The sequence below is a fragment of the Nocardioides sp. Z35_8 genome, assembly GCF_059621125.1.
The window spans coordinates 1917888-2030520 of the sequence record NZ_JCAQIE010000001.1 but is presented as its reverse complement, the minus strand read 5'-3'; the positions used below and the strand labels follow the sequence as shown (position 1 = coordinate 2030520).

The following is a 112633-nucleotide window of genomic DNA, read 5'->3' as shown; positions in this document are numbered from 1 at the left end:
CGCCGGACAGGACGGTGTTGAGCAGCCAGCCGAGGAGGCTCCCGAACGCGCCACCCACGGCGTCGTGGACGGCGACCTCCCAGTGGTGCACGAGGTCGTACGGCGCGTGCAGCACGTCGCCGAAGGTCGTGCCCTCGAGCAGCCCGTCGTGCCCGCCGATCTCGTAGAGGCTGACCAGGAAGATGTGGCCGCCGACCCACAACATCGCGAGCGTGCCGATGAGCGAGATCGCCGTGAGCAGGCGCGGCATGGCGGAGACGAGCGCCAGGCCGAGTCGCTGGGAGCCCTTCGACGGCTTCTCGGCGAGGTGCAGGCCGACGTCGTCCATCTTCACGATCAGCGCGACCACGCCGTAGACCAGCACCGTGATGAGCACGGCGACGACGGCCAGCACGATCGCCCGCATCCAGATGGACGCGTCGGGGTCGGAGCCGACGACCTCCTTGAGCGCGATCACCATGATCTCGGCGCTGAGGATGAAGTCGGTGCGGATCGCGCCGCTGATCGTCTTCGCCTCGTGCTCGGGGCTCAGCTCGCCCGTCGCGGTGAGCTCGTCCTCCGCAGCGGCCGCCACCGGCTCGTGGCCGCTGATCTTCTCCCACACCTTGTGCGCGCCCTCGTAGGCGAGGAAGCCACCGCCGAAGATGAGGATGACCGGCAGCAGCTCGGGAAGGAACTGCCCCAGCAGCACTGCGGCCGGCAGGATGAACAGCAGCTTGTTGCGCAGCGAGCCGATCGCGATCTTCTTGATGATCGGCAGCTCGCGCGCGGCGGGCGATCCGTGGAGGTACTGCGGGGTCACCGCGGTGTCGTCGACGACCACGCCGGCGGCCTTCATGCTCGCGCGGGCCGCGGCGGCGCCGACGTCGTCCACGCTCGCAGCGGCGATCCGTGCCAGGGCGGCGACGTCGTCGAGCAGGGCGAACAGTCCGCCGGCCATGGGTGATCCTTCGAGAGTGGGACGGGTGGTGCGTCGAGTGGATGCAGCCTATCGGCGGCGCGTACGCCGTTCGCTCCCCCGGGCTGCCGTAGTGCTGGCAGGATCCTCCCCATGTCTGCGGTCGACCGTCTGCGCGCGGTGGCGGTGGCGTGCCTGGTCGCGCTGTGCATCGGCGCGACGGCGGGCTGCTCGGGCGAACCCGTCCAGCCGGTCACCGCGGAGGCCTGGGTGCCGGGGGACGGTCCGCCGCCCTACTGCTCGCCGTCGACCGCAGCGGACGCCGACTTCTGGACCATCGTGCACGCCTCCTGCGTCATCGCGCAGGACGGTGACGTCGCCCAGGCCGAGGCCCTGCGCCACCTGCTCGACTCCTACGGCACGGGCCGGATCGAGCGCTTCCACCGGTCGTTGGTCCGGCTCAACCACGAGCTCGCGGTCGCCTCGGACGTGGCCGACGACCTGTGCGCACCGGGACTCGGCCTCGGCGACGACCTGGGCACCGACTACCGGAGCTGGGTGATCGCGCACGGGCAGTCGGCGTACGACGCGGTGCTGGCGGACCCCGACGTGCTCCGCGACTTCCCCGACGCCGAGCTCGGCTGCGGGCTCGGCGAGCCCTTCGGCGCGGCGGCCCTCGACCTCTACCTCGACCGGACCGGCCAGGGTCTCGACGAGGCCGGACTGCCGCTGCTGGCGGGCTGACGGCCACGCCCGGTCATCGTGCCTCCGACGGCGGTCGCCGGGTGTAGGTGAGGAGCTCGGCGTGGGGCGGGAGGGGGCCGCGGATGGGCTCGCCCGTCGGCTGCCACCCGTGCTTCTCCCAGAAGCGTCGCCCGCGCGCATTGCCGGCGTAGACGTGCAGGTGGGGGCGTTCGACGCCACGTGCTTCGAGGTGCTCGACCAGCTCGTCGTGCGCGAGCGTCGCCAGCCCGCTCCCCCACGTGTCCAGGGCGGTGCCGAAGTGCAGCACCTCCTCGTCCCTGACCGCGGCGAACCCCGCCACCCGCCCGCCGGCCTCGACGACGAAGCACTCGATGCCGGGGTCCGCCACCTCGTCCCGCCAGCGGGCCGCGATCACCTCGCGGGGAAACGGGTGGCGCTCCTGCGGGAACACCTCCGACAACCCCGCGACCGCCGCCGGCTCCTGGACGGCGACCACCGCGGGGATGTCCTGCTCGCGCATCTCGCGGAGGATGTGCAAGCGGTGGGCCATGTCGGGACAGTAGCCTCGCCGGATGGCGACACCGGTGCGTCCGACCCCGTCCGACACTGCCGACCACGCCTGGCTCATCGAGGAGCGGGAGCACGCGCGGCACGAGGTGGCCGAGCGATACGCCCGGTCCGGGGGCGACGGCCCTCCGGCCACGCGCCTGGATGCAGGCGTGGGCATGTGTCCGCAGGACCTCGTGGTCGAGAAGACCGCCCGCAGCGCCTACTTCCCTGGCTCCTCGGGACCTTCCCGGCCTCTTGGCGGCACGCGGCGACAGAGGCGCGAGATCCGCCTCGGGAACCGGGTCGAAGTTCCTGACCACTCACCGTCCACAGGCCTGTCCGCTGTCGGTGGCTCGCCGTAGAATCGAACACATGATCGAACTGCTGGCGAAGGCGGAGGCAGGTGGGGTCGACGACCTCACCGCCTCTGGCCTGCTCGCGCTCGCACGGGAGCAGAAGGCGACGGAGGAGCGGGCAGCCGCGGGGCTGCTCGTCACGGCGGCTCAGTGGGCGGACCTCCACCCGCCGGAGTCGATCCACCACGCGGCGACTTTCGCCGTGCCCGGCTGTGAGCACGAGGAGCCCATCGCGGGCGCCGGGACGCCGCTGGTGGCGGAGTTCTGCGTCGCCGAGCTCGGCGGCGTCCTCGGCATCTCGACGACTGCCGCGAAGAGACTCATCGGCCACGCCCTCGAGCTGCGCCACCGCCTCCCCCGGCTGTGGGCCCAGGTCCACGCCGGGCGGGTGCCGGCGTGGCGGGCCCGGGCGGTCGCCGAGGCCACGATCCACGCGACGCCGTCGCTGACGGTCGAGGCAGCTGCGTTCGTGGACGCCCAGGTCGCCGCCGTCGCCGGACGCATCGGGCCGGCGCAACTCGACCGCCTCGTCGCCGAGACCATCAAGCGATTCGACCTCGCCGTCCCCGACCCGGCCTCCGATCCGGAGGACGGCTACCTCTACGTCGACCCCCGCCACGCCACCCTCCACGACCAGGAGGTCCACTTCGCGGGCACGATGCGGTTCGAGGCCGAGCTCGACATGGCCGACGCCCTCGACCTCGACCGGGCACTGGCCCACGGCGCCGCCACGCTTGCTGCGCTCGGCTCGGTCGAGCCGCTCGACGCCAGACGGTCCGCGGCACTCGGTGACCTCGCGCGCACCCAGACGGCACTCGACCTGCACCACCAGGGCACCGCGACCACGCGCACCGCTGACGGACTGCCGGTCGCTCGGGAGGTGGTGCTGCACGCCCACTTCGACGCGACGTTCTCCGGTGACGCCACCGTCTTCGGTCCCACCGGGCGGCTCGAGGAGCGCCAGCGGCTCGTGCTGCTCGACCACATCCGCGACTGGTGCGCCGACTCGCGCACCAAGGTCACCATCAAGCCGGTCATCGACCTCAACACCCAGCTCCGCACCGACGCCTACAAGGTCCCCGACAGGCTGCGCGAGCAGGTCGTCCTGAGGGACCGCACGTGCGTGTTCCCGTGGTGCACCCGCCCCGCTAGGGGCTGCGACATCGACCACGTCATCCCCTACGACCACGACGCCGCCGCAGACGGAAGGCCGCAGCCCGGGTCCACCCAGACCGACAACCTGGCGACGTTGTGCCGGTCGCATCACCGCCTCAAGACCCACACCGCCTGGCACTACCAGACCACCGGCCCAGGGACGTACGAGTGGACCAGCCCCCACGGCCACCACTACCGCCGCGACCACACCGGCACCACCCGGATCGACGAGTCGGACCCACCCGGCCCACCCGGCATCCCACGCCCCCGCCGACCATGACCCCGCCCCGGCCCCCGTTGGAGACGAACAACGGGGTCAGAGTCCTGCCCTTGGGCATGATGGATACATGGAGCACCCCGCGGTGGCCGGACTGCTCGACGCCGTGTTGTCGGTGCGCTGGGTGACCGATGTCTGGCTGTCGGGATCACTCGCCTCGGGCGACCATCGGCCGGGGGTGAGCGACATCGACGTGGTGGCGGTGACGTCACGTCAGACCGCCCCTGGCGACGTCTCGACGATCCGCTCGATCCACGCACGGCTCGACGCGGGCGTGGCGCGTGGGGCGGCGCTGGGCTGCGCCTATGTCTTCCAGGACGTCCTCGACGACGTGCCGGCACGTCATCCCACGTGGACCCACGGCCGGATGGTTCGCCGGCACCTCTCACCGATCGCCCGCGCCGAGCTGCTCCAGCTCGGACGGCCGCTCGTCGGGCGCTCGCCCGCGGAGCTGCTGAGGCCGATGGACGCCGTCGAGGTCGCAGCCGCCGCGCGGGCCGAGCTCACCGGCTATTGGGCGTGGGCCGTGCGCCGCCCGTGGCTGTTCCTCCGTCCCTCGATGGCTGATCTCGCCCTGGTGAGCATGGCCCGCATCCGGCACGCCTCCGACACCGGCGAGCTGATCAGCAAGTCCGACGCGATCCCCGCGATCCGAGCGCCAGCCTCCGTCGTCGCGGAGGTGAGGCGACGACGCGAGGCCCCCGGCCGTCCGGCGCCCCTCCATGCCGGTCAGGGCCGCCACGCTTGGATCGACGCCCGGCGGACCGTGTCCGAGCTGGGCTGGTGACGCGGTGAGTCGCGCCAGCCGATGTCAGACCCCCACGCCAGACTGCGCCCCATGGACGCCCGCGCACTGCTCAGCCGACTCGCCGAGGTGATCGACGCCCACGACTGGGACGGCTTGCCCGCCCTGCTGCGCGACGACTTCACCTGCCGCTACGTGCACACGGGCGAGGTCTTCGACCGAGACGGGTGGGTGCGGCTCAACGCCGACTACCCCGGATTCGAGCGGATGTGCGTGGAGGACCTCGTCGCCGACGGCGACCGCGGGGCGCTGCGGGCTCGCGTGACGTCGACGGACGACGCGGGTGAGCGCCTCGGGTTCGCCGTGGCCAGCTTCGCGACCGTGCGCGACGGGCTGCTCCACGAGCTCGTCGAGGTCTGGACCGACGTCGACCAGCAGCCACCCGCCGGGACCCGCTGAGCGCGGCGGAGCCCCGGGCCGACCCGCGCACGGCGGTCGGCCCGGGGCTCCGGAGGCGAGGGCTCGAGCCCTGGGTCACCGCATGTTCTTGGCGGCGACCTTCGCGAGCTTCTTCATCGTGGAGGCGTCGATCGGTGCGTCGTCGGCCACGACGATGCTGGCGATGCGCTTGCCGTCGCGGATCAGCACGCTCGCGGAGTGGGTGGTGAAGGTGGAGATGGCGGTCTCCTGCACGATCGACAGGGACTCCTGGCCGAGCTTGGAGCCCTTGGTCGGCCGCACGGTGACGGTCGCGCCGCTGGCGGGATCGGTGTAGCTGGCGCACTGCTTGACGTACGACGTGAAGGCCTTGAAGTAGGTCTTGGCCAGGCCGCTGGACTTCACCTCCGCGACGCCGGCCACGACGATCGGGTCGCCCGCGCCGGAGAGGCCGGCGATGCTGACCGCGGAGGTGGCCTTCTTCTGCGTGTTGGCGCCGCAGGTGCCGTCCGGCACGGCGATCTTCTTGGTCCGCTCGGTCTTGAACTCGCCGTCCGTCAGCTCGGGGAAGAGCTTCACGATGTCGGCCTTGCCCAGTGCGTCCTTGGGGCCGACGGCAGCCTGCGCGGCGGGCGTCGACACCAGGAGCAGGGCGGTGGCGAGACCACCGGCGAGGGACAGGGACGTGCGGTTCATGGATGCTCCTGCAGGCAGAGGAAGTGCTGACCGCCCTGTCCTGCCCGGCGCCGCCCGGCTCAAACCTCCCGGCCGCGAGCGTCCCGCGGGTCGGGCTCAGTCGTCGACGAGGCCGATGCGGAGGTACTCGGCGGCGTAGGTGCCGCCGAGCAGGAGTGAGGCGTAGCGCGCCACCTCGGCGTCCGCGTCGGTCTCGAGGGACTCCACGCGTACGCCGTGGCGCGCGGCGGCGGCCCTCAGCTCGCCGGCCTGCTGGCGCACGGCCGGGTCGTCGGAGCGGTCGTCGAGGACGAGCAGCAGCGGCCGGATCTCGCCGGGGTCGTCGGCGAACGGGTCGGCGAACAGGTCGCGGGACTTGGTGGCCTCGATGACGGGCAGCAGGTGCTCGGCGTCGCCGGCGATCGCGGACCGACCGCTCGTGCGGCGCAGCAGCTCGGCGAGCCGGCGGGCCGCCCGCGCGGCCAGGACCGAGCCGCCCCACACGAGCGGGTTGGTGTCGGCCATCGCGATGGCCAGCATCTTGGCCGGGTTGACCGCGAGGTCGCGGTGCGGCGAGCAGCTCTCCGCGACCTGGTCGAGCGAGGCGGCGACGGACTCGGCGTCCGCCCTCGGTCCGAGACGCACCTGGGCGAGGTAGTCGAGCACCACCACGGCCGTCGCGAGCTGGTCGCCCGTCACGGTCGGCAGCACCGTCACGTGCCGCCCCGCCGCGTGCTCGCCCACCAGCGAACGCTCGGGGCAGGCCACCACGACCTGCGCCCCGCGGCGCACGGCCTCGGCGACCGCCGACGCGGACCCGGCGTCGTTGCCCTCGGGCGCCAGCATGACGACGAGGTCGAGCGAGCCCGCCCAGCCGGGCAGGCCCGGGTTGGGCCAGGCCACGAACGGCACCGGGCACCACGGCTCGAGCACCGCGCGCAACAGGCGCGAGTCGGGCCCGGCGGCGATCACCGCGCGCGGACGGGCCTCGTCACGACCCCGGGCGATGGCCTCGGCGGTCGCCGCGGCCGACTCGTGGGCCTCGCGCCGCACGCGGGCACCGCTCTCGGCGAGGGTGCGCAGGCGCAGGTCTACGGTGTCGAGCACGCGGGGGTCGTCCAGCCGGGACTCGTCGAACCAGGTCGCCACAGCCAGCTCCTCAGACGGGCTTGCGGGCCTCGTCGACCAGCAGCACCGGGATGTCGTCGCGGACCGGGTAGGCGTTGCCGCACCCCTGGCACACGAGCTCCTCGGCACCGCCGGACGCGTCCGGCGACAGCTCGCCGTGGCAGGCCGGGCAGACGATGATGCTCAGCAGCTGCTCGTCGATGTTCACGCCGATGATCCTAGGGGGTGCCGGGCGCCGTCAGTCAGTGGAGGTGAGCACCCGCAGGTGCCCCCGCTTGGCGCCGCGGGACGGGTCGTCGGTGGAGTGCAGCGGCGCCGGGGCCGGGGCCGGCCGGGCCGCCTCGCGCACGGCGTCGGCCAGCGCGAGGAGGTCGTCGCTGCTCGGCCCCTGCGCCGCGGGGTCGCCCGCGAGCCGCAGCACCTCCCAGCCGCGCGGGGCGGACAGCCGCTCGCTGTGCAGCTCGCAGAGGTCGTAGGCGTGCGGCTCGGCGTACGTCGCCAGCGGGCCGAGGACGGCCGTCTGGTCGGCGTAGACATAGGTCAGCGTGTTGACCGCAGAACGGCCACACGCCGTCCGCGAACAACGACGGGCAAGGCTCACGGCCCTGACGCTACCCGCCGCACCCACGTGCGGCGCTTAGGCTCGCGGCGTGGACATCGGGGTGGGCAGCGAGGCACGCGGACCGGACAGTGGACCGGAGGGCGGCGAGACCCGCGCGCGCCGCACCCGTGACCGGCGCGGGCGCGGCATGCGCGGCCCGGGCGTGGCGCCCGCCCGGCCCGGCACGCCGGCGCTGCGCACCGCTCGGCAGCGCTTCGACCAGCTCGTGCTCGACGTGGTGACCCCCCTCGACGAGCGGTGGCACCGCCACCTCGGGCTGGTGGAGTACGCCGTCGAGGACGCGCCCATGCTTCCCGACGACTGGGGCGACGAGACGGTGCCGCTGTCGTCGCTGGTGCGCGGCAAGGGCCAGGACCCCACCCGGCTGGTGATCTTCCGGCGCCCGATCGAGCACCGCTCGAGCAGTCGCGACGAGCTCGAGGCGATGGTGCACACCGTCGTCGTCGAGCAGATCGCCGAGCTGCTCAACCTCACGCCCGGGCAGGTCGACGAGAGGTACGCCGACTGAGGCTCGTGGGCAGGAGTCCCGGCTAGCGCTGGGCCGGACGCACGTCGGGCACCTGGCTGGTGGTGTCGAGCTGCGGCAGGGGCAGCACCGACAGGCCGCGGTCGTCCACCTCGACCGACACCACCGCGCTGGTGCGCTCGACGCTCAGCAGGGCCAGCACCGCGTCGTCGGGCACCTTGATCCGCGCCGCGGTCGCCGGGTCGAGCTCGACGCGGCGCTCGCGGACCACGGCGGTCCCGTCCTCGTCCCATGCCCGCAGCGTGACCAGGCCGGGCGCGGTCGCGCCCGTGACGACGAAGCGCTTGGCCCCGGCGGGGAGCGCGACGGCCGCGTCGCCGTCGATCGCGGAGCCGGCAGCGGCGAGCGCGAGGTCGCCCGCCGTGCGGGTGCGCAGCGAGGCGGTGACCGGACCGGTCGCCTCCAGCCGAAGCGCCTGCACGCCCTGCAGCAGGCGCCCACGCAGGACGCCGGTGAGGTCGACCTCGGTGACCGTCGCGGGCGCGAGGGTCACCTCGTCCACGCCCTCGGGCGCGAACTCGCTCTCCTCGCTGACCAGCTCCAGGGCGACCCGGACCTCGCTGTCGCCGGGGTTGGCCAGGGTCAGGAGGCGGTCGGCGCGCGACGTGCCCACCCCCGCGACGTAGGACGTCGCGGCGGGCTCGGCCTGCGACGGCAGCCACTCGCGCAGCGGGCGGGCGCGACCCACCGGGTCGACGACGTCGACGACGCTCGACGCGAGCCGGCCGCGGGTGACGACCACCCGCAGGGCGAGGGCGTCGCGGTTGGGCACGACCTTCGCGAGGTCGAAGGAGGTGGACCGGCCGCCGGGGACGCGCACGCCCCGCAGCGCCGGGACGTCGACCTGCCCGCTGCCGTCCCAGACGGTGACGTCGGCGACGGCCGGGCCGCGGTCGGGGTTGATCAGGGTGAGCGTCGAGGTGTGCTCCGCCGATGCGCCGACGCCGGTGAACCACCGCTCGGGTGCCGGCTGGTCGCAGTCGGTGGCCGAGCCGCCCCCGGAGCGGGACGCGACGAGGCCCTCGGCCAGCTCGCCGGTGCCGTTGACGACGACGTAGCGCCGCTCCTCGCGGGCCGCGACCCCGTCGGTCACGGGCTGGGTCACCTCGCGGCGACCGACTCGCAGCGCCAGGTCGCCCGAGGCCAGCCCGGTGCTGCCGAAGCGCACCTCGTCGGCGCCGGGCAGCCGGGCGGGACAGACCGTCGTGACCCGGTCGAGCGGCGCGTCGGTCGGTGCGTGGGACGCCTGCGGCTCGGCGGCCGGCCGCACCAGGGCGAGCGCGGCGACGGTCAGCAGCGGGATCACCACGGCCAGGATCGTCAGTGGCGAGGGCCGGCGGCTCGTGGTCTCGGCCGCCCTGCGGCGGCCCCCGCCGGGGGTGGGTGCGGTGGGCTCAGGCATCGCGGTCCCCCTGCCGTCGCGTCCGGACGGTCGGGGCGGCGAGCACGAGCGCGAGCACGATGGCGGCGCCCTGCACCACCAGCAGCACGGTGCGCCACCACGGGCTCGGCCCGTCCACCGAGTCGGGGTCGAGGGGCCGGTCCACGCGCCAGGCGCGGGTGGCGCGGTCCTCGGCGCTGGCCTGCTCGAGGCCGGCGGTGGCGTCGAGGAGCGAGGAGATCCGGCCGTCGGCGGGCGAGCTCAGCACGACGTACTCGATGCCGCGGGCACCGAGGTCGGCCACGACGGCGGGCGTCGGCGCGGAGACCAGCGCCTGCACGTCGCTGGTCAGGCCGGGGTCCTCGTCGGCCAGGGTGAGGATCTCGTCCTCGCCGACGGTGGTGCCGTCGTCGCGCCGGATGCGGTAGGCGACCCCGTCCTCGACCGAGCCGTCGATGACCAGCACGCCGTGCTCGTCGCCGAGCAGCGAGCTCTGCTCCATGTAGACCGGCACGGTCTGCTCGCTGTCGTGCGAGAGCACCTCCTCGTCGGCCGACGTGGTCAGCCACCAGCCCAGCCCGCCGAGCGGCACGACCGCGGCGGCGATGGCCAGCGCCGTCGCCACACCGCGCTGCCACCACGGGTGGTGGTCGGTGAGCCGGCGCAGGTAGGCGTCGGCGCCGAGCACGACCGCCACGACCGCCGTGCCCTGCAGGATCACCACGAACAGGCCCAGGGTGGGCCGCGTGGTGACCGCGGGCAGGTCGAGGGTCACGTGCGACAGCAGGCCGGAGACGACCGCCGCGGCGAGCGCCACCAGCCAGCACAGGAGCACCGCCACCCGCGTCCGCCGCGGGACCAGGGCGACGACCGCCAGCAGGGCGAGCACCACGCCGAGCCACCAAGGGGCGCCGAGGTCGTTGAGCCGGCCGGTGACGAGGCCGCCGAAGGTGACCTGGTCGACCGTGAGTCGACCGGCCTCGAGCAGCAGCCCGGACGCCGAGCCCGTCGTCAGCAGCGGCACCAGCCAGGGGGCGAGCAGCACCGGGGTCGCGGCCACGGCGACCACCGGCGGGCCCCAGCTGTCGCGCTCGCGCAGCAGCCGCGGGGCGATGACGGCCGCCGCGCCCAGGACGACGGCGGTGGCGAGCAGGGCGAAGAGCCAGAGGCCCGGGACGAACGCCGCGCCGAGGGCCAGCAGCAGCGCCGTGCGCCACGCGGCTCGCCAGCGCCGGTCGCGGTCGGGGTCGACGAAGCCGAGGGCGGCGTGGGCGGTCCACGGCAGCAGCGCGGCGACCGCGACGATGCCGAACCGGCCCTCGGCCCACGCCCCCGACGTGACCGGGACGAGTGCGTAGGTCAGCGCGCCCCACACCACGAGCCAGCGCGGCAGGCCCAGCGGGTCGACGAGCCGGCCGACGACCTTGAGCAGGCGCCACGCGCCCCAGGCCGCGAACGGCACCGCCAGCAGCATGAGCGCGGACACCACGGCGCTGGTGCTGCCCAGGAGGACGGTGGCGCCCAGCGCGAACGGCAGCACGTAGGCCGGCGCGGGTACGTCGGTGCCGGTGCCGAGCGGGTGCCAGCTCGACACGTGCAGCCGCCACCAGTCGGCGGCGGCCTCGGGCACCGGCGAGAGCGCGCCCCCGGTGATCGACCCGAACGCCTCGCGCCCGGCGACCAGCGCGAGGACCGCGAAGAGGGCCAGCACGACCGCGACGGGGTTGGTGAAGAACCGCGCCACGATGCCCGTGTCGGTGAGGAAGGCGTCCTCGTCGTCCTCGACCGGGCCGCGACGCTCGATGCGCGAGCCCGCGGCCGGGGACGACTCGGTCGCCTTGGCGAGCCGGCGCCGCTCGGCGACGTCGACGGCCTGGCTCGTGGCCGCGGAGGCGAGGTCGGTGACGAAGTCGAGGCCGTGCCGGTAGGGCAGCCACCACGGCGCCAGCAGGCGGCGTACGTCGGCGGCCTCGCCCTGCCGTGCCCGGGCCCGCTCGCGCCGGGCGGCGAGGAGCTGCCCGAGACGCCCGTGCACGGACAGCGTCGCCGCCAGCTCGTCGAGGGCCTCCCCCACCGAGCGCACGGCGAGGAACCCCAGCACCCGCAGCAGCGAGCCGAGGAAGAGCCGGACGTACTGCCAGGCGAAGCCGCGCGTGGACACGTTGGCCAGCGACGTGAAGAGGGCGGCGCGACGCTCCTGGTAGTGGGTGTGGCGCCCGGTGAGCGGCGTGCGCCGGATGCCGCGGTGGGCGGCCTCGGCGTGGAACACGACCGCCTGCGGCACCACGAGGGCATGGTGGCCCGCGAGCGCGGCCCGCCAGCCGAAGTCGATGTCGTTGCCGAAGATCGGCAGCTCCTCGTCGAGCCCGCCGAGCGACTCGAGCACGCGGCGACGCACCAGCATGCCGGCGGTGTTGACCGCGAGCACCTCGCGCACCGCGTCGTGCTGGCCCTGGTCGTACTCGCCGCGCTCGAGGCCCGTCTCGCGCCGGCCGGTGCCGGTGATGGTGAGGCCGACCTCCAGGAGCCGGCGCAGCGAGGGCCACTCGCGAAGCTTGGGCCCGAGGATCGCCACGTCGGGGTGCTCCGCGGCGGCAGCGAGCAGCTCGGCGAGGGCCGTCGGGGCGGGGTTGGCGTCGTCGTGGAGCAGCCAGACCCACTCGTCGTCGTCGGCCGCGGGCGCCAGCTCGAGGCCGTGTCGCACGGCGGCGGGATAGCTCGTCGAGCCGGGCACCACGTCGAGGACGACCCGCTCGCCGAGGGCGGCGCGGACGAGGTCGGCGCTCTCGTCGCGGCTGGTGGTGTCGACGGCCACGACGCGGTCGACCGGGTGGGTCTGCCCGGTCAGGCCGGAGAGGACTGCTGGGAGCCAACGCGCCCCGTCATGACTGACGAGAAGCGCAGTGACGGTCACCGCAGCACCCTAGCGAGGGGCTCGGCGCTCCATGAAACCGTCGGGGCGGTGCCGGTGGTGGGGCCGGTGGTGGGGCCGGTGGTGGTGCTGGGGACGGGCCGGCGGGGGGTCCGGCCGCGGCCCTCAGACCGCGCGCTTCTTGAGCTTGCGGCGCTCCCGCTCGGAGAGGCCGCCCCAGATGCCGAAGCGCTCGTCGTTCATCAATGCGTACTCGAGGCAGTCGTCGCGGACCTCGCACGTCAGGCAGACCTTCTTGGCCTCCCGCGTGGAGCCGCCCTTCTCGGGGAAGAACGCCTCGGGATCCGTCTGCGCGCAGAGCGCGCGGTCCTGCCACCCGAACTCCTCGCCCTCGGGCTCGAGGAGAAACAGTTCTGCTCTCATGGCTGACGCCCTTTCGACCCTGTTTTCAGAACTGACCGACACCGGTTCACTGAACGACACTACTGGAATTACATGCCTGTCGTACCCACGTAGTCAAGCCCGGATCTGATATGGCCGTTCCGCTTCCGGCAGGCTGCTCCTATGTCATCATCCGCAGCCACGCTCCGTCGTATCACCGTCCTGTCCGGCGGTGTCGGCGGGGCTCGCTTCCTCCAAGGACTCCTCCACGGCCTCCGCACGGGCACCGTCCCGGGCGGCTCCGGCGACACCGAGGTCACGATCGTGACCAACACCGCCGACGACTGGTGGATCCACGGGCTCAAGGTCTGCCCCGACCTCGACACCGTGATGTACACGCTCGGCGAGGGCATCGACGTCGAGCGCGGATGGGGTCGCCGCGACGAGACCTGGAGCGCCAGGACCGAGCTGGAGGCCTACGGCGTCGAGCCGACGTGGTTCGGCCTGGGCGACCGCGACATCGCGACCCACCTGGTCCGCACGCAGATGCTCGAGGCCGGGTACACGCTCTCGCAGGTCACCGAGGCGCTGTGCCGCCGCTGGATCACGCCGCTCCACGGTGACCGCGTGCGGCTGCTCCCGATGTCGGACGACCGCGTGGAGACGCACGTGGCCGTGGCCGACCCCGAGAGCCCGAGCGGGCGGCGGGTCGTGCACTTCCAGGAGTACTGGGTGCGGCTGCACGCCGCCGTGCCCGCCGAGGCGGTCGTGGTGGTCGGGCAGGACGCCGCCACGCCCGCACCCGGCGTCCTCGACGCGATCGCCGGGGCCGACCTCGTCGTGCTCCCGCCCTCCAACCCGGTCGTCTCGGTCGGCACGATCCTCGGGGTCCCGGGCATCCGCGACGCGCTGCGCGCCACGCCCGCCCCGGTGGTCGGGATCTCCCCCATCGTCGGCTCCGCGCCGGTGCGCGGCATGGCGGCGCAGATGCTCGCCGGCATCGGTGTCGAGGTGAGCGCGGGTGCCGTCGGCGCCCACTACGGCGCGCGCCGCGACGGCGGGGTGCTCGACGGGTGGCTCGTCGACGAGCGCGACGCCGACCAGGTGGCCGGCCTCGAGCGGGCCGGGATCGCCGCGGCGGCCGTCCCCCTCATGATGACCGACCACGACGCCACCGCGGCGATGGCCGCCGCTGCCGTCTCGCTCGTCACCGCCGACGCGGGATCGCGGTGAACCACCTGGAGGTGTGGGCCCCCGACGGGATCCCCGAGGTCTCGGCGGGCGACGACCTCGCGGCGCTGGTGCTGGACGCGCTCGACCGGGCCGGACCGGACGCCGCCCTGGGCGACGGGGACGTCGTGTGCGTGACGAGCAAGGTGGTGAGCAAGGCCGAGGGCCGCACCCGGGTGGGCGAGCGGGACGCCGCCGTCGAGGAGGAGACCGTGCGCGTCGTCGCGCGCCGGGGTCCGGTGCGGATCGTGCGCAACCGCCTCGGCCTCACCATGGCCGCGGCCGGGGTCGACGCCTCCAACGTCACGGCCGGCTCGGTCGTGCTCCTCCCCCTCGACCCCGACGCCTCCGCGCGGTCGTTGCGCCGGGAGCTGCTCCGGCGCACCGGGACCAACGTGGCGGTCGTCGTCACCGACACGTCCGGTCGGGCGTGGCGCGAGGGGCAGACCGACATCGCGATCGGTGCCGCCGGCCTCCTGGTCGCCGAGGACTTCGCCGGCCGCACCGACCCCCACGGCAACCCCCTCGCGGTGACGCTGCCCGCGGTGGCCGACGAGATCGCCGGGGCCGCCGAGCTCGCGCAGGGCAAGCTGGCCGGCCGCCCGGTCGCGGTCGTACGGGGCCGTGCCGACCTCGTCCTGCCGCCCGGCGAGGACGGCCCCGGCGCCGTGTCACTCGTGCGCCCCGATGGGGGCGACCTCTTCGGCTGGGGCGCCCGGGAGGCCGTCGTACGCGCGCTGGCCGGCGACGAGTCCGACCGCGCGCCGTTCGGGGCGCCCGCGCCGCCGGAGGAGGTGCACGAGGCGCTGAGCCGCGTCGTCGGTGCCGGTCGAGCGCTGTCGTCGGCCCTGATGCTGCGCTTCGACGACGACCCCGGTCGCGTCGAGCTGCACCTGCCCGCGGGCTCGGACCGAGGCGCGGTCGCCGCTGTGTGCTTCGCCCACGGCTGGCGGATCGCCGGCTGGGAGACCACCGGAAGTCGCGTCGTGTGCCACCTGTCACCCGCGACTACGTAGACTCTGCCCGCGCAGGCGCAACCAGCGCGGCGAGCACCACCCCCAGCAGTCGACCGAGAGACACCGAGCACCGTGGCCAAGCAGGCAAAGACCGACCGTCAGGCGGTCATCGACTCCATCCGATCACAGCAGTCCAAGCGCGAGAACCGCCGCGGCCTGGCCATCGTGGGCGTGTGCGTCCTCGTCGCCGTCGTGATCGTGGGCGCCGCGGCGTTCAAGCCCGTCAAGGACTGGTGGGACCTGCGTGCCTACGCCTCCGCCTCGCTCGGCGAGATCGGCGCGAAGGCGTCGGTGTGCCAGGACGTCACGACCAAGTCGGCCGAGGGCAACCAGGACCACGTCGAGATCGGCACGCCGATGACCTATCCCGACGCGCCGCCGGCCTTCGGCCAGCACTGGAACGTGTGGGACAGCATGGACCGCAAGCTCTACACGAAGTCCGACCGCCCGGAGCTCGGCGAGCTGGTGCACAACCTCGAGCACGGCTACACGATCCTCTGGTACGACGAGACGATCGCCGACGACTCCGAGCAGATGGACCACCTGCGCGGCATCGCCTCGAAGCTCCAGGGCACCGACAACCTGCGCGACAAGTTCAAGGCCGTGCCGTGGACCTCCGAGGACGGCAAGGCCTTCCCCAAGGGTCAGCACGTCGCCCTCACCCACTGGTCGCTCGGCGGCGTCGGCGAGACCGACCCCACCAAGCAGGTCGGCGTGTGGCAGTACTGCTCCGAGGTCAGCGGGCCTGCGCTGGAGACGTTCATGCAGGACTACCCCTACATGGACTCCCCGGAGCCCAACGCCGTCTGAGGCGTCCGGCGCCGATGGTCCCTCCCGCCACGTTCAGCGAGGTGCTCGCGGCGCAGCTGCGACGCGAGCCCGGCCGCCCGCTGGTGACGTTCTACGACCACGCGAGCGACGAGCGCGTCGAGCTGTCGGTCACGACGTACGCCAACTGGGTGGCCAAGGCGTCCGGCCTGCTGAGCGACGTCGCCGACCTGGAGCGTGGCATGTCGCTGCGCATCGACCTGCCTCCACACTGGCTCTCGCCGGTCTTCCTGGGCGCCGCCTGGACGCTCGGGCTGCGGGTCACCACGTCCGACGCGCCGGACGCCGTGGTGTGCGGCCCCGACGGCCTGGATCGGTGGGCGCCGCGGGCTGCGACCGTGCCGGTGCTCGCCTGCAGCCTGCGCCCGCTGGGCGTCCGCTTCGCCGAGCCGCTGCCGGCCGGGGTGCTCGACGTGGGGGTGGAGATCTGGTCGCAGCCCGACGGCTTCACGGCGTGGGACCCGCCCACCGGCGACGACCCGGCCACCGACGACCTGTCCCAGCGTGAGCTGTTCGGGCCGCGCGCGGTCCGCCCGGACGACCTGACGGCCGCCGTCGGGAGCGTGCTCACCGACGGCGGCCGTCTTCTCTCGGTGGCCGACCCGGCTTCCCCACCAGGAATGGCCACCTTCACCGAGCCCCTCGCACGAGGCGGCTCGCTGGTCCTCGTCCGCAACCCCGACCCGGCTCGCCTCGACGGCGTCTACGACGCCGAACGGGCGACGGCGCGGGTCTGAGGACGCGGCTCGTCCGTGCCTGCTCACCCGGCCAGGTCGAAGGCCCCCAGTCCCTCGCCCAGCACCCGCGGGTCGGACACGCCCTTCTTGCGGCCGCTGTAGACGTACGCCACGCCGCTCGCGCGGTCGCGCACCACGTAGTCGGCCGAGCCCTTGAGCGTCATCGCCTGGACCTCGAGCACCCAGTCGAAGCCGGAGAGGTCGGAGGGAAGCCCGGCCCGCGACGGCACCGCTCCCCCCTTGATCGGGACGCCTGCGTTGAAGCTGGAGCCGTTGCCGGGCCACACCGTCGGAGGACCGCCGGCCGGGGTCCCCACCAGGTCGGGGAGACCGTCGCCGGTCACGTCGCCGACCGCGGTGAGCCCCTCGGTCCCGCCCCAGCCCTCGGCCAGGACCTGTCCCTGCGCGAGGGCGCCGGTGCCGTTGCCGGCGAAGAGCCACAGCCGGCCGGAGACGTCGCGGGTGAGCACGTCGCCGAAGCCGTCGCGGTTGACGTCGCCCGCGTTGAGGATGCGGTCCATGCCGGCGAACGACACCCCGGTGTCGATGGGCGAGCCGAGCTCGAAGGTGTCGCGGTTGGCGACGACGACGAGCTGCTTGCCGGACACGCCGATGAGGTCTGCGCCCGCACCGCCGACGAGGTTGACGCCGGTGATCCAGCGCATCGACTTGAGGTTGGTGGCGGGTCCCAGCGCGGCACCGAACGTGCCGTCGCCGCGACCCGGCTTGAGCATCATCGTGCCCTTGGACGAGCGGGCGACCAGGTCGGTGCGCCCGTCGCCGTTGAAGTCCCCGGCCACGATGCGGTTGTAGCCGCTCCACGCTCCGGCGACGCGCCGGGGCGCCGCGAACCGGCCGGTGCCGTAGCCGGTCTGCAGGAACAGCCGGTTCTTCTTGCGCACCAGCAGGTCGGCGCGGCCGTCGCCGTTGACGTCGCCGGCTCCGATGAGCTGGCGGTAGTCGCCGTAGCCCTTGCGCGTGACCTTGCGGGCGAAGCCGCCCTTGCTGGTCGCCAGCAGCGTGACGAGGCGACCCTTGAAGCGGGCGGCCAGGTCGTTGCGGCCGTCGCCGTTGATGTCGCCGACCGCGGTCAGCAGCGAGTAGTTGCGCAGCCGCATCTTGCGGGTGGTCTTGCCGAAGTTGCCGTTGCCCTTGCCGGCCCGGATGCGCACGACGCCGGACTTGTCGGCCGTCACCAGGTCGGGCAGGCCGTCGCCGGTGAGGTCCGGTGAGACGAGCACGTCGGCGCGCTTGTCCCAGCCGCGCTTGCCCACCACGATGCGCTTCTGGAACGACGTCAGGCCGCCCGTCGGCAGCACCAGGCCGCGGCCGTCGGACGCGCGGCGCACGACGAGGTCGGGATAGGGCGAGGCGTCGAGGTTGTTCTGCGGGGCGGGCTCGGAGATCGCGAGCTCCGTCGGCGTGGTCACGACCGGCGCCGCCTGCGAGGCGTAGGTGCGGATGAGCGGCAGCTGGGCGTAGAGGTACTTGCCGGGGCAGGCCGTCGACCCTGCGTCGCGGTGGCCGCTGATCGCCGGGAAGGTGCCGCGCCCGATCGTCTGCGCGGTCGAGGCGGGGTTCACGCCGTGCAGCGACAGCTTCCACGCGAAGAGCTGGCCGTAGGCGCGCAGCATCACGTCGGGCGGCTGGACGACGTCGAAGTTGCCGATGGCCGACATCGCGAACGAGTAGTCGTTGTAGTTGAGCGTGTGGGCGCCGACGACGGGGCGGTCGATGCCGCCGTAGCGGCCCTCCCAGATCCGCCCGAAGCGGTCGACGAGGAAGTTGTAGCCGATGTCGCTCCAGCCGCGCGACTTCACGTGGTAGGCGTAGATGCTGCGCAGGAGGGCCGGCACCTGGGCCTCGGTGTAGTTGTTGGCGTTGACCGTGTGGTGCACGAACCCGCCGTTGATCGATCCGTAGCGCAGCGACTTCTTGTTGCGGATGCTCTCGTCGGCGCCCCACTGCGCGCGGGAGTAGATCGTGGGCTGCGCGACCGTCTGCTTGCGCGACGCCACGGTGGCCGACTGCAGCGCGAGGCCGTCGGTCGTCGGGGTGGAGCCGTCCTGCGCGGCGTACTCCTCGTCGTACGACGCGCTCGGGTCGTCGCTGGTCGTCTCGGCCGGAGCCTCGGTCTCGGTGCGCGTCGCCGAGCCGGGGTCGACCAGGGCCAGGGAGAGGTCGTCGGGCAGGGCCACACCGTCGGTGCGGGCCTCGACCTGGACGTCGTCGACGTCGCCGACGAAGGTGGGCTCGGTGCCCGGGCGCGCGCCCGCCGCCTCGGCGCTGCCGGGGTCGGGCCCGTGCTCGTCGTGATACTCCAGGTCCTCCCAGTCGCTCCACTCCTCGCCGGTGCGGGTGCGGACGCGGAGGGTGATCTGGTCCTCCTCGAGCACCTCGCCGGCACCCCAGGTGACGCCCACGGCGCCGAACGCGTCGACCGGTTGCGGGGTGCTGACCACCCGGGCCTGGGTGGCACCACCGGCGACGCTGCGTCCGCGCAGGCCGGCGAACCCACCGGACTCACCGGTGAGCGGCACCTCGGTGACCGTCGGCGTGACCGCCTTCGTCGGCACGGTGGCCGACATCAACGCGGCGGGTGCCGCGGAGGCGGACGGGGCGCCGGGCGCCTCGCCCACGATGTCGAGGGACACGACACCGGAGGCGGGGGTGAGCACGACGAGCACGACACCCAGCGCCAGCACCTGCTGGCAGAGGGTGACGAGACGGGACTGAAGAGGACGCATGGGGATCTCTACTCCTGTGTGGGGGAAGGTCACACAAGGGATGAGTTCACACCAGTCACACCAGTCACGGAAGAGTTTCTGAGTAACTACAACGTTGTAATTTCCACTCGACACGCCGTTGCGTCGGTGTAATTATCGCCGATCGGCGTCGGAATCAGGCCAGGTTCGGCTCGGTGTGTCGTTCCCGGGGTCAGGAGCCCGCTGCGCCCGTGCCCACGAACCGAGCACCGCGACTCCCACGATCGGCACCCAGGCGGCGGCGGTGGCGCCTCCTTGCACGGAGGTGCCGAGGGACAGCAGGTAGGCGAAGACGGCCAGCGGCACCATGACCAGCACCGCAGACACCGCAAGAAGCAGGACGCCTCGCCGGCTCGGCCGCCGCGGCGCCAGGACGAACGCCGCAGCGACTGCCGCGACCATGGCGCCGATCGACCAGAGCCACCACGCCCGACGCCACCTCTCCGGGTCCTCCAGCGTGCCGCACGGCGCCGTCTGGCAGGCGGCGCCTGTGGGGATCATCTCCGGCTGCACGGGCGCCCAGGCGCCAGCGACCGCCATCACGGCGAACCCCACCGCGCCCAGCAACAACCAGCCCCCCGGCCTCATGGAGCGATCCTGCCCCTTGAGGCTCCGCTCCGCGAGGCTCCGATCTGCCGCGACCCGCGCGCCTGCCGTCTCCGGGGCGTCTGCGTGGCACGGTGACGCTCCCGCAGACCGAGGAGTACTGCCCCCTTGTGGGCTGTCGGAGTCCCCGCTCGAGCGGGGACTCCGACACGATCGTGGAGGATCCGAGCCACCAGGTGACCCGGATCCTCCACGATCGCCTCATCCACAGAGGAGGTCGGCCTGCTGCTCAAGGGTCCCGGACGGCCCGCTCATGCCCCGGCCCGGGCATCAGGCCGTTCAGCGCGGGAGGTTGCCGGCGGCCGTCTCGGCAGGGTCTTCCTCGGGTAGCACTCGTCGTAGTCGTGCCAGCCCGTCGCGCGCATGCGACCTCACCGTACGTCGGGCAGCACGACCCGATCCTCGGAACCTGCGGGCCCGACGGACTGGGTGCGCTCGAGGAGTGGTGGTGTCACGGCCATGCCGAGCAGGCCCACCACCGCGATCCCGGCGAGGACGGCACCTGTCCGTCTGCGGTGGCGGCGGCGAGCCTCTCGAGCCGGTCGGCGACGTCGCCGGCGGGTGCGAGCATGCGTGAGCTCCTCGGGTGGGTGGACAGCCTCACACGTCCACACGCCACGACGGTGGGATCCGGTGGGTGCCGCGGTCCTCTTTCTCGGAGCGGGACGCGAGCCACGGATCTGGGCTCGCGCCGGGACGCGTGCGAGGACGCGGACGGCGCGGCGCTCCCCGGTGGGATGTCGCGCTCAGATGTCGGCGCCGAGGCCGTCGTCCTCGCCGGAGTCGTCGTCGCTCTCGTCGTAGTGGAGGTAGCGGATGCCCTCCTCGACGTCGCCGTCGAAGCCGAGCCGCCCGTTCTCCATCACCAGGACGCGGTCGCAGAGGTTGCGCACCGATCCGGGGGCGTGGGAGACGTAGAACATCGTCACGCCCGACTTCACGATCTGGTCCATGCGCTTCTTGCACTTGCGCTTGAACGGCCGGTCCCCCACCGCGAGGGCCTCGTCGGCGATGAAGATGTCAGCGTCGACGTTGACCGCGACGGAGAAGCCGAGGCGGGCCTTCATGCCGGAGCTGTAGTAGGCCACGTCGGTGTCGAGGAACTTGCCGAGGTCGGCGAAGTCGACGATCTCGTCGAACTTGCGGTCGGTCTCGGCCCGCGACATCCCCAGGATGGCGGCGTTGAGGTAGAGGTTCTCCCGGCCGCTGAGGTTGTTGTCGAAGCCGGTGCCGGTGGCGATCAGGCCGGCGATGCGGCCGCGGGTGAGCACCGAGCCGGAGTCGGGCCGCATCACGCCGCTGATGAGCTTGAGCAGCGTCGACTTGCCGGAGCCGTTGAGCCCCATCAGGCCGACCGACTCCCCCTCGCGCACGGTGAAGCTGACGTCGTCGACGGCGTTGAACGTGTCGTGGGTCTTGCGGCCGCGGACCTTGGCCAGCACGGTCTGCTTGAGGGAGCGCTGGTAGGACAGCGTGAAGGCCTTGGTGGCGTTCTCCACCTGGATCATGGTCGTCATGCGGGGTCCCTGCGGAAGCGTGGGCTGGAGGAGCGCAGCGGGGGAAGGCCGCGGTTTCGTGGGGTGCTCATCAAAGGCGCTCCGGGACCTTGGACTCGAGGCGCGCGAAGATCCGCTGGGCCAGCACGAGCAGCACGAGCGAGATGCCCGTCATGACGAGCCCGCGGGTGAACAGGTGGTCGGGCAGGTGCACGGCCGCCGTCGCGTCGGGGTCGCTGGTGGTGCCGACCCAGAAGCCGCGCTGGATGAGCAGCACCGCCTCGGCCATCGGGTTGAGGAGGTAGTAGCTCGCGATCGGCTCGCCGAAGCGCTCCTGGACGAGCGTGAAGGGGTACATCATCGGCACGCTGAAGGTGACGAACTGGGTGAGGGTCTGGGCCACCTTGCCGATGTCGCGCATGAAGACGTTGCCGACGCTGAACAGCAGGCCCAGCGCCAGCCCGAGGGCGGCGGCCAGGCTGAAGCCGAGGAGGGCCGCCGCCATCCCCACCAGGTCGGGGCGCCAGCCGAGGAAGAGGCACGGAATGACGAGGATGACGATCATCGGCACCGTGTGCCATCCGGCGACGAGCATCCGGGCCACCGGGAACATCTCCCGTGGCACGGGGAGCTTGGTGATCAGCGAGCGGTTCTGCACCAGCGACTGGGTGCCACCGTTGAAGGTCTCGGTGAAGAAGTGGACGATCACCATGCCGGCGAAGAGGTGGATGGCGAAGTTCTCCATGCCCGCGCCGCGGCCGATCATGACCTGGAACAGGAAGTAGAACATGCAGAACCGGATGGCCGGCTGGAGGTAGCTCCACAGCCACCCGAGCACGGTGCCCTGGTAGCGCGACTTGATGGTGTTGCGCACCAGCATGCCGAGCAGGTAGCGCCGCCGCACGACCTCGCCGAGGCCCGTCGCGGCGGGCGGCGCCAGCGGCAGGGCCTCGAGCTCGCCCGTCGTACGCCGGACCGGGCCGGATGCGGTGGCGCTCACCGGCGGCTCACTCGGTCGTGCCCGAGGGGCCGCCCCCGGAGCGGTCCGCCGGGTCGGTCCAGGGCGCGAAGGTCTTCTCCCACGCCTCCGGGGACGTGATCTCGCCGAGCGCCTCGCGGTACTGCTGGGCGAGGGCGGGCCACTCGCGGTGGAAGCGCCGGTGGATCTCGATCGTGCGTCGCAGCAGGTCGCGGTAGCGCGCCGGGTCGCGACGGTAGAGCGCGACGGAGGAGCCGTCGTTCATCGAGACCACGGCCGAGTCGTAGCGGGCGAGGTTGTACCAGCTGGCGTCCATCGCGGTGAGCTCGGCCTCGGGGTAGTCCTCGGCCATCCGCCGCACCGGCCGCAGCTGGCGCAGCGGGGCGAGCCCCGCGGCCAGCAGCGTGGCCTTGCGACCGGGGATCTCGATGTCGGACTTGCCCTTCTTGGGCGGCTTCTCGCGGCGCACCGGGGGCAGGTCGTCGCGGTCGGCGTGGAGCTGGGCGTCGGAGAACTGCGCCCGGAACGCGTTGATGTCGGCGAGCTTGGTGGCCAGCTCGCCGTGCAGGGCGTGGGGCCCACGCAGCACGTCCTCCATCGCGAGGTGGCGCAGCTCGGCGGTGGAGTACTGCAGGGAGGCGAGGTGCTTGACCTGGTGGTTGAGGCTCTCGCGCACCATCCGGCCGCCGCGCTCGTAGGGCGAGTGCAGCAGCGCCGCGATGATCCGGTTGCGGTGGTGGAAGTAGGACTGCCAGTCGACGCCGTCGTTCTTGTCGGTCCACGGCACGTGCCAGACCGCCGCGCCGGGGAAGGACACCGTCGGGTAGCCCGCCTCCTTGGCGCGCAGCCCGAACTCGGAGTCGTCCCACTTGATGAAGACCGGCAGCGAGAGGCCGACCTCCTCGAGCACGACGCGCGGGATCAGGCACATGAACCAGCCGTTGAAGTCGACGTCGGCGCGCTTGTGCAGCCAGCGCGCGGAGCGCAGGTTGCGGGCGGCGAAGTCCCACTGGCTGTAGCCGTCGAGGCGGGTCTGCCACCAGAAGCGCCACGGCTGGACGATCTCGCCGAACGAGTGCAGCTCGGCGCGGTTGTAGAGGTTGAACATGTGGCCGCCGACGATGGTCGGCCGCTTGGCCAGGTCGCCGAACGTGACCGCCCGGATGATGCCCTCCGGCTCGCAGACGACGTCGTCGTCCATCATCATCGCGTAGGTCGCGGTGCCCTTGCGGACGCTCTCCAGCTGGCCGCGGGCGTAGCCGCCCGACCCGCCGAGGTTGCCCTGCACGATCACCCGCAGCTTGTCGCCCAGGCCGCGCTCGGCCTCGGGGAAGTAGGGGCTGTCGGTGACCTTCTGCTTGCCCTGGTCCATGACCATCACGGTGTCGAGGTAGGGGTGCAGCTCCTCGGCCGCGCCGAGCTGGCCGAGCAGCTGGGCACTCATGTCGGGCAGCATCGTGGTGATGCAGAGGTCGACGGTGCCGTGCTCGGCGCGGTCGGCCGGCACCTGCGCCGTCCACTCGGCGCCCTCGATGCTCGCGCCGTGGTCGCCGGCGACGACGTCGTACCAGTACCACCCGCCGTCGACGAACGGCTTGAGCGGGAGGGCGAACGAGAACCTCGCGCGCGCGTCGGGGCCCTCGCCCTCCACGACGGCGGACTCGATGCGCTGGGCGTGGCCGCGCGCCATCGACTTGTAGACGGTCACGACCGTGCCGGCGCCGACGACGTCGACGGTGAGGTCGACGTCCGTGACGACGGTGTGCCGGCGCCAGTAGGAGGCGGGGAAGGCGTTGAAGTAGGTGCCGAACGACAGCGGCTGCGAGGGCTGCAGCCGCAGTTCGGTGCGCGAGCGGATCTGGTCGGGGTGCAGCTTCTTGCCGGTCGAGGTGGACTGGCGGATCGCCGCGTTGTTGAGGTCCTTGGCGGCCTTGTCGCCACCGACGGCGTGCCGGTCGGTGTCGAGCTTGGCCTCCTCGAGGTCGACGTAGAGCGGGAACACCTCGGTGAACTTGTCGACCGGCAGGATCTGGCGCTGCAGCAGCCGGGTGACGGTCCCGGCCGCGTGGGTGCCGGGTGTGCTGGTGGCGAGCGTGCTGGCGGGTGTGGTGCTCATGCGTCGATGCCTCCGCTGGTGAGCTCGGCGCCCTCGGTGAAGTGCGGCTTGAGCTTGTTGTCGTACATCGACAGCGCCGAGCCGATGGCCATGTGCATGTCGAGGTACTTGTAGGTGCCGAGCCGGCCGCCGAACAGCACCATGGGCTCGGCCTTGGCGAGCTCGCGGTACTTGAGCAGCTTGGCGCGGTCGTCGGCGGTGTTGACCGGGTAGTAGGGCTCGTCGCCCTCCTCGGCGAAGCGGCTGTACTCGTGGACGATCACGCTCTTGCCGGGCAGGTGGGTCTTCTCCCGCTCGGGGTGGAAGTGCTTGAACTCGATGATCCGGGTGAAGGGGACGTCCTGGTCGTTGTAGTTGATCACGCCGGTGCCCTGGAAGTCGTCGGTGTCGACGACGCTCTCCTCGAGGTCGACGGTGCGCCACGACAGGCGGCCCTCGGAGTTGCCGAAGTACTCGTCGACGGGCCCGGTGTAGACGATCGGGACCGTGCCGCGGTAGTCGTCGGCGACCTCGAAGAAGTCGGTCTCGAGGCGCACCTCGATGTTGGGGTGGTCGGCCATACGGGTCATCCACGCGGTGTAGCCGTCGACGGGCAGTCCCTCGTAGGTGTCGCTGAACCACCCGTTCTCGAACGTGTAGCGCACCGGGAGCCGGGTGATGATGTCGGCGCTGAGCTCGGTGGGGTCGGTCTGCCACTGCTTGGCGGTGTAGCCCTTGATGAACGCCTCGTAGAGCGGGCGGCCGATCAGGCTGATCGCCTTCTCCTCGAGGTTGGAGGCGTCCTCGGTGGCCATCTCGCTGGACTGCTCGGCGATCAGCGCGCGGGCCTCGTCGGGGGTGTGCGAGCGGGCGAAGAACTGGTTGATGAGCGCGAGGTTCATCGGCAGGGAGTAGACCTGCCCCTGGTACTTGCCGAAGACCCGGTGCCGGTAGTCGGTGAACGAGGTGAACCGGTTGGCGTACTCCCAGACCCGCTCGTTGGAGGTGTGGAACAGGTGCGCACCGTACTTGTGCACCTCGACGTTGGTCTCCGGGTCACGCTCGGAGTAGGCGTTGCCGCCGATGTGGTGGCGACGCTCGAGGATGAGCACGCGGAGGCCGAGCTCCTCGGCGCACCGCTCGGCGATCGTGAGACCGAACAGCCCGGCGCCGACGATGACGAGGTCGGGACGCGGTGCGGTGTCTGTGGTGGGGCCCTGGGACAAGGGAGGAACTCCTTGGGTGAGAAACGCGGGGTGAGTCTATCGAGGGGGGCGGGCGGAGGCCGTCAGGCGGCGCATGCCTCGCGCGGACGCCATGGCGCGGGTCACGTTGCGGGCCTCGGCCCGGCCGCCGCGCACCGGGCTGAGCAGCACGACCACGGCCGTGATCAGCCAGGGCTTGAGCCGCACGAGGACGTTCTCCCCGTGGCGCAGGTGCACCACGAAGAGGTTGCGGTACATGTAGAAGCCCTTCCAGCCCGACAGGTCGTGCTGCTGGTTGAAGTCGAGCTGGCGCACCAGCACGGCGTCGCGGACCGCCCAGATGCGGTGGCCCGCGCGGCGTGCACGCACGGCGTACTCGGCGTCGTCGTAGAAGATGAAGAACGACGGGTCGGGGAACCCGATCTCCTCGATCACCCGGCGCCGCGCCATGAAGCCCTCGAAGGCCACGTTGTGGACCTCGACCAGCTCGGGCATCGACGCGCGGTCGGCGTAGGTGCTGTCGACCGAGGCGCGCTTGGGCTTGATGGCGAGCGGGTTGCGCAGGTCGAAGTCGACGGCGGCCTTCTCGACCAGGGCCCCGGTGCGGTCCTCGCGGACCGCGATCAGGCAGTCCTCGTCCACGGCCATCAGCGCCTCGAGACAGCCGGGGGCGGGCACGACGTCGTCGTCCATCAGCCACACGCGGTCCCAGCCCGCGTCGTACGCCGCCCGCACCCCGAGGTGGAAGCCGCCGGCCCCGCCGAGGTTGTCGTCGCTGTGGGTGACGTGGAGCGGGAGGTCGGTGCGCGCCTGCAGCACCTCGCGGGTGTGGTCGGTGCTGGCGTTGTCGACCACGATGACGGCGTCGGGACGCCGTGTCTGGGCGGCCAGGCCGTCGAGCATCCCGACGAGCAGGTCGGCGCGGTTGTAGGTGACCACGACGACCGCCACTGTCTCCGGTGCGGCCGGGGTGGTCACGACAAGAACCTCCGGTGGCCGTCGAAGTCGCCGGCGATGCCCGCGCGCATCGCCGAGGCGCTGAGCCGCAGCCGCGACAGGCTGGGCCGGGTGAAGGTGTAGAACCACGCCGTCTTCACCACGAACGCCAGCGCGTGGAGGGGCCCGCGGTAGTCGCGCAGGTTGACCAGGTTGTTGCGGGCCATGCAGTAGTGCTTGAGGTCGCTCGGCGAGTCGTTGTAGGTCGTGCGACCGAACATCATCGGGGTGCCGAGGTTGCCGACGCTGGGGTGGCGGACCGTGGCGGTGACGACCGTGGCCACCCGGGCACCCGACTCCTCGGCGCGCAGGCGGTACTCGTGGTCGTCGCCCCAGATGAAGAACTCCTCGCGGGGCAGGCCGATCCGGTCGACGAGCTCCTTGGTCACCAGGACGCCGTTGAAGGGGATGACGATCCCGTCGATGCGGTCGGCCCGCGCGGCGCGGCGGACGTCGTCGACGGCGTGCACGACGCGGGTGCCGCCGGGCAGCCGGATCGGGAACACCAGGCGCTCGGGGTCGGCCTCGTCGACCACGAGCGGGCCCCAGAAGTCGAGGTTGCCCGCCTGGTCCAGCAGGTGGTCGAGGCAGTCGAGGTCGGGCAGGCCGTCGTCGTCCATCAGCCAGACCAGGTCGGCGTCGCGGTCGATCGCCCACGCCAGGCCGTCGTGGAAGCCGCCGGCGCCGCCGCGGTTGGTCGTCAGCGTGCGCGCGCTCAGCGGGATCTCGCCGGTGGTGGGACGGGCGGCGAGCCACTCCCCCGTGCCGTCGGTGGAGGCGTTGTCGACCACCAGCACCTCGGCCACCCCGTCGACCTGGCCGAGCCGCGCGACGAGCCGCTCGAGCAGCGGCAGGCGGTTGAAGGTGACCACGACCGCGACGATGCGAGGCAGCGGTCCGGTGGTCACGGCCTACACCCTAGGGGCGGGCGGTGCGCGCTCAGCAAACCGCGCCCAGGTCCTCCGACTGGTTGGCGGCGTAGCCGGTCGACAGCGAGCCGAGGGACCCGCCGGTGACGGCCGGCGGCGGGGTCGGGGTCACCGTCTCGGCGGGCTCGGTCTCGGCGGGCTCGGTGTCGGCGGCCGGCTCGTCCCCGGTCGGCTCTTCCGGGCCCCCGGCGTCGCCGCCCGCGGGGGCGGCCTCGGCGGTGTCGGAGTCGTCGGCGGGGTCCGGCTGGGTCGGGCTCGCCGGTGCCCGGCCCTCGGCCTTGGCGATCGCGGCGGCGACCTTGGCGTGGACCAGCTCGATGTCCGGGTCGGCGGTGTTGATCATCGGCGGCACCAGCGAGAGGGTGGCGATCTTCTGGCTCTTCGCCTTGAGCGCGAGGTCGACGAACCGGTCGACCTCCCCGCGCGGGAGGTCGGTGGAGACCATCGCCGAGCTGGCCCCGGCGATCGCCTCGAAGTTGCGCAGGGCCGCCTGCGGGCTGACCTGCTGCAGCATCGCGCTCATCACGCACTTCTGCCGCGCCATGCGCGAGTAGTCGTCCGAGCCCTCGCGCGCCCGGGCGAACCAGAGCGTGTCGTGCCCGTCGAGCGTGCGCTTTCCGGGCTCGATGTAGTGGAAGGTCTTCTCGTGCGGCAGGCCGACCGGGATCGGCTGGCGGACGTTGAGCTCGACGCCGCCGACCGCGTCGACCAGGTCCTTGAAACCCTCGAGGTTGACCATCGCCCAGTAGTTGATGTCGAGGCCGGTGATCCCCTCGACACCCTGGACGGTCGCGTCGACGCCCGGGTTCTTCGAGCCCTTGAACAGCTCGGCGTGGTCGAGCGCCCACGTCGCGAGGCCGTTGAGGTACATCCCCTCCACGTCGAAGCCGTCGGGGAACTGCTCGTCCATCACCGAGCCCTCGGCGAAGGGGAAGTTCTGCATGTTGCGGGGCAGGGAGATCAGGACGGTCTTGCCGGTCTCGGCGTCGATGCTGGCCACCGTCATCGCGTCGGGGCGAAGGCCCCAGCGCCCGGCGCCGGAGTCGCCGCCCAGCAGCAGGACGTTGTAGCGGCCGTGGCTGGCGCCGACGGCCGAGCCCTCGCCGAACATCGAGATCATGAACTGGCGCTGGACGCCCACCATGTGGGCACCGAAGAGCAGCGCCCCGGCGACGCTGAAGCACAGGAAGCCGTTGACGCCGACGACGGCGAGGCGGTGCTGGCGCTGCAGCGTCAGCGGCTGGCCCAGGCGCCACGCGTCGACGAGCAGGTAGGCCCACCCGACGGCCAGCGCCATCAGGACCAGGCGCAGCAGCTGGAGGAAGGTGGTGCTGGTGCCGGCGCTGAACGCGAGCCCGTGCCAGAAGTACGCCGTCACCGCCCCGAGCACGCCTGCGACCAGCAGCACGAGCCAGGTCCACATCGCGATGCGACCCACCCGGCGGTTGCCGGACACGAGCTGGGCCGACCCCGGCAGGACCAGCGTCATCAGCATGAGCGTCACTGCGCGTCGGAACCGCACGCGCTGGGCGCGGTCGAGCGTGGTGAATCGCGGCTGCGGCGACCCGGAGGGGGTGGCGGGCGGCATCGAAGGGCCTCTCTGCTGGGGGAAGTCAGCCCGCCCAGTATCACCAGTCACACCCGTCACACCGGCCCGCGACGCGCCGTGGCCGCGGGTGCGATCGGGTCACAGCCGGCTCAGTCCTCGCGGCCCTCGTCGATCTCGGCCTTGCGGGCCAGCCGGTGCGCGCGCCGGATCTCGGCCTCCCGCTGACGTCGTACGTCGCTGGGCGTCTCGGTCTCCAGCGGCGGCACGGGACGTGGGTGCCCGTCCTCGTCGATGGCGACGAAGACGAAGTAGGCGCTGGCGACGTGGACCGGCTCGTCGCCGGCGTTGCCCCACGGCTGCGCCTCGACGCGCACGCCGATCTCCATCGACGACGTGCCGGCCCAGTTGACCTGCGCATAGGTCTTGATGATGTCGCCGACGTGCACCGGGGCCAGGAAGGTCATCTCGTCCATCGCGGCCGTGACCGCCGGCCCCCCGCTGTGCCGGTGCGCGACGGCCCCCGCGGTGGAGTCGGCGAGCTTCATGATCTCCCCGCCGTGGACGTTGCCCAGCAGGTTGGCCTCGCTCGCGTGGGCCATGATGCCGAGGCTGACGCGGCTGTAGGAGGTGGGTCGCGCCGCGCCGGGGACCGCTCGCTCGATGCGCTCGCTCATGCGTCGCACGGTAGCGTCTTCGCCCATGGCTGATCGTCCGCAGGGCTCCGGGGTGCCCGAGAAGGGAACACCCGAGTACGACTGGCTCTACGGGAGCCAGTCGTCCACGCCGCCGAGCGACGCCACGCAGCGGATGGAGGCGCAGCAGCCCTCGCGGGCCCGCGCCGACGAGACCCGGGTGATGCCGGTGGCGCGTCGTGAGGCACGCGGCTCGGGCGGCTCACCCCCCGGCCCGGCGCGAACGCCCGCCGCGGCCCCGGCGCCGCGGCCGAAGCGGCGCCGCTGGCGCCCGCGCCTCGCGATGATCCCCCTCGTGCTGGTCCTGCTGCTGGTCTACCTGCTCGGCATCCCGCTCTACCAGTGGACCCGGATCGAGAAGGTCGACGCGATCCCCGCCGGCGACCGGCCCGCCGACCAGCCCGGCACCAACTACCTCATCGTCGGCTCCGACAAGGCCGACGACCTCTCCGACGCGCAGCGCAAGGCGCTGCAGACGGGCCCGCGCGGCGGCACCAACACCGACACGATCATCGTGCTGCACACCGGCCCGGGCGGTCGCACGATGATGTCGATCCCGCGCGACACCCTCGCCGAGATCCCCGGCCACGGCACGCAGATGATCAACGCCGCCTTCGCGATCGACGGCCCGCCGCTGCTGGTGGCCACCGTGGAGCAGCTGACCGGCATCCACATCGACCACTACGTCGAGCTCGGCTTCGGCAGCGTCATCAACACCGTCGACGCCTTCGGCGGGGTCGAGATCTGCCCGACGCAGGACATGAAGGACCCGATGGCCCGCCTCGACATCTCCAAGGGCTGCCAGGAGGTCGACGGCCTGACCGCGCTCGCCTACTCACGCTCGCGCCACGTCACCGCGCTCAGCGACCTCGACCGGGTCGCCCGGCAGCGCGAGGTGATCAGCGCGCTGGGCGACGAGGCGCTCTCGCCGTGGACCTTCCTCAACCCCGTGCGCTACTGGCGCATCACCGACGCGGCCGCCGACGCGATCCGGATCGACGAGGAGATGAACCCCCTCGACCTCGGCCGGTTCGCCCTCGCCATGACCGGCAAGAGCCAGACCTGCACGATGCCCAACCTGCCCGCGCCCAGCGACCCCAACCGCATCATCGCCGACCCCGACCGGGCCCCCGCCCTCTTCGACGCGATCATCGAGGGCACGTCGGTGCCCCAGCAGGCCTGCACACCGACCGGTCGCGCGCGCTCGTAGGCGCGGGGCGCCCTGCGCGCCCGTTCGTGCTCGGACCTTGTCGGGTCCCTGAACTCGGCGTACGCTCGCGATATATCGCGATACGTCACCGATAGATCACGACGTACCGCTCCGACGCAGACACCGATCACCGTCACTCATCCGAGGAGCACCCCATGGGACACCACTGGCCCGGCGCCGACTGGCCCGGCGACGACGACACCGCCCAGCCCGACGACCACGCCACCTCCAACGACACCCCCGGCGACCACCCCGGCGCGCGCGACTACCGGCGCCCGGGCGCCCAGGACTGGGCCAGCTGGGGCAGCGCATTCACCGGCGCCCGCGGCCGCCGCGCCGGCGGCCCGCCGCCGTGGCTCGGCGAGATCTTCGGCTTCGCCTCTGCTCCGCAGCGCCCGCAGCAGCGCGGCCCGCGGGTGCGTCGCGGCGACGTGCGCACGGCGATCATCGACGTGCTGCACCGCGCCCGCAAGGCCGAGGAGCCGATCAACGGCTACCAGGTGATCCAGGAGATCGCCGAGCTCAGCCACGGCGAGTGGCGCCCCTCCCCCGGCTCGGTCTACCCGACCATCCAGCAGCTGCAGGACGAGGGCCTCGTCGAGGCCGACGACGCCCGCGGCCGTCGCACCATCCGGCTCACCGACGCCGGCGTCGCCTGGGCCGAGGACAACGGCAGCGAGCTCGCCGCCGTCTGGGCCCCCTTCACCCCCACCCAGGAGACCGCTCCCGAGCAGCCGTCCGGGCACGCCGACATCAAGAGCGAGATCGGGCAGGTGGTCAGCGCCGTGTGGCAGCTCGCCACCCAGGGCTCGGACCAGCAGAGGAAGGCGGCGCTCGACGTCCTCGTCGACACTCGCCGCAGGCTCTACGGCATCCTCGCCGACGGGCGGGACGGCGAGCGATGACTGCGCCCGACCCTCGGGTGCGCATCGCCGACAGCGACCGGGAGCGGGCGATGGCCGACCTGGCCCTGCACTACACCGACGGCCGGCTCGACCACGAGGAGTACGACGAGCGGCTCGACGCGATCTGGACGGCGCGCACCCGGGCCGACCTGGCCGTCCTGTTCAGCGACCTGCCGCGGCTGCCGGCGCCGCACCCGACCCGCGCTCCGGCGTCCACCGCACGCACGGCCCGCGCACGCACGGCCGGCCCCCGCTTCCGCGTCCCGTTGCTGCCGGTGCTGGTGATACTCCTCGCGCTGAGCGTGCTCCTCGAGGCGCCGCTGTTCCTGCTGATCTTCCCGGTGATGTGGTTCGCGCACCGGCGCCGCGGCCCGGCGCACCAGCGCCGCCACGGGCACACCGACTACCGGCGTCCGGGGCGTTCGCACGGGTGGTGAGCCGATCCCCCACCGGGGACGCGGCTCTGCCATCATGACCGCGTGGAATGGGAGGCGAGGCTCGCGCACGCACGTGCGCCCCACGCCCTCCCCCGCGCCCTGACGGCGACGGTCGCGACCGTCACCGGGGCTGCCGCCGCCCACACCTGGGCCGGCGGCACCGTCCCCACCGGTCCCGGCCTCGCGCTCGTCGCCGGCGTCGTCCTCGGCGCCAGCCTGCTGGTCTTCCGCCGCGGCGTGCCCGGCTGGGCGCTGCTCCCCGCGGTGGCCGCCGCCCAGCTCGGCGTGCACCAGTCCTTCGGCCTGGTCGGCCACCACCACTCCGACGCCGTGCCCGCCCACGCGCACCCCGCCGTCGCCGCGACCTCTGGCTGGTCGTGGCAGATGCTCGCCGCGCACGTGTTCGTCGCCGTGCTGGTGGCGGCGCTGTGGTGGGCCGGGCGCCGCGCCGCGTCGTATGCCGTACACCTGCGGGCCCGGTCCGCGCCGCCGGTCGCCGTCCGGCTGGTCCGCCCGGCCGAGCCGCCGGCGCACTCGACCCCCGTCCTCCTGCTCGTCCCGCCCCGGCGCGGGCCGCCCCCGGCGGTCCTGTCCGCCTGAGCCCGGTCCGGGCTCGGGTGGTCGACACGACCCCCAGACCCGCACCACATCCCAGGAGAGACATGTCCATCCGTACCCTCGCGCGCCTCGGCGTGCTCCCGGCCGCCACGGCAGCCGTCGCCCTCTCGCTCGTCCAGCCCGCCGGCGCCCACGTCACGGCGACGCCGTCGACCGCGGCCGCGGGCTCCTACTCCATCGTCACGTTCAGCGTCGGCCACGGCTGCGAGGGCTCACCCACGCGCAGGATCGAGATCCAGCTCCCGGAGTCGGTGCTGTCGGCGACCCCGACCCGCCACCCCCTCTACGACGTCGAGGTCGTGCGCGACGAGCTCGACGAGCCGCTCACCGACAGCCACGGCAACGAGGTGACCGAGCGGGTCGGCTCCATCGTCTACACGGCCCGCACCCCCCTCCCCGAGGGCCAGCGCGACGCGTTCGAGCTGTCCTTCCAGGTGCCCGACACCGAGGGCGAGGTGCTCGCCTTCCCGACCGTCCAGACCTGCCAGAAGGGCGAGACCGGCTGGACCCAGGTCCCCGCCGACGGCCAGGACCCCGACGAGCTCGAGAGCCCGGCCCCGTCGTTCGAGGTGCTGCCCGCCGAGGGAGGCGGCCACGGCGCGGCCGCCGAGCCGGCCGCCGACGCGGACGACACCGACTCCGATGACGACCCGGTCGCCGACGACGCGGACGACGACGGCTCGTCCGCCCTCGGCTGGGCGGGCCTCGTCGCCGGGCTGCTGGGCCTCGCCGCCGGCGGTCTCGCGCTGGCCAGGACGCGCACCACCACGTGACCACGTCGGCGCGACCGGCGCGGCGCCGCCCGGCCCTCTCCCTGGGGTCACGGGTGGGCGCCGTGCTGGTCGCGCTCGCGCTCGTCGTGCTCGGCGCGGCCCCCGCGTCGGCGCACGCCGAGCTGGTCGACAGCGACCCCGCCGAGGGGGCGGTCGTCGAGACGGCGCCCGAGGTGGTGACGCTCACCTTCAACGAGCCGGTGCGGCTGACCGCGCAGGAGATCGCGGTCTACGACGCCGCCGGCGAGCCCGTCGAGGCGACCGCCGGCGCGAGCGGCACCGAGGTCACCGTCGAGCTGCCGGGCGCCGCCGACCTCGCCGACGGCAGCTACGTCGTGTCGTGGAACGTGCTGTCCGGCGACGGCCACCCCGTCGCCGGGGCGCTGACGTTCTCGGTGGGCGCGCCCAGCGCCTCCGTGTCCGCGCCGCCGGAGGCAGAGACGTCGTCGGCCGCCGTGACCGTGCTGCGCGACGTCCTGAGCATCGTGACGCTGGTGGGGCTCCTGCTCGCGGCGGGACTCGCCCTCTTCGTCGCACAGGTGCTCCCCCGGACGTGGCCGGGCACCACCACGCGGGCCCGGCTGCGCCGGCTGATGACGTACGCCGCCGCCGCGGGCGCCGTGGGCGCGGTGCTGCAGGTCCCGGTGGCCGCGGTCTACGGTCAGGGCCTCGAGCTCACCGACGTCGCCTCCGCGCTCGACCCCGGCCTCGTCGTCAACGAGGTGCTCGGCGCGGTGCTGGTCGTCGTGGGGATGGGACTGCTCGTCCGGACGACCACCGACTCCCCGCCGAGCCGGGCCGGCGGCGCACTCCTGGTCGGGGCCGCCGTGCTGGCACTGGCGGGCCCCTCGCTCGTCGGCCACACCCGCGCCTTCGCGCCGACGCCGCTGCTCGTCGCGGCCGACGTCCTCCACCTCGTCGCCGGAGCCACCTGGCTCGGCGGCCTCGTCGGCCTGGCCCTCAGCCTGCGCGCCCTGGCCGGGCGCGAGGTGGTCGCGGCGGCCACGCTGGCACGCTTCTCCTCCCTGGCCGCCGGCGTGCTGCTCGCCGTCGCCGCGACGGGGACGCTGCTCGGCTGGCGGATCCTCGGCTCGTGGGGCGCCCTGGTCGCGACCCGCTACGGCTGGCTGCTGCTGGCCAAGGTGGGGGTCGCGCTGCTCGTCGCGGCGCTCGGCGGCTGGAACCGGTGGCGGACGCTCCCCGCGGTCACCCGCGCCGTGGGCTTCGGCGACCGCGAGCGGGCCGCCGCCGCCGTGACCCGCACGGTGCGGGTGGAGGCGGCGCTGCTGGTCGTCCTGCTCGCCATCACCGGCGTCCTCGTCAACCAGTCGCCGCGGGCGGCCTCGGTCGCCCCGGTGTCCGGCACGACCGGCGTCGGCACGGCCACCGCGGGCGACCTCCGCGTGCTCGCCGTGCTGGACCCACGTCGCACGGGCCCCAACACCCTGCTCGTGCAGGTGCAGGACGCCGCGGGCGAGCCGTACGACCCGCCCGTCAACCCCGTCGTCGAGATGCGCACCGACGGCCTCGACATCGGCACGGTGACGGTCACGCCGATCGCCGCCGGCACCTACCGGGGCGAGGTCGTGGTGCCCCGGGCCGGCGAGTGGGAGGTGCAGGTCAGCGTCGCGCTGAGCCCCTTCGACAACCCGGTGACGACGCTCAGGCTGACCGTGCGACCGTGAGCTCGACCGGCACCGTGTGCAGGAAGCCGTCCACGCGCACCTGGGCGAACAGCCGGTAGTCGCCCGGCTCCGGGATCTCGGCGTGGAAGGTCAGCTCCGAGCCGTCCTCGGTGACGTCGGGGGCGGCGAGCGGGTGCAGGTGCACCATCGCCCCGCTCTCGCGGTGGAAGCCGGTGACGTGGCTGTAGGCGCCGAGGTAGGTGCCCAGCTCCACCGGTCTCCCCTCCGCGTCGCGCACGACGAGCCGGAGCTCGCCGTCGCGCCCCGCGACGGGCGCCTGGGAGACCGCGACCGTGACGGCCCGGTCCTCCGCCGCGGTGTCGCCCGGGTCGCCCTCGGGCAGCGCCAGCCTCCTGCCCAGCACGACGTGGTCGCCGTTGCCGCCCTCGTCGACGGCGACGAACTCGGCGATCACCCGGTAGCCGCCGGCGTCGGGCACGTCGAACGGCGCTCGCCAGGTGCCGTCGTCGCCGCGCGCGGGGTGCAGGTGACGGAACACGGTGAGGTCGTCGTCGACGACGTAGAGGTGCAGCTCCTTGGTGAGCTCCTCGACGAACTCGGTGACCGGCTCGCCCCGGTGGTCCTCGATCCGGAAGCGCAGCTCGCCGATGCCGCCGTCCCGCTCGCGCACCCGCACGCCGGTGAGCGAGTAGCCCACCTCGCTCGCCCGGGTGCCGTCGCCGACGGCCAGTGACGTGTGGCCCTGGCCGGGCGCATGGGTGTGGTCCTCCTCGACCTGCCCGTCGCGACCGTCCCCGTCGCCGCCGCTGCACCCGGCCAGCACGGCGGCCGTGAGCGCACCGGCCACGGCCAACGGGAGGCGGAGCCGGAGGCGGGGCGGGCGGGCAGGGCGGACGACCGGGGTCATGGGACGACCATCCCCCGCGGGTCCGGTGCGCCGAGGGCGGTGTCGAGCAGCGACCGGAGGCTGGCGAAGTGGCGCTCACAGGACTCCTCGTCGTACATCGAGGTGTCGGCCATGGCGTAGCCGTGGGGGCCCGGGAAGACCTCGTTGCGCGCCGTCAGCCCGGCCTCGGCGAGGGCGGCGCCGAGGGCCGCGACGGCCTCGGGCGGCATCGATGCGTCGTCGGAGGCGTGCCCGAAGGCGAACGCCGCCCGAGCGGTGCGCAGCGCGAGGTGGGGACTGTCGGGTGCGTCGGTCACCAGGCCGGCGCCGTGCCAGCCGCCCACGGCGACGACGCCGGGGTCCATCCCGGCCGCGCGCACGGCGATGCGCGCACCCATGCAGTAGCCGGTGGCCCCCACCTCCTCGCCCCGCGTCTCGGGGAGGGAGCGCAGCGCGGCGAGGTAGGCCGGCAGGTCGCGGGCGACCAGGTCGGGCGTGAGCGCGCGGACCCGCTCCATCGCGGCGGGCATGAAGGCCTCGCGGGCTCCGGGCTCGCGCAGGTCTCCCCGCGGCGCGAGCTCGGCCGCGGTCCCCGCGCGGTGGAACACGTGCGGGGCCAGGACCGTGTAGCCCCAGGAGGCGATCCGGTCGGCCATCTCCTCGATCCGCGGCCGGAGGCCGATCGCGTCGACGACGAACAGGACGCCCGGGGCGGGCGCGCCACCGGGCGCGGTCGCGAGGTAGGCCTCGGCCTCGCCGTCGGGCGTGGTCAGCATGAGGGTCGGCACGCCCCGAGGCTAGCCACCGGTGCCACCCCGTCGGCGCCACCCCGTCGGGGAAAGAGGTCCAAGGGCCCTGTGCAATCGCGCCGCACCCGCCGTACGGTCCGGGTATGGATGAGCCGATCACCCGCATGGACACCGAGGAGTGCTGGGAGTTCCTGCGCACTCACGAGCTCGGCAGGCTGGCCCACCACCTGGCCGACGAGGTGCACATCACCCCGATCAACTACGCCGTCGACCACGACCCGGCCACGGGTCGCCGGAGCCTGCTGTTCCGCACCGCCGAGGGCTCCAAGCTGCTGGGCGTCGTGATGAACCCCGACGTCGCCTTCGAGGTCGACGAGATCGTGGGCGACCAGGCGACGAGCATCGTGATGCGCGGGCGCGCGCGCAAGCTCGAGGAGGACGAGGAGCACCGGGCCGAGAACGTCCCCCTCCGGCCGTGGGTGAGCACCGAGAAGTGGAACGTCGTCGAGATCGACGTCACCGAGATCAACGGCCGCCGCTTCGAGCTCTCCCGTCCCTGGCAGCACATGCTCACGGACTGACCGGACCGCGTCCTCGTCCACTCTCCGCACGGACCGGCACCTTGCTGCGCTCGGTGGCCCGCGCCGCCGGGGGCTGGCGGCCGTGCGTCGCCCCGCGGGGCTCCGACTGCCCCCTGGCAGCACGTGCTCACGGACCGACCGGGACGCGTCCACTCTCCGCACGGATCGGCACTGCGGTCACCACCTTGTACTTCGTGTAGTGGAAGTGGCCGTTGGGGTAGACGACCCGGTCGCTGCAGCTGATGAGCAGGAGACGGTGCGGGCCCGTGGTCCGGAACAGCCGCTGCGGCAGCTTGCGCGTCCGGTCGTAGGTCGCGACGTCGGACACCCGGTAGCGCTGGGTCTGACCGCCCCTCGTGATGGTGACCGTGTCGCCGCGCTCGGCGCGCCGCAGTCCCCACATCGCGCCCGGACGGTCGCTCCGGTCCGAGACGTGACCGGCGATGACCGACGTGCCGATCGTGTCGCCGAAGCCGGCGGACCTGCGCAGCCAGCTGGTCCGTGCGACCTTCTCGGGCAGTCGCATCCTCCCGCGCACGATCGTGGTGGGCACGACCGGGGCGTTCAGCCCGAAGCCCGGCGCACGCACCTTCGCGCGGGCGGCAGCCTCGCGGTCGGAGCCGGGCAGGACGCCCGCGAACCCTCCGCTCACGATCGGAGCCACGTAGGGCGGCTTCGCGACGGTGGTCGTCTCCGGCGGGAGCCCGCACCGGGTGGTGGCCGCGGCGGCCGTGGCGGTCGCCTGCGTGGTCACCTGCCAGGTGTAGACGCCGGGTTCGCTCACCTCCACGGCTGCGGTGCGACTCCAGCCCGCGCCGGCTCGCCACCGCACGGTGCGGGCGAGCGTCCCGGGCCGGCAGGAGGCGTCCGCGAGGGACTCGAACGGACCGTAGAGGCGGGCGGTCGCGGGGACCGAGGCGCCATCGGGGAGCCCGGTGATCCGGACCCGGTCGTGGAACCGCTCGCCCGGCTCGACGTCGCGGTCGGAGGTGCGGGTGCGGATCGACGGGGTGGCCACCGGGGGGGCCACCGGGTTGATCTCGACCACGGCGCCGTCGGGGGCGGAGGAGGTCGCGCCGCCGCTGGGGCCGTTGCCGGTGGCGCGGGCGACGTTGCGCAGCTGACCGGTGGCCAGGTCGGCGGCGGTGACGACGTACACGCTCGTGCAGTCGACGCTCTCCCCCGGGGCCAGGCGTGCAGCGCTCGGCGGGCAGGTCGGCGTGGGGAGGTCGCCGGAGCCGGTGAAGCCGTCCTCCACGATCGAGACGGCGCTCAGGGGGACGTCGCCGACGTTGGTGACGCGGAACGTGTACTGCACCTGCTGTCCGGCAGCGGTGACCGTGGCGGGGCTCGCGGTCTTGACGATCTGGAGTGCCGGCCGCTCGGTGCCGTTCAGGGTCGCCGAAGCGGAGTTGTTGGTGGTGTCGGGGTCGTAGGGCACGGCGCGCGCGCGGTCGGACGAGGCGGTGTTGGTGAGCGGGCCGGTGCGGGTGACCTGCGCGGTGATCTGCAGGACTTCCTGGTCTCCGGTGGCCGGGAGGTCCGTGGGCGCCAGCTGGCCCACGTCCCAGACGCCGGTGGCAGCGTCGTAGGTGCCGCGAGAGGCTGTGCTGCTGACGTAGGTCAGGCCGTCGGGCAGGACGTCGTTGACGATGACGTCCTCGGCGGTGTCGGGGCCGAGGTTGCGCACCCCGACCGTGAAGGTGACGGTCGCGCCGGGGACCGGGGTGGGGTTGTCGACGGCCTTGGTGACCGCGATGTCGGCGACCGGCACGAACAGCTCCTCGTCGTCGATGTTGTCGTCGGGGTTGGGGTCCTCGACCCGGGTCTGCTGGATCGCCGCCAGGTTGCGGTAGTGCCCGGAGGCGCTGTCGCCGACCAGCACCGAGACCTCCAGCGTCGCCGTCTGGCCGGATACCAGCCGAGGGATGGTCCAGACGCGGGACGTCTCGTCGAAGGTCCCGTCCTCGGTGGTGTGCCCGGTGATGTTGGCCTGGATGAGCGCGGGGTCGTGGGCGATCGTGTCGTCCGTGGCGTTGGGCCCGTTGTTGGTGACGGTGATCGTGTAGACGACCGTGTCGCCCGGCTGGGCGACCGGCTGGTCGACGGTCTTGGTGATGGTGAGGTCGGCGAGCTCGACGAAGGTGGCCACCGCCGAGGCCGAGTTGTTGGTCGGATCGACGTCGCGCTGGTCGAGGCTGGACAGGCTCGCCGTGTTGCTCTGCTGCCCGACCACCGTGCCGGTCGCGGTGATGGTGAGGGTGACCGTGGTCCCGACCGGGATGGACCCGACGGTCCAGGTGCCGGTGTCGGGGTCGAAGTCGCCGTCGCCGGTGGCGGACACGAAGGTCAGCCCCTCCTGGAGGAGGTCGGTGAAGACCGCGTTGGTGACGGTGGTCTCGGGTGCGCCCGAGACCCCGGTGTTGGTGGCGGTGACCGTGAACACCGCGTCCTGGCCGAGCGGGATCTCCGAGGCGGATCCCCCGCCGGCCGCGGCCACGGACTTGGTGACGGCGACGTCGACCGCGGGGGCCAGCGTGGTCAGGGTGGCCGACGACTCGTTGTCCTCCGGCGTCGGGTCGTCGAGCAGCGGCGCGTCGACCGTGGCGAGGTTGACCTTGGTCCCCTCGGAGTCGAGCCGAGCGGTGAGGGTGAGGGTGGCGGACTGGCCGGACGCGAGCCTGCCGACGTCCCATCGACGCGTGGCGAGGTCGACGGTGCCCTGGGAGGGGTCGGCCTCGACGAGGGTCACGCCCTCGGCGCCGGTGTCGGTGACGAAGACGCCGCCCACCGGGTCGGGGCCGCGGTTGAGGACGGTCACCGTGTAGGTGACCGTGTCATCGACGACGGCCTCCTGCGGCGAGACGCCCTTGACGATGACGAGGTCGGCGTTCGGGGTGCGAACCGCGACGGTCGCGGAGTCGGAGTTGTTGGCACTGTTGATGTCGGTGGGCGAGACGGAGGCAAGGCTGACCGCGTTGGTGAACGTGCCCGCGGCGCTGGTGTCGAGGACGAAGTCGAACGTCGCGGTCTCGTCCACGCCGAGGGCGCCGATGGTCCAGATGCTGGTGCTCGGGTCATAGCTGCCGGTGCCGCCCGACTGGCCGGGCAGGTAGGTCAGGCCGGGGGGCAGGTCCTCGCTGATCGTGATGCCGGTGCCGGGCTGCGGACCGAGGTTGGTGACGGTCACCCGGAACGTGACCGGCTCGCCGGCCGCGACCTCCCCGGAGCCGATGACCTCCTTGGTCACGGCCAGGTCGAGGGCGCGCGCGTTCAGCGTCACGGTGGCGCTGTTGTTGGACGGATCGGTGTCGAGCTGGTCGAGCCTGGTCAGGGTCGCGGTGTTCGAGGTCACCCCGTTGGTGTCGACCCGCGCGGTGATGGTCAACGTGACGGCGTTGCCGACGGCCAGCGCGGGGATGGACCACGCCCCCTCCTCGGCGCCGTAGGCGGACGGCTGGGGCCCCGAGGTGGTGGCGCTCTGGAGCGTGAGCCGGCCGGCGGGAAGCAGGTCGGTGACCAGGAGGTCCGTGGCGGCCGCCGGGCCGTTGTTGGTCGCGGTGACGGTGAAGGTGACCGTGTCGCCGACGCTCGGGGTGGGGTCGTCGACGGCCTTGGTGATCGCGATGTCGGTGTTGAGGCCGATGCTCGCCTGAGCCTCGGGCGACTCGACCTCCTGGCCGAAGGGTGTCTCCCCCCTCGCGATGGCGGTGTTGACGATGCTCCCGGCGGCGTTTGCCTGGGCGGTGTCGACCAGGTAGGTGCCGGTGCAGGTGGTCGACGCACCCGGGGCCAGGACGTTCGCCTCGCAGACGAGGGACGCCGGGGAGACGCGATCGTCGGTGACGGCGATGTTCGTCACCGTGGATCCGCCGGTGTTGGTGACGGTGTAGAGGTACTCGACCTCCTGCCCGGCGACGTACGGCGGGTCGGTCTGCACGCTCTTGGCCAGGTCGAGGCTCGAGACCAGCGGGACGGTGACGGTGGCCTCCGGGGAGGTGACCGTCTCGCCTCCGGGATTCACGGCGTTCGCGACGGCGGTGTTGACGACCTCGCCCGTCGAGACGTCAGCCGCGGTGACGGTGTAGGTGCCTCGACACACCGTGGTCGACCCCGGTGCCGGCGCGGGTGGGAGCGTGGTGGCGTCGCAGGTGATCGGCCCGGTGATCGTGTCGTCGGCGATCGCGAGGGTCGAGAGGTTCTCCGCCCCCGCGTTGGTGACGGTGTACTGGTAGGGGATCTCCGTGCCGGCGGTGATGACGGCCGGCAGGGTGCCCGAGCTGCGGTCGACCTGCTTCTCCAGCTGCAGCTGGGGCAGCGGGTCGACCGTCCGGACCACGGCGTTGCGGATCAGGTGGACGTCGGTGACCCCGCCGGTGGCGCCCGACAGACCGAACTTGTAGGTGCTCGGCAGGCCCTCGGGTGCCGGCTCGTCGAGCTCGGTGACCCACGGGCTGGCGGGGTTGGCGGGGTTGTAGCGGACCTGGACGATGACGCGCGGGTCCGGCGCGGGCGTCACCGTGATGTTCACCTGCCGCCATGACGCCGCGAGGGTGCGGCCGCGCAGCGTCCCGGAGAGCGTGGTGCCCGGGTCGTCGGGGTCGTCGGCGTCCGCGGGCGTGGTGGAGGCGAGGTAGCAGTAGCCCGTGAAGCCGTCACCGGGTCCGCGCAGCGTGATCACGTTCGGGGCCACAGCGCCCTCGGCGGTCGACGGCGAGCGTTGCCCCTCGGGGCATCCGTTCCCGCGATTCTCGCCGTCGTCGTAGTAGTTGCCGTACGCGTCCAACCCGACGCCGAGCACGCCGCCCTCGACGCCCGGCTCCGCGACCTCGCCCTCGACCGTGCGCTGTGCGTAGCCCAGGCTGCCGCCCGGCGCGCCGGTCGCGTTCAGGTTGGTGGCGCCGTCGACGAGGAAGAAGCCGATGCCGTCGGCCCCGGTGCCGCCGTACTGGAACTGGTCGAAGGTGATGGTCACCCCGGCCGTCGCCGGGATCGGCTTGTTGTAGAGCACGCTGCCGGCCGTCTGGGTGGTCGTGTCGGTGAGCTGCAGGTAGCCGGGAACGAGGCCGAGAGTGGGCACCGGACCGACCCGATGTGTCGCGCAGGTCGGGATGTTGGCGGCACCCGTCGGCGGTGGGGTGATGGCGCCCGTCAGGCAGCTGTCGCCCTGGGCGGTCCATGCCGGGTCCGCGACGGACCGGCCGGTGAACGTCTCGGTCGCGATCGTGGTTCCACCGGTCGGCGGATCCGCGGAGGCCGGGGCGGCAGCCCCCTGCGCCAGGAGGGCGAGCATGGACACAGTCATGCACCACGCGACGGTGGTGGCGATCAGGCGTCGGGTCATGGCGCGCTTCACCTTCGGGGTGGGTGGACGGTTCTCCACCATGTCCCGGACCACGTCGGCCTCCAAGTGCCGGATGGCACGGGTCTCCGCGACAGCCCCCGGCGTCTGTCCCCGTGCCGCCCGGGCCCGTAGCCTGTACGTATCCCGAACGCTTGTACGCACTGCGAACATCGAGGTAGACCATGACCGCCCACATCTACGCCGCCGCACGCACTCCCTTCGGCAGGTTCGGAGGAGCCCTCGCCGGCTCGCGTCCCGACGACCTCGCGGCGCGCGCCCTGCGCGCCGTGCTCGACAAGGTGCCCGCCCTGGACTCCGCTGAGATCGGTGACGTGGTCTGGGGCCTGGCCAACGGCGCCGGCGAGGACAACCGCGACGTCGCCCGGATGGCCGTCCTGCTCGCGGGCCTGCCCACGTCCGTACCCGGCACCACGGTCAACAGGCTGTGCGGCTCCAGCCTGGACGCCGCCATGATGGCCTCGCGCACCATCGAGTCCGGCGACGCGGACGTGGTCGTCGCGGGCGGGGTGGAGTCCATGACGCGGGCGCCCTGGGTGCTGCCCAAGTCCACCCGACCGTTCCCGGCCGGCGACGTCACCGCCGTCTCCACCACGCTCGGTTGGCGGCTCGTCAACCCCGCGATGCCGAGCGCGTGGACGGCGTCCCTGGGCGAGTGCAACGAGCTGCTGCAGGAGAGGTTCGCCATCTCGCGCGAACGGCAGGACGAGTTCGCGGCACGCTCCCACACCCTGGCCGACGCCGCCTGGAACGACGGCTTCTACGACGCCCTGGTCGTCCCCGTCGACGGCGTCGACCTGACCCGCGACGAGACCATCCGGCCCGGCACCACCGCCGAGACGCTCGCCGGGCTCAAGCCCTCCTTCCGACCCGACGGCACCATCACCGCCGGCAACGCCTCACCGCTCAGCGACGGAGCCTCCGCGCTCGTCCTCGGCTCCGAGACCGCCGCCGACCGGATCGGGGCCGCTCCCCTGGCGCGGATCGCCGGCCGCGGGGCATCCGCACTCGACCCCCGCATGTTCGGGTTCGCCCCCGTCGAGGCCGCCGACGCCGCACTCGCGCGTGCCGGCATCGGCTGGGCCGACGTCGGCGCCGTCGAGCTCAACGAAGCGTTCGCCGTCCAGTCCCTCGCCTGCATGGACGCATGGAAGGTCGACCCCGACATCGTGAACACCAGGGGCGGCGCGATCGCCCTCGGGCACCCCCTCGGCGCGTCCGGCGGCCGCGTCCTCGGCACCCTCGCCCACGTGCTGCGCGAACGCGGCGAGCGCTGGGGCGTCGCGGCGATCTGCATCGGCGTCGGCCAAGGACTGGCCGTCGTCCTCGAGAACGTCGAGACCACCCGATGAGCCGCGCCACCATCCACGACGACGCCCCGAGCTCGTGGAGTCGTCCGTGAGGGACCGACCCAGCGCCGGCGGCGAGTTCGTCCAGTCGCTGGCACGCGGACTGGACGTCATCCGGGCGTTCGACGCCGACCGGCCCGCGATGACGCTCAGCGAGGTGGCCGACGTGACCGGACTGAGCCGTGCCGCCGCACGCCGGTTCCTGCTCACCCTCGTCGAGCTCGGGTTCGTCCGGTACGACGGCAAGCACTTCGCCCTCACGCCCCGCGTGCTGCGGCTCGGCACGGCGTACCTGTCGGGGCTCCAGCTCCCCGAGATCGCACGCCCACACCTGGAGGCCCTCTCCGCGCAGGTCGGCGAGTCCACGTCGCTCGGCGTGCTCGACGGCACCGACGTCGTCTACGTCGCCCGGGTCGCGTCTCGCAGCATCATGAACGTCGCCATCACCGTCGGCACCCGCTTCCCCGCCCACGCGACGTCCATGGGACGCGTGCTGCTCGCCGGCCTCAGTGCCCGCGAGCTCGACGACTGGTTCGCCGGCGCCGAGCTCACCGCCGTCACCCAGCACACGCCCACCGACGAGGGCGCGCTGCGACGCTTGCTGGACGCGGCCGCCGAGCAGGGGTGGGCCGCCAACGACCAGGAGCTCGCACCGGGACTCCGCTCGATCGCCGCCCCGGTGCGTGACCGCTCGGGGCACGTCGTGGCCGCCGTGAACGTCTCCTCCACGGTCCTGCACGACCCGCAGGCCGAGTACCTCGAGTCGTTGCTCGGCACCGCGGATGCCGTCAGCGCCGACCTCGGCCACTCGGGCTAGGGGCCCCAGCCAGCCCCTCGAGGCCCGGAGGAGCCGCAGCTCAGAGCTCGGACTGGACCCCGGCGAGGAGCTGGCGTGCCATCACGATCCGCTGCACCTGGTTGGTGCCCTCGTAGATCTGGGTGATCTTGGCGTCGCGCATCATCCGCTCGACCGGGTAGTCGCGGGTGTAGCCGTAGCCGCCGAGCACCTGCACGGCGTTGACCGTGACCTCCATCGCGACGTCGGAGGCGAAGCACTTGGCGGCGGCGCCGAAGAAGGTGAGGTCGTCGTCGCCGCGCTCGGAGCGGCCGGCGGCGGCGTAGGTCATCTGCCGGGCCGCCTCGACCTTCATGCCCATGTCGGCGAGCAGGAACTGCAGGCCCTGGAAGTCGGCGATCGACCTGCCGAACTGCTGGCGCTCCTTGGCGTAGTCGAGCGCGTAGTCGAGAGCGCCCTGCGCGACGCCGACCGCCTGGGCCGCGATGGTGACGCGGGTGTGGTCGAGGGTCTTCATCGCGGTCGTGAAGCCGGTGCCCTCCTCGCCGATCATCCGCGAGGCGGGGATGCGGACCTTGTCGAGGTAGACCTCGCGGGTCGGGCTGCCCTTGATGCCGAGCTTCTTCTCCGGTGCACCGAAGGACACGCCCTCGTCGGACTTCTCCACCACGAACGCCGAGATGCCGCCGCGGGTCTTCTTCTCGGGGTCGGTGACGGCCATGACCGTGTAGAACTCCGACTCGCCCGCGTTGGTGATCCAGCGCTTCACGCCGTCGAGCACCCACTCGTCGCCGTCGCGCACCGCGCGGGTCTTCATGCCGCCGGCGTCGGAGCCGGCGTCGGGCTCGGAGAGGCAGTAGGAGAAGCCGCCCTCGCCGCGGGCGAGCGCGCCGAGGTAGTGCTGCTTGAGCTCCTCGGAGCCGGCGATCTGCACGGGCAGCGAGCCGAGCTTGTTGACGGCGGGGATCAGCGAGGACGACACGCACGCGCGGGCGACCTCCTCGATGACCAGCACCGTGGCGAGCGCGTCGGCGCCGGCACCGCCGTAGGCCTCGGGCACGTGGGGGGCGTGGAAGTCGGAGGCGAGCAGCGCCTCGGCCGCCTCGTGCGGGTAGCGGGCCTCCTCGTCCACGGCGGCCGCGAAGGGCGCGATCTTGGCCTCGGCGACGGCGCGCACGGCCTCGCGGATGGCCCGGTGCTCCTCGGAGAGGGCGTAGAGGGGGAACTCGCTCATGCGCGAATTGTAGGACGTCCATGCATCTCCACGAGACGCCTGACGGTGTGGTCATCCCCACTCCCCGCCCGTGCGCACGGCAGGAACGACGAACGCCCGGCCGGTGCCGAGGCACCGACCGGGCGGGACAGGCGGGGAGCGGGTCAGCGGACCCGGATCACGACCTTCTTGTCCTTCGACTTCTTGGTGTAGTCGTCACCGAGGTAGAGCACGTTGACCTTGGTCTTGCCGGCCGGCAGCGCCTTCTTCAGCGTGACCTTCGCCTTGCCCTTGCCGTTGAGCACGCCCTTGCCGAGGGTCTTCTTGCCGAGCATGACCTTGACCTTGCCGGTCGGCACCTCGTTGGCCGCGTCCACGACCACCTTGAGCGTGGTCTTCTTGCCCAGCTTGGTGACCTTCTTGGTCGGGGTGGCCTCGGTGGTCGACTCGTTGGCGGCGAGGACGATCGAGCCGAGGCTCGACGGGGAGCCCGCCTTGAAGACGCACGGCACGTCCGCGAGCATCGTCACGTCGCCCTGCTTGGTGGCGGTGAACGTGAACGCCGACGGCACCACGATGTCGTAGGTGCCCTTGCCCGGCAGGTTGACCGGCACCGTGCCGGCCGGGACGGCGCCCGGGGTGGCGAGCGGGTTGGGCGTGTCGAGCTTGACCGGCGTGTTGGCCGTCTCCGGGAGGGCCGTCTGCGGGAAGCGCACGTTCTCCAGGGGCAGCTCCGCCGAGGCGTCGGAGGACAGCTCGTCGAGGGTGGCGACCATGTCGTTGGAGAAGCCGCCGATGCTGGTGGCCTGGAAGAGGCCCTTGGCGGCGTCGACGACGTCGCCCGGGAGCGTGACGCTGAGCAGCACCGGGATGGACGGGGCGTCCAGGCCGGCGTTGGCCGCGGCGGGGAGGTTGGCCGTGATCGCGACGGGGATGTCGCGGGCGCCGAGCGCCGGGAAGGTGCAGGTGTAGGTGGTCGAGGCGGTGGCCGCGGTCGCGGTCGGCGCCGCCAGGGCGACCAGGGCGCCGGCGGTCAGCGCGCCGGCAGCAGCGACGGCGCCGAGGCGCCGGGATGCGGTGTGGAGCATGTGAGTTCCCCTCGTGGGTGTGATGTGACGTGGGTCATCCCACCACATCCGCCACCGGGGCCCCAACACCCCCGCCACTTTCGCTACCTCCTGGTAACCGGGGGGCGCTCCTACGCGCTCCCCGGGGTGGGGGCCGTGCGGCTACCGTGGCGCCATGGGCAGCGAGTGGCAGGACCCCGCGGTGATCGACCGGATGCTCGACGACGCGCACATCTGGGCCGTCGTCGGCCTCTCCGGCGACCCCGGCCGTACGGCCTACTCGATCGCGGCGCTGCTGCAGGAGCGCGGCAAGCGGATCATCCCCGTGCACCCGGTGTTCGCCGACCCGGGCGCGCCGGCCGTGCTGGGCGAGCAGGGCTACGCCACCCTCGCCGACGTGCCCGACGCGATCGACGTCGTCGACGTGTTCCGTCGCTCCGAGGCGGCCGGCGAGTTCGCCGACCAGGCCGTCGCGGTGGGCGCCGGCGGCGTGTGGTTCCAGCTCGGGGTCGTCGACCACGACGCCTTCGCCCGCACGACCGCGGCCGGCGTGCCGATGGTGATGGACACCTGCCCGGCCATCGAGTGGCGTCGGCACCGCCGCTGAGCCCCGCGCGGGCGGCGTCTCAGACGACGCCCATCGCGAGCATCGCGTCGGCGACCCGGACGAAGCCGGCGATGTTGGCGCCCAGCACGTAGTCGCCGGGCCGACCGTAGTCGTCGGCGGCCGCGGCGCACCGCTCGTGGATGCCCGCCATGATCTCGGCCAGCCTCGTCTCCGCGTGGTCGTGGGTCCACGAGTCCCGCGAGGCGTTCTGCTGCATCTCCAGCGCGCTGGTCGCGACCCCGCCCGCGTTGGCCGCCTTGCCGGGCGCGAACAGCACGCCCGCGTCCACGAAGGTCGCCACACCGGCGGGCGTGGTGGGCATGTTGGCGCCCTCCGCCACCACGACGCAGCCCTGCCTGACCAGCGTCCGGGCGGCGGCGTCGTCGAGCTCGTTCTCGGTCGCGCACGGCAGCGCGACGTGGCACGGCACGTCCCAGATCGACCCGCCGGCCACGTAGGACGCCCCCGGGCGCCGCTCGGCGTACTCGCTGATCCGCGCCCGCTCGACCTCCTTGAGCTGCTTGAGCAGCTCGAGGTCGATGCCGGCCTCGTCGACGACGTAGCCCGCGGAGTCGGAGCACGCCACCACGGTGCCGCCCATCTCGTGGACCTTCTCGATCGCGTAGATGGCCACGTTGCCCGAGCCCGAGACGACGACCCGCCTGCCGTCGAGGGACTCGCCGCGCTGGCGCAGCATCTCGCGCACGAAGAAGGCGGTGCCGTAGCCGGTGGCCTCCTTGCGGACCGCCGACCCGCCCCACCCGGTGCCCTTGCCCGTCAGCACGCCCGACTCGTAGCGGTTGGTGATCCGCTTGTACTGCCCGAAGAGGTAGCCGATCTCGCGCCCGCCCACGCCGATGTCGCCGGCCGGCACGTCGGTGTACTCCCCGATGTGGCGGTAGAGCTCGGTCATGAACGACTGGCAGAAGCGCATCACCTCGCCGTCGGAGCGACCCTTGGGGTCGAAGTCGGCGCCGCCCTTGGCGCCGCCGATCGGCATGCCGGTGAGCGCGTTCTTGAAGACCTGCTCGAAGCCCAGGAACTTCACGATGCCCAGGTAGACGCTGGGGTGGAACCGCAGGCCGCCCTTGTAGGGGCCGAGGGCGGAGTTGAACTCCACCCGGAAGCCGCGGTGGATCTCCACCCGGCCGGAGTCGTCGACCCACGGCACCCGGAAGATGATCTGCCGCTCGGGCTCGCAGATCCGCTCGATCACGCGCGCGTCGGCGTACTCCGGGTGGCGGGCCACGACGGGCCCGAGGCTGTCGAGCACCTCCCGCACCGCCTGGTGGAACTCGTCCTCGCCGGGGTTGCGCTGGACGACGAGGTCGTAGATCGAGTGCAGTCGGGAGTCCTCACGGGTCACCACCGCACCCTAGGCACTCACCGCACCCCGAGCGCACCGGGTCCGAGTCCTGAGCCGGGCTCAGACCTCGACCGTGGCCTCCGCCATCGTGATGCCGAGCTGGGCCAGCGCCTCCTCCAGCACCCACATCACGTCGAGGGTGTCCTGCAGCGGCATCAGCGGACTCTCGGTCAGCCCGGCCGCCAGGCAGCGCTGCACCTCCTCGGCCTGGTGGACGTAGCCGCGGCCGCTGGGCAGGCGCTCCACCTCCTCGGGCTCGGCGCCGTTGCGGCGTACGACGACCGTGCTGGGGTGGTAGAACGGCGGGACGATCTCGACGGTCCCCCCGGTGCCCACCAGGAGCGCCCGGCCGGGCGTCTGGCTCGCGAGCGTGCAGGTCAGCGACGCGGCGCGGCCGTCGTCGTAGGACAACTGGATCGCCGCGGAGCGGTCGGCGCCGTCGGGGTAGGTGGTGCCAGTGGCGGTGACCCGGTCCGGGCGGCCGAGGAGGTGCTGGGCCAGGGAGACCGGGTAGACGCCGAGGTCGAGGATCGAGCCGCCGCCGAGCGCGAGGTCGAACAGCCGGCTTCCCGGGTCGTAGTCGCGCTGAGCGCCGAAGTCGGCCTGCACCAGCAGCACCTCGCCGATGTCGCCGGCCGCGACGAGGTCGCGCACGTGGGCCACGGCCGGCTGGAAGCGGGTCCACATGGCCTCCATGCAGAACACCCCGGCGGCGCGGGCGGCGGCGACGACCTCCTCCGCCCCGGCGAGCGTGGCGGTGAACGCCTTCTCGACCAGCACCGGCGTGCGGGCCTCGATCGCGGCCATCGCGAGGTCGCGGTGCTGGGGGTGCGGGGTGGCGAGGTAGACGACGTCGACGTCGCCGCGCCGACCCGCCTCGAGCAGGTCGCGATAGCTGCCGGCACCGGCGCCGTCGGCGGCGAAGCGGGCGGCGAAGTCGGCCGCCGACGCGGGCGAGCGGCTGCCCACGAACGCGATCTCGGCGTCCGGGGTCAGGGCGAGGTCGGAGGCGAAGGCGGCGGCCATGCCGCCCGTGGCGGCGATGCCCCAACGTGTGGTCATGCCCCGACCCTAGACATCACCGCACCCGCGGGACGCGCATCTCACGCGCGGTGCTGCCACACCTCGTCCACCACGTGGGCGGCGATGGCCAGGCTGGAGGTGGCCCCGGGCGAGGGCGCGTTGCGCACGCACGTGACGCCGTCGGCGCGGGTGATGCGGAAGTCGTCGACCAGGCTGCCGTCGCGGTCGACCGCCTGGGCGCGGACGCCGCTGCCGGCGCGCCGCACGTCGGCGACCCCGATGTCGGGCACGTAGCGCGAGGCCGAGCGCATGAACGCGCGCCGGGACGCGGAGCCGACCACCTCGTCGACGCCGGTGCGCCAGTGGGCCCGCGCCATCCGCCAGAACCCCGGCCACGCGAGGGTGTCGCGGAGGTCGGCGGGCGAGACGTCGCGGCGGCGGTACCCCTCCCGCCGGGTCGCCAGCACCGCGTTGGGGCCGACCTCCAACGACCCGTCGACCCTCCTGGTGAAGTGCACGCCGAGGAACGGGTAGCGCGGGTCGGGCACCGGGTAGACCATGCCGCGCACCAGGTCTCGCTTGGCGGCGCTGACCCCGAGGTACTCCCCGCGGAACGGCAGGATCGCCGGGCCGCGCTCGCCGTCCACGAGCGCCGACACCCGGTCGGCCTGCAGGCCGGCGGCCACCACGACGTGGTCGAACCGCAGCGGCGTCGGGTCACCGTCGACCTGGACGAGCACCGCGTCGCCGTCGCGCCGGATGCCGACCACGCGCGCGCCGAGGCGTACGCCACCACCGGCCGCGAAGACGTCGTCGGCGAGGGCCGCGGTGATCGCCGGGTAGTCGGTGATGGCGGTCTCGGGCGAGTGGAGCGCCGCCAGCCCGCGGGCGTGGGGCTCGACCTCGGCGATCTGCTCGGCCGCGAGCCGCCGGAGGCCGGGGACGCCGTTGGCGCGGGCGGACTGCTCGAGGGCGTCGAGGCGGCCCAGCTCGTCGGCGGCTACCGCGACCACGAGCTTGCCGCACGCGTCGTAGGCGATGGCGCGCTCGAGGCAGAAGTCGCGGAGCAGCCCGCGCCCACGCGCGCACAGCTCGGCCTTGAGGCTCCCCGGGCGGTAGTAGATGCCGGCGTGGACGACACCGGAGTTGTGCCCGGTCTGGTGGGCGGCCAGCCGGTCCTCCTTCTCCAGCACCACCACCTCGGTGCCCGGGCGGCGGCGCACCACCTCGCGCGCGATGGCGACGCCGAGGATGCCCCCGCCGACCACGCCGACCCGCTGCTCCCCCATGGCCGAGACGCTCGCCGCTCACCCGGCCGCCGTCAAGCGGGAGGGGGTTTCATCCCACAATGGGGGGATGCGCGACCTCCACGTCCCGGCCGGACCCGGCCTGCCCGACGGGCTGGTCGTGCCGGCGGCCGAGCTGGTCGAGCGGTTCTCGCGCTCGCCGGGACCGGGCGGCCAGTCGGTCAACACCAGCGACTCGCGCGTCGAGCTCGACTTCGACGTCACCACCTCCCAGGCCCTCACCGACGCGCAGCGGGCGCGGGCGCTGCGGCGCTGGCCGTCGGGACGGGTCAGCATCGCGGCCTCCGAGCACCGCTCCCAGCACCGCAACCGGGTGGCTGCCCGCGAGCGCCTCGCCGACCTGCTGCGCCAGGCGCTCGCCCCGCCACCGCCGTCGCGGCGGCCCACGCGTCCCACCCGCGGGGCCAAGGAGCGCCGGCTGAAGGCCAAGAAGCAGCGAGGCCGGACGAAGGCGCTGCGCGGCCGGATCGACGACCAGAAGTCGACCTGACCCGGGGCGGAGGAGCCGGGCTAGAAGCCGACCCGTGGGGTGTCGCCGCCCGCGGCGCGGCGGACGACCTCGCCCTTGGCGTGCGCGGTCTCGGCGAGCCCGGCCTGGTAGTCGACGAGGCGCTGCTGGAGGGCGGGGTCGCTCGTGCCGAGGATGCGCGCGGCGAGGATGCCGGCGTTCTTGGCGTTGCCGATGGCGACGGTGGCGACCGGGATCCCGCCGGGCATCTGCACGATGGAGAGCAGCGAGTCCATCCCGTCGAGGTACGCCAGCGGCACCGGCACCCCGACGACGGGCAGCGGCGTGACCGAGGCCAGCATGCCGGGCAGGTGGGCGGCGCCCCCGGCGCCGGCGATCACGACCGACAGCCCGCGGGTGTGCGCCTCGCGGCCCCAGGCGATCATCTCGGTGGGCATCCGGTGCGCGGAGAGGACGTCGGCCTCCCAGGCCACCCCTAGCTCGGTGAGCACCTCGCCGGCGGCCTGCATGACCGGCCAGTCGGAGTCGGAGCCCATCACGATGCCGACCCTGGCGCCGGCCTGCTGCGTACCGCTCGTCTGCTCGCTCATCTGCTCGCCCTCACTCGCTCTCGTTGCCCAGGTCGCCGCGGAACCACGCGGCCGCGTGGCGGGCCCGCTCGAGGCAGTCCTCGAGGTCGTCGCCGTAGGCGTTGACGTGCCCGACCTTGCGCCCGGGGCGCAGGTCCTTGCCGTAGAGGTGCACCCGCAGGCGCGGGTCGCGTGCCATCGCGTGCGGGAGGCCGTCGTAGAGGTGGCCGGAGTCGGTGGGTCCGCCGAGGATGTTGACCATCACGGTCCAGCGCTCGCGGGGCGCGGGCGAGCCGAGCGGGAGGTCCATGACGGCGCGCAGGTGGTTCTCGAACTGCGAGGTCACGGCGCCGTCCTGGGTCCAGTGGCCGGTGTTGTGCGGGCGCATCGCCAGCTCGTTGACCAGGATCCGGCCGTCGGTCGTCTCGAAGAGCTCCACGGCGAGGATGCCCGTGACGTCGAGCGCGCCGGCGACCCGCAACGCGATCTCCTGCGCCTGCCCGGCCAGCGCGGGCGCGAGGTCGGGGGCGGGGGCGACGACCTCGTGGCAGATGCCGTCGAGCTGGGTCGAGGCGACGACGGGGTAGGCCGCGGCCTGGCCGCTGGGCGAGCGCGCCACCAGCGCCGAGAGCTCGCGCCGGAAGTCGACGAGCTCCTCGGCCAGCACCTCCACGCCCGCAGCGGCGGCGGCGTCGAAGGCGACCTGCGCCTCGTCGAGCTCGCGCACCACCCACACCCCCTTGCCGTCGTAGCCGCCCCGGGTGGTCTTGAGCACGCACGGCAGGCCGAAGGCGGCCACGTCGTCGGTGGAGACGACCACGGCGTTGCGGGGGCAGGGCACGTCGAGCTCGCCGAGGCGGCGGCGCATCACCGCCTTGTCCTGGGCGTGCACGAGGGCGTCGGGGCCGGGGCGGACGGCGACGCCGTCGGCGGCGAGCGCGCGCAGGTGGGAGGTCGGGACGTGCTCGTGGTCGAAGGTGACGACCGCCGCCCCGGCGGTCACCCGGCGCAGGGTGGGGAGGTCGGTGTGGTCGCCGACGAGGTGGTCGGGGATGACCTGGGCGGCCGAGACCCCCTCGGCCTCCGCGAGCAGGCGCAGCGGGAGCCCGAGCGCGATCGCGGGCTGGGCCATCATCCGCGCCAGCTGGCCACCCCCGACGACGGCGAGCGTGGGAGCGCGGTGCGAGCCGGTCGAGGACACGTCCGGAGCCTATAGAAGCCGCGCACGCCGCGCGGGCCGGGGCTTGACGCCGAGACGCGCCAGGTTGTTAAGTGCTTCACAATGACCGATCCCGAGCCCCTCTCCCGACGCTTCGCCCTCGCGCTCCACCGGGCCACCGCCCTCGTCGACCGCGTGGCCGACGCCCACCTCCGTCCTGCCCACGGCATCGGGGTGTCCGAGCTGGCCGCCCTGGCGAGCATCGACGCCCTCGAGCCGGCGCGCCAGAGCGCCCTCGCGGCCGCGCTCGACGTCTCGCGGTCCGCCGTGACCCAGCGGCTGGCGTCGCTGACGCGGGACGGGCTGGTCGTCGTCGTCGCGGACCCGGGCGACCGCCGGGCCAACTCCGTCGCCCTCACCCCGGCCGGACGCGCGCTGCTCACGGCGGCGTGGGAGTCGCTCGCGCGGCACGACGACGGGTTGGAGGACGGGGTCGACGTCGCGGGGCTCATCGCCGCGCTCGACCGCGTCGCCGCCAACGCCGAGCGCCACCTGGCCGGCACCGGCCGACGATGAGCACGCCCGACCTGGTCGCGGTCCTCCTCGCCACCCTCGTGCTGGCGGGGATCGGCGCCGTCCAGGTGCTGGCGGCGGCCGGACGGCCCTGCGGCCGACTCGTCTGGGGCGGGCGGCATGAGGTGCTCCCGAGCGGCCTGCGCGTCGGGAGCGCGCTGTCGGTCCCGCTCTACGCCGCCGCGGTGGGCGCGCTGCTCGTGCGGGCCGGCGCGTGGGGGCGCTCGGGCACGGCGGCCGAGGTGGTGGCGTGGGCGCTGGTCGGCTACTTCGCGATCGGCATCGTGCTCAACGCGATCTCGCGCAGCCGGCCCGAGCGGCTGACGATGACCCCTGCGTGCGTGGTGCTCACGGCGTGCTGCCTCGTCGTGGCGAGCGGCTGACGATCAGCCGGCCACGGCGCTGGAGGCCGGCTCGAAGCGCAGGCCGCGGCCGCGGTGGGTCGTGATCAGCGTGGGACTGCGCGGGTCGTCGCCGAGCTTGCGGCGCAGCCAGCCCAGGTGCACGTCGATGGTCTTGGAGCTGGTGTAGAACGTCGTCTGCCACACCTCGGCCATCAGCTCGCCGCGGGTGACGATGTCGCCCGGTCGCGCCATCAGGGCGTGCAGGAGCTGGAACTCCTTGCGCGAGAGCCTGATCTCGCGATCACCACGCCACACGCGTCGCGAGAGGGGGTCGAGTCGCACGTCCTGCACAGCCAACACGGCCAGAAACGTAGGGATGACCGCGCGCCGGCGTGACCCTTATGGGTGGAATCGGGCGAGTGGTCTGGTCCACGCGACGCGTCAGCGGCGGCGTACGGCGACCGGCTCGACGAGGCCGAAGCCGCGCACCGGACGGGCCGGCAGCCGGCGGTGCTCCCACTCCTCGTGGGGCAGCCGGTCGGCGGTGCTCTGGTCCACGATGAGCCGGTTGCGGCGGGCGACCTGGGTGAGCCGGGCCGCCATGTTGACCGGGGGTCCGAAGATGTCGCCCAGCCGCTGGACCACGGGGCCGCTGGCCAGGCCGAGGCGGACGTCGGGCATCTTCGGGTCGCGCCCGATCACGTTGATGATCCCCTCCGCCACCCCGACCGCCTCCTCGGCGGTGTTGGTGACGAAGAGGACGGAGTCGCCGAGGCTCTTGATGATCCGGCCGCCGAAGCGGGCGACGACGTCCTGGCACCGGCTCTCGAAGACCTCGACGAGGTCGCCGAGCTCGTCGCGGTCGAGGGTGTTGGACAGCGCGGTGAAGGCGACCAGGTCGGCGAACCCGACGCTCACCTCGATGGTGTGCAGGTCCTCGTCCTTGGCGCCCATCGCCTCGATCCGGCCGACCGCGGCGGCCAGGTGGCGACGCCACGCGTAGACCAGGAGCCGCTCGAACGGCGGGTTGACCTCGTCGATGAGCCGCATCGCCGAGCCGACGCGCGAGCCGGTGGCCTCGTCGCCGGCCTCCATCTCCTCGACCCGGCTGACGAGCGTGGAGACCTCCCAGTCGGCGAGGCGCGCCATCGTCTGGCCGACGCCGCGGGTGAGGTTGACGGCCACGTCGAAGTCGACCGCGCCGGAGTCGACGAAGCCCATGAGGGTCGACACCGCCTCGATGTCGGCGGCCGTGTAGGCCTTCTCCCCCGTGAACTCGGGGAAGCCGAGCGCGCGCCACAGCCGCCGCGCCTGCTCGACCGTCACGCCGGTGTGCTCGGCGACCTCGACGGCGTTGAACGCCGGGTCGCTGCGCAGGATCGCCTGGTCGAGCTGCTCGCCGGCAGGCCCCGGGTCGGGGCCGGGGTCGGGGCCGGGGTCGGGGCCGGGGGCGTGGACCGGGTCGGGGCCGGTGTCAGGGTCGGGCCGGCCGCCTCGACGCCTGCGCTCAGGCGCCATCGTCGCGGCGGTCGCCACCCGAGAGGCGGTGGAGCTCGTCGGAGACCTGCAGCTGCACCTTCTCCACCTCGGGGATGTCGTGGAGCCGGGCGCTGCCGTCGGTGCTCGCGTCGGTGACGACCAGCGTGCCGCAGCCGAAGAGGCGGTCGATCACACCGATCTCGAAGTCGACACCGCTGATGCGGTTGAGCGGGATCGTGCGACCGGAGGTGGCGATGAACCCGGTGCGCGTGATGAAGCGGCGGTCGGTGAAGGTGTAGGTGGTGGTCAGCCAGCGCAGCAGCGGCCCGACGACGAACCACACCACCACCGCGGCGAACAGCGCCCACACCACCAGGCTCGCGACCCGCGGGTCGATGAGCCGGTCGAGGAAGACGGCGGCCGCCAGCGCGAGCAGCACGGCGAGGCCGGGGAGGATCAGCGCCTTGACGTGGGTGCGGGTGGAGACGACGACGCGCTCACCGGGGTTGAGGAGCTTGCTCGGGAACGGCACGCGCCGATCATGTCACTAGGCGGGACGCACGTGCACCACGTCGCCCGCGGCCACGACGAACGTCCCGTCGTCGGTGCCGACCACGAGCGCGCCGCTCGCGTCGATGTCGAGCGCCTCGCCACGACGTACGTCGCCGCCGGGCAGGTGCACGTCGACCGTCCTGCCGAGCGTCACGCACACGTCGGCGTACGCCGCGCGCAGCGAGTCGACGTCTTCGAGCAGCCCCTGCAGGCCGTGCAGCGAGCCGAGCACCTGGCTGAGCAGGCCGGTGCGCTCGACCGGCTCGCCCGTCTCGAGGCTGATCGAGGTCGCCAGCGCGACCGGCAGCTCGTCGAGGGTCTGGTCGACGTTGATGCCGACCCCGACCACCGCCACCGGGCCGTGGGCGGTCTCCACGCGCTCGACGAGGATGCCGCACACCTTGCGTCCGCTGCCCGAGGCACCGTCGACGAGCACGTCGTTGGGCCACTTCAGGGCGATGTCGGGCAGCCGGTCGGCGAGCGCGGCCTGCACGGCGTACCCGGTGAGGAGCGGCAGCCAGGACCACGAGGACGGCGGGAGGTCGGGGCGCAGCAGCACCGAGAACGTCAGCGAGGCGCGCGCCGGCGTCTCCCACACGCGGTCGAGGCGACCGCGTCCGGCGGTCTGGTGCTCGGTGACCAGCACCAGGCCCGGCTCCTCGCCCGCGCGGGCCCGGTCGGCGACGGCGGCGTTGGTCGACGGGACCGCCTCGACGACCTCGACGCGCCACCCCGCCGGGGCCACCAGCCGGTCGAGGTCGAGGGGTGGGCGCGGTGCGGGCTCGGGCGTCATGGGGTCTAGATTGCCCCACGGGCGGAGCGCGCAGCACCGGTCCCCAGACCGTCTCGCACCGTCTCGCAGCAGACACGACCCCAGCACAGGAGGCCACCGCGTGAGCGCACAGCCGGGTGAAGGCACCGACGTCCCCCCGCAGTCGGAGATCGACGTCCACACGACCGCGGGCAAGCTCGCCGACCTCGAGCGGCGCCTCGACGAGGCGGTGCACGCCGGCTCGGCCAAGGCGATCGAGAAGCAGCACGCCAAGGGCCGCCGGACCGCCCGCGAGCGCATCGAGATGCTCTTCGACGAGGGCACCTTCGTCGAGCTCGACGAGCTCGCCCGGCACCGCTCGACCGCGTTCGGGCTGGAGAAGACCCGGCCCTACGGCGACGGCGTGGTGACCGGCTACGGCGAGGTCAACGGCCGGATGGTCTGCGTGTTCAGCCAGGACTTCACCGTCTTCGGTGGGTCGCTGGGCGAGGTCTACGGCGAGAAGATCACCAAGGTGATGGACCTCGCGATCAAGACCGGCTGCCCCATCATCGGGATCAACGAGGGCGCCGGCGCCCGGATCCAGGAGGGCGTGGTCTCCCTCGGCCTCTACGGCGAGATCTTCCGCCGCAACGTGCACGCCTCCGGCGTCATCCCCCAGATCAGCCTGATCATGGGCAACTGCGCCGGCGGGCACGTCTACTCCCCGGCCGTCACCGACTTCACCGTCATGGTCGACCAGACCTCGGCGATGTTCATCACCGGCCCCGACGTCATCAAGACCGTCACCGGCGAGGACGTCTCGATGGAGGACCTCGGCGGCGCCCGGACCCACAACACCAAGTCGGGCAACGCCCACTACATGGCCTCCGACGAGGAGGACGCCATCGAGTACGTCAAGGCGATGCTGTCCTACCTCCCGCAGAACAACCTCGACCCCGCTCCGGTGCACGACCCCGAGTCGGGCGAGGCGCCCCAGATGGAGGTCACCGACCTCGACCGGGCGCTGGACACGATCATCCCCGACTCGCCCAACCAGCCCTACGACATGCACGACGTGATCACCGCCGTGCTCGACGACGAGGAGTTCCTCGAGGTCCAGGAGCTGTTCGCGCCCAACATCCTCGTCGGCTTCGGCCGCGTCGAGGGCCACACCGTGGGCGTCGTGGCCAACCAGCCGATGCAGTTCGCCGGCACCCTCGACATCGACGCCTCCGAGAAGGCCGCCCGGTTCGTCCGGTTCTGCGACGCGTTCAACCTCCCGGTGCTCACCTTCGTCGACGTGCCCGGCTTCCTGCCCGGCACCGACCAGGAGTGGAACGGCATCATCCGCCGCGGCGCCAAGCTGATCTACGCCTACGCCGAGGCCACCGTCCCGCTGATCACCGTCATCACCCGCAAGGCCTACGGCGGCGCCTACGACGTGATGGGCTCCAAGCACCTCGGCGCCGACATCAACGTCGCCTGGCCCACCGCCCAGATCGCCGTCATGGGCGCCCAGGGCGCGGCCAACATCCTGCACCGCAAGACCCTCCAGGCCGTCGCCGACGAGGGCGGCGACGTCGAGGCCCGCCGCGCCGAGCTGGTCGACGAGTACGAGACCACGCTCGCCAACCCCTACATCGCGGCAGAGCGCGGCTACATCGACGCCGTCATCGCGCCGCACGAGACCCGGGTCGAGATCATCCGGTCGCTGCGGCTGCTCCGGTCCAAGCGGGAGGCCCTCCCGGCCAAGAAGCACGGGAACATCCCCCTCTGATGGGAGACCTGATGGGAGACCTGATGGCCGCCGGGAGCCAGCCCGACCCCGCCGCACGGACGCCGCTGCTGCGGATCGTCAACCCCGACGCGACGCCCGAGGAGGTCGCCGCCCTGGTGGCCGTGCTGTCAACGCTGGGCCCCGGCGCCGGCGCGGCCCCGGCGCGGCCCCGGCCGTCGTGGACCGACCCCGCCCGGGGCGTACGCGGTGTGCACCGCCACGGCCCCGGGTCCTGGCGCTCGAGCGGGCTGCCCGGCTGACCCCCGGGCCACGGCCCGGCTAGGGTCGCGCCGTGAGCCCACGCACCGTCGACGCCCTCTGCAACGCCTACGTCGAGGACTACTGCGCCCTCGACCCGCTGACCGCCACCTCGATCGGGGTGGCCGGGCACGAGCACGAGCTGACCGACTACTCCCCCGCGGGCTTCGACGCCCGCCTCGAGCTGGCTCGCCGGGCCGTCGCCGCGGTCGAGGCGGCGACCCCGGTCGACGACCGCGAGGCCGCGGCGCGCGACTCGTTCCTCGAGCGCACCCGGCTGGAGATCGAGCTGGAGGAGGCGGGCGTCAACCGCTCGCGCATGTCGGTCCTGTGGAGCCCCCTGCACGAGATCCGCGGGGTGTTCGACCTGATGCCGACCGAGGGCGAGGAGGCCGTCGCGGCGATCGCCTCGCGCCTCGCCGGCGTGCCGGCCGCCCTGGAGGGCCTGCGGGTGACGCTCTCCGACGAGGCGCGCCGCGGTCACGTCGTCGCGGCCCGGCAGTACGCCGAGGTGGCCGAGCAGGTGCGGCGCTGGACCGGGCAGACCGGCGAGGCGGGCGACTTCTACCTCAACCTCGTCGAGCGCCTCGACGGCGGCGACGCGACCCACCTGCGTGCGCTCGCCGGTGCCGCGAGCGCCGCCACCGCGGCGTTCGGGCTCTTCCTGACCGACGAGCTCGAGCCCCAGGGTCGCGAGCGGCAGGGCGTGGGCCGCGAGGTCTACGCGCTGGCCAGCCGCTACTTCCTCGGCGCCGAGGTCGACCTCGACGAGACCTACGCCTGGGGCTGGAGCGAGCTCCAGCGGCTCTCCGACCTGATGGACGCCACCGCCGAGCGGATCCTGCCCGGCGCCGACGTCGACGCCGCGGTGGCCCACCTCGACGGCGACCCGGACCGCGTCGTCCACGGCCGCGAGGCGTTCCGCGACTGGATGCAGGACCTCGCCGACCGCACGATCGCCGAGATGGCCGACGTGCACTTCGACATCCCGCCCCCGATCCGGCGCATCGAGTGCATGCTGGCCCCCACCAACGACGGCGGCATCTACTACACCGGCCCCTCGGAGGACTTCGAGCGCCCCGGCCGCATGTGGTGGTCGGTGCCCGACGGCATCGAGGACTTCCACCCCTGGCGGGAGGTCACCACCGTCTTCCACGAGGGCGTCCCCGGGCACCACCTCCAGGTCGCCCAGACCGCCTACCGCAGCGACACCCTCAACCGCTGGCAGCGCCTCATGTGCTGGTGCAGCGGGCACGGCGAGGGCTGGGCGCTGTACGCCGAGCGGCTGATGGAGGAGCTCGGCTTCCTCGACGACCCGGCCGACCTGCTCGGGATGCTCGACGGGCAGTCGATGCGCGCCGCGCGCGTCATCGTCGACATCGGCATGCACCTCGAGCTGACGATCCCCGAGGACAACCGGCTCGGGCCCGGTGGCACGCCGTTCCACCCGGGCGAGACCTGGACGCCGCAGCTTGGCCTGGAGTTCATGCGGCTGCACTGCCGGATGGACGACGAGGTCATCCAGTTCGAGGTCAAGCGCTATCTCGGCCTCCCCGGCCAGGCGCCGTCCTACAAGGTGGGCGAGCGGATCTGGCTCGACGCCCGCGCCGAGGTGCGCCGGCGCCAGGGCGACGCGTTCGACCTCCGGGCCTTCCACCGGGCGGCGCTCGACCTGGGTTCGCTCGGCCTCGACCCGCTCCGCGCGGCGCTGGGTCGGCTGTGACCGCCCGGGTCCCCCTCGTCCTCGCCTCCGCCTCGCCCGCCCGCCTGGCGACGCTGCGCGCCGCCGGGATCGAGCCGACGGTCGTCGTGAGCGGGGTCGACGAGACGCAGCTGACCGGGCTGGCGCCGGCCGAGCTCGCGCTCCGGCTCGCCGAGCTCAAGTGCGCCGTCGTGGCCGCGCGTGACGACCTGCCTCCCGGCGCGCTCGTCCTCGGGTGCGACTCGGTGCTCGAGCTGCAGGTGCCGCCGGGCACGCCCGGACACGGCGAGGCGCTCGGCAAGCCCCGCGACGCCGCCGAGGCACGGGAGCGCTGGCGCTCGATGCGCGGGCGCACCGCGGTGCTGCACAGCGGCCACAGCCTGCGCGACGTGACGACCGGGCGGGCGGTCGCGGCGACCGGTTCGACCCTCGTGCACTTCGCGGACGTCGGCGACGCGGAGGTCGACGCCTACGTCGCGACCGGCGAGCCGCTGCACGTGGCCGGCGCGTTCACCATCGACGGGATCGGGGGCGCGTTCGTCCGCGGGATCGAGGGTGACCACCACAACGTGGTGGGCGTCAGCCTGCCCCTCCTGCGCGACCTCGTGCTCGAGCTGGGGCACGCGTGGCCCGACCTGTGGACGTGAGCCGATAGCATCTCGCACGTGGGCAGCGGGGCGGACGGCGTGGCAGCGCCGCTGGTCGACCCCGAGGGCGCCTACGGCGTACGGGACGAGCGGCTGCTCACCGGCGCCACGGTCATCACCGGCGTGCGCACCGTGGCCTCCGTCGTCCTCGCGGCCATGGCCGCCCACCAGCAGAGCCTGACGCTGCTGGTCGTCGCGTTGGTCGTCTATTGGGTGGGCGACATGCTCGACGGCTTCTACGCCCGGGTCCGCGACTGCGAGACCCGCATCGGCGCGGTGCTCGACATCATGTGCGACCGCTTCAACGCCGCGGCGTTCTACATCGGGCTCGCGTGGCTGCAGCCCGACCTGTCGCCGGCGATCTTCGTCTACCTGGCCGAGTTCATGGTGATCGACTGCTTCCTGTCGATCGCGTTCCTGGCCTGGCCGATCCGCAGTCCCAACTACTTCTTCGTCGTCGACCGGTGGATCTGGCTGTGGAACTGGTCCAAGCCCGCCAAGGCCGTCAACAGCGCGCTGTTCGCCGTGCTGCTGCTGGTCACCGGCTGGATGTGGGTCGGGCTGGCCATCGCCACCGCGCTGCTGGTGCTCAAGTGCGTGTCCCTGCACCGGCTGACCCGGATCGGCCTGCCGGTGCCCGGGGCGACTCGCTGATGCTGTTCTGGAGCGTCCTTGGCGCCTCGATGGCGTCCGCCCTGGTGCCGCTCATCAACATCGAGGCGATCCTCGTGGTCGCGGTGAGCCGGTCCCCCGGCAGCGCCTGGGGGCTGCTTCTCGCGGCCACGATCGGGCAGATGCTCGGCAAGATCCTCTGGTACTGGGGCGGCATGCACCTCGACCGGGCCCCCTGGGTGCACAAGCACCTCGAGAAGCCGAAGGTCCGCGCCTCGCTCGACAAGTGGCACGAGCGGGCGGAGGGCCGTCCGTGGTTCACGGCCGGGCTGCTCTTCGTGTCCGCGAGCACCGGCATCCCGCCGTACGCGGTCACCGCGGTGCTCGCCGGCACCCTGCGCGTGCCGTTCTGGATCTTCATGGTGACCGGCCTGCTGGGGCGCGGCCTGCGGTTCTGGGCCGTGGTGGCGGGGACCTCGTCGGTGGTCGACCTCTTCTGAGGTCCCCGCCCGGCTCACTCGGCGGTGGCCCAGGCCTGGCGGAGGCTGACGCGTCCGCCGGTCTGCAGCAGGGCGCGGCGGTAGAGGCGCTCGCCGATCCAGACGGTGACCGCGGCGAAGGCGGCGAGCAGGCCCAGCGCCAGCAGCGGCTCCCACCACTCGACCCCGCCGGCCAGGATCCGCTTGGGCATCACGACGGCCGACACGGGCGGCACGAACGACGCGATCACCTGTCCCCGCCCGTCGAGGGAGACGCCGCCGAAGAACATCACCAGCATCAGCATCGTCAGTGGCGTCGAGGTGGACTGCAGGTCCTCCGTGCGCGACGCGAGTGACCCCGCGACCGCCCAGAGGCAGGCGAGCGCCACGAAGCCGGCGAAGAAGAACGCGATGAACCACGCGGTCGGGCCCGACAGCGCCGGGACGTAGGACTTGTAGGGCGTGAACGACAGCCCCACCAGGCCGACCGCGAGGTAGACGAGCAGCTGGATCATCGCCAGCGCCGTGTTGCCGAGCACCTTGCCGGCGAGCAGGTGGCGCAGCGGGATCGCGGCGGCGATGATCTCGACGATGCGGCTCTGCTTCTCCTCGATCACCGACGACGCGAGCTGCATGCCGAAGATCAGCGCGGCGAAGTAGAAGAGGAAGACGAACACGAAACCGACCGCCTCGGCGACACCCGCCTTCTCGGCGTCACCGCGCAGGAACTCGGTCGACACGGTGCTGCCGGCCTGGAGCGCGTCGACAGTGGTGCCCGCGCTGGCGGCGTTGTCGGCCAGCACCTGCTCGGCCACGATCACGCGCGTGACGTCGGTGAGCGCGTCCTGCTCGCTGGACTCCGAGGTGAGCTGCCAGCCGCCGTCGACCGGATGCAGCCACGCGTCGGCCTCGTCGTCGCGGAGCACCGCCTCGGCGGCGTCGGCGTCGTCGACCTCGAGGAGGGTGACCTCCACCCGGTCGTCCACCGCGGGAGCACCCTCGGCGATGGCGCTCGCCATCGCGACGGCGTCCGGGGTGGCGGCGAGGGTGACCTGGTCGGTGCGCTCGGCCTGCCAGGCGGTGAAGCCGATGTAGCCGGCGATCAGCACGACCATGAACGCGGTGCCGAGCAGGAACGACTTGTCGGTGATCCGCGAGACGACCTCGCGGCGGGTGACCAGCAGCCAGGGCGGCTCGCCGGTCGACCCTCGTGCGTCGCGGTTGTCGTCTCGGGTGTCGTCGTGGGTGCTCATGCGGTGGCCTCCCGGTAGATCTCGCTCAGGGCCGGGCGGACCCGGACGAACTCGTGGACGTGGCCGCGGCCGGTCGCCTCGGCGACGAGGTGCTGCTCGGCGCCGTCCTGGTGGACCTCGACGAGCGCGGTCGCGCCGTCGATGTCGAGCACCTCCAGACCCGGCAGGCCGCGGACCCAACCGGCGTCGCCGCCGAGGACGAGGCGGAAGCGCGGCACCCCCGCGTCGCGCAGCTCCGCGACCGTCCCGGCGGCGACCCGGCGTCCGTGGGACAGCACGACCAGGCGGTCGCACAGTCGCTCGACGAGGTCGAGCTGGTGGCTGGAGAACAGGACCGGCACCCCGTCGCGGGTGTACTCGCGCAGCAGGTCGACCATCGAGTCGACCGCCAGGGGGTCCAGGCCCGAGAACGGCTCGTCGAGCACGAGCGCGGCCGGCCTGGGCAGCACCGAGGCGATGATCTGCACCCGCTGCTGGTTGCCCAGCGACAGCTTCTCCAGGTGGTCCTTGGTCCGCTCGCCCAGCCCGAACCGCTCCAGCAGCTCGGCCACCTCGGCGCGGGCCGCGGTGCGGTCCATGCCCTTGAGCTGGGCGATGTAGACGAGCTGGTCGAGGATCGGCTGCTTGGGATAGAGGCCGCGTTCCTCGGGCATGTAGCCGATGCGGCGGCGGTCCAGCCGGGTGATCGGCCGGCCGTGCCACAGCACCTCGCCCTCGTCGATGCCGAGCACGCCCATGATCATCCGCATGGTCGTGGTCTTGCCCGCGCCGTTGCCGCCGACGAAGCCGGTCATCTGCCCGGCCGGCACCTCGAACGACACGTGGTCGACGGCGGTGTTGTCACCGAACCGTCTGGTCAGCTCCCTGATCTCCAGCATGGCGACGACGCTAGTGGTGCGCGACCCGCCTGTGATCCGTCGCCGGAGGGAGCTCTGGGGTGGAGGTGCGGTGGAGGTCGGGGGGATGTGGGATGGAGGTGCGACCCGCCTGGCTCAGTCCTCCGCCGGGAGGATGAGGCCGGCCTCGTAGGCGTAGATGACCGCCTGCACGCGGTCGCGCAGGTGCAGCTTGGCGAGCAGGTTGGACACGTGGGTCTTGACCGTCGCCTCGCCGAGCACCAGCGTCGCCGCGACCTCGCCGTTCGACAGTCCCCGGCCCAGCAGCGTCAGCACCTCCCGCTCACGGGCCGTCAGCAGGGCGAGCTCCTTGGGCTCGGCCCGGGTCGCGGGGCTCGACCCGCCTGCCGACGTCTCGCCGCGGGCGCCGCCGGCCATCTCGGCGATCACCCGCCGCGTCACCTCCGGCGCGAGCAGCGCGTGCCCGCGCCCGGCCGCGCGTACGGCGTCGAGCAGCTGCTCCGGGCCGGCGTTCTTCAGCAGGAAGCCACTCGCCCCGGCCCGGAGGGCGTCGAAGAGGTAGTCGTCGCGGTCGAAGGTCGTGACGATGACGACGTGCCCGAGGTCGTCGGCGACGAGGTGGCGGGTCGCCTCGATGCCGTCCATCCGCGGCATCTGGACGTCCATCAGCACCACGTCGGGCCGCGTGGCGCGGGCCCGCTCGATCGCCTCGATGCCGTCGGCCGCCTCGCCCACGACCTCGATGTCGTCCTCGACCGACAGCACCATGGCGAAGCCCGAACGCACCATCGCATGGTCGTCGACGAGCAGGACGGTGAGCGGTCGGTCGGTCACGACGCCGCCAGGGGGTAGCGCACGCGCACGCGGTAGCCGCCGGTCACGCGGGGGCCGATGTCGACCTTGCCGTTGTGCGTGGCCGCGCGCTCCCGGATGCCGAGCTGGCCGAGGCCGCTGCCCGAGGTGCCGTGCCGCGGACGCCCGTTGTCGACGACCTCGACCTCCGCGTACGCCGCCGCCTCGTCGACCCGGACCACCACCGAGACCGCGTCGGCGGTGCTGTGACGACGCACGTTGGTCAGTGCCTCCTGGACGGTGCGGTAGATCGCCAGCCCGATCCCGCGCGGCAACCGGCTGGCGGCGGACGACTGCTCCTCCACGACGTCGAGGCGCACCGCGAGGCCCTGCCGGGAGGTCTGCGCGACCAGCTCGGGCAGGTCGTCCACGCCCGCCTCCGGCGTACGCGCTCCGGTGCCGCCGTCCGCGGCGTCGGGCCCGCCCTCGGCTCCGCCGTCGACGAAGCCCGCGCGCAGCGTGCCGAGCAGGCGCCTCATCTGGGTGAGCGCATCGCGAGAGGCCTCCTCCACGCGCGAGAGCGCGGTGCGCGCCGCGTCGGGATCGCGGTCGAGGACCCGCCGCGCGGCCCCGGCCTGGATGCCCATCGCGGACACTCCGTGGGCGACCACGTCGTGCAGCTCGCGGGCGATGCGCAGCCGCTCGTCGACGACGGCCTGCTCGCGCAGCCGACCCGCCTGGGCAGCGATCGTGGCGGCCTGCTCCTGGAGGCGCAGGCGCTGGCGCGCCGCCCGCCAGGCCACCCCACCGCCGACGATGGCGCCACCGAAGTAGATCACGTTGACCAGGAGGGTCATGGCCACCGTCGCCGGGATCGGCGCGAACGCCCCGACGCGCTCGGCATCCTCGAACTCGTCCACCATCTCCTGCGCGGCCGATCCCACGGCGAACTGCCAGGTGATCCACGCGAACATGAACAGCAGGATCGTGCCGATGACGACCACCATGGCCCGCCGGTCGCGGGCGTAGGCGACACCGGACAGCAGCGCCACGAAGTAGACGATCTGCAGCGAGAGCTGCCCCATCACCTGAGGCATCGTCACTCCGGCGACGAACATGTGCAGCGCCGCGAGGCTCGCGACGACGAGCGGCCACCGGCGGCGACCGAGCAGCAGCGCCGCTCCCGTGGACACGGCGAGCCACTGCGCCCAGACCGGCCCGTCGGTGTGCTCGAAGCCGCCGGCACTGCGCACGAGCTCGAGTGCGAGCAGGCTGACCGCCTCGACACTCGCGGCGAGCACGAGGTCCTGGCGACCGATCGGCGGCCTCGGCCGCTCCCACTCGTCGTCGACGCCCAACCACGTGAGGACGCGCTGACTCGTGCTCGACATGGGGCGAGGGTAGATCGCGAGACGGGTGACCGGATCCGCCGGGAGGAGGAGAAGCAAGCCGCCGATCATCCACAGGCGGACGCGACGGGCGGCTCTCCACAGCCGGACGCCACGAGCGGAGCGGACTGTCCGGAGCGGCTGCTTCGGTGGCGCCATGACCACCAGCCCGCCCCAGCACGCCTCCCCCGGCGCCTCCCCCGTCGTCGAGGTCGCCGACGTCGCGGCGATGTGCGGGCGGCTGCGTGCCTCGGTGGCGACCGCGCCGCAGCTCGACGCGGCCGCGCTGGTCGACCTGCTCGGCGAGCTGGAGACGCTCGGTCGGGTGGTGGGCGCGGTCCAGGCAGAGCTCACCGGTCGACTCGACGAGCTGCTCACGCAGGATCAGGCCGCCGCCGGCGCGAGGCCCGAGGAGCTCGGCGCCGGTGTGGGCAACGTCGTCGCGGCCGCGCGGCGCGAGTCGCCCCACCGCGGCCGACGGCACGTGAGCCTGGCCCGCGTCGTCCCGACGGAGCTGCCGCGCACGTGGGCGGCGTGGCTCGAGGGGCGCATCGACGAGTGGACGACCACCATCATCGCCCGCGAGACCGCCTGTCTGCCGCTCGAGCACCGGCTCGCCGTCGACGAGATCGTCGCCGGCGACTCCGACGCCCTCGAGCAGCTGAGCCCACGTCGGCTGCTCGCGCGGCTACGCGTGGAGTCCGAACGACTCGACCCCGCGGCGTGCGTGGCCCGCCGACGGCACGCGGAGTCCGAGCGCCGGGTGACCCTGCGTCCCGCGCCCGACTCGATGACCTGGCTCACCGCCCTCCTCCCGGTGAAGGACGGCGTGGCCGTCTACACCGCCCTGACCGGCGAGGCCGACCGCGCCCGGGCGCGGGGCGAGGAGCGCGGGCGCGGCCAGGTCATGGCAGACCTGCTGGTCGCCACCGTGCTCGGGGACGCCACGGCCGGCCCGGTCAGCGTCCCGGTCACCCCGGTCGCCCTGGGGGTCGTGATGAGCGATCACGCCCTCTTCGGCGGGGCCGACGACGAGGCGCACCTCGAGGGCTTCGGCCCGATCCCCGCCGAGCTGGCGCGCGAGATCGTCTGCGGCGCCCTCACCGCCGAGGAGGAGGTGAGCATCCGCCGTCTCTACGCCTCGCCGACGACCGGCGAGCTCGTCACGATGGACGCCCGCACGCGCACGTTCCGCGGCAGCCTCGCCCGCTTCGTCCGACTGCGCGACCGCACCTGCCGCAGCCCGTGGTGCGACGCACCGGTGCGCCACATCGACCACGTCGAGCCCCGGGCCGCCGGTGGCGCGACGTCCGCGCACAACGCCCAAGGGCTGTGCGAGGCCTGCAACTACGCGAAGAAGGCCCACCGCTGGCGGGCCAGGCCCGGGCCGGACGGGAGCGTGACCACGACCCTCCCCACCGGCCGCACCTTCACCACCAGGCCGCCGCCGATCGCCACGATCCGGCGCGGGCCAGTCCCACCGATCCACATCGAGTACGTCTCCACCGGTTGAGCCGCCAGTGGGCGCGGGCCCGGGTCGCAGCACCTCGGGCTGCCAGACTCCCGGACATGTCCGTCGTGATGTCGCTCGTCCTCTTCGCCTTCGCCGCCCTGGCCGAGATCGGCGGTGCCTGGCTGGTCTGGCAGGGCATCCGCGAGGACCGCGGCTGGCTCTGGGTCGGCGCCGGCTTCATCGCACTGGGCCTCTACGGCCTCGTCGCGACGCTGCAGCCCGACGCCAACTTCGGGCGAATCCTGGCGGCCTACGGCGGGGTGTTCGTCGTCGGCTCGCTCGCGTGGGGCATGGCGGTGGACGGGTTCCGACCCGACCGCTACGACCTCGCGGGCGCCCTGGTCTGCCTGGTCGGCGTCGCGGTGATCATGTACGCCCCGCGCTCGACCTGACCGCCCCGCGTCTTCCGCCCCCGGCTCACTCGACCGGCAGGCCGAGCCCCCGCGCGATCAGCATCCGCTGGACCTCCGAGGTCCCCTCGCCGATCTCGAGGACCTTCGCGTCGCGGTAGAAGCGCGCGACGGGGTACTCCTCCATGAACCCGTAGCCGCCGAAGACCTGCGTCGCGATGCGGGTCGCGGTCACGGCCGACTCCGTGGCGTAGAGCTTGGCGACCGCGGCCGCCTGCTTGAAGGCACCCATCGAGACCGACCCACCTGCGTCCATCGCGTCCTTCATCGCGGCCGCCTTGTAGGTCAGGAGACGCGAGGCGTCGAGCATCACCTGCAGGTCGGACACCTGGAAGGCCACGCCCTGCTTGCGTCCGATCGGGCCGCCGAAGGTCTGCCGCTCGCCGGCGTACTCCAGCGACATGTCGAGGCACGCCTGGATGCAGCCGACGGCCAGGGCCGCGATGGCGACGCGCCCGTCGTCGAGCGTGGCGAGGAACTGCGCGTAGCCACGACCCCGCTCCCCCAGCAGGTACGACTCGGGCACCCGAGCGTCGGTGAAGGAGAGGGGGTGGGTGTCGGAGGCGTGCCAGCCGAGCTTGTCGTAGGCCTTCTCGGCGGTGAAGCCGGGCGTGCCGGAGGGGACCATGATGGTCGAGATCTCCGGACGACCGTCCGCGCGATCGCCGGTGCGGGCGGTCACCGTGACCAGGGAGGTGATGGACGAGCCGGAGTTGGTGATGAACTGCTTCGCGCCGTTGACGACCCACTCGCCGTCCTCGAGGACGGCCTTGGTCCGGGTCGCGCCCGCGTCGGAGCCGGCCCCAGGCTCGGTGAGTCCGAAGCCGGCGACCTTCTCGCCGGCGACGAGCTCGGGGAGCCAGGTCTTCTTCTGCTCGTCGGTGCCGAAGGTGAGGATCGGGTTGATCCCGAGCCCGACGGCCGCCTCGAGCGTGATGCCCATCGACTGGTCGACGCGCCCGACCTCCTCGATCGCCAGGCACAGCGACGTGAACCCGCCGTCCTCCCCGGCCATCCCCGCCCCGCCGAACTCCTCCGGGGCGGTCAGCCCCATCAGCCCGAGGGCGCCCATCTTCTGCACGACGTCGGTGGGGAAGTGGTGCTCGCGGTCCCACTGGGCGGCGTGCGGCGCGATCTCGGCCTCGGCGAAGTCGCGGACGCTGCGGCGGAACTGCTCGTGCTCGGGGGACAGCTCGAAGGTCATGCCTCGCACCCTAGCGCCGCTAGGTTAGCGATCGCTAACCACAGGAGTGACGCACGCAACAGGTCGGGCGTCGCACGCGCCCGAGCCCACCCGTCATCGCGGTGCTGACGACACCTCGTGCAGACGACTCCGCGGCCGTGCCGTCGCGCTGGCCGCCGAGCCCCGACCCCCCCCCCCCCCCATCACCATCGCCCCCGTCGCTTCCGGAAAGCCGTGGGTGCCCACCTGCGGGCGCGGCGGCTGCCCACGCGGGTCGCAGGCACCCCGCCGCGGAGCGCCTGTCCATCTCCTCACGCCCCGGAGGTCGACGGCGCCCGAGAACGCCGGCCACCAGCGCTCGTCCCTGTGGCGTCGCTCACAGCCGGCATCGCCTACGCGCGCATGGCACAGCCCACGCGGCAAGCGGCCCGTCGCGCGGCACTCGGAGCGCGGTAGCCTGCCGAGCGGTACGCCCTCCGGCTGCCCGTCCCCGCCCCTCAGTGTCACCGCAGGAGTCCTCGCGTGAGCTTGAAGAAGGTCCTCATCGCCAACCGTGGCGAGATCGCCGTCCGCGTCATCCGCGCCTGCAAGGACGCCGGCATCGGCTCGGTGGCGGTGTACGCCGACCCCGACCGCGACGCCCTCTTCGTTCGCCTCGCCGACGAGGCCCACTCCCTCGGTGGCGCCACCCCGGCCGAGTCCTACCTCGACATCGCCAAGATCATCGCGATCGCGGAGCGCTCGGGCGCCGACAGCATCCACCCGGGCTACGGGTTCCTCGCCGAGAACGCCGAGTTCGCCCAGGCCGTCATCGACGCCGGGCTGATCTGGATCGGCCCCCCGCCGGCCGCGATCGAGGCGCTGGGCGACAAGGCGAAGGCCAAGCACATCGCCGACCGGGCCAAGGCGCCGCTCGCGCCCGGCACCAAGGACCCGGTCAAGGACGCCGACGAGGTCGTCGAGTTCGCCAAGGCCAACGGCCTCCCGGTCGCGATCAAGGCCGTCTTCGGCGGCGGCGGCCGCGGCCTCAAGGTCGCCCGCACGCTCGAGGAGATCCCCGACGCCTACGAGTCCGCGGTCCGCGAGGCGGTCACCGCGTTCGGTCGCGGCGAGTGCCTGGTCGAGAAGTTCCTCGACAAGCCCCGCCACGTCGAGACCCAGTGCCTGGCCGACCAGCACGGCAACGTGGTCGTCGTCTCCACCCGCGACTGCTCGCTGCAGCGCCGCAACCAGAAGCTCGTCGAGGAGGCCCCCGCGCCGTTCCTCACCGACGAGCAGGTCGCCGAGCTCTACGAGTCCTCCAAGCGCATCCTCACCGAGGCCGGCTACCACGGCGCCGGCACGTGCGAGTTCCTCGTCGCCCAGGACGGCACCATCTCCTTCCTCGAGGTCAACACCCGCCTCCAGGTCGAGCACTGCGTCTCCGAGGAGGTCACCGGCATCGACCTCGTGCGGGAGATGTTCCGCATCGCCGCCGGCGAGGAGCTCGGCTACGGCGACCCCGAGGTCCGCGGGCACTCCATCGAGTACCGCATCAACGCCGAGGACGGCGGCCGCAACTTCATGCCCGCCCCCGGCACCCTCACCCGCTGGCACCCGCCGGCCGGTCCCGGCGTACGCCTCGACGGCGGCTACGACCAGGGCGAGACCATCCCCGGCTCGTTCGACTCCCTGATCGCCAAGCTCATCGTCACCGGCAAGGACCGCACCCAGGCCCTCGAGCGGTCCCGGCGAGCGCTCGACGAGTTCGTCGTCGACGGCATGCCCACCGTCATCCCGTTCCACCGCGCGGTGGTGCGCGATCCGGCCTACGTCGGCGCGTCCACCCCCACCGGGGAGGGAGAGTTCAGCGTCTACACCCAGTGGATCGAGACGGAGTTCGACAACCGGATCGAGCCCTACGCCGGCGACAGCGCCGAGGCCGACGCCCCCGGCGACCGGCAGACGGTCACCGTCGAGGTCGGCGGCCGCCGCCTCGAGGTCGTCCTGCCTGCCGGGCTCGGCGGCCTCGCCGCGGGCGGCAACGGCGGCGCAGGCGGGTCGAAGAAGCCGAGGCGCGCGGCCAAGAAGGCCGGTGCCGCGGCCTCGGGCGACGCCGTCACCTCCCCGATGCAGGGCACCATCGTCAAGGTCGTCCTCACCGAGGGCCAGGAGGTCGCCGAGGGCGACACCGTCGTCGTCATGGAGGCGATGAAGATGGAGCAGCCGCTCAAGGCCCACAAGGCCGGCACCGTGACCGGCCTGCAGGCCGAGGTCGGCGCCACGGTCACCAACGGCGCCGTGATCTGCGAGATCAAGGACTGAGCCGCCGCGACGTCATGGGATCTCCCGGTCCCGACCGGGGGTTCCCATGACGTCACCTGCGCGTCCACCCCGATCAGCAGCCCGCCGGTGGTCGCGCGGGCTGATCCCCCGCTCCCGCTTGAACGCCGCGCTCAGCGCGAACGGGCTCGCATAGCCCACCCGGCGAGCGACCGCGGCGAGCGTCGCGTCGGGCTCCAGGAGGAGGTCGGCGGCCAGAGTGATGCGCCAGTCGAGGAGGAACGCCATCGGCGGCTCGCCGACCAGCTCGGTGAACCGTCGGGCGAAGCCCGCCCGGGACACCCCGGCGCGCGCGGCGAGCTCAGCCACGGACCACGGGTGCGCGGGGTGCTGCTGCATCAGGCGCAGCGCGGGTCCCACGACGGCGTCCGCCTGCGCGGCGTACCACGCCGGGGCACCCGATCGCGGACGCGCGAACCAGGTGCGCAGCAGGGTGATGAGCACCAGGTCGAGGAGGCGGTCGAGCACCGCCTCCTGTCCTGGAGCGTCGCGCACGACCTCCTCCCCCAGCAGGTCGAGCAGCGGCGTGTCGAGCTCCTCGGCCCGCAGCACCAACGTGCGCGGCAGGGACCGGACCAGCCTGCGGGTGACCTCGCCCTCGAGCTGGTAGACCCCGGTGAGCAGCACCGTCTCGCCCACCGTGCTGTTGCCCCAGCTGCGCACCCCCTGGCTCATCTCCTCCACCACGACATGCCCGTCGACGGTGGTGCAGACCTGACCGGGGTGGATGACGAGCTGGTCGGGGGTGCCGGGGTCGTCGGCGATCGTCCAGTGGTCACGGCCGACCCACACCACGACGTCGCCAGCCGCCAGGCGGACCGGCTCCTCCCCGTCGGGGCGCACCCAGAGGTGGCCGCGCACCACGGAGGTCAGCGACAGCGGCGCCTCGTCCGCCAGCCGTATCGACCAAGGCGGGTCGAGAAGGATCCGGAGCAGGAAGGCGCGCCGGGCGCGCGGTCCGTCGAGCAGTCCGGTGAGTGCGTCCATCCCGTCCCACACTAGACGCACGCGCATGCCCGCGCGCTCCTTGACCATGGCAGGGCTCCACCGGCTGCGGTGGACTGGGTGCCATGACCAGCACCCCTCTCGGCCCCGTCCTCGTCCTCTCCCTCGCTGCGACCGTCGTCGCCGGGCTGCAGGCGGGCACCTACTTCACCTGGGCCACCGGGGTGATGCCCGGTCTGGCGCGGGTGGACGACCGGACCTTCGTGGCCACCATGCAGCAGGTCAACGTCGCGATCGTGAACCCGATCTTCCTCGCCACGTTCGCCGCACCGCCCCTCCTCGCGGGCGCCGTCGCGGTCCTGGGCACCGGGCCGGCGCGGCCCTGGGCGATCGCGGCCACGGTGCTGGCGGTGGGGACCGTCGCGATCACCGTCGCCGGCAACGTCCCGCTCAACGACGCCCTCGCGGCCGCCGGGCGCCTCGACGCCATCGCCGACCTCGCCGCGGTCCGCGCGGACTTCGAGTCGCGCTGGGTCGCGCTCAACATCGCGCGCTGCCTCACCTCGGCCGGTGCGCTGGCCTGCCTCGCGGTGGCGGCCCTCCGGCTCAGGGGATGACGGGACCGGCGGGGCTCACCCCAGCCCGACCGTGCCGACCAGCAGGTCGAGGTGGTGCTCGAAGACGTCCTCGGGGTCGGTGAACGTGTCCGCGCCGTACTGGCCGAACACCTCGAACGACACGCAGCCGAACAACGCCGCCCAGGCGAAGAGGCCGCGGGCCGCCAGCCGGTCGGGGACGGAGAGGTGCACCTCCTCGCGGATCCGCGCCAGGTCGCGCGAGAGCCGGGGCGAGTCGAGCGGTGCGTCGTCGACCACGATCGCCCCCGCGCGCCACGCGTCCTCCCACACCTCCACGAGCCGCCCGACCACCCGCGTGCCCGGCCCGGTCGTCCGCTCGGCGGGCGCCTCGTAGCCGGGCACCGGGCTGCCGAAGAGCAGGGCGTACGTCGCGGGCTCGCGCAGCGCCCACGCCCGGGCGGCGCGGGCGATGGCGACCATGCGTCCCGCGTGGTCGGCCGGATCCACCTCGGCCAGCGCCGCGTCCACGGCGTCGCCCAGTTCGTCGTAGCCGTCGATGACGAGCAGCGTCAGCAGCTCGTCGCGGCTCGCGACGTAGCGGTAGACGGCGGAGGACACCAGGCCCAGGTCGCGCGCGACGGCCCGCAGGGACAGCGCGGCCGCGCCGTCGGTGGCGAGGTGATCCCGACCGATCCGCACGATGTCGCGCATCGTCTGCTCACGTGCCCGGGCGCGCGGCGAGGAGGCGCGGGCGGCGGGCGCAGATGGGGTCGGCGAGGCGGGCGAGGAGGGCGTCGTCCGGGAGTCGGCCATCCCGACATCCTCGCACATCGGTGAGCACGTGTGCCGAAAGAGAGCATCGCTCTTGCCTTTGTCGTCGGACGTCGCCATGATGGTCGAACCGAGAGCACCGCTCTCTCAATCCCCGGGAGATCCCATGAGCACCGTCCACGTCGTCACCGGAGCCGGACCCGTCGGCTCGACCGTCGCCCTCCAGCTGGCCGACGCCGGCCACCGGGTGCGCCTGCTGACCCGCTCGGGCAGCGGGCCGACCCACCCCCTGGTCGAGCGCCGCCGCGTCGACGTCTCGCGCCCGGAGGAGCTGGGGGACGCGTTCGCTGGTGCGGTCGCGGTCCACCACTGCATCCACGGCTCGGCGTACGACGCTCGCGTCTGGCGCGCCGAGCTGCCCCGGGCCGAGCGGGTCGTGCTGGAGGCGGCGGGACGGGTGGGGGCCGTGGTGGTGTTCCCCGAGAGCCTCTACGCCTACGGGCCGGTGACGGAGGTGATCACCGAGGCCACCCCGCGCACCGCGAGGACGGGCAAGCTCGGGGTCCGCACCGAGCTGCTGGCCCAGCGCGACGCCTCCCCCACCCCGACCGTCAGCGTGGCCGCGTCCGACTTCTACGGTCCGCTGGTCCGCAACGCCCACGCGGGCGAGCGGATGGTGCCCACCGTCCTTGCCGGGCGGACCATGCGCGTGCTGGGCAGCCCCGACCAGCCGCACTCGTTCACCTACGTCCCCGACCTGGCGGCGGCGATGATCACGGCCGCTGCCCGCGAGGACCTGTGGGACTCGTTCCTCCACGCCCCCACCGCTCCCGCCCCCACGCAGCGCCGGCTGGTCGAGATGGTGGCCGAGGCGGCCGGGGTACGCACGCCGCGGGTCGCCTCGGTCCCGGTGCCGGTGCTCGGCGCCGCGGGCCTGCTCTCGCGCCGGGTGCGGGAGATGGCGGAGACCGGCTACATGTTCGCCCGCCCGTTCGTCATGGACTCGACCGCGAGCGAGCGCCGGCTCGGCCTCGCCCCGACCCCGCTGGCGGAGGGGGTGGCACGGACGGTGGCGTGGTGGCGCGAGGAGCAGCACGCTGCCGCCTGAGCCGCCCGGGGTACGGACAGGTGATCCACCTCACACCCGGCGCTCGATAGCGTGCGGCACATGTTCTCCAAGGTGCTCGTCGCCAACCGTGGCGAGATCGCAGTCCGGGCGTTCCGTGCCGCACGCGAGATCGGCGCGCGCACGGTGGCCGTCTTCCCCTACGAGGACCGCGGGTCCGAGCACCGGATGAAGGCCGAGGAGGCCTACCAGATCGGCGAGGTGGGCCACCCGGTCCGCGCCTACCTCGACCCGCAGGCCATCGTCGACGTGGCGGTGCAGTGCGGGGCCGACGCGATCTACCCCGGCTACGGCTTCCTGTCGGAGAACCCCGCGCTCGCCGAGGCGTGCGCCGCCGCCGGGATCACCTTCATCGGACCCAGCGCCGAGGTGCTCACGCTGACCGGCAACAAGGCGCGCGCGATCGCGGCGGCACATGCCGCGGGCGTGCCCGTGCTCGAGTCGGTGCCGCCGTCCACGGACGTCGAGGAGCTCCTCACCGCCGCCGAGCGCATCGAGGCGCCCCTCTTCGTCAAGGCCGTCGCCGGTGGCGGCGGTCGCGGCATGCGGCGCGTGGAGGACCGGGCCGACCTGCGCGAGGCGATCGAGACCTGCATGCGCGAGGCGGAGGGCGCGTTCGGCGACCCGACCGTCTTCATCGAGCAGGCCGTCGTCGACCCGCGCCACATCGAGGTGCAGATCCTCGCGGACGGCACCGGCTCCGACGGCGGCGTCATCCACCTCTACGAGCGCGACTGCTCGGTGCAGCGCCGCCACCAGAAGGTCATCGAGATCGCCCCGGCGCCCCGCCTCGACCCGGAGCTGCGCGAGCGCATCTGCGCCGACGCGGTCCGCTTCGCCCGCGAGATCGGCTACACCAACGCCGGAACGGTCGAGTTCCTCCTCGACCCCGCCGGGCGCTACGTCTTCATCGAGATGAACCCCCGCATCCAGGTCGAGCACACGGTGACCGAGGAGGTCACCGCCGTCGACCTCGTGCAGTCGCAGATGCTGATCGCGGCCGGCGCCACCCTCGCCGACCTCGACCTGACCCAGGACTCGGTGCGCCCCCGCGGCTTCGCGCTGCAGTGCCGCATCACCACCGAGGACCCAGCCAACGGCTTCCGCCCGGACACCGGCCGGATCACCACCTACCGCTCCCCCGGCGGTCCGGGCGTGCGGCTCGACGGCGGCACCACGTACTCGGGCGCCGAGATCAGCCCCCACTTCGACTCGATGCTCGCCAAGCTCACCTGCCGCGGGCGTACGTTCGAGGCGGCCGTGCAGAAGGCCCGGCGGGCGCTGCTCGAGTTCCGCATCCGCGGCGTCGCCACCAACGTCGGGTTCCTCCAGGCCGTGCTGGCCGACCCCGACTTCGCGGCCGGGGGCGTCACGACCTCGTTCATCGAGGACCACCCCCAGCTGCAGAGCGCCAGCCTCGGCGGCGACCGCGCGACCAAGCTGCTGGCCTACCTCGCCGACGTCACGGTCAACCAGCCGCACGGCGCCGCACCGGTGAGCGTCACCCCGGTGAGCAAGCTGCCGCAGGTCGACCGCTCCGGGCCCGTGCCCGACGGCACCCGCCAGCTGCTCCGCGAGGTCGGGCCCGAGGAGTTCGCCCGTCGGCTGCGCGCCCAGGACCGGGTCGCGGTCACCGACACGACGTTCCGCGACGCCCACCAGTCGCTGCTCGCCACCCGCGTCCGCACCCGCGACCTCCTCGCGGTCGCCGACCACGTGGCGCGCACGACGCCGCAGCTGTGGTCGGTGGAGTGCTGGGGCGGGGCGACGTACGACGTCGCGCTCCGCTTCCTGTCCGAGGACCCGTGGGAGCGGCTCGCCGCACTGCGCGAGGCCATCCCCAACGTCGGCCTGCAGATGCTGCTGCGCGGGCGCAACACGGTCGGCTACACGCCCTACCCCACCCAGGTCACCGAGGCGTTCGTGCAGGAGGCCGCCGAGACCGGCATCGACGTGTTCCGCATCTTCGACGCCCTCAACGACGTCTCGCAGATGCGCCCGGCCATCGACGCGGTGCGGGCCACCGGCACCTCGGTGGCGGAGGTCGCGCTCTGCTACACCGGCGACCTGTCCTCGCCCGACGAGCGGCTCTACACCCTCGACTACTACCTGCGCCTGGCCGAGCAGATCGTCGACGCCGGCGCCCACGTGCTCGCGATCAAGGACATGGCCGGCCTGCTGCGCGCGCCCGCCGCCCGCACCCTGGTCACGGCGCTGCGCGAGCGCTTCGACCTGCCGGTGCACCTCCACACCCACGACACCCCCGGCGGCCAGCTGGCCACGCTGGTCGCGGCCATCGAGGCGGGGGTCGACGCCGTCGACGCCGCATGCGCGGCGATGGCCGGCACCACCTCGCAGCCCGCGTTGTCGGCGCTGGTCTCCGCGACCGACCACTCCGCGCGGGAGACCGGGCTGTCGCTGGCCGCGGTCAACGCGATGGAGCCCTACTGGGAGGCCGTACGCCGGGTCTACGCGCCCTTCGAGTCGGGCCTGCCGTCCCCGACCGGGCGGGTCTACCGCCACGAGATCCCCGGCGGCCAGCTGTCCAACCTGCGCCAGCAGGCCATCGCGCTGGGCCTGGGCGAGAAGTTCGAGCAGATCGAGGACATGTACGCGGCCGCCAACGACATCCTCGGCAACGTCGTGAAGGTGACGCCCTCCTCCAAGGTGGTCGGCGACCTGGCCCTCGCGCTCGTCGCCGCAGGCGCCGACCCGGCCGACTTCGAGGCCGACCCCGCCTCCTACGACGTCCCGGACTCGGTGATCGGCTTCCTCAACGGCGAGCTCGGCGACCCGCCGGGCGGCTGGCCCGAGCCGTTCCGCACCAAGGCCCTCGCCGGCCGCACCTGGAAGCAGCCGGTCGAGAGCCTCACCGACGACCAGCGGGCCCGCCTCGCCGACGACCGGCGGGCGGCCCTCAACGAGCTGCTCTTCCCCGGCCCGACCGCGGCGTTCGAGGAGTCGCGCGCGGCCTACGGCGACCTGTCGGCGGTCTCCACGCTCGACTACCTCTACGGCCTGCGCCGCGGCGAGGAGCACCGCGTGCAGGTGCGCGAGGGACGCGAGATGCTGTTCGCCCTCGAGGCCATCAGCGAGCCGGACGAGCGCGGCTTCCGCAACGTGATGGCCACCGTCGACGGCCAGATGCGCCCGGTGCAGGTGCGCGACCGCAGCATCTCCGCCGACGTCGCGTCCGCCGAGAAGGCCGACCCGACCGACGGCGGCCACGTCGCGGCCCCCTACGACGGCGCCGTGACGGTCGCCGTGGCCGAGGGCGACGACGTCGAGGCCGGGCAGACGGTCGCGACGATCGAGGCGATGAAGATGGAGGCCGCGATCACCGCCGCCGTGGCCGGCACGGTGCAGCGACTGGCGGTCCGCTCCACGCAGGCCGTCGAGGGCGGCGACCTGGTGCTGGTGATCAGCCCTCGTTGACGACGACCACGTCGGGGTCGGGCTCGGCGTGCTCGGTGACCTCGGGGTCCTCCCCCGTCACCTCGCGGAACACCTCGGTCGCCACGGCACGCATGCCGTTGACCTTGGGATGGAACGGCGCGGCGATGCCCGCGCGGAACTGCGGTCCGTTGACCCAGGCGCGGCCCTTCGCGCACACGTTGTGCCCGTCGGAGACCGCCGCCATGTCGACGTAGGACGCGCCCGCGGCCAGTGCACCCCTGCGCAGCGAGTCGTTGAGGACGCCGGCGACCTCCGCCACCGGCCGCAGGACGTCGGCGGGCACACCGACGGCGGGGCAGGAGCCGTCGCTCGGCAGGATGTCCGGATAGCCGACGACCAGCACCTCGGCGTCCGGCGCGGCACGCGTGATGCGTCGCACCGCCTGCTGGATCCGTCCGGCGACCCTGGCCGCGTCGGCGCGCAGCCGCTCGACCGGACAGGCGGCCCCCGTGCCGGCCTGGCACTGGATCAGCGCCTCGTAGATCCCGAAGTCGTTGCCCCCCATCCCGAGGGTGACCAGGTCGGTGTCGCCCGAGACCGCGTCGAGCTGCGGAGGGGTCGTCTGGCCGTCGAACGTCAGCATCGGCTCGTAGAGGTCGGCCGTCGTGGCCGCGGAGCAGGTCACGTCGGTGTAGCTCGCGACCTCGAGCCAGTCGGCCAGGAAGGCGGGGTAGTTGTCCTTGGAGCGGGCGCAGCCCTGGGGGTCGGTGCGCATCGTGCCGATGAACGGTCCGGCCGAGAACGAGTCGCCCAGCGCGACGTAGTCGATGTCGCTGGTCGGCTCGGTGCCGAGGCCGAGGTCCGGCAGGTCGGTCTCGCCGTCGCCGGCCGCCTGGCCGGAGTCGCACGCGGAGGCGGCGAGCGCGAGGGCGACGAGCGCCGCCGCGAGCCGGAGGCGTCGGGTCACGGGCGGGCGGGGCCGTTCTGGCGCGGGGTCACGGCGAAGGTGAACCAGTCGGAGTAGAGGCCGAGGTAGGAGCGGACGGTGTCGCCGCTGACGGTGGCCCGGCCGCCGGTGAAGACGAACGCCATCTCGGTGACGCGACCGCCCCAGTCGCCGTTGCCGTCGCGGGAGACGACCTCGATGCCGGTGAGGTCGCCCAGGTCGGGCCAGTGCTTCTCGACCTGCGTGTCGTCGACGGTCGTCGACCACGTGGCGTACGTCGGGTTGGCCAGGCCGTCATAGGGGTCGGCCTGCGCCACGAGGTAGGGCATCGACCCGGCCGAGGAGAAGCCGCCGTTGCTGGCGGAGAACTGGGTGAACGCCGGGCGGCCGCCGTGGAAGAGGCCCTGACGGGCGGTGGCGCGGATCGCCGCGGTGGCGGACGGGTGCTCGACGTCGGCGCCGCCGTAGACCTGGCAGAGCGCGGTGTCGCAGAGGTCGTAGTGGGGCGCTGCGGGGTGCGAGCGCTCGAACGCCGCATAGGTGCGCGCCGCCACGGACTGGGCGCTGACCGCCGCGGGCTCCCAGAGCGCCGGCACCTCCTCGGGCACGACGCCGCGCAGGTAGGCCTCCATGCCGATGCGGTTGACGGTCTGGCGCTTGCCGCCCTGGCGGGCCGCGACCGACTGCAGGGTGCCGCGGTAGTCGCGCCGGCCGCCGGGCAGCACCAGGGTGAGCCGGCCGTCGGCGGCGCGGAACTCGCCCTCGCCGCGGAACGTCTTCCACGTGCGCCACCCACCGCCCTTGGTGCGCTGGACGGCGGTGCGGTCGCCCTGCGCGATGAGCCGCCACTTCTTCGCCGGCAGCTGCGGGATCCGCCAGGTGCGGCCGCGGCCGAGGCTGGTGACCTTGAGCCCGCGCTCGGCCACGACCTGGACGTCGCGGCCGGTGTCGGCGGTGATCAGCACGCGCAGCTTGCCGCGCACCTGCCCCCAGGTGGTGCCGGGGTAGTAGAACTCGTTGATCTGCTGCCAGGTGAGGCCCTGCTGGGCCGCGCCGAGGGCGCCGTACTGCGACATGCCGCGCCCGTGGCCGTAGCCGTGCCCGGTGATGGTGATCGCCGTGCTGCCGGGCGTGGACCACGCCTCGACACGTTGCCGCGGCTCTGCCGACGCGGGCGCGGAGACGGCCGCGGGCAGCAGCAGCGCGCTCACGGCGAGCGCGAGCGGCAGCAGGCGGGAACGGGTCTTCATGTCTCTTCTCCCCCAAGGACGAACGTCGAACCCCCGAGGTTACAGGGGGCGCGGGGACTCAGACGTGGTGCAGCCGGCGGGCGGCCTCGGCGATCGAGCCGCTCATCGACGGGTAGACCGTGAACGCGTGGGCGAGCTGGTCGGCCGTGAGCGACTCCGCGACCGCGACCGACACGGGGTGGATGAGCTCGGACGCGCGGGGACCGACCACGACTCCCCCGACGACGATGCCGGTGCCGGGCCGGCAGAAGAGCTTGACGAAGCCGTCGCGCACGCCCTGCATCTTGGCGCGGGCGTTGCCGGCCAGCGGCAGGGTGACGACCTCGGCGGCGATCTCGCCGGCGTCGACGGCGTGCTGCGACCAGCCGACGGTGGCGATCTCCGGGGAGGTGAACACGTTGGAGGAGACCTTCTTGAGGTCGAGGGGCGCGACGGCGTCGCCGAGGAAGTGCCACATCGCGATGCGGCCCTGCATCGCCGCCACCGACGCGAGCATCAGCACGCCCGTGCAGTCGCCCGCGGCGTAGATGCCGCGCGCCGAGGTGCGCGAGACCCGGTCGACGGTGATGAAGCCGCCCTCGTCGACGGCCACTCCGGCCTCCTCGAGCCCGAGGTCGGCGGTGTTGGGCACCGAGCCGAGGGCGAGGATGCAGTGGCTGCCGGAGACCGTGCGACCGTCGGTGAGCGTCACGGTGACCTCGTCGCCGTCGCGGGTGACCGACTGCATGCGCGAGCGGCCGAGCACGTTCATCCCGCGTCGGGTGAGCACGTCCTCCAGCACGGCCGAGGCGTCGGCGTCCTCGCCGGGCAGCACCCGGTCGCGGCTGCTGACCAGCGTCACGTCGATGCCGAGCGAGAGGTAGGCGCTGGCGAACTCCGCGCCGGTGACGCCCGAGCCGACCACGATGAGCTTCTCGGGCACCTCGGTGAGGTCGTAGACCTGCTCCCAGGTGAGGATCCGCTCGCCGTCGGGCTGCGCGCTGGGCAGCGTGCGCGGCGCGGCGCCCGTCGCGACGATGACGGCGTCGGCCTGCAGCGTCTCCTCGCCGTCGGCGGTCGTGGCGACCACCGTCAGGTCGGGGCCGAGGCGGCCGCGGCCGGTCAGCACGCGTACGCCGTCGCGGTCGAGCCGGGCCGCGATGTCGCTCGACTGGTCGGCCGCGAGCTGCTTGACGCGGGCGTTGACCCGGGCCAGGTCGACGTTGATCGTCGTGGCCGCGTCGCCCTGGAGGTCGTGGAAGTTGACCCCGAGCTCCTGCGCCGTCGACATGTCGGTCATCAGCTCGGCGGTGGCGATGAGCGTCTTGCTCGGCACGCAGTCGGTGAGGACCGCGGAGCCGCCGACGCCGTCGGTGTCGACGACGGTGACCTCGGCCCCGAGCTGGGCGGCGACGTGGGCGGCCTCGTAGCCGCCGGGGCCGCCGCCGATGATGACGATGTGATCACTCATGCAGCAGGCCTCAGAGGTTGATCATGTGACCGGCGATGCCGTGGACGGCCTCCTTGACGGCCTCGCCCAGAGTCGGGTGAGCGAAGACGTTGCGGGCCACCTCGTCGGCGGTCAGGTCCCACTTCTGGGCCAGGGTCATCACGGGCAGCAGCTCGGTGACGTCGGGGCCGATCATGTGGGTGCCGATGATCTCGTTGTGCTCGGCGTCGGCGACGACCTTCACGAAGCCGAACGCCTCGCCGAGGCCCATCGCCTTGCCGTTGGCGGTGAAGGGGAACGTCGCGGTCTTGACGTCGTAGCCCTTCTCCGTGGCCTGGGCCTCGGTGTAGCCGAACGACGCGATCTGCGGCATGCAGTAGGTCGCGCGGGGCACGAAGTCGTACTCGACCGGCATCGTCTCGGCGCCGTTGATCGTCTCGGCGGCCACGATGCCCATCGCCTCGGCGACGTGGGCGAGCATCAGCTTGCCGGTGCAGTCGCCGATGGCGTAGACGTTGTCGACGTTGGTGCGGCAGTAGTCGTCGATCTCGATGGCCCCGCGCTCGGAGACGGCGACGCCGACGTTCTCGAGGCCGAAGCCCTTCACGCGCGGGGCGAAGCCGAAGGCCGCGAGGAACTTGTCGGCCTCGAGCACCTGCTCGTCACCGCCCGCCGCGGGCGCGATGGTGACCTTGACGCCCGAGCCGGTGTCCTCGACCTTCTTCACCGCGGTGGAGGTCAGCACCTTCACGCCGAGCTTCTTGTAGTGCTTGAGCAGCTCCTTGGACACGTCGGCGTCCTCGGTGGGGACCATCCGGTCGAGGAACTCCACGATCGTCACGTCGACACCGAAGTTGGCCATCACGTAGGCGAACTCCACGCCGATCGCGCCGGAGCCGCCGATGACGATCGAGCCCGGCAGCTGGTCGGTGAGGATCTGCTCCTCGTAGGTCACGACGTTGTCGCTGAGCTCGACGCCGGGCACGAGGCGCACCGTGGCGCCGGTGGCGAGGATCAGGTTGTCGAAGGTGTAGCCGGTGGTCTGGCCGTCCTTGTCCTTGACGTCGATGCCGGTCGCGCTGGTCAGGGTGCCCCAGCCGTCGATCTCGGTGATCTTGTTCTTCTTCATCAGGAAGTGGACGCCCTTGACGATGCCGGCGCTCACGTCGCGGCTGCGCTTGTGGGTGGGGCCGAACGCCATGGTGGCGTCGCCCTCGATGCCGTACTTGGCCTTCTCGTGCTGGAGCGTGTGCGCCAGCTCGGCGTTCTTCAGCAGGGCCTTGGACGGGATGCACCCGACGTTGAGGCAGACACCTCCCCAGTACTTCTCCTCCACCACGGCCACCTTCTGGCCGAGCTGGGCTGCGCGGATCGCGGCGACGTAGCCACCGGGGCCGGCGCCGAGGACGAGGGTGTCGAAGTGGGTGTCGGTCACCCGACCAGCCTAGTTGTCCTCCGCGCAGAGGGAACACCCGAGGTGGTGGCTGGATATCGTGTGGCCCGTGACCCTGTACGCCGCCTACGGGACCAACCTCGATCCCGCCCGCATGGGGGAGCGCTGCCCCCACTCGATCCTGCACTCCACGGGCTGGCTCACGGGCTGGCGGCTGACGTTCGGCGGCGAGGAGCACGGCTGGGACGGCGCCCTGTCGACGATCGTGCAGGACCCCTTCGAGCAGGTGTTCGTGGCGGTCTACGACGTCACGCCGGAGGACGAGCGCGCGCTCGACGGCTGGGAGTCCGCCGACACCGGCCTCTACCGCAAGACCAAGGTGCGGGTGCAGACCCTCACCGGCGAGCTGGTGGTGTGGGCCTACGTCCTCGACGCCTACGAGGGCGGCCTGCCGTCGGCGTCCTACCTCGGCGTCCTCGCCGACGCGGCCGAGGCCGCGGGTGCTCCCGAGGACTACGTCGCCGCGCTGCGCCGGCGCGCCTGCCGCTCCACCGGCCTCTGAACGCCGGGGCCGGGCTCGGGCACCGGTCCGTCTAGAGTTCGCGACGTGAGCCATGCAGACGTCGCCCCCACGCCCTACGAGACCGCCGCCGAGGCCGCCGCCAGGCTCGCCGAGCTGACCGGCGTCGAGCGCCACGACATCGCCCTGGTCCTGGGCTCCGGCTGGCTCCCGGCCGTCGACGCCCTCGGCGACGCCACCGCCGAGATCGACACCACCGACCTACCCGGCTTCAGCGCCGCCGCGGTCGCCGGGCACAGCGGCAAGATCCGCTCCATCCGCAGCGGCGAGAAGAACCTGCTCGTCTTCCTCTCCCGCACCCACTTCTACGAGGGCAAGGGCGTCGCAGCGGTCGTCCACCCGGTGCGTACGGCGGCCGCGGCCGGCTGCTCGGCCATCGTCCTCACCAACGGGTGCGGCGGCCTCAAGGAGGGGTGGCAGCCCGGCCAGCCGGTGCTGATCTCCGACCACATCAACCTGACGGGCACCAGCCCCGTCGTGGGCGCCAACTTCATCGACCTCACCGACCTCTACAGCCCCCGCCTGCGCGCGATGTGCCGTGAGGTCGACCCCACGCTCGACGAGGGCGTCTACGTGCAGTTCCCCGGCCCCCACTACGAGACCCCCGCCGAGGTGCGCATGGCCGGCATCATGGGCGGGCACCTCGTCGGCATGAGCACCACGCTCGAGGCGATCGCGGCCCGCGAGGCGGGCATGGAGGTGCTGGGCATCAGCCTGGTCACCAACCTCGCCGCGGGCCTGAGCGGCGAGCCGCTCAACCACGAGGAGGTCCTCGAGGCCGGACGGTCCGCGGCCAGCCGGATGGGCGGCCTGCTCAGCCAGGTCGTCACCAGGATCTGAGGTCGGGGTGCGCGTCCTGGTCACCGGCGCGGCCGGCAGCATCGGTCGGGTCGTCACGGCCGGGCTCGTCGACCTCGGGCACGACGTCGTCGGCCTCGACCTGGTGCCCGCGCCCGACGGCACCCCGTTCGCCTGGCACGAGGCCGACTGCGCCGACGCGGACGCCGTCGAGGCGGCGTTCGCCGCGCAGCCGCTCGACGCGGTCGTGCACCTCGCGGGCATCCCCCGGGAGGCGTCGCTGCCCGACGAGCTGACGTCCCACGTCGTCACCACCGCGGCCCTGCTCGACGCGATGGTCGGCCACGACGTGCCCCGCGTGGTCTACGCCTCCTCCAACCACGCCGTGGGCCGGACGCCGCGTGCCGACGGCGAGCTGTCCGTGCAGGCCCTGCCGCGGGCCGACACCTACTACGGCGTCGCGAAGGTGGCGGCGGAGGCGCTGCAGCTCTTCTCCGACCGCCACGGCCTCGACGTCGTGGCGTGCCGCATCGGCTCGTTCCTGGAGGAGCCGACGAGCGTGCGCAGCCTGTCGACCTGGCTCTCGCACGGCGACTGCGTGCGCATGGTCGAGGCCGCGCTCACCACGCCCGCGCCGGGCTACGCGGTGCTCTACGGCATCAGCGCCAACACCCGCGCGTGGTGGGACCTCGAGCCCGGTCGCCGGCTGGGCTACGAGCCGCAGGACGACGCCGAGGCCCACGCCGGGCGCGTCGAGCCCGGGCCGCACGACGACGCGGAGGCCGAGTACGTCGGCGGGCCCTACGCCACCGCGGAGGCGGTCCGGCCCGCGCTCGGCGACTGACCCGCGGGGCTTGACTTCGAGCACGCTCCAGGTCTCACACTGGTCCGATGACCGGCCTGAGCATCGCCGAGGCGGCCGCACGGAGCGGGCTGACCGCCCACACCCTGCGCTACTACGAGCGCGACGGGCTCCTGCTGCACGCGGTCGAGCGGGCCCCGTCGGGTCACCGCCGCTACGCCGAGGAGGACCTGCGGTGGATCGAGATGGTCACCCGGCTGCGGGCCACCGGCATGCCCATCCGTGACGTGCGCCGCTACGCCGCCCTGGTGCGTGCGGGCGACGGCACCGAGGCCGAACGGCTCGGACTCCTGCTCGCCCACCGCGACGTCGTCGAGCGCGAGCTCGCCGAGGTGACCTCCCACCTCCGCGCCATCGACCACAAGATCGCCCTCTACGAGCACCAGGTCGCGCCGACCCCTTGACCTGGAGCGCACTCGAAGGCGAAGGGTGGTGGCCATGACCATCCAGACACGACAGATCGGCACCCTCACCGTCTCGGCGCTCGGCCTGGGCTGCATGGGGATGTCGGAGTTCTACGGCACCCCCGACGAGCAGTCGGGCATCGACACGATCCACCGCGCCCTCGACCTCGGCGTGACCTTCCTCGACACCGCCGACATGTACGGCCCGTTCACCAACGAGCGGCTGGTCGGCCGGGCCATCGACGGCCGGCGCGACGAGGTGCAGCTCGCCACCAAGTTCGGCAACGAGCGCAACCCCGACGGCTCCTGGGTCGGCATCAACGGCTCGCCCGACTACGTCCGCCGCGCGTGCGACGCCTCCCTCGAGCGGCTCGGCGTCGACCACATCGACCTCTACTACCAGCACCGGGTCGACCGGTCGGTGCCCATCGAGGAGACCGTCGGCGCGATGCAGGAGCTGGTCGAGGCCGGGAAGGTCCGCCACCTCGGCCTCTCCGAGGCCTCCGCCGAGACGATCCGGCGCGCCCACGCGACGCACCCGATCACCGCGCTGCAGTCGGAGTACTCGCTGTTCACGCGCGGCCTCGAGGACGAGGTCATCCCGACCCTGCGCGAGCTCGGCATCGGCCTGGTCCCCTACTCCCCCCTCGGGCGCGGCATCCTGACCGGCGCCGTGACCCGTGAGTCGCTGGCGGCCGACGACTCCCGCGCGACCGGCCGCTTCCCGCGCTTCAGCGGCGACGCCCTCGACGCCAACCTGGCCCTCGTCGATGAGGTCCGGGAGATCGCCGCCACCAAGGGGTGCACCCCCGGACAGCTCGCGCTCGCCTGGGTGCTCGCCCAGGGCGACGACGGCCTCGGCGTCGCGCCGATCCCCGGCACCAAGCGGGTGCGCTACCTCGAGGAGAACGTCGGCGCCCTCGACGTCGACCTCACCGCCGACGACCTGGCCGCGCTGGAGCAGGCCGTGCCGCGCGACGCCGTCACCGGCGACCGCTACGGCGACATGTCCACCGTCGACGCCTGAGCGCGTCGCCCGCGCGGCCGGGCCCGGGTCACGTCGACGCGATCCCGACCCGGCCCTCGCGGAAGGCGTCGACGAACAGCGCGTGGTCGGCCCGCACGCGCTCGGCGTAGGCGATGCCCCAGTCGCCCAGCCAGGTCACGAAGTCGTTGCGGCGACCCTCCAGCGCGGCGGCGATCGCGGTCTCGACCTGGAAGTCCACGAGGTCCTGCTCGCTGTCCTCGTCGGAGGCGCAGTGGATCTTGGCGCTCGCCCGACCGAGCAGGTCCACCACCGACCGCATCTCGGCGGGCTCGTTGATCCGGCTCCAGTCGAGGTCGACCTCGTAGGGCGAGACCTCCGAGACCACGTAGCCGACGCCGTCGATGCTGGTGTGCCCGAGGAGCGGGTCGGTGTGCACCTGCAGCGCCCGCTGGCTCACGGCGGTGCGGTGGCCCTCGTGCTCGAAGTAGGCGTCGACGTCGCCGGTGTCGACGAAACGGCTCACCGCCGGCACGTTGGCCTGCTTCATGCTCAGCACCACGTCGTTGTCGAGCGCCTGGCTGTAGCCCTCCACGAGCACGTTGTACGCCGGCAGCCCGGCACTGCCGATGCCGAAGCCGGTCTTGCCGACGACATCACGCAGCTCGTAGAACAGGTCCCGGTCGAAGCGCTTGGACTCCGGGATCGTGTCGAGGTAGGCGCGGAACGCGGCCAGGACCTTCGTCCGCTCCTCGCGCGGCAGCCGTCTCGTGCTCGCGTCCTCGACGAAGCGACGGGTGCCGCGCTCCACCACCGTGAGGTCGTCGAGGAGGTCGGCGCGCCGCACCTCCCGCGCGAGCGTCAACGCGTCGAGGATCGGTCCCTCGGCGTTGTCGAGGCGGATGGCGAAGTCGTGGTCGTCGTCGGAGGCGACGTAGTGGTCGACCTGCGCGAGGTAGCTGCGTGCGTAGCGGGACACCAGCTTGCGGATCGCGTCCTCCGGCAGCGCCTTCTGCCAGCCGAGGAGGGCCAGGCTCGCCGCGAAGCGCTGCAGGTCCCAGGTGAACCTGCCGAGGTAGGCCTCGTCGAAGTCGTTGACGTCGAAGACCAGCCGGCCCGAGGAGTCGAGGTAGGTGCCGAAGTTCTCCACGTGGAGGTCGCCGTGGATCCAGATGCGATCCGCGCCGTGCCCGGCCCAGTCGTCCTCCTCGGCCGTCACGTCGCGGTAGAACAGGCAGGCGCTGCCGCGGTAGAACGCGTGCGGGTCGCGGGCCATCGTGCGGTACTTCGCGCGGAAGGCCTTCGGGTCGGCGCGCATCAGCGGGGCGAACGCGTCACGGAGCACCTCGATGATGGTGTCGCTCCGGTCGGCGGTGCGCGCGGTGGCCATGCGGGCACTCTAGGTCTGGTGGCCAGTAGGTTGGCGTCATGGCAACCACACAACTTGGCCCCAACACCATCAGCACCGTCGGCGAGCTCCCCGCCGTGGGGACGAAGGCTCCCGGCTTCGACCTGGTCGACTCCTCGTTCCAGCCGCTCACCGACGCCGACGTGGCCGGCAAGCGGGTGGTGCTCAACATCTTCCCGAGCATCGACACCGGCGTCTGCCAGGCGAGCGTGAAGCGGTTCAACGAGCTCGCGGCCGGCCTCGACAACACCGCGGTGGTCTGCGTCTCGCGCGACCTGCCCTTCGCCCAGGCCCGCTTCTGCGGCGCCGAGGGCATCGAGGACGTCCTGGTCGGCTCGGCCTTCCGCTCCTCCTTCGGCCAGGACTACGGCATCGCGATCGACGGCGGCGGCTGGGACCAGCTCTTCGCCCGCGCGGTGGTCGTCATCGACACCGACGGCACGGTGCTCCACACCCAGCTCACCGACGCGGTCGGCGACGAGCCCGACTACGACGCCGCGGTGGCCGCCCTGGGCTGAGCGCCCCGACCACCGGCGAGTGGCCGCGGACCCCGGCGGGTCCGCGGCCGCTCGTGTCCTCAGTGGTCGTGCCGGCCCTGGTGCGCCAGCGCCTCGTAGGCGTCGCAGGCGTGCGCGTACTGCTCGGCGACGACGTCGGGGTCGTGCCACCAGAACCTGCTGCCCGCGGAGGCGGGCACCCGGCTGCGCACCGACGTGGCGGGACGCGGCCCGGGCAGCGCGTCGCCGCGCTCGGAGGCCCGCACCCTGCGGAACGGCTTGAGCAGCTGGCGCGGGGTGTGGCGCTGTCCCCCCACCATCGTCATCCGCACCCGGGACGCGGCCTCGACGTCGCGCAGCGGGTTGCCCTGCACGGCGATCAGGTCGGCCACCTTGCCCGGCTCGAGCGTGCCGACGTCGTCGCTGACCCCGAGGTAGCGCGCGGGCGTGACGATCGCCGCCCGCAGCGCGGCGTACGGCGTCCACCCGTAGCCGACCATCTCCTGCAGGTTGGCGTGCACCCCGATCGCGACGTTGTCGATCGGGCTGTCGGTGCCGACGAGCACCTGGCCGCCGGCGCGGTGGATGCGCAGCAGGGTCTGCACCTCCATGCACTCGGCGGAGGCGCAGTCGGGGTCCGTCGGCTCGGCGGCGTTGTCGGCGGTCGCCGCCAGCAGCGCCTCCCGCTTCCACGGCGGCAGCAGCCGCAGCCGGGGGTCACCCTCGAGCTCCCCGGCGGTGAGGAAGTCGGTGGTGAACAAGGTGGTGGTCACCGTGCGGTTGCCGCGGCCGTAGAGCGCCGGGACGTCGGCGTAGCTGTGGCCCGTCGGCGTGAGCGTGTGCGCATAGCCCAGCCGCTGGGTCGCAGCGAGGTGCGTCGTGCCGTCCTGGCCGACCATCGCGCCCGGCGTGAGGTAGTGCGAGGACGACGGCACGCCGAGCGCGTGGGCGGCCGAGACGACCATCGCCATCCGGGTCGCCTGGAGCCGGACGTAGGACTTCACGAAGTCGTAGTCCAGCTGCCGCGCCCGGGTCAGCTCGCGGCGCACCTCTGCGTCGGTCGTGGTGGGCCGCATGAAGTTGTAGTAGACCCGGGCCCCGTCGACCGGCTCGCCGGTGGCGTAGAAGCGCGGCCCGATCCGGGCGCCGGCGCGCAGCGAGTCGCGGTCCTCCATCGCGCGATAGACCTGGTCGCCCACCGACAGGGTCGAGGTGATGCCCCACGCGAGGCTGACCCGGCCCTGCCGGTCGCCGAAGAAGCGGGACTCGTAGGCCTGGTGGACGTGGGAGTCCATCAGCCCCGGCATGACGGTCAGCCCGGAGGCGTCGACCACGCGGCCCGAGCGGTGCGGGCGGTGCGGGGTGATGCTGCGGATCCGGTTGTCGACGATGGTGATGTCGACGTTGCGGCGCAGCGACCGGGACCTGCCGTCCCAGAAGCGGCCCGCGTGGACGACCTGGCGCCCGGTCCGGACCTTCGGGCGGTAGCGCAGCGGCACCTCCACGGTGCGCGCCCTGCCGGTGCGGGCGTCGGCGAGGCGCAGCCGGCCCTGGGAGAGGTAGAGCAGCCGGCGCGAGTCGCCGCTCCACGACGGCGCGTCGGCGACCTCGCGGTTGACCCGCCGCGGCGCCCCGGTCGGGGTGCCGGTCGCGTCGACGGCCATCACGTGCAGCTGCGAGCCCATCACGAACGCGATCCGCGCGCCGTCGGGCGACCAGACCGGCCCGTCGTCGCCGCGGGTGGACAGCGACGCGTGCCGCTCGCCCGGCTCGACGTAGCGCTGCGCACCGGTCGCGACGTCGACGACGAGGATCTGGCTCACGCCCTCGCGGAACCGCTGGGAGTAGGGCCGGACGGCGGCGAACGCCAGCGTCCGCGAGTCGGCCGACCACGTGGGCCGGCCGGGCCCGAACAGCGGCGTCACCAGCTCGCGCACGTCACCGCTCGCGAGGTCGAGGACGTACGTCGCGCCCGTCTCGTCCTGGAACGCCATCGACCTGCCGTCCGGGGAGAACGACGCCGAGACCTCGGCGGAGGGCAGGGCCGTGACCCGGCGCTGCGTGCCCGCGCGCAGGTCGCGGACGTAGACGTCCTGGGTGCCGGCCTTGTCGGAGCTGTAGGCGATCCGGCGGCCGTCGCGCGACCAGACCGGGTTGACCTCCTGGTAGGAGTCACGCGTCAGGCGCCGCGGGGCGCCGCCGATCCGCATCACCCACAGGTCGTTGAGGGCGACGAAGAGCACCCGCTTCCCGTCGGGCGAGAGCTGGGGGGTGAGCACCCCGGAGAGGCGCCGCGGCGCCCGGGAGTCGAAGTCGTGCTGCTTCTTCGGGTAGGTGCGGCCGGTCAGCCGGACGTCGGCGCGGAAGCGGATCGAGGTGGTGGCCCCGGTCGACGCGACGACGGTGCGGATGCCGCCGTCGGCGGTGTAGAGGAGGCCGTCGGGCCCGGTCCACTCCGGGGTGAAGAGGAAGACGTCCTGGCCCTGGGTGACCGGTCGGCCGTCGACCATGAGGTCGGCGCGCGTGCCCTGCTGCTCGACGTAGGCGACGCGCTGGCCGTCCGGCGCCATCGCCGGGACGTTGAGGGTGACGCCCTGCGCCGGGCGGGCGACCAGCACCGTCGACGCGCCGCTGCGGTCGGTGGCCACCACCTGGTTGTCGGCGACGTGGACCACCCGGGTGCCGTCCGGCGACCAAGAGGGCGTGAACTCCTGCCCCGGGGCGTCGGTCCACTGCGTGAGCGCGCCCGTGGCGACCTCGAGGCTCCAGATGTCGTAGCTGCCGCCGCGGTCGGAGGAGAAGGCGACGTGCGCCCCGTCGGGCGACCAGCGGGGCTCGCGGTCGTCGAATCCGCCGCTGGTCAGTCGGGTGAGGTCGCTGCCGTCGGGTCGGATGGTCCAGATGTGGTAGCCCCCGTCGCGGTAGGCCTGGAAGACGATGCGGCCGTCGGGGCCGACGTCGGGACGTGCCGCCTCGTCGGCGACGGTCGTGAGCCGCCGGGTCGTGCCTCCGCCCGCGGGGACGCGGTGGAGGATGCCGTGCAGGTCCATCACCACCGAGCCGTCGGGGGCGATCGCCGCGGCGATGTTGGTGCCTTCGGTGAGGGTGACGGTGCCGGCGCGGGGCTGGGTCGAGCCGTCGTCGGCCGCGCCGACCGGTGGTGCTGCCAGTGCGGCGGCGACGGCCAGCGAGATGCCGACCGCGCCCGCGCGCAGCAGGCATGGGGTCCTTCGTGTCGTGTCCATGATGCTCCCGAGAGTGAGTGGTCGCCGTGGTGTGACCACCGTCACTGTGCGCATCGATCGCGGGGGCGCGCCACTCGCTCCGGGACCAGCGGTCGGACCTGTGCGGCGAGCGGTCGCGCGCGGTCGCGCCGTCATCCGGAAGGAGCGGGACACGCAGCCGTGGGCCGATGGTCGGTGGAAACAAGGTTAGGTTAGGCTCCGCTTACTTAGGCAAGGCTAACCAAAGGTAGACATGTCCCACTCCCCCGTTCCCCGAGGCGGTGGTCGGCGCTCGGGAACGACGCCCGCCCGCCGCGCAGTCACCTCGACCATCACCTCGACCGTCACCGCGGTCGCCGCCGCGCTGCTGCTCGGCGCCTGCGCCCCCGTCGCCTCGCCGAGCGCCTCGGCGCCGGCCACCCCGACCGCGATCCCGTCGGTCTCCGACGTCGAGCCGCTGGCCGACCCGCGATCCTGGACGGGGGTGGTCGACATCGCGCTGCCCGACGCCGACGTCGCCCCGGTCGCCGACGACCCGACGCCGCGCCTGCCGGTCACCGTCACCGACGCGCAGGGCACGGACGTCACCGTGACCGACGTGTCGCGGATCCTCGCGCTCGACGTCCACGGCACCCTCGCCCGGACGGTCTTCGAGCTCGGACTGGGCGAGCGGGTGGTCGGTCGTGACACGTCCTCGCAGTTCACCGCGATCGCCGACCGCCCGCTGGTGACGGGCAACGGCCACGAGCTCAACGCCGAGGCGATCCTCGCCCTCGACCCCACGGTCGTGCTCACCGACACCTCTCTCGGCCCCTGGGACGTGGTGCTCCAGCTCCGCGACGCCGGCATCCCCGTCGTGGTCACCGACTCCCACCGCGGGCTCGACAACCTCGCGCCGCTGAGCAGCCAGGTGGCGGACGCGCTCGGCGTGCCCCGCGAAGGCCGGCGTCTCGGCGAGCGCATCACCGCCGAGGCGGAGGCGACCAGGGAGGCCATCGCCCGCCTCGCTCCGGCGAGGATCACCGACCGGCTGCGCACCGTCTTCCTCTACGTCCGCGGCAGCTCGGGCGTCTACTACATGTTCGGCCAGGACTCGGGCGCCGACTCGCTCGTCGAGGCGGTCGGGGGCTACGACGTCAGCGCCGAGATCGGCTGGACGGGCATGCGACCGCTGACCGACGAGGGCCTCGTCGCCGCCCAGCCGGACGTGGTGCTCATGATGAGCAAGGGCCTCGACTCGGTCGGTGGCGTCGACGGGCTGCTCGAGCGGTTCCCCGCCCTCGCCCAGACGCCGGCCGGCGACAACGAGCGCATCGTGGCCATGGACGACGACCAGGTCCTCAGCTACGGGCCGCGCACCGCCGACGTCCTCAACGCGCTCGCGATCGCCCTCTACGCCCCGGACTCCCTGTGACGGCCCCCGTCCTGCGGCCCGCCCCGGCCGTGCATCCAGGCCCCCAGCCGCACCCTCGACCGCGGGTCCGCGGGGCGCGCCCGCTCGCGCTCGCGGCGTTCTTCGCCCTCCTCGGTGCCGCACTCGTCGCCGCCCTGGTCGTCTCCGCGGGATCGGGACAGCTGGCCGTCCCCGCCGACGAGGTGGCGGGGTCGCTGCTGCACCGCCTCGGCATCGACCGGCTGCCGCTGCCCACCCATCCCCGCGGTGACGACACCCTGTGGAGCGTGCGCTTCCCGCGGGTGGCGATGGCGGCCCTGGTCGGTGCCGCGCTCGCGGTCGCCGGAGCCCTGATGCAGGGCGTCTTCGGCAACCCGCTCGCCGAGCCCAGCATCGTGGGCGTCTCGTCCGGCGCCGCCGTCGCCGCGGCGACGGTCATCGTCTTCGGGCTCACCTTCGCCGGCGACTGGACCGTCGCCGTCGCCGCCTTCGCCGGAGGCCTGCTCACCACTCTGGTCGTCTACGCGCTCGCCCGCTCCGGCGGTCGTACCGAGGTGGTGACGCTCGTTCTCACCGGCATCGCGGTCAACGCCGTGGCGGGCGCGCTGCTGGCGATGCTGATGTTCCTCGGCGACACCCAGGCCCGTGAGCAGATCGTCTTCTGGCAGCTCGGCAGCCTCAACGGCAGCCGGTGGCCCTACGTCGCCGTCGTCGCCCCGCTCACGGTCCTCGGCATCGCCCTGGCGCTGCTCAGCGCGCGCAGCCTCGACCTGCTGGCCCTCGGCGAACGCCCGGCCCGCCACCTCGGCGTCCACGTGGAGGGCCTGCGCATCGGCCTGATCGTCGTCGTCGCGCTGCTCACCGCCGCCGCCGTGTCGTTCTGCGGGATCGTGGGGTTCGTCGGGCTCGTCGTGCCCCACCTCGTGCGGATGGTGACCGGGCCCGGCCACCGCCTGGTCCTGCCGGCCTGCGTGCTCGCGGGCAGCCTGGTCCTCGTCGTGGCCGACCTCGCGGCGCGCACGCTGGTCGCCTACTCCGACCTCCCGCTCGGCATGCTCACCTCCCTCGTCGGCGGCCCGTTCTTCTTCTGGCTCCTGTGGCGCACCCGTCGTACGTCGGGCGGGTGGGCATGACCGCCGCGCGACACACCACCGCCGAAGTGGGCACCGCCGTCGCGTCCGTGCGAGGTGTGACGACGTCCTTCGGCACCCGCCGCGTCCTCGACGACGTCGACCTCGACCTCCACGCCGGCGAGGTGCTCGCCCTCGTCGGGCCCAACGGCACCGGCAAGTCCACCCTGCTCGCGGTCGTCGCCGGGGACCTCGAGCCGGAGCGCGGCGCCGTCACGGTGCACGGCCGCCCGGTGCGGCAGTGGCGTCTCCAGGCACTCGCCCGGGAGCGCGCCGTGCTCACGCAGGAGCAGCGCGTGTCCTTCCCGTTCCCCGTGCGCGAGGTCGTCGAGATGGGCCGCGCGCCGTGGCGCGGCCACCCCGAGGAGGACCTCGACGACCTCGAGGTCGCCGCCGCGATGCAGACCACCGAGGTCGAGCACCTCGCCGTCCGCTCCTTCGGATCGCTCTCCGGCGGCGAGAAGGGCCGCGCCTCCTTCGCCCGCGTGCTCGCGCAGCAGACGGGGATCCTGATGCTCGACGAGCCGACCGCCGCGCTCGACATCGGGCACCAGGAGACCCTGCTCGCCACCGCCCGCCGGCGTGCCGCTGCTGGGGCCGCCGTCCTGGTCGTGCTCCACGACCTGACGCTCGCGGCCGCCCACGCCGACCGGATGGTGCTGCTGGAGGACGGCCGCGTGGCGGCCGTCGGCACCCCCCGCGAGGTACTCGACCCGGCGCTGCTCACCCGCGTCTACCGCCACCGGATCGAGGTGGTGGCCCACCCGCGCACCGGCGACCCGATCGTCCTCGCCGACCGCAGGCCCGCCCCTGCCCTCGACGACCCGTTGTCCCAGGAGGACCCGTGCTGACCCACCGCCGCACCACCCGACACGCCGCGGCCCTCGCGAGCGGCGTCCTCGCCCTCGGTGGCGTGCTCGTCACCGCCAGCCCGGCGCACGCCGAGGCGCGGATCGGCATCAGCAACGACCGCGGGACGGCGCTGGCCGACGACGGCCGGGCGACGACCTTCACGGTCCGCGGGTCGGGGTTCCAGGCGGTGACGGGCGGCTTCGGCGGCGTCTACGTCGCGTTCGGCTGGGTCCGCGACCCGGCGGGCGGCGGGTGGCGGCCCTCGCGCGGCGGGGTGACGGGCCGCGACTACCGCTACGTCCCCGACTCCGAGAGCGGGGACAACGCCGGCTACCTCCGCTTCGTCTCCTTCCCCGGCAGCTCCACCACCGGCGAGGCGCAGGCGGTGATGACCCGGGCCGGCGCGTTCACCGTCTCCCTCACCGTGCCCGGGCCGACGTTCCGGGCCGTCGACCGCGACGGCGACCTGGTCGACGTCGACTGCCGCGCGGTCACCTGCGGGGTGATCACCTTCGGCGCCCACGGGCTGAAGAACGCCCGCAACGAGACCTTCACCCCGATCCGCTTCGGCGCGGCCCGGGCCGACGACGCGGCGCCGACCCAGACGCAGACGCAGCCGACGCCGGAGCGGTCCGACGAGGCCGTGAGCGCCGGCGACGGCGGGACGACCGGGACCGGGGCCGAACCGTCCCTGCGAGCGGCCGGAGGGGCCGGGTCGCCCGGTCGCGACGACGCGCGGCGCGGTCGCCCGACGGTCCTCACCGAACGGCAGACGGCGCAGGCCGGCCGGGCGCTCGCCTTCACCGGGCGCGGCTTCGAGCCCGGCGAGCAGGTGCTCGCCCTCCTCGACGACGGCGTGGTGGCCCTCGGTCCCCTGGTGGCGGGAGCGGCCGGGGACGTGGCCGGCGTGATGTCCCTGCCCGTGGACATCGCCGGGGGCACCCACGAGCTGCGGCTCGTCGGCGCGGCATCCGGGGCGCGACCGCGCGAGCGGTTCCCGGTGCGGGCGGCGGCCCCTGGCGGGTCGGCCGACGCCGCCCCGGTCGCCGACGACGACGGCGACGTGGCCGCGACGGCGTTCGTCGCGCTCGCGGGACTCGCTCTCACCGGCTCCCTCGTCCTGCTCGTCCTGCGCCTGCGGTTGCGTCGCCGCCTCCGGCGCCCGGTCTCGGCCGAGGCCGTGGCATGAGCGCCGCCGCTCGCGGTCGTACGACCGCCCGGACCGGGGTCGTCGCGCTGGCCGCCACCGCGCTGACGACCCTCGCCGTGCTGCTGCTCGCGGTCGCCCCCTTCTCCCCGGCCGTCGAGCCGGCCCGGGGAGCGGCCCCGGCGGGCGGCGAGCCGTTCGCCGTCACCGGCGCGCAGCTGCGGTGGGGCCTCTCCAACGAGGCCAACAACCGGGCCTTCGCCCCCCAGAGCCACAACTTCCTGTCCGCGGGCGTCGTGCCCGACCCGGGCCGCGGCGGCACGACCCTGCCGCCGAGCGCCTGGAAGGCGGCCGACGGCAACGTGCGGATCGAGAAGCAGCAGGCCGACGGCTCGTACGCCGCTGCCACGTGGGCCGGGCTCACCACGACCCCGCAGGGCACGGCCATCCCCAGCCCGACCAGCGGCCGGTTCAGCAACCACCAGGTGGTGCTCGACGCGGGCGCCGGCACGGTCGACCCCGCCGCCGGATCCGCCACCATCTCGTGGACGGGGTCCTTCTCGGTGGTCTTCTACTCAGGGCTCAGCTACTTCACCGTCACCGACCCGACCCTCGAGGTGACCCCCGAGCGGGCCCAGCTGACGGCGACCCTCGGCGGCCACGCCTCCGACATGGACGACCAGTCGCAGTGGACCCCGCTGCCGCCCACCCGGGTCGTGCTGGCGGACCTGCCGCGTGCCGAGGTCGACCTCGCCGCCTCCGACGGCTTCGCCAGCACGCCGGCCTACCTCGGCGTCGCCTGGCAGGCACCCGCCGATCAGGCGACCCAGGTGGGCGGGCCCTGGAAGGGAGCCTTCCCCAGCAGCTTCCTCGACTTCCTCGCGAGGGCGGGCACGGCCGGCTACTGGTACTCCACCGGTGGCGCCACCGACGCCTTCAAGCCGGCCCTCCCCCTCACGGTGAGCTGGGCGGGCGCGCCCGTCGCGACCCCCACGCCCACCCCGACGGCCGCGCCCACGAAGAGCTCGGACACCTCGCCCACCACGGGCCCGACCAAGGGCCCGACCAAGGGATCAGGGCAGGGACCGGGCCAGGGATCGGGCCAAGGACCGACGAAGACGCCCACTGCCAACCCCACCACGAGCCCCACGACTCCCCCGCTCGCGACGCCCACGGCCCGCCCGGGCGACATGACGGCGCCGGACCCCGACGGGCTGGCCGGCGCCGATCCCGGCGCGGCCGACCCGGACGCCTCCGGCGCCGCTGCCGCGGGGGTGGGCGGCACGCCACTGGCCGTCCAGCCGCTGCAGGTCCCGGCCACCACCTCCGACCCCCCGATGCCGGCCGCAGCCGCGGCCGGCGAGACCGAGACCCACACCCTGTGGCTGCTCGGCTGCGTGCTGCTCCTCGGAGCGCTCGCAACCACCCTGATCAGCACCACCCTGGTCAGCAACCCTGTGGAAGGAAAGAAATGAAGCACGCGCACAGCGGCACCCGCCGCTCCGTGGGCAGCATCGCAAGCCTGGCGCTCCTCGCCGGGGGGATCGCGGTCCTCGCGAGCCCCGCGCCGGCGCAGGCGGCGACCACGACCATCGACCACGCTGAGCTCCGCTGGGACCTCAACCAGGAGAGCACCGGAGGCGCCTTCGCGCCGGGCACCTGGAACCTGTTCTCCGCGGGCAGGCTGCACGACCCCGGCGCCGGCTCCCAGACCCTCACGGTCTCCGACCGGGGCGCCACCTGGACCAACGGCAGGCCGGCCGGGTGGTCGGCCAGCGAGGGCAACGTCACCATCGAGGACAAGCAGGCCGACGGCAGCTACGCCCCCACCACCTGGCAGGGCACCAGGACCAACGCGGCGGGCCAGACCGTCAACGCCGGCGCCACCCTGTCGGAGAACGTGGTCTCCTTCGCCAACGGGACCGGCACGGTCGACCCGGCGACGGACACCGGCACCATCTCGTGGGACGGCGACTTCACGGTCGTCTACTACTCCGGCATGTCCTTCTTCCACGTGTCCGACCCCGAGCTGAGCGTCACCGACGGCAACGGCACCCTGACCGCCACGCTCAGCGGGTACGGCTCGCAGATGGGCGACCAGTCGCAGTGGAGCGCCCTCCCCGCGACCGAGGTCACCCTCGCCGACCTCACCGGCGTCGACCTCACGACCAGCGGGCTCACCGTCACGCCCGACTACCTCGGCGTCACCGTCGACACGGCGCCCGGCAGCACCCCGCAGTCGACGGCCGACCCGACGACGGCCGGCTCCTTCCCGCAGTCGTTCATCGACTTCCAAGAAGCGGTCGGGACGGCGTCGTACTGGTACTCCAGCGGCGGCAGCGTCGACGCACGCAAGGTTGCCACCCCGCTGTCCGTCGCGTGGGCGCCCCGGGTCACCGTGACCCGCACGACGCTGCTCCCGACCGGTGAGCAGGAAGTGACGGTCGAGGGCACGGGCTTCGACCCGGCCCTCGCCACCGGCACCCGTCCGCCGCTCGCCGGCAAGCCCGGCGGCGCCTACATCGCCTTCGGCCGCTACGCCGACGTGTGGCGTCCCTCGGCGGGCGCACCGTCCACGGCGCGGGTGAACCAGGGTGGCGCGGGCCTCAGGTGGGCCGTGCGCGCCGAGGACGTCGCGGCGCTCGGCAGCCAGGCCTCGTCGGCGGTCGTGCTCGACCCCGACGGCAGCTTCACCGCGACGCTGGTCGTGGACAAGGCAGCGATGGACGCCGCCGCGACCTCGGGCAACTACGGCATCTACACCTACCCGGGCTCCGGCGCGACGCAGGCGCTCTACGAGACCTTCACGCCGATCAGGTTCGCCGACTCCGCTGCCACGGTCGAGGTCGACGCGCCGGCCGTCGTCTTCGGCGACGACCAGCTCGTCACCGTCGACGTGACCGGGTCGGGGAGCGGCACGGTCACCCTCCGCGAGGGGGAGGCCGTCCTGGGACGTGCCAGCCTCGACTCCGGCGCCGCGGTCCTCCGGCTGCGCAGGCCCGGGGCCGGCGCCAGGCACCTGTCGGTGACGTACTCGGGAGACCCCGCCACCGCCGGCGCCGCCACCACCACGACCACGACGGTCGCCAGGGCCGTCCCGGCGATGACCGTGCGGGCGCAGGGTGCCACCGCGCCCGAGCCGGTGTCCGTCTCGGTGGCGCTGCCCGCCGCCGCGACGGGTGTGGTGAGCCTCGCCGAGGGAGCCACCGCCCTGGGCTCCGCCGACATCGTCGGCGGCACGGCTGAGCTGGCCGTCGGCGGGCTCGCCGTCGGTCCGCACACGCTCACCGCGACCTACGCCGGCGACCGCAACCACGAGGCCGGCACCGCGACGACGACGGTCACGGTCACCGCACCGGCCCCGGCGCCCGTCCCGGCGCCCGTCCCGACTCCCACGCCCACCCCGGTGCCGCAGCCGGGCACGCTCGGGGGGCCGGCGAAGGGCATCGCGACGCTCACGTGGGGCAGCAGGCCCCGGGCCGGCAAGCGCGGCACCGCCGTCGTGACGGTCAGCGAGCTCGCCACCGGCAGGGCGACGGTGCTCGTCCGCACCGCGAAGGGCAAGAGGGTCGCGTCGCTGAAGGTGCGGATCAAGGCCGGCACGGTCCGCGCGAGGCTGCCCAAGCTCCCCGCCGGGAGGTACTCCCTGGTGGCAAAGGTCCCTGGCAACGACGCCGTGGGCAAGGCGAAGGTGACCCGCACCTTCCGAGTGAAGTGAGGACGTCATGACGATGCTCGACCCGGCTCCGGCCACCGCTGCACTCTCCATCGCGATGCGCGACGGCTCCCAGGAGGCCCACACCGAGGCGGAGGGCTCGGCGTTCATGGCCGAGCTCACCTCGGCGCGCATCAACGCGCTGGGCGTGCGTGACTACCTGCTCCGATTCCGCGAGGTCTACCGCACGCTGGAGGCGCTCGGCACCGAGCTCGCCGGCGACCCCGCCGTCGCCGCGGTCGTCGACCCGGCGCTCGACCGGCTCGCCGCGATCGAGGAGGACCTCGCGTTCTGGGCGCAGGCCGCCGGCGCGCCCGCGCCCGCGGAGTTCCACAGCCCCGCGACCGACGCCTACGTCGCCCGGCTGCACGAGGTCCGTACGTGCGCGCCGCTGTTCGTGGCCCACCACTACACCCGCTACCTCGGCGACCTCTCCGGCGGTCAGGTCATCGGCCGCGTCCTCGACCGCGAGCTCGGGCTGGAGGGTCGGGGCACGGCGTTCTACGCCTTCCCCGCGATCGCGAAGCCCAAGCCCTACAAGGACCGCTACCGCGCCCGCCTCGACGCCCTCGACCTCACGGCCGAGGAGCAGCGCGCGGTCGTCGGCGAGGTGAGCGTCGCGTTCGCGCTCAACCAGGCGGTCTTCACCGAGCTGGGCGCCGACCTGGCGACCTACCGCCGCTGATCGGGCCGCGTCCCCGCTGGACACGTCGTATCCGACGTGTTGAGCGGGGACGAGCCCGCTTCAGCCGGGGTCAGCTCCTCCGGGCCCTCAGCTCCTCCGGGCGAGCAGCCAGGCGTGCTCGGCGGCCGGCAGCACCTCGGCCTCGAGGAGGACCGCGGCGAGCTGCCTGTCGCCCATGAGCGCGCGGAAGTAGATCGGCAGGGTCAGCCCGTGCCCCGGCCGGTGCACGACCTCCACCGGGTCGCCCGCCCGGATCGCACCGGGCTCGAGCACCGCGAGATAGGCACCCGTCAGGCCGCGCTCGGCGAAGCGACGCACCCACGCGCGCTCGGCCATGTGCTTGGCGAACGTCGCGCACGGGATGCGCGGGCCACAGACCTCCAGGAGGGTCTCGCCGACCTGCCAGCGCTCCCCCACCTCGGCCGTGTCGACCGCCAGGCCGAGCGTCGTGAGGTTCTCGCCGAACATGCCGTCGGCCAGGTCGCGGCCGAGGTGCTCGCCCCACCAGTCGAGCTCCTCGCGGGCGACGGCGTAGACGGCCTGGGTGGTGCCGCCGTGGTGCCTGCGGCTGATGACCGCGTCGCCGACGACCCCGCTGCCGAGGCCACCGCGCTTGGGCCCGGGGTCGCGGACCTCGATGACCTCGACCGGGCGCTTGTGGATGCCGCTGGGGCGCTTCAGCCCCGGGACCGGCTCGGGGCTGCCGGCGTTGACGGAGCGGACCCGGGCTGGCACCCGCACACGCTAACCGTCAGGAGTCGCCGCCGTGGCACACGGCCTCGATGTTGTTGCCCTCGGTGTCGCGGACGAAGGCGCCGTAGTAGCCCTCGTGGTACTCCGGCCACAGCCGCGGCTCGTGCAGCGACTCCGCACCGGCGGCGAGCGCCTCGGCGTGCCAGGCGCGCACGGTCGCGGCGTCGGGGGCGGTGAAGGCGAGGTGGACCTCCCGGTTGGGGCCGACGCCCTCGAAGGTGCCGATCCAGAAGTCCGGCGTGTCGGTGCCGTAGCCGATGGCGACGCCGACGTCCATCAGGCGCCGGTGCCCCAGCACGCCCAGGACCCGGTCGTAGAACGCGGCCGCGCGCCCCAGGTCGGTGCAGTTGATGCCCAGGTGATCGATCATGGAAGGCATCGTGGCACCGCCCACCGACATCGGCCCCCTGCGTCACGCGAGCGGGCGACCGCCGCAGCGTCGGGGCCGAGCCGGTGGGGATAGCGTGCGTCCATGACCGCGCACCAGACCGACCCCGACCTGCTCGACCGCGCCCGCGCCTGGGCCGCGGAGGACCCCGACGAGCAGACCCGCGCCGAGCTCGAGGCCGTCCTCGCCGCCGCCGGGCGGGGCGAGCAGACCGACCTGGCCGACCGATTCGCGGGCACCCTCGAGTTCGGCACCGCCGGCCTGCGGGGAGCGCTCGGCGCCGGCCCCAACCGGATGAACCGCGTCGTCGTCACCCGGGCGGCAGCCGGCCTGGCGGCCTACCTCCGCGACACCGGCCACGCCGGCGGATCGGTCGTCATCGGCTTCGACGCCCGCCACAACTCCGCCGTCTTCGCGCGCGACACCGCCGAGGTGATGACCGGCGCGGGGTTCAAGGCGCTGGTGATGCCGCGGCCCCTGCCCACCCCGCTCCTCGCGTTCGCGATCCGCGAGCTCGGCTGCGCGGCCGGCGTGATGGTCACCGCCAGCCACAACCCGCCGGAGGACAACGGCTACAAGGTCTACCTCGGCGACGGCAGCCAGATCGTCCCGCCCGCCGACAGCGAGATCGCGGCCCGCATCGCCGCGGTCGGCCCGCTGGCCGACGTGCCGCGTGGCAACGCCGGCACCCTCGTCGGCGAGCAGATCGTCGACCGCTACCTCGACACCGTCGCGGGCCTGGCCGAGGACGGTCCGCGCGACCTGCGCATCGTCTACACCCCGCTCCACGGGGTGGGCGGCGCGACCGTCGCGCAGGTGCTGGAGACGGCCGGCTTCGACGCGCCCCAGGTCGTCGAGGAGCAGGAGCACCCCGACCCCGACTTCCCGACCGTGGCGTTCCCCAATCCCGAGGAGCCGGGCGCGATGGACCTCGCCCTCGACCTCGCCAGGAAGCACGGGGCCGACCTGGTGGTCGCCAACGACCCCGACGCCGACCGCTGCGCCGTCGCCGTCCCCGACGCCCACGGGTGGCGGATGCTGCGCGGCGACGAGGTGGGCGCCCTGCTCGCGCACCACCTGCTCGCCCGCGGACAGCGGGGCACCTACGCCAACTCCATCGTGTCGTCGAGCCTGCTCGGCAAGATGGCGGCCGCGGCCGGCCAGCCGCACGAGGAGACGCTCACCGGCTTCAAGTGGATCGGCCGGGTCGAGGGGCTCGCCTTCGGCTACGAGGAGGCGCTGGGCTACTGCTGCGACCCCGAGCACGTCAGGGACAAGGACGGCGTCTCGGCGCTCGTGCTGGTCTGCGAGCTCGCGGCGCAGGCCAAGGCCGACGGCCGGGCGCTCACCGACATCCTCGACGACATCTCGCGCGTGCACGGCCTGCACGCCACCGACCAGCTCTCCGTGCGCTTCGACGACCTCGCCGCGATCCCCGCGACCATGCAGCGGCTGCGGGCCACCCCGCCCCGCTCGCTCGGCGGCCTGGCCGTGGAGCGGGTCGAGGACCTCTCCGAGGGCTCCGACCGGCTGCCCCCCACCGACGGGATGCGCTACACGCTGGCCGAGGGCGGGCGGGTCATCGTGCGCCCGAGCGGCACCGAGCCCAAGGTGAAGTGCTACCTCGAGGTCGTCGTACCCGTCGGCGACGGCCCCGGCGAGGGCGGGGTCGACGCCGCCCGGATCGCCGCGGTCGGCCGGCTCGACGCGATCACGGCCGACCTGCGCGGCACCGTCTTCGGCGGCTGAGCCCGCCCACCGCCGACCCGGCGCGCAGCGTCAGGGGAATCCCCGCCTCGGACCGGGCATTCCCATGACGTCCCGCCGGGGGAGCGGCGGGCTAGGGTGGCGGACATGCTCCGGACCGTGGTGCTCGCGCTGGCGTCGATCGCCGCCGCCATCACGATCGCTCCGACGGTCTCGACGATGTCGGCCGAGGCGCTCGTGGTGCTCGCCGCGCTCGCCGCCGCCACGACCCTGATGGGCGTACGCGGCCCTGCTGTCGTCCCCGACGCGACCCTGCGCTCGCTGCGACCGCGGCGACGTGCCGCCGACGTGCCCCTCGTGCTCGCGGGGCGGACGACCGACGCGGGGCACCACCCGGTGCGACCGCGTGCGCCGGGACTGGTCTGACCCTCGCCTCCGGCGAGCCCGTCCAGACCCGTCCCCACCGTCCCAGGAGCACACCCATGTCCTTGCTCGACCCGATCTCGCACGCCCTCGCCGCGGTACTCGCCGCCACCCACGACGCCCTCACCTCCCTCGGCGCCCCGCCCGATGCCGCCGCGACCTGGGTGCTCGGCATCGCCGCCCTCGTCGTCCTCGTACGCCTCGCGGTGCTGCCGCTCGTCGTCCACGGCGTCCGCCAGGCGCACGCCGCCGCCCGGGCGCGGCCCCACCTGCAGGGCATCGCGGAGCGCTACCGCGGACGCACCGACGCCGAGAGCGTGCGTGCCCTGATGCGGGAGCGGCGCACGGTGTCGGCCGAGCACGGGGTGAGCCGGCTGGGCTGCCTGCCGGTGCTGCTCCAGCTGCCCGTGTGGATCGCGCTCTACCACCTCGTGGCGGACGTCGCCTCGGGCGCGGCGGTGGGCGCGATGGGCCCCGGCCTGGTGTCGTCCTTCGGCGCGGCGTCGGTCGTCGGCGTCTCGCTGGCCGGCCGCGGCTACCTCGGCGGTGGCGGGGTGCACCTCGCCGTCGTCGCCGGACTGGCCCTGACCGCGGCGGTGCTGTCCTACGTCACCCAGCGCTTCGTCGTCGCGCCCAACACCCCCCTCGAGGGGATGCCGGAGGCGATGGTGGCGGCGCAGCGGATCATCCCCGTGATGTCGGCAGGCGGGATGCTCGTGGCGGGCGGCGTCGTGCCGGTGGCCCTGCTCGTCTACTGGGTGTGCAGCTCGACGTGGACGCTCGGGCAGTCGGCCGTCGTCGCTCGCTGGTTCCCCACGCCGGGCACCGTCGCGGCCGCTCGCCGCGCCTGAGGGACCTCAGACGAAGAGGCTGACCAGCAGCGCCACGACGGCCGCCCCGGTCAACGCGAGGGGCAGCACCGCCGGCTCGCGGCGCACGGCGTCGGGCAGGGCCAGCTGCTCCTTCGACCCGGGCCGCACCCCCGTGCGGTCGCGGGCGGCGTCGACCAGCTCGTGGAGGCGGTGCTCGGCCCAGTCGGCGTAGGGCATGCCCTCGCGCGGACCGTCGTCGGTGGAGCCCCTGCGCGAGACGATCGCCTTGCGCCAGCTGCGTCCCAGCACGGTGCTGACGAAGCGCTGGTCGGCGGCGCGGACCGCCAGGACCTGGCGCACGGCCAGCTCCTCGATCGCGTCGAGGCGGATGTGGACGGTCTCGGCGAGGTTGCGCATGACGAGGTGCTCCTCGGTCACCCACAGCGCCGGGCGCAGGTTGGCCGCCCACGCCAGCACGCCGACGAGCAGGCCCGCGGCGGTCACCCAGGCGGGGAACCCGTCGTCGAAGTAGGCCACGCCGGCCACCACGAGGAGGGCGGACAGCACGAGCGTCGCCCAGCCCGAGAACCGGCCACTGGATGGCTGGAACCGCTCGACCACGACCTCGTGGTCGTCCTGCAGGGATGCCATGTCGTCCTCGTCGATGTGAGCAGACCGTCGGCCATCACGGATTGCGGGGGGCCTTCGACCCAACTCTATGCTGGGCCGGTGACACCCACTGCCAGCCCAACGGCGAGCACCTCCGCGACCCACGGCGGCGTCTTCGACGACATCGTGCGCTCGGACTCCTCGCTCCGTCGATTCCTCCACGGCCTCCCCGGGGTCGACCAGGTCGGGTGCGAGGCTCGCGCCGCGGGCCTGGCCACCCGGTCGATCAAGACGACGTCGAAGGCCTTCGCCATCGACCTGGCCATCCGCATGGTCGACCTGACCACGCTCGAGGGCCAGGACACGCACGGCAAGGTCCGCGCGCTCGCCTCGAAGGCGATGCGTCCCGACCCGGCCGACCCGACCTGCCCGGCCACCGCCGCCGTGTGCGTCTACCCCGACATGGTCGCCACCGCCAAGCAGACGCTCGGCGACAGCGGCGTCCACGTCGCGGCGGTCGCCACCGCGTTCCCCAGCGGTCGCGCCGCGATGGACATCAAGCTCGCCGACACCCGTGACGCGGTCGAGGCCGGCGCCGACGAGATCGACATGGTCATCGACCGCGGGGCGTTCCTCTCGGGGCGCTACCTCGACGTCTTCGAGGAGATCGCCCTGGTCCGCGAGGCCTGCGCGAGGCCCGACGGCACCAGCGCGCACCTCAAGGTGATCTTCGAGACCGGTGAGCTGCAGACCTACGACAACGTCCGGCGCGCCAGCTGGCTGGCGATGATGGCCGGTGGCCACTTCATCAAGACCTCCACCGGCAAGGTCCAGCCCGCCGCGACCCTCCCGGTCACCCTGATCATGCTCGAGGCGGTGCGCGACTTCCGCGACCAGACCGGGCAGATGATCGGCGTCAAGCCCGCCGGCGGCATCAGGACCACCAAGGACGCCATCAAGTACCTCGTGATGGTCAACGAGATCTGCGGCGGCGACTGGCTCGACCCCGACTGGTTCCGCTTCGGCGCCTCCACGCTGCTCAACGACCTGCTGATGCAGCGCACCAAGATGACGACCGGACGCTACTCCGGTCCCGACTACTTCACGCTGGACTGATGGGGATGACCAACATTTTCGAGTACGCCCCCGCGCCCGAGTCGCGCGCCATCGTCGACATCAAGCCGTCCTACGGCCTGTTCGTCAACGGCGAGTTCGTCGACGGCAGCGGCACGTCGTTCAAGACCGTCAACCCGGCCACCGAGGAGGTCCTCGCCGAGATCGCCGAGGCCAGCGACGCCGACGTCGACGAGGCCGTCAAGGCCGCCCGCCGCGCCTACACCCGCGTCTGGTCGCGGATGTCCGGGGCCGAGCGCGCCAAGTACCTCTACCGGATCGCCCGGATCATCCAGGAGCGCGGCCGCGAGCTCGCCGTCCTGGAGTCGATCGACAACGGCAAGCCGATCAAGGAGTCGCGCGACGTCGACGTGCCGATCGTCGCCGCCCACTTCTTCTACTACGCCGGCTGGGCCGACAAGCTCGAGTACTCCGGCTACGGCTCGACGCCGCTCGGCGTCGCCGGCCAGGTCATCCCGTGGAACTTCCCGCTGCTGATGCTGGCCTGGAAGATCGCCCCGGCGCTGGCGTGCGGCAACACGGTCGTGCTCAAGCCCGCCGAGACCACGCCCCTGACCGCGCTGCTCTTCGCCGAGATCTGCCAGCAGGCCGACCTGCCGCCCGGCGTCGTCAACATCGTCACCGGCGCCGGCGACACCGGCCGCGCGATCGTGTCGCACCCCGACGTCGACAAGGTCGCCTTCACCGGATCCACCGAGGTCGGCAAGGCCATCGCCCGGGCGGTCGCCGGCACCGACAAGAAGGTGACGCTCGAGCTCGGCGGCAAGGCCGCCAACATCGTCTTCGACGACGCCCCGCTCGACCAGGCCGTCGAGGGCATCGTCAACGGCATCTTCTTCAACCAGGGCCACGTCTGCTGCGCGGGCTCGCGCCTGCTGGTGCAGGAGTCCGTCGCCGACGAGGTGATGGACCGGCTCAAGCGCCGGATGGCCACGCTGCGCGTGGGCGACCCGCTCGACAAGAACACCGACGTCGGCGCGATCAACTCCGCCGAGCAGCTCGCCAAGATCCGCGAGCTGTCCGAGGTCGGCGAGTCCGAGGGCGCCGAGCGCTGGTCCGCGCCGTGCGAGCTGCCCGCCAACGGCTACTGGTACGCCCCCACCGTCTTCACCGGCGTCACCCAGGCGCACCGGATCGCGCGTGAGGAGATCTTCGGCCCGGTGCTGTCGGTGCTGACCTTCCGCACCCCCTCCGAGGCGGTCGAGAAGGCCAACAACACGCCGTTCGGCCTCTCGGCGGGCGTGTGGACCGACAAGGGCTCGCGGATCCTGTCGATGGCCAACCAGCTGCGGGCGGGCGTCGTATGGGCCAACACGTTCAACAAGTTCGACCCCACCTCGCCGTTCGGCGGCTACAAGGAGTCCGGCTACGGCCGCGAGGGCGGCCGCCACGGTCTCGAGGGCTACCTGAAGGGAGCGGACGCGTGAGCCGCATCGACGTACGCAAGACCTACAAGCTCTACATCGGCGGGCAGTTCCCCCGCTCGGAGTCGGGTCGCACCTTCGTCGTCGACGACGCCAAGGGCAAGCTCCTCGCCAACGCGGCCCTGGCCTCGCGCAAGGACGCCCGCGACGCCGTCGTCGCCGCCCGCAAGGCCTTCGGTGGCTGGTCGGGCCGCACGGCCTACAACCGGGCCCAGGTCGTCTACCGCATCGCCGAGGTCCTCGAGGGCCGACGCGAGCAGTTCGAGGCCGAGCTCCGTGCCGCCGAGGGGATCTCGCAGTCGAAGGCGCGCGCCTACGTCGACGCCGCGATCGACCGCCTGGTCTGGTACGCCGGCTGGGCCGACAAGATCACCCAGGTCGTCGGCAACGCCAACCCGGTCGCCGGCCCCTACTTCAACCTCTCGACCCCCGAGCCCAGCGGCGTCATCGCCGTGGTCGCGCCCCGCGGCCCCCTGCTCGGCCTGGTCAGCGTCGTCGCGCCGCTGATCGTCACCGGCAACACCGTCGTGGTGATCGCCAGCCAGGCCAACCCGCTGACCGCGATCACCCTCGGCGAGGTGATGGCCACCAGCGACCTGCCCGGCGGCGTGGTCAACGTGCTCACCGGCTCGCAGGCCGAGATCGCCCCGTGGCTGGCCTCGCACATGGACGTCAACGGCATCGACCTCACCGGCGTCGAGGACGCCGAGCTCGCCACCGAGCTCGAGGTCGCCGCCGCCGACAACCTCAAGCGCGTACGCCGCCCCGCGCCCGACACCGACTGGCTCGCGGCTCCCGGGCTGGACCGGATGACGCAGTTCCTCGAGACGAAGACCGTCTGGCACCCGATCGGCGTCTGAGCCGCCCGACGCGGCACACGACGAAGGCCCCCGGAGATCCTCCGGGGGCCTTCGTGCGTGACGGATCAGCGGTTGAGCAGGGCCTGCGCCAGCACGCCGAGGATCTGGTTGGGGTCCTCGACGAGGTAGTTCTGCCCGCCCGTCGCCGCCGCGATCTCCTCGAGCTCGCCGGTGTCGGCGTCCGGCGAGATGCCGATGATGACCACCTTGACGGGCTTGGCCGGGTCGCGCAGCGACGTGAGCTGGTTGACCAGCGACTCGAGGGACAGCGAGCTGGAGTCGTCCCGCGCGCCGTCGGTCATGATCACCACGGAGTTGAACCACGCCGGGTCCCACTTCTCCTGGGCGTGCTTGTAGGCCGCGAGCGTGGTGTCCATGACGCCGGTGCCGCCCCGCACCCGGCTGGGCAGGAGGTCGGCCTCCGCGCGGACCACGTCGCCGTGGGTCCTGCCGCCCTCCGCCGGTGCGTCGAGGCGCTCGAGCGGGGCGTACTCGGCCCACGACGCGCCGCCCTTGCCACGGTTCTTCGAGAAGCCCCAGATCCCGATGCGCGCCTGCGAGGGGAACGCGTCGAGCGCGACCTTGGAGGCGGTCATGGCGAGCCGGATGCGCGTGGTGTCGCCGATGGCGGTCTTCATCGAGCCCGACAGGTCGACCACCGCGAGAATGCTGGAGGGCACCGACAGCACGCGCCACCCGCGCAGCACGTCGTCGGTGGTCTGCTGGGGCACCTTGCCGAGCACCCTGGCCTTGCCCAGCCCGATGTCGTTGGGGAGCGGGGCGCCGTCGGGGCCGCGCAGCTCGGCGGCCGAGATCGCCTCCACCCCGGCGCTCGAGGCGAACCAGCGGCCCAGGGCGCGGCCCACGCGGGCGGACAGGTCGCCACCGGAGCTGAGCATGTCCTTGCTGCCGCGATTGACGTCGATGAGCGGGAACTGCAGCATCGGCACGCCGGTCTTCGGGGCCACCAGGGCGAGCTGGTCGTTGCTGCGGCGCGCGGCGAGGTAGTCGTGCTCCGTGGCGGGCACCAGCTGGGTGCTGGATGCGGTGATCGTGGACAGGTCGGTCTCGTTGACGCTGCCGGCCACGGCGCGCTCGCCGTAGGTCTGGGCGACGGGGACGGTCTTCTGGTCGATCGACTCCGGGGTCTCGCCCGTCCGCTTCATCTCGGCGTAGGGCGCCAGCAGGGCGAGCGCCGACGCGCCCTCCGCGCTCGGGTCGGCCATCGCCAGGCTGCCGCTGCCGAGCGCGGCGACCCAGGAGGCCGGCGCCTCGGCGGCCGGCCCGCCGATGAGGCCGACGGGCGTCTGGGCCAGCACGGCGGCGATCGGCGTGCCCGCCCAGCCGGCGCTGGTGAGCTGGCCCTTCCAGGTCGGGCTGTCGGGGATCCAGATGTCGGGGAGCTCGGCGCTGGGGTCGCCGAGGAGGGAGACGACGTCCTTCACCGTGCCGGCGGTCACCTGGATGTCGATGCACGGCTCGTCGGCGTTGACGTCCTTGACGGCCTGGTGCACCAGGTCCTCCATGACCGGCGCAGTGGTGAGCGTGATCACCTCGGAGATGCAGTCTGCCCCCTCCGGCTCATCCCCTGCTCCGCGCATCGTGAAGAATGCGACGGTCGCGACGACCAGCGCCAGCGCGAGTCCCACCAGCACGAAGCGCTTGCTGCCGCGTCCGACGGGGCCACCGGGCGTGCCGGCGTCCTCGGGCGCGGTCGAGTCGAGATGACTCATGGACGTCCTCCCCACAGAGGTGTCGAGCAGTGATCTGCGCGACACTATGTCCTGCCCTCACGCCGCGTGGCCGAACGACGAAATGAGTCCGCAACACATGAGCACAGCCCAGGTGGTCATCTTGGCGGGCCCCAGCGGCGCGGGCAAGTCCCGCCTCGCGGAGCGTCTCGGCCTGCCCGTCCTGCGCCTCGACGACTTCTACAAGGACGGCGACGACCCCTCGCTCCCCCGCATCACGACGGGCGCCAACGCCGGCCTGGTCGACTGGGACCACCCCGACTCCTGGCACGAGGCCGACGCGCTCGCCGCGCTGCGCGAGCTGTGCGCCACCGGGCGCAGCGAGGTCCCGGTCTACGACATCTCGCGCAGCGGCCGCTGCGGCACCCACACGGTCGACCTCGCCGGCAGCCCCTTCTTCGTCGCGGAGGGCATCTTCGCGCCCCACGTCGTCGCGGCGT

At 73.3% G+C, this 112633-nt stretch carries 104 protein-coding genes (2 of these 104 only partly in view); 54 read left to right on the top strand and 50 right to left on the bottom strand.

What is annotated here, in order from left to right; genetic code table 11:
- Positions 1-940, bottom strand: the 5' portion of a protein-coding gene (locus AC54T2_RS09745) for a DUF808 domain-containing protein (protein WP_496666060.1). It extends 260 nt beyond the left edge of the window; 940 of the gene's 1200 nt are visible here — the first part of the coding sequence; the start codon lies at positions 938-940; the stop codon falls past the left edge of the window.
- Positions 941-1051: 111 nt separating this feature from the next.
- On the opposite strand from AC54T2_RS09745, the gene AC54T2_RS09740 reads away from it, so the two are divergent.
- Positions 1052-1642 (top strand): DUF4240 domain-containing protein, encoded by a 591-nt coding sequence (locus tag AC54T2_RS09740; RefSeq protein WP_186341448.1) that lies wholly within the window; start codon positions 1052-1054, stop codon positions 1640-1642.
- Positions 1643-1655: 13 nt separating this feature from the next.
- Here the strand turns inward: AC54T2_RS09740 and AC54T2_RS09735 are convergent, their stop codons facing one another.
- Positions 1656-2153 carry a GNAT family N-acetyltransferase gene (locus AC54T2_RS09735; protein WP_206054523.1) on the bottom strand — a complete coding sequence of 166 codons (498 nt, stop codon included), beginning with the start codon at positions 2151-2153 and terminating at the stop codon, positions 1656-1658.
- A 371-nt stretch (positions 2154-2524) separates the two neighbouring features.
- Here AC54T2_RS09735 and AC54T2_RS09730 point away from each other — a divergent pair, with 371 nt between their 5' ends.
- The 3 genes from AC54T2_RS09730 (at position 2525) to AC54T2_RS09720 (ending at position 5144) form a co-directional block, all read left to right on the top strand.
- Positions 2525-3943 carry an HNH endonuclease gene (locus AC54T2_RS09730; protein WP_496666059.1) on the top strand — a complete coding sequence of 473 codons (1419 nt, stop codon included), beginning with the start codon at positions 2525-2527 and terminating at the stop codon, positions 3941-3943.
- A gap of 67 nt (positions 3944-4010) precedes the next feature.
- On the top strand, positions 4011-4727 hold the full coding sequence (locus AC54T2_RS09725) for a nucleotidyltransferase domain-containing protein (protein WP_496666058.1): 717 nt from the start codon (positions 4011-4013) through the stop codon (positions 4725-4727).
- A gap of 51 nt (positions 4728-4778) precedes the next feature.
- A complete protein-coding gene (locus AC54T2_RS09720; RefSeq protein WP_186341445.1) occupies positions 4779-5144 on the top strand; it encodes a nuclear transport factor 2 family protein in 366 nt (121 codons plus the stop codon).
- 75 nt (positions 5145-5219) lie between these two features.
- Here the strand turns inward: AC54T2_RS09720 and AC54T2_RS09715 are convergent, their stop codons facing one another.
- The 4 genes from AC54T2_RS09715 to AC54T2_RS09700 form a co-directional block, all read right to left on the bottom strand.
- On the bottom strand, positions 5220-5819 hold the full coding sequence (locus AC54T2_RS09715; protein WP_496666057.1) for a hypothetical protein: 600 nt from the start codon (positions 5817-5819) through the stop codon (positions 5220-5222).
- A gap of 96 nt (positions 5820-5915) precedes the next feature.
- Positions 5916-6947 (bottom strand): SIS domain-containing protein, encoded by a 1032-nt coding sequence (locus AC54T2_RS09710; RefSeq protein ID WP_496666056.1) that lies wholly within the window; start codon positions 6945-6947, stop codon positions 5916-5918.
- A 10-nt stretch (positions 6948-6957) separates the two neighbouring features.
- On the bottom strand, positions 6958-7134 hold the full coding sequence (locus AC54T2_RS09705) for a Trm112 family protein (protein ID WP_186341442.1): 177 nt from the start codon (positions 7132-7134) through the stop codon (positions 6958-6960).
- A gap of 30 nt (positions 7135-7164) precedes the next feature.
- A complete protein-coding gene (locus AC54T2_RS09700; RefSeq protein ID WP_489975999.1) occupies positions 7165-7527 on the bottom strand; it encodes a DUF3499 family protein in 363 nt (120 codons plus the stop codon).
- Positions 7528-7576: 49 nt separating this feature from the next.
- On the opposite strand from AC54T2_RS09700, the gene AC54T2_RS09695 reads away from it, so the two are divergent.
- Positions 7577-8056, top strand: coding sequence for a metallopeptidase family protein (locus tag AC54T2_RS09695; protein ID WP_241005345.1), 480 nt, complete (start codon positions 7577-7579; stop codon positions 8054-8056).
- Between the two features lie 22 nt (positions 8057-8078).
- Here the strand turns inward: AC54T2_RS09695 and AC54T2_RS09690 are convergent, their stop codons facing one another.
- The 3 genes from AC54T2_RS09690 to AC54T2_RS09680 all read right to left on the bottom strand — a co-directional run bounded on the left by AC54T2_RS09690 (position 8079) and on the right by AC54T2_RS09680 (position 12750).
- The gene (locus AC54T2_RS09690; RefSeq protein WP_496666055.1) at positions 8079-9476 is read right to left on the bottom strand and encodes a DUF5719 family protein; all 1398 of its coding nucleotides are present in this window, start codon (positions 9474-9476) and stop codon (positions 8079-8081) included.
- Positions 9469-12369 (bottom strand): glycosyltransferase family 2 protein, encoded by a 2901-nt coding sequence (locus AC54T2_RS09685; RefSeq protein WP_186341439.1) that lies wholly within the window; start codon positions 12367-12369, stop codon positions 9469-9471. Before AC54T2_RS09685 ends, AC54T2_RS09690 begins: the two co-directional genes overlap by 8 nt.
- Positions 12370-12492: 123 nt before the next feature.
- Positions 12493-12750 (bottom strand): WhiB family transcriptional regulator, encoded by a 258-nt coding sequence (locus AC54T2_RS09680; RefSeq protein ID WP_056605988.1) that lies wholly within the window; start codon positions 12748-12750, stop codon positions 12493-12495.
- Positions 12751-12891: 141 nt separating this feature from the next.
- On the opposite strand from AC54T2_RS09680, the gene cofD reads away from it, so the two are divergent.
- The 4 genes from cofD (at position 12892) to AC54T2_RS09660 (ending at position 16519) form a co-directional block, all read left to right on the top strand.
- The gene (gene cofD, locus AC54T2_RS09675) at positions 12892-13941 is read left to right on the top strand and encodes a 2-phospho-L-lactate transferase (protein ID WP_496666054.1); all 1050 of its coding nucleotides are present in this window, start codon (positions 12892-12894) and stop codon (positions 13939-13941) included.
- On the top strand, positions 13938-14954 hold the full coding sequence (gene cofE, locus AC54T2_RS09670) for a coenzyme F420-0:L-glutamate ligase (RefSeq protein WP_489975994.1): 1017 nt from the start codon (positions 13938-13940) through the stop codon (positions 14952-14954). Before cofD ends, cofE begins: the two co-directional genes overlap by 4 nt.
- Before the next feature lie 72 nt (positions 14955-15026).
- Positions 15027-15764 carry a DUF3105 domain-containing protein gene (locus tag AC54T2_RS09665; RefSeq protein WP_186341436.1) on the top strand — a complete coding sequence of 246 codons (738 nt, stop codon included), beginning with the start codon at positions 15027-15029 and terminating at the stop codon, positions 15762-15764.
- A gap of 14 nt (positions 15765-15778) precedes the next feature.
- Positions 15779-16519 carry a TIGR03089 family protein gene (locus AC54T2_RS09660; RefSeq protein ID WP_489975992.1) on the top strand — a complete coding sequence of 247 codons (741 nt, stop codon included), beginning with the start codon at positions 15779-15781 and terminating at the stop codon, positions 16517-16519.
- A gap of 23 nt (positions 16520-16542) precedes the next feature.
- Here AC54T2_RS09660 and AC54T2_RS09655 read toward each other — a convergent pair whose 3' ends face one another.
- The 10 genes from AC54T2_RS09655 to AC54T2_RS09610 all read right to left on the bottom strand — a co-directional run bounded on the left by AC54T2_RS09655 (position 16543) and on the right by AC54T2_RS09610 (position 29813).
- A complete protein-coding gene (locus AC54T2_RS09655) occupies positions 16543-19266 on the bottom strand; it encodes an FG-GAP-like repeat-containing protein (RefSeq protein ID WP_496666053.1) in 2724 nt (907 codons plus the stop codon).
- Positions 19267-19398: 132 nt separating this feature from the next.
- On the bottom strand, positions 19399-19872 hold the full coding sequence (locus AC54T2_RS09650; RefSeq protein WP_496666052.1) for a hypothetical protein: 474 nt from the start codon (positions 19870-19872) through the stop codon (positions 19399-19401).
- A 764-nt stretch (positions 19873-20636) separates the two neighbouring features.
- Positions 20637-21407 carry an ABC transporter ATP-binding protein gene (locus AC54T2_RS09645; RefSeq protein WP_186341432.1) on the bottom strand — a complete coding sequence of 257 codons (771 nt, stop codon included), beginning with the start codon at positions 21405-21407 and terminating at the stop codon, positions 20637-20639.
- A gap of 70 nt (positions 21408-21477) precedes the next feature.
- Entirely contained in the window at positions 21478-22386 is a 909-nt protein-coding gene (locus AC54T2_RS09640; RefSeq protein WP_489975989.1) for an ABC transporter permease, read from the bottom strand.
- Positions 22387-22393: 7 nt separating this feature from the next.
- A complete protein-coding gene (locus AC54T2_RS09635) occupies positions 22394-24481 on the bottom strand; it encodes a glycosyltransferase (protein WP_489975988.1) in 2088 nt (695 codons plus the stop codon).
- Positions 24478-25686, bottom strand: coding sequence for a UDP-galactopyranose mutase (gene glf, locus AC54T2_RS09630; protein WP_186341430.1), 1209 nt, complete (start codon positions 25684-25686; stop codon positions 24478-24480). The genes AC54T2_RS09635 and glf overlap by 4 nt, the downstream gene beginning before the upstream one ends.
- A gap of 36 nt (positions 25687-25722) precedes the next feature.
- Positions 25723-26643, bottom strand: coding sequence for a glycosyltransferase family 2 protein (locus AC54T2_RS09625; protein WP_186341429.1), 921 nt, complete (start codon positions 26641-26643; stop codon positions 25723-25725).
- Positions 26640-27569 carry a glycosyltransferase gene (locus tag AC54T2_RS09620; protein ID WP_241005343.1) on the bottom strand — a complete coding sequence of 310 codons (930 nt, stop codon included), beginning with the start codon at positions 27567-27569 and terminating at the stop codon, positions 26640-26642. Before AC54T2_RS09620 ends, AC54T2_RS09625 begins: the two co-directional genes overlap by 4 nt.
- A gap of 31 nt (positions 27570-27600) precedes the next feature.
- The gene (locus AC54T2_RS09615) at positions 27601-29178 is read right to left on the bottom strand and encodes an LCP family protein (protein ID WP_186341428.1); all 1578 of its coding nucleotides are present in this window, start codon (positions 29176-29178) and stop codon (positions 27601-27603) included.
- A gap of 110 nt (positions 29179-29288) precedes the next feature.
- Positions 29289-29813 carry an acyl-CoA thioesterase gene (locus AC54T2_RS09610; RefSeq protein ID WP_186341427.1) on the bottom strand — a complete coding sequence of 175 codons (525 nt, stop codon included), beginning with the start codon at positions 29811-29813 and terminating at the stop codon, positions 29289-29291.
- A 25-nt stretch (positions 29814-29838) separates the two neighbouring features.
- Between AC54T2_RS09610 and AC54T2_RS09605 the strand changes: the two genes are divergently transcribed.
- The 6 genes from AC54T2_RS09605 to AC54T2_RS09580 all read left to right on the top strand — a co-directional run bounded on the left by AC54T2_RS09605 (position 29839) and on the right by AC54T2_RS09580 (position 35459).
- Positions 29839-31041 (top strand): LCP family protein, encoded by a 1203-nt coding sequence (locus AC54T2_RS09605; RefSeq protein ID WP_496666051.1) that lies wholly within the window; start codon positions 29839-29841, stop codon positions 31039-31041.
- Positions 31042-31196: 155 nt separating this feature from the next.
- A complete protein-coding gene (locus AC54T2_RS09600; RefSeq protein WP_186341425.1) occupies positions 31197-31946 on the top strand; it encodes a PadR family transcriptional regulator in 750 nt (249 codons plus the stop codon).
- A complete protein-coding gene (locus AC54T2_RS09595) occupies positions 31943-32383 on the top strand; it encodes a DUF1707 SHOCT-like domain-containing protein (protein WP_186341424.1) in 441 nt (146 codons plus the stop codon). Before AC54T2_RS09600 ends, AC54T2_RS09595 begins: the two co-directional genes overlap by 4 nt.
- Before the next feature lie 42 nt (positions 32384-32425).
- On the top strand, positions 32426-32983 hold the full coding sequence (locus tag AC54T2_RS09590; RefSeq protein WP_186341423.1) for a hypothetical protein: 558 nt from the start codon (positions 32426-32428) through the stop codon (positions 32981-32983).
- A gap of 62 nt (positions 32984-33045) precedes the next feature.
- Complete coding sequence (locus AC54T2_RS09585) at positions 33046-33774, top strand: YcnI family copper-binding membrane protein (protein ID WP_496666050.1); 729 nt, start codon at positions 33046-33048, stop codon at positions 33772-33774.
- 53 nt (positions 33775-33827) lie between these two features.
- A complete protein-coding gene (locus AC54T2_RS09580; RefSeq protein WP_186341421.1) occupies positions 33828-35459 on the top strand; it encodes a copper resistance CopC/CopD family protein in 1632 nt (543 codons plus the stop codon).
- Here the strand turns inward: AC54T2_RS09580 and AC54T2_RS09575 are convergent.
- Positions 35437-36327 (bottom strand): DUF8832 domain-containing protein, encoded by an 891-nt coding sequence (locus AC54T2_RS09575; protein WP_186341420.1) that lies wholly within the window; start codon positions 36325-36327, stop codon positions 35437-35439. The genes AC54T2_RS09580 and AC54T2_RS09575 overlap by 23 nt on opposite strands.
- Complete coding sequence (locus AC54T2_RS09570) at positions 36324-37094, bottom strand: dienelactone hydrolase family protein (RefSeq protein ID WP_241005342.1); 771 nt, start codon at positions 37092-37094, stop codon at positions 36324-36326. Before AC54T2_RS09570 ends, AC54T2_RS09575 begins: the two co-directional genes overlap by 4 nt.
- A 104-nt stretch (positions 37095-37198) precedes the next feature.
- On the opposite strand from AC54T2_RS09570, the gene AC54T2_RS09565 reads away from it, so the two are divergent.
- Positions 37199-37636, top strand: a complete 438-nt coding sequence (locus tag AC54T2_RS09565; RefSeq protein ID WP_186341419.1) for a pyridoxamine 5'-phosphate oxidase family protein — start codon at positions 37199-37201, stop codon at positions 37634-37636.
- Between the two features lie 127 nt (positions 37637-37763).
- Here the strand turns inward: AC54T2_RS09565 and AC54T2_RS09560 are convergent, their stop codons facing one another.
- A complete protein-coding gene (locus AC54T2_RS09560) occupies positions 37764-42980 on the bottom strand; it encodes a CLIPPER-2 domain-containing protein (protein WP_496666049.1) in 5217 nt (1738 codons plus the stop codon).
- Positions 42981-43162: 182 nt separating this feature from the next.
- On the opposite strand from AC54T2_RS09560, the gene AC54T2_RS09555 reads away from it, so the two are divergent.
- Both AC54T2_RS09555 and AC54T2_RS09550 read left to right on the top strand, forming a co-directional pair.
- The gene (locus tag AC54T2_RS09555) at positions 43163-44350 is read left to right on the top strand and encodes a thiolase family protein (RefSeq protein ID WP_186341417.1); all 1188 of its coding nucleotides are present in this window, start codon (positions 43163-43165) and stop codon (positions 44348-44350) included.
- A gap of 46 nt (positions 44351-44396) precedes the next feature.
- Positions 44397-45164 carry an IclR family transcriptional regulator domain-containing protein gene (locus AC54T2_RS09550; protein ID WP_206054522.1) on the top strand — a complete coding sequence of 256 codons (768 nt, stop codon included), beginning with the start codon at positions 44397-44399 and terminating at the stop codon, positions 45162-45164.
- Positions 45165-45204: 40 nt separating this feature from the next.
- On the opposite strand, the gene AC54T2_RS09545 is transcribed toward AC54T2_RS09550, so the two are convergent.
- Both AC54T2_RS09545 and AC54T2_RS09540 read right to left on the bottom strand, forming a co-directional pair.
- Positions 45205-46377, bottom strand: coding sequence for an acyl-CoA dehydrogenase family protein (locus tag AC54T2_RS09545; RefSeq protein WP_496666048.1), 1173 nt, complete (start codon positions 46375-46377; stop codon positions 45205-45207).
- Positions 46378-46520: 143 nt separating this feature from the next.
- Entirely contained in the window at positions 46521-47444 is a 924-nt protein-coding gene (locus tag AC54T2_RS09540; protein ID WP_186341414.1) for a DUF6801 domain-containing protein, read from the bottom strand.
- A 154-nt stretch (positions 47445-47598) separates the two neighbouring features.
- On the opposite strand from AC54T2_RS09540, the gene AC54T2_RS09535 reads away from it, so the two are divergent.
- On the top strand, positions 47599-48030 hold the full coding sequence (locus AC54T2_RS09535; RefSeq protein ID WP_186341413.1) for a CoA-binding protein: 432 nt from the start codon (positions 47599-47601) through the stop codon (positions 48028-48030).
- Positions 48031-48049: 19 nt separating this feature from the next.
- Here AC54T2_RS09535 and gdhA read toward each other — a convergent pair whose 3' ends face one another.
- The 3 genes from gdhA to lhgO all read right to left on the bottom strand — a co-directional run bounded on the left by gdhA (position 48050) and on the right by lhgO (position 51708).
- Positions 48050-49375, bottom strand: coding sequence for an NADP-specific glutamate dehydrogenase (gene gdhA / locus AC54T2_RS09530; RefSeq protein ID WP_222129666.1), 1326 nt, complete (start codon positions 49373-49375; stop codon positions 48050-48052).
- An 81-nt stretch (positions 49376-49456) separates the two neighbouring features.
- Positions 49457-50458, bottom strand: coding sequence for a Gfo/Idh/MocA family protein (locus tag AC54T2_RS09525; RefSeq protein ID WP_186341411.1), 1002 nt, complete (start codon positions 50456-50458; stop codon positions 49457-49459).
- A gap of 41 nt (positions 50459-50499) precedes the next feature.
- Positions 50500-51708, bottom strand: coding sequence for an L-2-hydroxyglutarate oxidase (gene lhgO / locus AC54T2_RS09520; RefSeq protein ID WP_496666047.1), 1209 nt, complete (start codon positions 51706-51708; stop codon positions 50500-50502).
- 67 nt (positions 51709-51775) lie between these two features.
- On the opposite strand from lhgO, the gene arfB reads away from it, so the two are divergent.
- The gene (gene arfB / locus AC54T2_RS09515) at positions 51776-52216 is read left to right on the top strand and encodes an alternative ribosome rescue aminoacyl-tRNA hydrolase ArfB (protein ID WP_496666046.1); all 441 of its coding nucleotides are present in this window, start codon (positions 51776-51778) and stop codon (positions 52214-52216) included.
- Between the two features lie 20 nt (positions 52217-52236).
- Here arfB and purE read toward each other — a convergent pair whose 3' ends face one another.
- Together purE and AC54T2_RS09505 are read right to left on the bottom strand one after the other, a co-directional pair.
- Positions 52237-52785, bottom strand: a complete 549-nt coding sequence (gene purE, locus AC54T2_RS09510; protein WP_186341408.1) for a 5-(carboxyamino)imidazole ribonucleotide mutase — start codon at positions 52783-52785, stop codon at positions 52237-52239.
- A gap of 10 nt (positions 52786-52795) precedes the next feature.
- The gene (locus tag AC54T2_RS09505; RefSeq protein ID WP_186341407.1) at positions 52796-53965 is read right to left on the bottom strand and encodes a 5-(carboxyamino)imidazole ribonucleotide synthase; all 1170 of its coding nucleotides are present in this window, start codon (positions 53963-53965) and stop codon (positions 52796-52798) included.
- Between the two features lie 81 nt (positions 53966-54046).
- Between AC54T2_RS09505 and AC54T2_RS09500 the strand changes: the two genes are divergently transcribed.
- Together AC54T2_RS09500 and AC54T2_RS09495 are read left to right on the top strand one after the other, a co-directional pair.
- Positions 54047-54499 carry a MarR family winged helix-turn-helix transcriptional regulator gene (locus tag AC54T2_RS09500; protein WP_496666045.1) on the top strand — a complete coding sequence of 151 codons (453 nt, stop codon included), beginning with the start codon at positions 54047-54049 and terminating at the stop codon, positions 54497-54499.
- On the top strand, positions 54496-54879 hold the full coding sequence (locus AC54T2_RS09495; protein ID WP_496666044.1) for a hypothetical protein: 384 nt from the start codon (positions 54496-54498) through the stop codon (positions 54877-54879). The genes AC54T2_RS09500 and AC54T2_RS09495 overlap by 4 nt, the downstream gene beginning before the upstream one ends.
- Positions 54880-54882: 3 nt before the next feature.
- On the opposite strand, the gene AC54T2_RS09490 is transcribed toward AC54T2_RS09495, so the two are convergent.
- From AC54T2_RS09490 to AC54T2_RS09475, 4 genes are all read right to left on the bottom strand, one after another.
- Entirely contained in the window at positions 54883-55200 is a 318-nt protein-coding gene (locus tag AC54T2_RS09490; RefSeq protein WP_489975975.1) for a winged helix-turn-helix domain-containing protein, read from the bottom strand.
- A gap of 81 nt (positions 55201-55281) precedes the next feature.
- Positions 55282-56358 (bottom strand): adenylate/guanylate cyclase domain-containing protein, encoded by a 1077-nt coding sequence (locus AC54T2_RS09485; protein ID WP_489975974.1) that lies wholly within the window; start codon positions 56356-56358, stop codon positions 55282-55284.
- The gene (locus AC54T2_RS09480) at positions 56348-56851 is read right to left on the bottom strand and encodes a PH domain-containing protein (protein WP_496666043.1); all 504 of its coding nucleotides are present in this window, start codon (positions 56849-56851) and stop codon (positions 56348-56350) included. Before AC54T2_RS09480 ends, AC54T2_RS09485 begins: the two co-directional genes overlap by 11 nt.
- A 15-nt stretch (positions 56852-56866) precedes the next feature.
- Entirely contained in the window at positions 56867-57664 is a 798-nt protein-coding gene (locus tag AC54T2_RS09475) for a biotin--[acetyl-CoA-carboxylase] ligase (RefSeq protein WP_496666042.1), read from the bottom strand.
- A 100-nt stretch (positions 57665-57764) separates the two neighbouring features.
- Here AC54T2_RS09475 and AC54T2_RS09470 point away from each other — a divergent pair, with 100 nt between their 5' ends.
- From AC54T2_RS09470 to AC54T2_RS09445, 6 genes are read left to right on the top strand one after another with little or no spacing between them, the layout of a single operon-like run.
- On the top strand, positions 57765-59402 hold the full coding sequence (locus tag AC54T2_RS09470; protein ID WP_489975973.1) for a carboxyl transferase domain-containing protein: 1638 nt from the start codon (positions 57765-57767) through the stop codon (positions 59400-59402).
- Positions 59402-59662, top strand: a complete 261-nt coding sequence (locus AC54T2_RS09465) for an acyl-CoA carboxylase epsilon subunit (RefSeq protein ID WP_489975972.1) — start codon at positions 59402-59404, stop codon at positions 59660-59662. Before AC54T2_RS09470 ends, AC54T2_RS09465 begins: the two co-directional genes overlap by 1 nt.
- Positions 59663-59694: 32 nt before the next feature.
- Positions 59695-61383 (top strand): DUF885 domain-containing protein, encoded by a 1689-nt coding sequence (locus AC54T2_RS09460; protein ID WP_496666041.1) that lies wholly within the window; start codon positions 59695-59697, stop codon positions 61381-61383.
- Positions 61380-62009, top strand: coding sequence for a Maf family protein (locus AC54T2_RS09455; RefSeq protein ID WP_186341398.1), 630 nt, complete (start codon positions 61380-61382; stop codon positions 62007-62009). Before AC54T2_RS09460 ends, AC54T2_RS09455 begins: the two co-directional genes overlap by 4 nt.
- 18 nt (positions 62010-62027) lie before the next feature.
- Entirely contained in the window at positions 62028-62663 is a 636-nt protein-coding gene (locus AC54T2_RS09450) for a CDP-alcohol phosphatidyltransferase family protein (RefSeq protein ID WP_489975969.1), read from the top strand.
- Positions 62663-63121, top strand: coding sequence for a YqaA family protein (locus AC54T2_RS09445; protein ID WP_186341397.1), 459 nt, complete (start codon positions 62663-62665; stop codon positions 63119-63121). The genes AC54T2_RS09450 and AC54T2_RS09445 overlap by 1 nt, the downstream gene beginning before the upstream one ends.
- 14 nt (positions 63122-63135) lie before the next feature.
- Here AC54T2_RS09445 and AC54T2_RS09440 read toward each other — a convergent pair whose 3' ends face one another.
- From AC54T2_RS09440 to AC54T2_RS09425, 4 genes are all read right to left on the bottom strand, one after another.
- Positions 63136-64353, bottom strand: a complete 1218-nt coding sequence (locus AC54T2_RS09440; RefSeq protein WP_496666040.1) for an ABC transporter permease — start codon at positions 64351-64353, stop codon at positions 63136-63138.
- Complete coding sequence (locus tag AC54T2_RS09435) at positions 64350-65231, bottom strand: ABC transporter ATP-binding protein (RefSeq protein ID WP_186341395.1); 882 nt, start codon at positions 65229-65231, stop codon at positions 64350-64352. Before AC54T2_RS09435 ends, AC54T2_RS09440 begins: the two co-directional genes overlap by 4 nt.
- A 114-nt stretch (positions 65232-65345) precedes the next feature.
- Complete coding sequence (locus tag AC54T2_RS09430; protein ID WP_277395313.1) at positions 65346-66044, bottom strand: response regulator; 699 nt, start codon at positions 66042-66044, stop codon at positions 65346-65348.
- Positions 66041-67393 carry a sensor histidine kinase gene (locus tag AC54T2_RS09425; RefSeq protein WP_496666039.1) on the bottom strand — a complete coding sequence of 451 codons (1353 nt, stop codon included), beginning with the start codon at positions 67391-67393 and terminating at the stop codon, positions 66041-66043. The genes AC54T2_RS09430 and AC54T2_RS09425 overlap by 4 nt, the downstream gene beginning before the upstream one ends.
- 154 nt (positions 67394-67547) lie before the next feature.
- On the opposite strand from AC54T2_RS09425, the gene AC54T2_RS09420 reads away from it, so the two are divergent.
- Together AC54T2_RS09420 and AC54T2_RS09415 are read left to right on the top strand one after the other, a co-directional pair.
- Positions 67548-68903, top strand: coding sequence for an HNH endonuclease (locus tag AC54T2_RS09420; RefSeq protein ID WP_496666038.1), 1356 nt, complete (start codon positions 67548-67550; stop codon positions 68901-68903).
- Between the two features lie 56 nt (positions 68904-68959).
- Positions 68960-69295: a YnfA family protein gene (locus AC54T2_RS09415; protein ID WP_489975964.1), complete on the top strand. Its 336-nt coding sequence runs from the start codon at positions 68960-68962 to the stop codon at positions 69293-69295.
- Between the two features lie 25 nt (positions 69296-69320).
- Here the strand turns inward: AC54T2_RS09415 and AC54T2_RS09410 are convergent, their stop codons facing one another.
- Positions 69321-70517 carry an acyl-CoA dehydrogenase family protein gene (locus AC54T2_RS09410; protein ID WP_496666037.1) on the bottom strand — a complete coding sequence of 399 codons (1197 nt, stop codon included), beginning with the start codon at positions 70515-70517 and terminating at the stop codon, positions 69321-69323.
- A gap of 501 nt (positions 70518-71018) precedes the next feature.
- Between AC54T2_RS09410 and AC54T2_RS09405 the strand changes: the two genes are divergently transcribed.
- Positions 71019-72800 (top strand): acetyl/propionyl/methylcrotonyl-CoA carboxylase subunit alpha, encoded by a 1782-nt coding sequence (locus AC54T2_RS09405; protein ID WP_496666036.1) that lies wholly within the window; start codon positions 71019-71021, stop codon positions 72798-72800.
- Between the two features lie 12 nt (positions 72801-72812).
- Here the strand turns inward: AC54T2_RS09405 and AC54T2_RS09400 are convergent, their stop codons facing one another.
- On the bottom strand, positions 72813-73805 hold the full coding sequence (locus AC54T2_RS09400) for an AraC family transcriptional regulator (protein ID WP_496666035.1): 993 nt from the start codon (positions 73803-73805) through the stop codon (positions 72813-72815).
- Positions 73806-73888: 83 nt separating this feature from the next.
- Between AC54T2_RS09400 and AC54T2_RS09395 the strand changes: the two genes are divergently transcribed.
- Positions 73889-74380, top strand: a complete 492-nt coding sequence (locus AC54T2_RS09395; RefSeq protein ID WP_489975962.1) for an anthrone oxygenase family protein — start codon at positions 73889-73891, stop codon at positions 74378-74380.
- Positions 74381-74395: 15 nt separating this feature from the next.
- On the opposite strand, the gene AC54T2_RS09390 is transcribed toward AC54T2_RS09395, so the two are convergent.
- A complete protein-coding gene (locus AC54T2_RS09390; protein ID WP_496666034.1) occupies positions 74396-75154 on the bottom strand; it encodes a TetR/AcrR family transcriptional regulator in 759 nt (252 codons plus the stop codon).
- 124 nt (positions 75155-75278) lie between these two features.
- On the opposite strand from AC54T2_RS09390, the gene AC54T2_RS09385 reads away from it, so the two are divergent.
- Positions 75279-76220: an NAD-dependent epimerase/dehydratase family protein gene (locus AC54T2_RS09385; RefSeq protein WP_496666033.1), complete on the top strand. Its 942-nt coding sequence runs from the start codon at positions 75279-75281 to the stop codon at positions 76218-76220.
- 60 nt (positions 76221-76280) lie between these two features.
- Positions 76281-79673, top strand: coding sequence for a pyruvate carboxylase (locus AC54T2_RS09380; protein ID WP_496666032.1), 3393 nt, complete (start codon positions 76281-76283; stop codon positions 79671-79673).
- On the opposite strand, the gene AC54T2_RS09375 is transcribed toward AC54T2_RS09380, so the two are convergent.
- Genes AC54T2_RS09375 through lpdA form a run of 4 tightly spaced genes read right to left on the bottom strand, consistent with a single transcriptional unit; the run spans position 79660 to position 84694 of the window.
- Positions 79660-80601, bottom strand: coding sequence for an SGNH/GDSL hydrolase family protein (locus AC54T2_RS09375; protein ID WP_496666031.1), 942 nt, complete (start codon positions 80599-80601; stop codon positions 79660-79662). The two genes, AC54T2_RS09380 and AC54T2_RS09375, sit on opposite strands and share 14 nt — an antisense overlap.
- A complete protein-coding gene (locus AC54T2_RS09370; RefSeq protein WP_186341384.1) occupies positions 80598-81830 on the bottom strand; it encodes a SpoIID/LytB domain-containing protein in 1233 nt (410 codons plus the stop codon). The genes AC54T2_RS09375 and AC54T2_RS09370 overlap by 4 nt, the downstream gene beginning before the upstream one ends.
- Positions 81831-81888: 58 nt before the next feature.
- Positions 81889-83280: an NAD(P)H-quinone dehydrogenase gene (locus AC54T2_RS09365; protein WP_489975957.1), complete on the bottom strand. Its 1392-nt coding sequence runs from the start codon at positions 83278-83280 to the stop codon at positions 81889-81891.
- A 10-nt stretch (positions 83281-83290) separates the two neighbouring features.
- Positions 83291-84694, bottom strand: coding sequence for a dihydrolipoyl dehydrogenase (lpdA, locus tag AC54T2_RS09360; RefSeq protein ID WP_186341382.1), 1404 nt, complete (start codon positions 84692-84694; stop codon positions 83291-83293).
- 67 nt (positions 84695-84761) lie between these two features.
- Here lpdA and AC54T2_RS09355 point away from each other — a divergent pair, with 67 nt between their 5' ends.
- From AC54T2_RS09355 to AC54T2_RS09335, 5 genes are read left to right on the top strand one after another with little or no spacing between them, the layout of a single operon-like run.
- Positions 84762-85214 carry a gamma-glutamylcyclotransferase gene (locus AC54T2_RS09355; protein ID WP_186341381.1) on the top strand — a complete coding sequence of 151 codons (453 nt, stop codon included), beginning with the start codon at positions 84762-84764 and terminating at the stop codon, positions 85212-85214.
- Positions 85215-85259: 45 nt separating this feature from the next.
- Entirely contained in the window at positions 85260-86072 is an 813-nt protein-coding gene (locus tag AC54T2_RS09350; RefSeq protein WP_489975956.1) for a purine-nucleoside phosphorylase, read from the top strand.
- 7 nt (positions 86073-86079) lie between these two features.
- Positions 86080-86874: an NAD-dependent epimerase/dehydratase family protein gene (locus tag AC54T2_RS09345; RefSeq protein ID WP_496666030.1), complete on the top strand. Its 795-nt coding sequence runs from the start codon at positions 86080-86082 to the stop codon at positions 86872-86874.
- Between the two features lie 47 nt (positions 86875-86921).
- The gene (locus tag AC54T2_RS09340; RefSeq protein WP_496666029.1) at positions 86922-87296 is read left to right on the top strand and encodes a MerR family transcriptional regulator; all 375 of its coding nucleotides are present in this window, start codon (positions 86922-86924) and stop codon (positions 87294-87296) included.
- Positions 87297-87330: 34 nt separating this feature from the next.
- Positions 87331-88323 (top strand): aldo/keto reductase, encoded by a 993-nt coding sequence (locus AC54T2_RS09335; RefSeq protein WP_496666028.1) that lies wholly within the window; start codon positions 87331-87333, stop codon positions 88321-88323.
- A 28-nt stretch (positions 88324-88351) separates the two neighbouring features.
- Here AC54T2_RS09335 and AC54T2_RS09330 read toward each other — a convergent pair whose 3' ends face one another.
- Entirely contained in the window at positions 88352-89671 is a 1320-nt protein-coding gene (locus tag AC54T2_RS09330; protein WP_496666027.1) for a DUF2252 domain-containing protein, read from the bottom strand.
- 38 nt (positions 89672-89709) lie between these two features.
- Between AC54T2_RS09330 and tpx the strand changes: the two genes are divergently transcribed.
- Positions 89710-90207 (top strand): thiol peroxidase, encoded by a 498-nt coding sequence (gene tpx, locus AC54T2_RS09325; RefSeq protein ID WP_186341376.1) that lies wholly within the window; start codon positions 89710-89712, stop codon positions 90205-90207.
- A 59-nt stretch (positions 90208-90266) separates the two neighbouring features.
- Here the strand turns inward: tpx and AC54T2_RS09320 are convergent, their stop codons facing one another.
- A complete protein-coding gene (locus tag AC54T2_RS09320) occupies positions 90267-93431 on the bottom strand; it encodes an LpqB family beta-propeller domain-containing protein (RefSeq protein WP_496666026.1) in 3165 nt (1054 codons plus the stop codon).
- Between the two features lie 232 nt (positions 93432-93663).
- Between AC54T2_RS09320 and AC54T2_RS09315 the strand changes: the two genes are divergently transcribed.
- Genes AC54T2_RS09315 through AC54T2_RS09285 form a run of 7 tightly spaced genes read left to right on the top strand, consistent with a single transcriptional unit; the run spans position 93664 to position 102332 of the window.
- Complete coding sequence (locus tag AC54T2_RS09315; RefSeq protein WP_496666025.1) at positions 93664-94824, top strand: heme/hemin ABC transporter substrate-binding protein; 1161 nt, start codon at positions 93664-93666, stop codon at positions 94822-94824.
- 29 nt (positions 94825-94853) lie between these two features.
- The gene (locus AC54T2_RS09310; protein WP_496666024.1) at positions 94854-95936 is read left to right on the top strand and encodes a FecCD family ABC transporter permease; all 1083 of its coding nucleotides are present in this window, start codon (positions 94854-94856) and stop codon (positions 95934-95936) included.
- On the top strand, positions 95933-96784 hold the full coding sequence (locus AC54T2_RS09305; RefSeq protein ID WP_186341373.1) for a heme ABC transporter ATP-binding protein: 852 nt from the start codon (positions 95933-95935) through the stop codon (positions 96782-96784). Before AC54T2_RS09310 ends, AC54T2_RS09305 begins: the two co-directional genes overlap by 4 nt.
- Positions 96778-97974, top strand: a complete 1197-nt coding sequence (locus tag AC54T2_RS09300; RefSeq protein WP_496666023.1) for a hypothetical protein — start codon at positions 96778-96780, stop codon at positions 97972-97974. Before AC54T2_RS09305 ends, AC54T2_RS09300 begins: the two co-directional genes overlap by 7 nt.
- The gene (locus tag AC54T2_RS09295) at positions 97971-99407 is read left to right on the top strand and encodes a hypothetical protein (protein ID WP_496666022.1); all 1437 of its coding nucleotides are present in this window, start codon (positions 97971-97973) and stop codon (positions 99405-99407) included. The genes AC54T2_RS09300 and AC54T2_RS09295 overlap by 4 nt, the downstream gene beginning before the upstream one ends.
- Complete coding sequence (locus tag AC54T2_RS09290) at positions 99404-101650, top strand: Ig-like domain repeat protein (protein WP_496666021.1); 2247 nt, start codon at positions 99404-99406, stop codon at positions 101648-101650. Before AC54T2_RS09295 ends, AC54T2_RS09290 begins: the two co-directional genes overlap by 4 nt.
- Before the next feature lie 7 nt (positions 101651-101657).
- Positions 101658-102332, top strand: coding sequence for a biliverdin-producing heme oxygenase (locus AC54T2_RS09285; protein ID WP_496666020.1), 675 nt, complete (start codon positions 101658-101660; stop codon positions 102330-102332).
- Positions 102333-102419: 87 nt separating this feature from the next.
- Here the strand turns inward: AC54T2_RS09285 and AC54T2_RS09280 are convergent, their stop codons facing one another.
- Together AC54T2_RS09280 and AC54T2_RS09275 are read right to left on the bottom strand one after the other, a co-directional pair.
- On the bottom strand, positions 102420-103067 hold the full coding sequence (locus AC54T2_RS09280; RefSeq protein ID WP_489975945.1) for an MOSC domain-containing protein: 648 nt from the start codon (positions 103065-103067) through the stop codon (positions 102420-102422).
- A 16-nt stretch (positions 103068-103083) separates the two neighbouring features.
- Positions 103084-103455, bottom strand: a complete 372-nt coding sequence (locus AC54T2_RS09275; protein WP_496666019.1) for a VOC family protein — start codon at positions 103453-103455, stop codon at positions 103084-103086.
- 102 nt (positions 103456-103557) lie between these two features.
- Here AC54T2_RS09275 and AC54T2_RS09270 point away from each other — a divergent pair, with 102 nt between their 5' ends.
- From AC54T2_RS09270 to yidC, 3 genes are all read left to right on the top strand, one after another.
- On the top strand, positions 103558-105222 hold the full coding sequence (locus AC54T2_RS09270; RefSeq protein WP_186341367.1) for a phospho-sugar mutase: 1665 nt from the start codon (positions 103558-103560) through the stop codon (positions 105220-105222).
- Positions 105223-105327: 105 nt separating this feature from the next.
- Entirely contained in the window at positions 105328-105606 is a 279-nt protein-coding gene (locus AC54T2_RS09265) for a hypothetical protein (protein WP_489975942.1), read from the top strand.
- Between the two features lie 56 nt (positions 105607-105662).
- A complete protein-coding gene (gene yidC, locus AC54T2_RS09260; protein WP_186341365.1) occupies positions 105663-106454 on the top strand; it encodes a membrane protein insertase YidC in 792 nt (263 codons plus the stop codon).
- Between the two features lie 6 nt (positions 106455-106460).
- On the opposite strand, the gene AC54T2_RS09255 is transcribed toward yidC, so the two are convergent.
- On the bottom strand, positions 106461-107066 hold the full coding sequence (locus AC54T2_RS09255) for a hypothetical protein (RefSeq protein WP_186341364.1): 606 nt from the start codon (positions 107064-107066) through the stop codon (positions 106461-106463).
- Positions 107067-107144: 78 nt separating this feature from the next.
- On the opposite strand from AC54T2_RS09255, the gene deoC reads away from it, so the two are divergent.
- Genes deoC through AC54T2_RS09240 form a run of 3 tightly spaced genes read left to right on the top strand, consistent with a single transcriptional unit; the run spans position 107145 to position 110442 of the window.
- Complete coding sequence (gene deoC, locus AC54T2_RS09250; protein WP_496666018.1) at positions 107145-108140, top strand: deoxyribose-phosphate aldolase; 996 nt, start codon at positions 107145-107147, stop codon at positions 108138-108140.
- Positions 108141-108145: 5 nt separating this feature from the next.
- A complete protein-coding gene (locus AC54T2_RS09245; protein WP_206054518.1) occupies positions 108146-109585 on the top strand; it encodes an aldehyde dehydrogenase family protein in 1440 nt (479 codons plus the stop codon).
- On the top strand, positions 109582-110442 hold the full coding sequence (locus tag AC54T2_RS09240; protein ID WP_186341362.1) for an aldehyde dehydrogenase family protein: 861 nt from the start codon (positions 109582-109584) through the stop codon (positions 110440-110442). The genes AC54T2_RS09245 and AC54T2_RS09240 overlap by 4 nt, the downstream gene beginning before the upstream one ends.
- Before the next feature lie 65 nt (positions 110443-110507).
- Here AC54T2_RS09240 and AC54T2_RS09235 read toward each other — a convergent pair whose 3' ends face one another.
- Complete coding sequence (locus AC54T2_RS09235; protein ID WP_496666017.1) at positions 110508-112175, bottom strand: substrate-binding domain-containing protein; 1668 nt, start codon at positions 112173-112175, stop codon at positions 110508-110510.
- 97 nt (positions 112176-112272) lie between these two features.
- On the opposite strand from AC54T2_RS09235, the gene AC54T2_RS09230 reads away from it, so the two are divergent.
- A protein-coding gene (locus AC54T2_RS09230; RefSeq protein ID WP_186341358.1) for an ATP-binding protein crosses the window boundary here: on the top strand, positions 112273-112633 show its 5' portion. 248 nt of this gene lie beyond the right edge of the window; the window shows 361 of its 609 coding nt (coding positions 1-361); it begins with the start codon at positions 112273-112275; its stop codon lies beyond the right edge, outside the window.

Coding starts and splice junctions, on each gene's coding strand:
- AC54T2_RS09740 (WP_186341448.1), top strand. CDS start 1,052: ATGTCTGCGGTCGACCGTCTGCGCGCGGTGGCGGTGGCGTGCCTGGTC.
- AC54T2_RS09735 (WP_206054523.1), bottom strand. CDS start 2,153: ATGGCCCACCGCTTGCACATCCTCCGCGAGATGCGCGAGCAGGACATC.
- AC54T2_RS09730 (WP_496666059.1), top strand. CDS start 2,525: ATGATCGAACTGCTGGCGAAGGCGGAGGCAGGTGGGGTCGACGACCTC.
- AC54T2_RS09725 (WP_496666058.1), top strand. CDS start 4,011: ATGGAGCACCCCGCGGTGGCCGGACTGCTCGACGCCGTGTTGTCGGTG.
- AC54T2_RS09720 (WP_186341445.1), top strand. CDS start 4,779: ATGGACGCCCGCGCACTGCTCAGCCGACTCGCCGAGGTGATCGACGCC.
- AC54T2_RS09715 (WP_496666057.1), bottom strand. CDS start 5,819: ATGAACCGCACGTCCCTGTCCCTCGCCGGTGGTCTCGCCACCGCCCTG.
- AC54T2_RS09690 (WP_496666055.1), bottom strand. CDS start 9,476: ATGCCTGAGCCCACCGCACCCACCCCCGGCGGGGGCCGCCGCAGGGCG.
- AC54T2_RS09680 (WP_056605988.1), bottom strand. CDS start 12,750: ATGAGAGCAGAACTGTTTCTCCTCGAGCCCGAGGGCGAGGAGTTCGGG.
- cofD (WP_496666054.1), top strand. CDS start 12,892: ATGTCATCATCCGCAGCCACGCTCCGTCGTATCACCGTCCTGTCCGGC.
- AC54T2_RS09660 (WP_489975992.1), top strand. CDS start 15,779: ATGGTCCCTCCCGCCACGTTCAGCGAGGTGCTCGCGGCGCAGCTGCGA.
- AC54T2_RS09655 (WP_496666053.1), bottom strand. CDS start 19,266: ATGCGTCCTCTTCAGTCCCGTCTCGTCACCCTCTGCCAGCAGGTGCTG.
- AC54T2_RS09650 (WP_496666052.1), bottom strand. CDS start 19,872: ATGAGGCCGGGGGGCTGGTTGTTGCTGGGCGCGGTGGGGTTCGCCGTG.
- AC54T2_RS09645 (WP_186341432.1), bottom strand. CDS start 21,407: ATGACGACCATGATCCAGGTGGAGAACGCCACCAAGGCCTTCACGCTG.
- AC54T2_RS09635 (WP_489975988.1), bottom strand. CDS start 24,481: ATGAGCACCACACCCGCCAGCACGCTCGCCACCAGCACACCCGGCACC.
- AC54T2_RS09615 (WP_186341428.1), bottom strand. CDS start 29,178: ATGCCGCCCGCCACCCCCTCCGGGTCGCCGCAGCCGCGATTCACCACG.
- AC54T2_RS09610 (WP_186341427.1), bottom strand. CDS start 29,813: ATGAGCGAGCGCATCGAGCGAGCGGTCCCCGGCGCGGCGCGACCCACC.
- AC54T2_RS09605 (WP_496666051.1), top strand. CDS start 29,839: ATGGCTGATCGTCCGCAGGGCTCCGGGGTGCCCGAGAAGGGAACACCC.
- AC54T2_RS09600 (WP_186341425.1), top strand. CDS start 31,197: ATGGGACACCACTGGCCCGGCGCCGACTGGCCCGGCGACGACGACACC.
- AC54T2_RS09595 (WP_186341424.1), top strand. CDS start 31,943: ATGACTGCGCCCGACCCTCGGGTGCGCATCGCCGACAGCGACCGGGAG.
- AC54T2_RS09585 (WP_496666050.1), top strand. CDS start 33,046: ATGTCCATCCGTACCCTCGCGCGCCTCGGCGTGCTCCCGGCCGCCACG.
- AC54T2_RS09575 (WP_186341420.1), bottom strand. CDS start 36,327: ATGACCCCGGTCGTCCGCCCTGCCCGCCCGCCCCGCCTCCGGCTCCGC.
- AC54T2_RS09565 (WP_186341419.1), top strand. CDS start 37,199: ATGGATGAGCCGATCACCCGCATGGACACCGAGGAGTGCTGGGAGTTC.
- AC54T2_RS09560 (WP_496666049.1), bottom strand. CDS start 42,980: ATGACCCGACGCCTGATCGCCACCACCGTCGCGTGGTGCATGACTGTG.
- AC54T2_RS09555 (WP_186341417.1), top strand. CDS start 43,163: ATGACCGCCCACATCTACGCCGCCGCACGCACTCCCTTCGGCAGGTTC.
- AC54T2_RS09545 (WP_496666048.1), bottom strand. CDS start 46,377: ATGAGCGAGTTCCCCCTCTACGCCCTCTCCGAGGAGCACCGGGCCATC.
- AC54T2_RS09540 (WP_186341414.1), bottom strand. CDS start 47,444: ATGCTCCACACCGCATCCCGGCGCCTCGGCGCCGTCGCTGCTGCCGGC.
- AC54T2_RS09535 (WP_186341413.1), top strand. CDS start 47,599: ATGGGCAGCGAGTGGCAGGACCCCGCGGTGATCGACCGGATGCTCGAC.
- AC54T2_RS09525 (WP_186341411.1), bottom strand. CDS start 50,458: ATGACCACACGTTGGGGCATCGCCGCCACGGGCGGCATGGCCGCCGCC.
- lhgO (WP_496666047.1), bottom strand. CDS start 51,708: ATGGGGGAGCAGCGGGTCGGCGTGGTCGGCGGGGGCATCCTCGGCGTC.
- arfB (WP_496666046.1), top strand. CDS start 51,776: ATGCGCGACCTCCACGTCCCGGCCGGACCCGGCCTGCCCGACGGGCTG.
- purE (WP_186341408.1), bottom strand. CDS start 52,785: ATGAGCGAGCAGACGAGCGGTACGCAGCAGGCCGGCGCCAGGGTCGGC.
- AC54T2_RS09500 (WP_496666045.1), top strand. CDS start 54,047: ATGACCGATCCCGAGCCCCTCTCCCGACGCTTCGCCCTCGCGCTCCAC.
- AC54T2_RS09495 (WP_496666044.1), top strand. CDS start 54,496: ATGAGCACGCCCGACCTGGTCGCGGTCCTCCTCGCCACCCTCGTGCTG.
- AC54T2_RS09485 (WP_489975974.1), bottom strand. CDS start 56,358: ATGGCGCCTGAGCGCAGGCGTCGAGGCGGCCGGCCCGACCCTGACACC.
- AC54T2_RS09475 (WP_496666042.1), bottom strand. CDS start 57,664: ATGACGCCCGAGCCCGCACCGCGCCCACCCCTCGACCTCGACCGGCTG.
- AC54T2_RS09465 (WP_489975972.1), top strand. CDS start 59,402: ATGGGAGACCTGATGGGAGACCTGATGGCCGCCGGGAGCCAGCCCGAC.
- AC54T2_RS09445 (WP_186341397.1), top strand. CDS start 62,663: ATGCTGTTCTGGAGCGTCCTTGGCGCCTCGATGGCGTCCGCCCTGGTG.
- AC54T2_RS09440 (WP_496666040.1), bottom strand. CDS start 64,353: ATGAGCACCCACGACGACACCCGAGACGACAACCGCGACGCACGAGGG.
- AC54T2_RS09435 (WP_186341395.1), bottom strand. CDS start 65,231: ATGCTGGAGATCAGGGAGCTGACCAGACGGTTCGGTGACAACACCGCC.
- AC54T2_RS09425 (WP_496666039.1), bottom strand. CDS start 67,393: ATGTCGAGCACGAGTCAGCGCGTCCTCACGTGGTTGGGCGTCGACGAC.
- AC54T2_RS09420 (WP_496666038.1), top strand. CDS start 67,548: ATGACCACCAGCCCGCCCCAGCACGCCTCCCCCGGCGCCTCCCCCGTC.
- AC54T2_RS09415 (WP_489975964.1), top strand. CDS start 68,960: ATGTCCGTCGTGATGTCGCTCGTCCTCTTCGCCTTCGCCGCCCTGGCC.
- AC54T2_RS09410 (WP_496666037.1), bottom strand. CDS start 70,517: ATGACCTTCGAGCTGTCCCCCGAGCACGAGCAGTTCCGCCGCAGCGTC.
- AC54T2_RS09400 (WP_496666035.1), bottom strand. CDS start 73,805: ATGGACGCACTCACCGGACTGCTCGACGGACCGCGCGCCCGGCGCGCC.
- AC54T2_RS09395 (WP_489975962.1), top strand. CDS start 73,889: ATGACCAGCACCCCTCTCGGCCCCGTCCTCGTCCTCTCCCTCGCTGCG.
- AC54T2_RS09390 (WP_496666034.1), bottom strand. CDS start 75,154: ATGGCCGACTCCCGGACGACGCCCTCCTCGCCCGCCTCGCCGACCCCA.
- AC54T2_RS09385 (WP_496666033.1), top strand. CDS start 75,279: ATGAGCACCGTCCACGTCGTCACCGGAGCCGGACCCGTCGGCTCGACC.
- AC54T2_RS09380 (WP_496666032.1), top strand. CDS start 76,281: ATGTTCTCCAAGGTGCTCGTCGCCAACCGTGGCGAGATCGCAGTCCGG.
- AC54T2_RS09370 (WP_186341384.1), bottom strand. CDS start 81,830: ATGAAGACCCGTTCCCGCCTGCTGCCGCTCGCGCTCGCCGTGAGCGCG.
- AC54T2_RS09365 (WP_489975957.1), bottom strand. CDS start 83,280: ATGAGTGATCACATCGTCATCATCGGCGGCGGCCCCGGCGGCTACGAG.
- AC54T2_RS09340 (WP_496666029.1), top strand. CDS start 86,922: ATGACCGGCCTGAGCATCGCCGAGGCGGCCGCACGGAGCGGGCTGACC.
- AC54T2_RS09335 (WP_496666028.1), top strand. CDS start 87,331: ATGACCATCCAGACACGACAGATCGGCACCCTCACCGTCTCGGCGCTC.
- AC54T2_RS09330 (WP_496666027.1), bottom strand. CDS start 89,671: ATGGCCACCGCGCGCACCGCCGACCGGAGCGACACCATCATCGAGGTG.
- tpx (WP_186341376.1), top strand. CDS start 89,710: ATGGCAACCACACAACTTGGCCCCAACACCATCAGCACCGTCGGCGAG.
- AC54T2_RS09320 (WP_496666026.1), bottom strand. CDS start 93,431: ATGGACACGACACGAAGGACCCCATGCCTGCTGCGCGCGGGCGCGGTC.
- AC54T2_RS09315 (WP_496666025.1), top strand. CDS start 93,664: ATGTCCCACTCCCCCGTTCCCCGAGGCGGTGGTCGGCGCTCGGGAACG.
- AC54T2_RS09305 (WP_186341373.1), top strand. CDS start 95,933: ATGACCGCCGCGCGACACACCACCGCCGAAGTGGGCACCGCCGTCGCG.
- AC54T2_RS09295 (WP_496666022.1), top strand. CDS start 97,971: ATGAGCGCCGCCGCTCGCGGTCGTACGACCGCCCGGACCGGGGTCGTC.
- AC54T2_RS09290 (WP_496666021.1), top strand. CDS start 99,404: ATGAAGCACGCGCACAGCGGCACCCGCCGCTCCGTGGGCAGCATCGCA.
- AC54T2_RS09285 (WP_496666020.1), top strand. CDS start 101,658: ATGACGATGCTCGACCCGGCTCCGGCCACCGCTGCACTCTCCATCGCG.
- AC54T2_RS09275 (WP_496666019.1), bottom strand. CDS start 103,455: ATGATCGATCACCTGGGCATCAACTGCACCGACCTGGGGCGCGCGGCC.
- AC54T2_RS09270 (WP_186341367.1), top strand. CDS start 103,558: ATGACCGCGCACCAGACCGACCCCGACCTGCTCGACCGCGCCCGCGCC.
- AC54T2_RS09265 (WP_489975942.1), top strand. CDS start 105,328: ATGCTCCGGACCGTGGTGCTCGCGCTGGCGTCGATCGCCGCCGCCATC.
- yidC (WP_186341365.1), top strand. CDS start 105,663: ATGTCCTTGCTCGACCCGATCTCGCACGCCCTCGCCGCGGTACTCGCC.
- AC54T2_RS09255 (WP_186341364.1), bottom strand. CDS start 107,066: ATGGCATCCCTGCAGGACGACCACGAGGTCGTGGTCGAGCGGTTCCAG.
- AC54T2_RS09245 (WP_206054518.1), top strand. CDS start 108,146: ATGACCAACATTTTCGAGTACGCCCCCGCGCCCGAGTCGCGCGCCATC.
- AC54T2_RS09235 (WP_496666017.1), bottom strand. CDS start 112,175: ATGAGTCATCTCGACTCGACCGCGCCCGAGGACGCCGGCACGCCCGGT.